84 protein-coding genes and 2 riboswitches (1 of these 86 only partly in view) are annotated in these 108979 nt (G+C 44.1%); of the genes, 46 read left to right on the plus strand and 38 right to left on the minus strand.

Going from position 1 to position 108979, the window contains the following annotated elements; genetic code table 11:
• From gluQRS to L2729_RS21635, 4 genes are all read right to left on the minus strand, one after another.
• Positions 1-298, minus strand: partial view of a tRNA glutamyl-Q(34) synthetase GluQRS gene (gene gluQRS / locus L2729_RS05690; RefSeq protein ID WP_248987386.1) — the 5' portion only. The gene continues 581 nt to the left of window position 1, outside the view; the window shows 298 of its 879 coding nt (coding positions 1-298); it begins with the start codon at positions 296-298; its stop codon lies beyond the left edge, outside the window.
• A gap of 57 nt (positions 299-355) precedes the next feature.
• Entirely contained in the window at positions 356-799 is a 444-nt protein-coding gene (gene dksA, locus L2729_RS05695; RefSeq protein WP_101092326.1) for an RNA polymerase-binding protein DksA, read from the minus strand.
• Positions 800-959: 160 nt separating this feature from the next.
• Complete coding sequence (gene sfsA / locus L2729_RS05700) at positions 960-1664, minus strand: DNA/RNA nuclease SfsA (protein ID WP_248987387.1); 705 nt, start codon at positions 1662-1664, stop codon at positions 960-962.
• 183 nt (positions 1665-1847) lie between these two features.
• Positions 1848-1970 (minus strand): hypothetical protein, encoded by a 123-nt coding sequence (locus L2729_RS21635; RefSeq protein WP_283104146.1) that lies wholly within the window; start codon positions 1968-1970, stop codon positions 1848-1850.
• Positions 1971-2435: 465 nt separating this feature from the next.
• Between L2729_RS21635 and pepB the strand changes: the two genes are divergently transcribed.
• Both pepB and L2729_RS05710 read left to right on the plus strand, forming a co-directional pair.
• Positions 2436-3713: an aminopeptidase PepB gene (gene pepB / locus L2729_RS05705; protein ID WP_248987388.1), complete on the plus strand. Its 1278-nt coding sequence runs from the start codon at positions 2436-2438 to the stop codon at positions 3711-3713.
• A gap of 264 nt (positions 3714-3977) precedes the next feature.
• Entirely contained in the window at positions 3978-4901 is a 924-nt protein-coding gene (locus L2729_RS05710) for a winged helix-turn-helix domain-containing protein (RefSeq protein ID WP_248987389.1), read from the plus strand.
• 1009 nt (positions 4902-5910) lie between these two features.
• Here L2729_RS05710 and L2729_RS05715 read toward each other — a convergent pair.
• Positions 5911-6222 (minus strand): hypothetical protein, encoded by a 312-nt coding sequence (locus L2729_RS05715; RefSeq protein WP_101092322.1) that lies wholly within the window; start codon positions 6220-6222, stop codon positions 5911-5913.
• Between the two features lie 89 nt (positions 6223-6311).
• Positions 6312-6845, minus strand: a complete 534-nt coding sequence (gene thpR / locus L2729_RS05720) for an RNA 2',3'-cyclic phosphodiesterase (RefSeq protein ID WP_248987390.1) — start codon at positions 6843-6845, stop codon at positions 6312-6314.
• Between the two features lie 147 nt (positions 6846-6992).
• Between thpR and hrpB the strand changes: the two genes are divergently transcribed.
• Positions 6993-9497 carry an ATP-dependent helicase HrpB gene (gene hrpB / locus L2729_RS05725; protein WP_248987391.1) on the plus strand — a complete coding sequence of 835 codons (2505 nt, stop codon included), beginning with the start codon at positions 6993-6995 and terminating at the stop codon, positions 9495-9497.
• A gap of 1201 nt (positions 9498-10698) precedes the next feature.
• On the opposite strand, the gene L2729_RS05730 is transcribed toward hrpB, so the two are convergent.
• Positions 10699-11640 (minus strand): LysR family transcriptional regulator, encoded by a 942-nt coding sequence (locus L2729_RS05730; RefSeq protein ID WP_248987392.1) that lies wholly within the window; start codon positions 11638-11640, stop codon positions 10699-10701.
• 174 nt (positions 11641-11814) lie between these two features.
• Here L2729_RS05730 and L2729_RS05735 point away from each other — a divergent pair, with 174 nt between their 5' ends.
• The 3 genes from L2729_RS05735 (at position 11815) to L2729_RS05745 (ending at position 15868) form a co-directional block, all read left to right on the plus strand.
• Positions 11815-13272 carry an NAD-dependent succinate-semialdehyde dehydrogenase gene (locus L2729_RS05735; protein WP_248987463.1) on the plus strand — a complete coding sequence of 486 codons (1458 nt, stop codon included), beginning with the start codon at positions 11815-11817 and terminating at the stop codon, positions 13270-13272.
• Between the two features lie 226 nt (positions 13273-13498).
• Positions 13499-14779 carry a 4-aminobutyrate--2-oxoglutarate transaminase gene (gene gabT, locus L2729_RS05740; RefSeq protein ID WP_248987393.1) on the plus strand — a complete coding sequence of 427 codons (1281 nt, stop codon included), beginning with the start codon at positions 13499-13501 and terminating at the stop codon, positions 14777-14779.
• Between the two features lie 198 nt (positions 14780-14977).
• Positions 14978-15868, plus strand: coding sequence for a LysR family transcriptional regulator (locus tag L2729_RS05745; RefSeq protein ID WP_248987394.1), 891 nt, complete (start codon positions 14978-14980; stop codon positions 15866-15868).
• 70 nt (positions 15869-15938) lie between these two features.
• Here L2729_RS05745 and L2729_RS05750 read toward each other — a convergent pair whose 3' ends face one another.
• From L2729_RS05750 to L2729_RS05765, 4 genes are all read right to left on the minus strand, one after another.
• A complete protein-coding gene (locus L2729_RS05750; protein WP_248987395.1) occupies positions 15939-17321 on the minus strand; it encodes an alginate export family protein in 1383 nt (460 codons plus the stop codon).
• Positions 17322-17364: 43 nt separating this feature from the next.
• Positions 17365-17937: an ester cyclase gene (locus L2729_RS05755; protein ID WP_248987396.1), complete on the minus strand. Its 573-nt coding sequence runs from the start codon at positions 17935-17937 to the stop codon at positions 17365-17367.
• Between the two features lie 116 nt (positions 17938-18053).
• Complete coding sequence (locus tag L2729_RS05760; RefSeq protein ID WP_248987397.1) at positions 18054-18665, minus strand: NAD-dependent epimerase/dehydratase family protein; 612 nt, start codon at positions 18663-18665, stop codon at positions 18054-18056.
• Positions 18666-18940: 275 nt separating this feature from the next.
• Positions 18941-19837: a LysR family transcriptional regulator gene (locus L2729_RS05765; RefSeq protein WP_248987398.1), complete on the minus strand. Its 897-nt coding sequence runs from the start codon at positions 19835-19837 to the stop codon at positions 18941-18943.
• 103 nt (positions 19838-19940) lie between these two features.
• On the opposite strand from L2729_RS05765, the gene L2729_RS05770 reads away from it, so the two are divergent.
• The 5 genes from L2729_RS05770 (at position 19941) to L2729_RS05790 (ending at position 25941) form a co-directional block, all read left to right on the plus strand.
• Positions 19941-20429 carry a luciferase domain-containing protein gene (locus L2729_RS05770; protein ID WP_248987399.1) on the plus strand — a complete coding sequence of 163 codons (489 nt, stop codon included), beginning with the start codon at positions 19941-19943 and terminating at the stop codon, positions 20427-20429.
• Between the two features lie 17 nt (positions 20430-20446).
• Positions 20447-20986 carry an NADPH-dependent FMN reductase gene (locus L2729_RS05775; RefSeq protein WP_248987400.1) on the plus strand — a complete coding sequence of 180 codons (540 nt, stop codon included), beginning with the start codon at positions 20447-20449 and terminating at the stop codon, positions 20984-20986.
• 11 nt (positions 20987-20997) lie between these two features.
• Complete coding sequence (locus tag L2729_RS05780) at positions 20998-21819, plus strand: glutathione S-transferase C-terminal domain-containing protein (RefSeq protein WP_248987401.1); 822 nt, start codon at positions 20998-21000, stop codon at positions 21817-21819.
• Between the two features lie 631 nt (positions 21820-22450).
• On the plus strand, positions 22451-24856 hold the full coding sequence (gene mrcB, locus L2729_RS05785; RefSeq protein ID WP_248987402.1) for a penicillin-binding protein 1B: 2406 nt from the start codon (positions 22451-22453) through the stop codon (positions 24854-24856).
• Between the two features lie 182 nt (positions 24857-25038).
• Complete coding sequence (locus L2729_RS05790) at positions 25039-25941, plus strand: LysR family transcriptional regulator (protein WP_248987403.1); 903 nt, start codon at positions 25039-25041, stop codon at positions 25939-25941.
• Between the two features lie 145 nt (positions 25942-26086).
• Here the strand turns inward: L2729_RS05790 and L2729_RS05795 are convergent, their stop codons facing one another.
• From L2729_RS05795 to L2729_RS05805, 3 genes are all read right to left on the minus strand, one after another.
• Complete coding sequence (locus tag L2729_RS05795; RefSeq protein WP_248987404.1) at positions 26087-26857, minus strand: PepSY-associated TM helix domain-containing protein; 771 nt, start codon at positions 26855-26857, stop codon at positions 26087-26089.
• Positions 26854-27387 carry an FMN-binding protein gene (locus L2729_RS05800; RefSeq protein ID WP_248987405.1) on the minus strand — a complete coding sequence of 178 codons (534 nt, stop codon included), beginning with the start codon at positions 27385-27387 and terminating at the stop codon, positions 26854-26856. The genes L2729_RS05795 and L2729_RS05800 overlap by 4 nt, the downstream gene beginning before the upstream one ends.
• Before the next feature lie 90 nt (positions 27388-27477).
• Positions 27478-28656, minus strand: a complete 1179-nt coding sequence (locus L2729_RS05805) for a porin (protein WP_248987406.1) — start codon at positions 28654-28656, stop codon at positions 27478-27480.
• Between the two features lie 490 nt (positions 28657-29146).
• Between L2729_RS05805 and L2729_RS05810 the strand changes: the two genes are divergently transcribed.
• The 7 genes from L2729_RS05810 to L2729_RS05840 all read left to right on the plus strand — a co-directional run bounded on the left by L2729_RS05810 (position 29147) and on the right by L2729_RS05840 (position 40755).
• A complete protein-coding gene (locus L2729_RS05810; RefSeq protein WP_101091613.1) occupies positions 29147-29854 on the plus strand; it encodes a DUF3581 domain-containing protein in 708 nt (235 codons plus the stop codon).
• 421 nt (positions 29855-30275) lie between these two features.
• Positions 30276-30406, plus strand: a riboswitch (glycine riboswitch).
• 186 nt (positions 30407-30592) lie between these two features.
• Entirely contained in the window at positions 30593-31963 is a 1371-nt protein-coding gene (locus tag L2729_RS05815) for an alanine/glycine:cation symporter family protein (RefSeq protein WP_248987407.1), read from the plus strand.
• 292 nt (positions 31964-32255) lie between these two features.
• A complete protein-coding gene (locus L2729_RS05820) occupies positions 32256-35963 on the plus strand; it encodes an ATP-binding protein (RefSeq protein ID WP_248987408.1) in 3708 nt (1235 codons plus the stop codon).
• On the plus strand, positions 35963-36586 hold the full coding sequence (locus tag L2729_RS05825) for a hypothetical protein (RefSeq protein WP_248987409.1): 624 nt from the start codon (positions 35963-35965) through the stop codon (positions 36584-36586). The genes L2729_RS05820 and L2729_RS05825 overlap by 1 nt, the downstream gene beginning before the upstream one ends.
• Positions 36586-37827 carry a hypothetical protein gene (locus L2729_RS05830; protein WP_248987410.1) on the plus strand — a complete coding sequence of 414 codons (1242 nt, stop codon included), beginning with the start codon at positions 36586-36588 and terminating at the stop codon, positions 37825-37827. The genes L2729_RS05825 and L2729_RS05830 overlap by 1 nt, the downstream gene beginning before the upstream one ends.
• A gap of 190 nt (positions 37828-38017) precedes the next feature.
• Complete coding sequence (locus tag L2729_RS05835; RefSeq protein WP_248987411.1) at positions 38018-38896, plus strand: DUF7281 domain-containing protein; 879 nt, start codon at positions 38018-38020, stop codon at positions 38894-38896.
• Between the two features lie 614 nt (positions 38897-39510).
• Positions 39511-40755 (plus strand): dicarboxylate/amino acid:cation symporter, encoded by a 1245-nt coding sequence (locus tag L2729_RS05840; protein WP_248987412.1) that lies wholly within the window; start codon positions 39511-39513, stop codon positions 40753-40755.
• A 32-nt stretch (positions 40756-40787) separates the two neighbouring features.
• On the opposite strand, the gene L2729_RS05845 is transcribed toward L2729_RS05840, so the two are convergent.
• From L2729_RS05845 to L2729_RS05860, 4 genes are all read right to left on the minus strand, one after another.
• The gene (locus L2729_RS05845) at positions 40788-41285 is read right to left on the minus strand and encodes a hypothetical protein (protein WP_248987413.1); all 498 of its coding nucleotides are present in this window, start codon (positions 41283-41285) and stop codon (positions 40788-40790) included.
• A 176-nt stretch (positions 41286-41461) separates the two neighbouring features.
• On the minus strand, positions 41462-41968 hold the full coding sequence (locus L2729_RS05850; protein ID WP_248987414.1) for a hypothetical protein: 507 nt from the start codon (positions 41966-41968) through the stop codon (positions 41462-41464).
• Positions 41969-42505: 537 nt separating this feature from the next.
• Positions 42506-43885 (minus strand): sigma-54-dependent transcriptional regulator, encoded by a 1380-nt coding sequence (locus L2729_RS05855; protein ID WP_248987415.1) that lies wholly within the window; start codon positions 43883-43885, stop codon positions 42506-42508.
• On the minus strand, positions 43882-45894 hold the full coding sequence (locus L2729_RS05860; RefSeq protein WP_248987416.1) for an ATP-binding protein: 2013 nt from the start codon (positions 45892-45894) through the stop codon (positions 43882-43884). The genes L2729_RS05855 and L2729_RS05860 overlap by 4 nt, the downstream gene beginning before the upstream one ends.
• Positions 45895-46334: 440 nt before the next feature.
• On the opposite strand from L2729_RS05860, the gene L2729_RS05865 reads away from it, so the two are divergent.
• Both L2729_RS05865 and L2729_RS05870 read left to right on the plus strand, forming a co-directional pair.
• Positions 46335-48125 (plus strand): flavocytochrome c, encoded by a 1791-nt coding sequence (locus tag L2729_RS05865; protein ID WP_283104147.1) that lies wholly within the window; start codon positions 46335-46337, stop codon positions 48123-48125.
• Positions 48126-48921: 796 nt separating this feature from the next.
• The gene (locus tag L2729_RS05870; protein ID WP_248987417.1) at positions 48922-49326 is read left to right on the plus strand and encodes a hypothetical protein; all 405 of its coding nucleotides are present in this window, start codon (positions 48922-48924) and stop codon (positions 49324-49326) included.
• A 627-nt stretch (positions 49327-49953) separates the two neighbouring features.
• On the opposite strand, the gene L2729_RS05875 is transcribed toward L2729_RS05870, so the two are convergent.
• Positions 49954-50943, minus strand: coding sequence for a class 1 fructose-bisphosphatase (locus L2729_RS05875; protein WP_248987418.1), 990 nt, complete (start codon positions 50941-50943; stop codon positions 49954-49956).
• A 224-nt stretch (positions 50944-51167) separates the two neighbouring features.
• On the opposite strand from L2729_RS05875, the gene L2729_RS05880 reads away from it, so the two are divergent.
• Positions 51168-53408, plus strand: a complete 2241-nt coding sequence (locus tag L2729_RS05880) for a S9 family peptidase (protein WP_248987419.1) — start codon at positions 51168-51170, stop codon at positions 53406-53408.
• A gap of 340 nt (positions 53409-53748) precedes the next feature.
• Here L2729_RS05880 and arcA read toward each other — a convergent pair whose 3' ends face one another.
• Entirely contained in the window at positions 53749-54465 is a 717-nt protein-coding gene (gene arcA, locus L2729_RS05885; protein WP_101091598.1) for a two-component system response regulator ArcA, read from the minus strand.
• Between the two features lie 568 nt (positions 54466-55033).
• On the opposite strand from arcA, the gene L2729_RS05890 reads away from it, so the two are divergent.
• The 4 genes from L2729_RS05890 to L2729_RS05905 all read left to right on the plus strand — a co-directional run bounded on the left by L2729_RS05890 (position 55034) and on the right by L2729_RS05905 (position 62539).
• Positions 55034-55462, plus strand: a complete 429-nt coding sequence (locus L2729_RS05890) for a DUF3293 domain-containing protein (protein ID WP_248987420.1) — start codon at positions 55034-55036, stop codon at positions 55460-55462.
• A gap of 78 nt (positions 55463-55540) precedes the next feature.
• A riboswitch (Lysine riboswitch) is annotated at positions 55541-55720 on the plus strand.
• A 183-nt stretch (positions 55721-55903) separates the two neighbouring features.
• Entirely contained in the window at positions 55904-57268 is a 1365-nt protein-coding gene (lysC, locus tag L2729_RS05895; RefSeq protein WP_248987421.1) for a lysine-sensitive aspartokinase 3, read from the plus strand.
• 32 nt (positions 57269-57300) lie between these two features.
• Positions 57301-58410, plus strand: a complete 1110-nt coding sequence (locus L2729_RS05900) for a succinylglutamate desuccinylase/aspartoacylase family protein (protein ID WP_248987465.1) — start codon at positions 57301-57303, stop codon at positions 58408-58410.
• A gap of 340 nt (positions 58411-58750) precedes the next feature.
• Complete coding sequence (locus L2729_RS05905) at positions 58751-62539, plus strand: S8 family serine peptidase (protein WP_248987422.1); 3789 nt, start codon at positions 58751-58753, stop codon at positions 62537-62539.
• 64 nt (positions 62540-62603) lie between these two features.
• On the opposite strand, the gene asnC is transcribed toward L2729_RS05905, so the two are convergent.
• The 5 genes from asnC to L2729_RS05930 form a co-directional block, all read right to left on the minus strand.
• Positions 62604-63065, minus strand: a complete 462-nt coding sequence (gene asnC, locus L2729_RS05910; RefSeq protein WP_101091594.1) for a transcriptional regulator AsnC — start codon at positions 63063-63065, stop codon at positions 62604-62606.
• Positions 63066-63154: 89 nt separating this feature from the next.
• On the minus strand, positions 63155-63832 hold the full coding sequence (gene rluA / locus L2729_RS05915; RefSeq protein WP_248987423.1) for a bifunctional tRNA pseudouridine(32) synthase/23S rRNA pseudouridine(746) synthase RluA: 678 nt from the start codon (positions 63830-63832) through the stop codon (positions 63155-63157).
• 172 nt (positions 63833-64004) lie between these two features.
• Positions 64005-64295, minus strand: coding sequence for a hypothetical protein (locus tag L2729_RS05920; RefSeq protein WP_101091592.1), 291 nt, complete (start codon positions 64293-64295; stop codon positions 64005-64007).
• Positions 64296-64322: 27 nt separating this feature from the next.
• On the minus strand, positions 64323-64862 hold the full coding sequence (locus L2729_RS05925) for a class I SAM-dependent methyltransferase (RefSeq protein WP_248987424.1): 540 nt from the start codon (positions 64860-64862) through the stop codon (positions 64323-64325).
• Positions 64837-65247, minus strand: coding sequence for a hypothetical protein (locus tag L2729_RS05930; RefSeq protein WP_248987425.1), 411 nt, complete (start codon positions 65245-65247; stop codon positions 64837-64839). The genes L2729_RS05925 and L2729_RS05930 overlap by 26 nt, the downstream gene beginning before the upstream one ends.
• A gap of 463 nt (positions 65248-65710) precedes the next feature.
• Between L2729_RS05930 and L2729_RS05935 the strand changes: the two genes are divergently transcribed.
• Positions 65711-66700 (plus strand): 2-hydroxyacid dehydrogenase, encoded by a 990-nt coding sequence (locus L2729_RS05935; RefSeq protein WP_102039307.1) that lies wholly within the window; start codon positions 65711-65713, stop codon positions 66698-66700.
• A gap of 254 nt (positions 66701-66954) precedes the next feature.
• The gene (locus tag L2729_RS05940) at positions 66955-67692 is read left to right on the plus strand and encodes a dienelactone hydrolase family protein (protein ID WP_248987426.1); all 738 of its coding nucleotides are present in this window, start codon (positions 66955-66957) and stop codon (positions 67690-67692) included.
• Between the two features lie 87 nt (positions 67693-67779).
• On the opposite strand, the gene L2729_RS05945 is transcribed toward L2729_RS05940, so the two are convergent.
• Positions 67780-68304, minus strand: coding sequence for a DUF3332 domain-containing protein (locus L2729_RS05945; protein WP_248987427.1), 525 nt, complete (start codon positions 68302-68304; stop codon positions 67780-67782).
• A 309-nt stretch (positions 68305-68613) separates the two neighbouring features.
• Between L2729_RS05945 and L2729_RS05950 the strand changes: the two genes are divergently transcribed.
• On the plus strand, positions 68614-69357 hold the full coding sequence (locus L2729_RS05950; protein ID WP_248987428.1) for a spermidine synthase: 744 nt from the start codon (positions 68614-68616) through the stop codon (positions 69355-69357).
• A gap of 225 nt (positions 69358-69582) precedes the next feature.
• Here L2729_RS05950 and L2729_RS05955 read toward each other — a convergent pair whose 3' ends face one another.
• Entirely contained in the window at positions 69583-69753 is a 171-nt protein-coding gene (locus L2729_RS05955) for a hypothetical protein (protein ID WP_248987429.1), read from the minus strand.
• A gap of 269 nt (positions 69754-70022) precedes the next feature.
• Here L2729_RS05955 and ahpC point away from each other — a divergent pair, with 269 nt between their 5' ends.
• From ahpC to L2729_RS05970, 3 genes are all read left to right on the plus strand, one after another.
• Positions 70023-70592, plus strand: a complete 570-nt coding sequence (ahpC, locus tag L2729_RS05960) for an alkyl hydroperoxide reductase subunit C (protein ID WP_248987430.1) — start codon at positions 70023-70025, stop codon at positions 70590-70592.
• A gap of 243 nt (positions 70593-70835) precedes the next feature.
• Positions 70836-72398 (plus strand): alkyl hydroperoxide reductase subunit F, encoded by a 1563-nt coding sequence (gene ahpF, locus L2729_RS05965; RefSeq protein WP_248987431.1) that lies wholly within the window; start codon positions 70836-70838, stop codon positions 72396-72398.
• A gap of 46 nt (positions 72399-72444) precedes the next feature.
• Complete coding sequence (locus L2729_RS05970; RefSeq protein ID WP_248987432.1) at positions 72445-73620, plus strand: GGDEF domain-containing protein; 1176 nt, start codon at positions 72445-72447, stop codon at positions 73618-73620.
• Between the two features lie 15 nt (positions 73621-73635).
• On the opposite strand, the gene L2729_RS05975 is transcribed toward L2729_RS05970, so the two are convergent.
• The 4 genes from L2729_RS05975 to ohr all read right to left on the minus strand — a co-directional run bounded on the left by L2729_RS05975 (position 73636) and on the right by ohr (position 76831).
• Positions 73636-73833, minus strand: coding sequence for a cytoplasmic protein (locus tag L2729_RS05975; RefSeq protein ID WP_248987433.1), 198 nt, complete (start codon positions 73831-73833; stop codon positions 73636-73638).
• 95 nt (positions 73834-73928) lie between these two features.
• The gene (locus L2729_RS05980; RefSeq protein WP_248987434.1) at positions 73929-75350 is read right to left on the minus strand and encodes a thioredoxin family protein; all 1422 of its coding nucleotides are present in this window, start codon (positions 75348-75350) and stop codon (positions 73929-73931) included.
• 355 nt (positions 75351-75705) lie between these two features.
• Positions 75706-76152 (minus strand): hypothetical protein, encoded by a 447-nt coding sequence (locus L2729_RS05985; protein WP_248987435.1) that lies wholly within the window; start codon positions 76150-76152, stop codon positions 75706-75708.
• 253 nt (positions 76153-76405) lie between these two features.
• On the minus strand, positions 76406-76831 hold the full coding sequence (gene ohr, locus L2729_RS05990; protein WP_248987436.1) for an organic hydroperoxide reductase Ohr: 426 nt from the start codon (positions 76829-76831) through the stop codon (positions 76406-76408).
• A 115-nt stretch (positions 76832-76946) separates the two neighbouring features.
• Here ohr and ohrR point away from each other — a divergent pair, with 115 nt between their 5' ends.
• The 3 genes from ohrR to chrA all read left to right on the plus strand — a co-directional run bounded on the left by ohrR (position 76947) and on the right by chrA (position 80052).
• Positions 76947-77399: a transcriptional regulator OhrR gene (gene ohrR / locus L2729_RS05995; RefSeq protein WP_248987437.1), complete on the plus strand. Its 453-nt coding sequence runs from the start codon at positions 76947-76949 to the stop codon at positions 77397-77399.
• 187 nt (positions 77400-77586) lie between these two features.
• Positions 77587-78762, plus strand: a complete 1176-nt coding sequence (locus tag L2729_RS06000) for a glycerol-3-phosphate dehydrogenase/oxidase (RefSeq protein WP_248987438.1) — start codon at positions 77587-77589, stop codon at positions 78760-78762.
• Between the two features lie 108 nt (positions 78763-78870).
• On the plus strand, positions 78871-80052 hold the full coding sequence (gene chrA, locus L2729_RS06005; protein ID WP_248987439.1) for a chromate efflux transporter: 1182 nt from the start codon (positions 78871-78873) through the stop codon (positions 80050-80052).
• Between the two features lie 94 nt (positions 80053-80146).
• Here chrA and fdhF read toward each other — a convergent pair whose 3' ends face one another.
• Together fdhF and L2729_RS06015 are read right to left on the minus strand one after the other, a co-directional pair.
• On the minus strand, positions 80147-84421 hold the full coding sequence (gene fdhF, locus L2729_RS06010) for a formate dehydrogenase subunit alpha (protein ID WP_248987440.1): 4275 nt from the start codon (positions 84419-84421) through the stop codon (positions 80147-80149).
• A 973-nt stretch (positions 84422-85394) separates the two neighbouring features.
• Positions 85395-86396 (minus strand): pentapeptide repeat-containing protein, encoded by a 1002-nt coding sequence (locus L2729_RS06015; protein WP_248987466.1) that lies wholly within the window; start codon positions 86394-86396, stop codon positions 85395-85397.
• A gap of 317 nt (positions 86397-86713) precedes the next feature.
• Here L2729_RS06015 and prfB point away from each other — a divergent pair.
• From prfB to L2729_RS06030, 3 genes are all read left to right on the plus strand, one after another.
• Positions 86714-87812 (plus strand): peptide chain release factor 2 gene (gene prfB, locus L2729_RS06020; RefSeq protein ID WP_248987441.1). Its coding sequence is split into 2 segments (ribosomal slippage): positions 86714-86788 and positions 86790-87812, totalling 1098 coding nucleotides; the frame shifts between segments, so codons are not numbered across the junction.
• 12 nt (positions 87813-87824) lie between these two features.
• Entirely contained in the window at positions 87825-89327 is a 1503-nt protein-coding gene (lysS, locus tag L2729_RS06025) for a lysine--tRNA ligase (protein ID WP_248987442.1), read from the plus strand.
• Positions 89328-89645: 318 nt separating this feature from the next.
• A complete protein-coding gene (locus tag L2729_RS06030; RefSeq protein WP_248987443.1) occupies positions 89646-89813 on the plus strand; it encodes a hypothetical protein in 168 nt (55 codons plus the stop codon).
• Positions 89814-89898: 85 nt separating this feature from the next.
• Here the strand turns inward: L2729_RS06030 and L2729_RS06035 are convergent, their stop codons facing one another.
• Positions 89899-90975, minus strand: a complete 1077-nt coding sequence (locus L2729_RS06035; RefSeq protein ID WP_248987444.1) for a hypothetical protein — start codon at positions 90973-90975, stop codon at positions 89899-89901.
• Positions 90976-91503: 528 nt separating this feature from the next.
• Here L2729_RS06035 and L2729_RS06040 point away from each other — a divergent pair.
• Positions 91504-94068 (plus strand): putative bifunctional diguanylate cyclase/phosphodiesterase, encoded by a 2565-nt coding sequence (locus L2729_RS06040; RefSeq protein ID WP_248987445.1) that lies wholly within the window; start codon positions 91504-91506, stop codon positions 94066-94068.
• A gap of 61 nt (positions 94069-94129) precedes the next feature.
• Here the strand turns inward: L2729_RS06040 and L2729_RS06045 are convergent, their stop codons facing one another.
• Positions 94130-94759: a pseudouridine synthase gene (locus L2729_RS06045; protein WP_248987446.1), complete on the minus strand. Its 630-nt coding sequence runs from the start codon at positions 94757-94759 to the stop codon at positions 94130-94132.
• Between the two features lie 308 nt (positions 94760-95067).
• On the opposite strand from L2729_RS06045, the gene nagB reads away from it, so the two are divergent.
• The 3 genes from nagB to L2729_RS06060 all read left to right on the plus strand — a co-directional run bounded on the left by nagB (position 95068) and on the right by L2729_RS06060 (position 97572).
• Positions 95068-95859: a glucosamine-6-phosphate deaminase gene (gene nagB, locus L2729_RS06050; RefSeq protein WP_248987447.1), complete on the plus strand. Its 792-nt coding sequence runs from the start codon at positions 95068-95070 to the stop codon at positions 95857-95859.
• A 316-nt stretch (positions 95860-96175) separates the two neighbouring features.
• Positions 96176-96715, plus strand: a complete 540-nt coding sequence (locus L2729_RS06055) for an SRPBCC family protein (RefSeq protein WP_248987448.1) — start codon at positions 96176-96178, stop codon at positions 96713-96715.
• Positions 96716-96900: 185 nt separating this feature from the next.
• A complete protein-coding gene (locus L2729_RS06060) occupies positions 96901-97572 on the plus strand; it encodes a nitroreductase family protein (RefSeq protein WP_248987449.1) in 672 nt (223 codons plus the stop codon).
• Positions 97573-97702: 130 nt separating this feature from the next.
• Here L2729_RS06060 and hmpA read toward each other — a convergent pair whose 3' ends face one another.
• The 3 genes from hmpA to L2729_RS06075 all read right to left on the minus strand — a co-directional run bounded on the left by hmpA (position 97703) and on the right by L2729_RS06075 (position 100706).
• A complete protein-coding gene (gene hmpA / locus L2729_RS06065) occupies positions 97703-98905 on the minus strand; it encodes an NO-inducible flavohemoprotein (RefSeq protein WP_248987450.1) in 1203 nt (400 codons plus the stop codon).
• Positions 98906-99009: 104 nt separating this feature from the next.
• Positions 99010-100266, minus strand: coding sequence for an NnrS family protein (locus L2729_RS06070; protein WP_248987451.1), 1257 nt, complete (start codon positions 100264-100266; stop codon positions 99010-99012).
• Positions 100267-100340: 74 nt separating this feature from the next.
• On the minus strand, positions 100341-100706 hold the full coding sequence (locus L2729_RS06075; RefSeq protein ID WP_248987452.1) for a hypothetical protein: 366 nt from the start codon (positions 100704-100706) through the stop codon (positions 100341-100343).
• Between the two features lie 277 nt (positions 100707-100983).
• Between L2729_RS06075 and norR the strand changes: the two genes are divergently transcribed.
• The 5 genes from norR to L2729_RS06100 all read left to right on the plus strand — a co-directional run bounded on the left by norR (position 100984) and on the right by L2729_RS06100 (position 108185).
• The gene (gene norR, locus L2729_RS06080) at positions 100984-102564 is read left to right on the plus strand and encodes a nitric oxide reductase transcriptional regulator NorR (protein ID WP_248987453.1); all 1581 of its coding nucleotides are present in this window, start codon (positions 100984-100986) and stop codon (positions 102562-102564) included.
• A 23-nt stretch (positions 102565-102587) separates the two neighbouring features.
• The gene (locus L2729_RS06085) at positions 102588-102905 is read left to right on the plus strand and encodes a cupin domain-containing protein (protein WP_248987454.1); all 318 of its coding nucleotides are present in this window, start codon (positions 102588-102590) and stop codon (positions 102903-102905) included.
• Positions 102906-102950: 45 nt separating this feature from the next.
• On the plus strand, positions 102951-103157 hold the full coding sequence (locus tag L2729_RS06090) for a zinc ribbon domain-containing protein (protein ID WP_248987455.1): 207 nt from the start codon (positions 102951-102953) through the stop codon (positions 103155-103157).
• A gap of 273 nt (positions 103158-103430) precedes the next feature.
• On the plus strand, positions 103431-105368 hold the full coding sequence (locus L2729_RS06095) for a peptidase U32 family protein (RefSeq protein ID WP_248987456.1): 1938 nt from the start codon (positions 103431-103433) through the stop codon (positions 105366-105368).
• A gap of 1797 nt (positions 105369-107165) precedes the next feature.
• Positions 107166-108185 (plus strand): IS110 family RNA-guided transposase, encoded by a 1020-nt coding sequence (locus L2729_RS06100; protein WP_248987457.1) that lies wholly within the window; start codon positions 107166-107168, stop codon positions 108183-108185.
• The last annotated feature ends 794 nt before the right edge of the window (positions 108186-108979 follow it).

Genomic DNA, 108979 nt, shown 5'->3' on the forward strand with positions numbered 1-108979 from the left:
ATGCGTTGTCTGTCGCCAGCCATTGGGTGATCTGTTGCTGATAAATCTCAAGGCGTTGGCTTTGATAGACGACTGAGTTGTCCCAGTGCAGGCCGTATGCTTCTAATGTGTTAAGAATTTGATGACTAGCACCGGCAATCTCTCGTGGTGGATCGATATCCTCGATACGCACCAGCCATTGGCCATTCATGGAACGGGCACGCAAAAAACTGCCGAGGGCAGCAATCAATGAACCAAAATGAAGTGGACCAGAAGGGGACGGCGCAAAGCGACCGATATAAGCTGTTGAGTTAACCATTAGAGGCATTTAGAAACAAAAGAGCGGAGCATAACGCTCCGCACCTTAAGATAGCGATTATCCCGCCATCTGCTTTTCTTTGATTTCAGCAAGCGTCTTACAGTCGATACATTGATCGGCTGTTGGACGAGCTTCTAATCGACGGATACCGATTTCGATACCGCAAGAGTTACAGAAACCGAAATCATCTTCTTCGATTATCTGTAGCGTCTTTTCAATCTTTTTGATTAGTTTACGTTCTCTATCACGAGCACGTAATTCTAAACTAAACTCTTCTTCCTGAGCTGCACGATCGACAGGATCTGGAAAGTTAGCCGCTTCGTCTTGCATATGGTTAAGAGTGCGGTCAACTTCTTCACGCAATTGGTTACGCCAAGCTTCAAGAATCGTCTTAAAGTGACCCAACTGGTCCTCGTTCATGTACTCCTCACCGGGCTTTTCTTGGTAAGGTAATACACCTGCGATAGCGAGCACGCCGAGTTTTTTAGTGCCTTCTGGCATAACGCATCTCCTGTTAATCATTTGCGTTGTAGGGCGTCTGTATAATAACGGGCGCTATCTATACCAGAAACCCTCGAGATAGGCAAATAATTTATATTATCTGCACTCGATTCTTTGACTATGTCTGCTATTAAGAACAATTTCAACTGTATATTCTGAATTAGAGCTTAACCGGACAGGATTTAACCAAACGGGACGCTGAGGGCGACAGTTCGGCACTATAAGCCAATACCTCTACTCCAGCTGAATATGCTTCATCGAGTAATGCAGCATAAGCAGGATCAATGTGCGCCGCAGCTTTAACGGAATCTATTCCTGTATGCTGCACAACGAACAATAATACTGCTCTATGACCCAAGGTCACCATTTCCATCAGTTCGCGTAAATGCTTTTGGCCACGAGTGGTCACTGAATCCGGAAAGTATCCTTGCCCATGCTCAAGTAAGGTGCAACTTTTAACCTCTACATAGCAACTGGCTTTGTTGTTACCTTCTAATAAGATGTCTATTCGGCTGTTCTCACTGCCATACTTTACTTCGCGGCGTAATGACGCATAACCGGCTAGTTCTGTTATTACGCCGGCATTAATAGCTTCCTCGGCTAAGGCATTTGCACGGCCAGTATTGATACCTATCATATCGCCACTGGGCGTTTCAGCGAGCTCCCAAGTGCGGCTGTATTTTCGTTTTGGGTTATCAGAAATTGAAAACCACACCTTGCTCTCGGGGAATAAGCAATTGCGCATCGAACCAGTATTAGGGCAGTGGATAGTCACTTCGCTGCCATCTTCGAGGGTGATATCGGTTAGAAAACGTTTATATCGTTGAATGAGGATCCCACTATCAAATACGGGGTTAAACTCCATTTTAGCTACCTAATGACCACTATATTGCCGCTAGGTTAACAGAGTTTTTCGGGGGGATAGGAGAATAATGCATCTGTACGGGTTGAGGATAAATAACTAAGCGACTGTTAGGGGCTGTTGATCTTTCGAGCTTAGTTTTTGTTCGAATTCAATGGTTTTAGTACAAGGCTTGAGCGATGATGCTTAGCTGGCTAAGCGAAAAGCTCGTAACGCAGTAATAGAAATATTGAAACGAACCCGAGGGCCGCGCTTCTTGGCTATTTTTACGGTGTTGTAGGCTATTTGTGGAGAATGACTAAACGACATAGCCTCCGCCTTGTCAAAATAGCCAATAAACAGCGGCAAAAACAACCGTGAAAGATCAACAGCCCCTAGTATTATCAAAATGGCTTAGCTATTTAATACCCGGCTTTAGATATCGCTGGCGATCCAGTAAACTCAGATAAAAATAATACCAATCTCATCAAACATATGAGCATTCAGCGGGAATTCAAAGCTCTGTAAGCCAGGCGGATGATTGAAGTTAATAGTTATTCTATACCGAGAGCATCTAACGTAGCATACAGGGCTTTGAAACCCGCACTACGTGAGCCACTCAGGCATTCCACTTCTACCTTACATTGAATTAAAAGGGAATAACCATTTCTTCATCAATGTGCCTTGAATTGAAAAGCTTGAGTGGCTCTGAATTGACTAGATGTTTAATAGGATTGGTATCATAAACGAGTCGGGAGCACCCTTGCTGATCGATTCACATTTTAAGGACCTAAAATGACGAATTTAATGAAAGTTGCCCTCACCCAAGAAGCACCAGCTGCTCACTGGGGAAAAGCCAATGTTACTTTTCAAAACGATGTGGCTTCAATCCATATCAAAACGGGGGATATTCAGCGTCAAGTACAACAAGCAGCCCGTAAGCTTCAAGGACAAGGCGTTAGTGCCGTTGCACTAGAAGGCAACTTATGGACTGTTGATGCGCAATGGGCCTTTGCTCAAGGCTTTGCTACCGCTAAAAAGCAGCCACAAATACAGTGGACCGGTGACGATTCGGCAAAAACCTTACTCGCCAACCGTTTAGAGAGTGCCAACTTTGCCCGTAAATTGATTAACGAAACGCCGGAAAATTTGTCACCAATGGTGTTAGCCACTGAAGCGGCAAAATGGTTGAGTGATATTGGCGGCGACAACATTAGCTACCGCATTATTGAAGGTGAAGCATTATTAGAACACCAGTGGATAGGTATTCACGCGGTAGGCCGTGGTAGTGAACGTCCACCTGCATTGCTCGAAGTTGATTTCAACCCATTGGCAGCCGATGCCGATGTTGCTGTGGCACTCGTGGGTAAAGGCATCACTTTCGACTCTGGTGGTTACAGCATTAAAGGTTCAGAAGGTATGCTCGGCATGAAATGCGATATGGGCGGTGCAGCCACCGTAACCGCCGCACTTGGTTTAGCGATTAAGTCAGGCCTTAACAAACGCGTTAAGCTCTTTCTATGCTGTGCTGAGAACTTAATCAGTGGCCATGCTTATAAGCTGGGCGACATTTTAACCTACAAAAATGGCGTAACGGTTGAAGTGGTTAATACTGACGCTGAAGGTCGTTTAGTGCTGGCTGATGGCCTGCAAGCTGCATCAGAAACCGGCGCGTCATTAATTATCGATGCTGCCACTCTAACTGGCGCTGCCGTTATGGCGGTTGGCACTAATTACAATGCTATTTTCTCTCCTAAAGCTGAAATCTTGGCGTTAGCACAACAAAAAGCCATTGCCGCTGGCGAGCGAGTTTGGCCTTTGCCACTTGATCCTTGGCATATGGACAGCTGTCCAAGCCCTTATGCTGATACTGCTAACAGCCGAGCGATGAAGGGTGGTGGTGCCGGTGGTGCTTCAAATGCAGCGGGTTTCCTATGGCGCTTTGTTGCCCCTGATGCTAATTGGTTGCACATTGATCTAGCGTCGGCATTCTCAGACTCAGGTGATGCGTTATGGTCTGCAGGTGCGACGACTCATGGCGTACTGACGATTGCGGGATTATTGGAAGACTAGTATCAGCGTATTAAAGTAGTAGAAGTGCATCTTTACTATAGCGCAGGCTATATCCAGTAATGCCTCTATTATGAAGCCACCTTATTTATAGGTGGCTTTTTTATAGCTAACTTTTAGCGTTAATACTTACCTTGCAGAAATGACCAGGATGCAATTAGCCGCGCTTTTATGTGAGTATCTCTGAAAACAGTCTTTGCTAAAACCGCACTCATGTTGCATTATTGTTAACTACTGGTTTTTTACTTAAGTGTTGGTTTGCCGTCCATGAAGCTTAGTTTTAGTGCATTTTCTATCGATCGTGAATCAGCCGAACTGTTAATTAATGGCACTGTTTATGCCATTGATGAGCGTAATATTATGCTTATTCAGTTGCTCGCGGATAGTTATCCAGAATATTGCTCAAAACAAAATTGCTTAGATAAAATATGGGTAGGCACAGTGGTGTCGGACATGTCATTGTCTAAACTGGTTTCTGATACACGTAAGATTTTTAGTAAAGCAGGTTATTCAGAACCCTTGATCCAGACTGTCCATGGTAGAGGTTATCGGCTCGAACATGTACTCGGAAAGCAGCTCTCACTACAGACTGAAGCTTCAACTGCTGATGGTCTTGCTGCTAGCCCTCAAACAGCACCAAAGACACCCTCCACTTCGGCCCCCTTTATTGAGCGACGTAAAAAAATTGCGCCTATTTCATGGTGGGAAATTTTTGCTAAAGTATTGATTGCATTATTGCTGGTACTTGCATTGATCTTCCAGTTTTTGTTAGGCGGAGCCAATAGTGATTCAGCAATGACACAAACGAAAAATCCCAATTATAGTGAGCCAACAAAAGCCCTAGGCCGAGTACTTTGGGTTGACGATCACCCTGAGAATAACTTGGCTGAAAAAGCCTATTTAGAACAGAAAAATATTGGTGTTTATAACACTGTCACCTCAGAAGAAGCGCTCATGCTGTTATCTATGTATCACTACCAAGTGGTGATTTCAGATATGGGACGGCATGGTGATTCACTCGCGGGGCTTAAGCTGCTGCAAGCCATTCGTGCCGCTGGATATGATACTGACTTTTATCTGTACACCTATGTGGAATCACCCGGTGTGATTGATGCCATTGCTCAGAGTGGTGGCCAAGCCGTTGTTATTGATAGCGATGCCTTGTATGAGTTGATATTGGCGCATTTTTAAAAGAAGCAGATGGTTCATTAAAGCTAATTATCTAAAGAAAAAGTAAAGCATTTAGTCATTTAGCCTCTGTAATAATTAAAAACCTATCGAAACAAAACCTATTAATACCAGCCAATGCTCAAAATAGTTTAAAAATTAAGCTATTGATTTAAATCTATTTAATTTCAATTCATAATATTTCAAACTAATTCAGAGTTTCTCAATGGGTAAATTGAGATCTCTATGATATCTATATGTTTAACAAGTCATTACGACTTAGCGCTAATACTTCCTAATACCCTTCTATGGTCTTAAAAGTTACTGACCATTAAATGAAAAATTTGTACAGTTCTTCGATTAGCCACCTACTCATAGGTGGCATTTTTTTGCGAAAATTTAATGCTCAGTACTTGTCTAATACCAATTGCATTAAAAGTTTGACCATTCAGCGGGAATTCAAAGCCCTGTAGGCAAGATGGGGGGTTGAAGCTAATAGTTATTCTATATCAAAAGCCCACAACGAAGCTTAAAGGGCTTTGCTATTTGCTTTAAACGTCAGCCGCACTACGTGAGCGACTCAGACTTTCCACTTCTGCTTTGCATTGGCTTAAAAGGGAATAACCATTTCTTCACCAATGCGCCTTGAATTGAAAAGTCTGAGGCGCTCTGAATTGGTCAAATACTTAATGCAATTGGTATATGTCACTCATTCAGTACCGCATTAACTCTCAATTTAGGGGGTGTTAATCTTTAGGGCTTAGTTTTTGTTCGACTATTTCCCGTAAAGAATAATGATTTTAGTACCAGGCTTGAGCTTTTCGCTTAGCTAGCTAAGCAAAAAGCGCGTAACGCATTCTAGTCATAAAAGACTAAAAGCATTGAAACGAACCCTAAGGGCCGCGCTTCTTGGCTATTTTTACGGTGTTGTAGGCTATTTGTGGAGAATGACTAAACGACATAGCCTCCGCCTTGTCAAAATAGCCAATAAACGGCGGCAAAAACAACCGTGAAAGATCAACAGCCCTAATGCTTAATCGAGAAAACCATCGTGGATAAATAGATGCTTAGTTTGATTGAAGCTGGCTTCGCTGCAATTAACAAAATCAATAGCATGCTGGGCATTGTCTAAGCGAAATTTGTCCGTTTTTGCAATTTCATATTCATTCATCACGATATTCATCGCTTCTTGGGTCCATTCTGGCTCACCTTTGCCAATAACCACTTCTGGTGGATCGTAATGAGTCACCATCCAATTTTGCAGCTCTTCGGCTGAAATTTTCCCGAGTTTCCAAGATGATAAAAGATCGGTAAGTTGCACTTTAGTAATTTGCGATGTTGTCATGATTTAACCCTATTGGCGCTGATGCGGCATAGATTAGCTTACTTTACGAAGGCGAGAAAGATTAATACTTGTTCCCGCTGAATGAGTAACTATTTAATGGAATGGATATCGCTCAGTGACCAAGAATGCAGTATCGGATATTCAACGCCATTTGTACCCGCAAACGATTCAAAAAGGTGCAGTGCCGTTGGCTGTAATAATATCGGTTGAAACGTAACATCATTGACCGTGGCTTTCGCTTTTCTAGCCAGTGTTATATGCGGATTATAGTGGTGTTCACTCTGATGAAGATTGAGCTGCTGAGCAATCAATTGTCCGGCATTGGCGAGCGCTATTAATGTGGGATCTAATGCTACGCCTTTAAGGCAAAGTATTTTGGGTTTCTGCCAATGCTCTATAAGATCTAGGGTGACCTTAAAACGAGGTTTGTTGAGGGCATCAACACTTACGATCAGTGCATCAATGGTTTCATTGTTGGCTTGGCCTAAAAAAGCCAGCGTCATGTGCAAGTTGTCATGAGGTACTTGCCTAACGCTTATCGGCAGTTGCTGCTGTATCGCCTCAATATGTAGAGCTTGCTGCGGCGTCAATGAGAAGCCTAAAAATACTCTTTTATCTGTCATTGTTTAGATCCGCTGTGTTTTGTTGAGAGAAAAGATCTATGGGTAGTTTAGCCTGCAGAGGCTTTTAGCGTACACTGCGGAATAATTATTACTTCAATATGCCATGATTTAAAGTGTCATATTGAGCCGCATAACGAAAAGAACCCTGTGACTTCATTACCCATTCAAACGTTACTACAGCCGATCCGAGCCGCCTTTAATCAGTGTAATCAAATTATACTTGAGGCGCCGACAGGTGCGGGAAAATCAACAGCATTACCACTGGCAATGCTGGATTGGGATGAAATTGACGGCAAGATTTTAATGCTAGAGCCGCGCAGAGTCGCGGCGCGTAATGTCGCCCAGTTTATTGCCTCCAAGCGGGGTTGCGTGCTCGGCAGCGAAGTGGGTTATCGGGTGCGAGGTGAATCAAAGGTCAGCCGTGATACTCGCTTAGAAATTGTCACCGAAGGCGTACTCACTCGCATGATCCAGCGTGACCCTGAACTCACTGGGATCGCACTGGTTATTTTCGATGAGATCCACGAACGCCATCTCACCACCGATCTCGGCTTGGCGCTGGCATTGGAGATCCAGTCGAGTTTTCGCGAAGATTTAAAAATACTGGCGATGTCAGCAACCTTGTCGGGGTTACCACTTGCGAAACTCATGCCTGATGCTGCCACGCTGAGCAGTGAAGGCCGCAGTTTTCCGGTCTTGCAAAGCTATCGTGCCGCGCCAGTACAATCTTTATGGCTAGATCATATGGCAAAAGTGATTCTTGAGGCGTTAGCGTCGCAAACGACAGGTTCTTTACTGGCATTTTTACCCGGGCAAGGTGAGATCAGAAGATTACAAAACCTGCTCGCGTCTCGTTTGGACCCCGTTAAATTTAGCATCTGTCCTTTATATGGCAGCTTGCCTGCCAAGGCGCAAGATCAGGCGATTGCACCGCCAGCCACTGGAATACGAAAAGTGGTACTGGCCACCAACGTTGCCGAATCGAGTTTGACCATTGAAGGCATAACGCAAGTGGTCGATTCTGGTTATAAACGACAAGCCAGTTTTAACCCTAGAACGGGGGGCACAAGACTGTCGCTTAAACGGATAAGTCAGGCCTCTGCAGCGCAGCGTAGTGGCCGTGCCGGGCGTTTAATGGCAGGTTTTAGCACTCGACTCTGGAGCCAAGAAGAGCACGGGCGACTGATCCAGGCCGATGAGCCCGAGATAGTCCACACCGACCTCATCTCGATGGTGCTTGATGGCGCCTATTGGGGCGTTAAGTCCCTAAAAGAACTCCCCATGCTGACACTGCCATCCAAGGCTAATGAGAATATCAGTTGGCAGTTACTCACATCCCTTGAAATGGTAGACAACAAACGCGTTATCACCGCTCATGGCAGGGCGGCTTACGAGTTGGGATGCCAGCCGCGTTTAGCGCATATGTTGTTGAAGGCTAAAAGCTTATCAGCGCAAAATCGTGACGATGATTTAGCAATACTGGCGTGCATTATTGCGGGCACATTAGAGTCTAGAGGTCGCAGCCGCAAAGGCTGTGATATTAGCCATTATTTTGCTGAAGCATTAGCCTCTGAATCAGCAAAACAGATCCGGCAATGGCTCAAAACCTTGGGGCTTAACACGGGTTCAACTCACGCACTTACCACTGTGGCGCGTCAGGCATCGAGTGATGATATTGCACTGTTGTTGGCGTTTGCTTATCCAGACAGAGTCGCTAAGCAGCGCGGAGTGAGCGGTTACCAACTTGCAAGCGGTTCAGGTGTTGAACTGGCCGCCGATGATGCACTCTCTGGGCAAGCTTGGTTAGTGATTGCAGACTTTCAAGAAACTGAGGGCCGCAGCCACGGTAAAGTTTATCTCGCTTGCGCGTTGAATGAACAATTATTGGCTGATCAATTGTCCGGTTTAGTTGAAACCATAGAATATTGTGGTTGGGATGACAGTAAAGGCCGCTTCTTTGCTGAAACACAGCGAAAAGTGGGACAAATTTTACTGAGTAAAGCGCCGATAAAGAATCTCGACAAGCGGCTTATTAAAAATGCCATTGTGGAACAAATCAGCCTTAACGGTCTTGGGTTGCTTAAGTTTGATGAGCGTATTGAGCAGTTACGCTATCGAGTGGCTATCGCCGCCAATTTGGATACGTCGCACCAGTGGCCATTACTTGATGATGATACGTTAATCGCTCAGTTAGATGACTGGCTTAAACCCTATTTAGATGATGTGCGCAATTTGACGCAATTGCAGCAAGTCGATTGCTACACGCTACTGCTAAACCAAATGCCGTGGGCTACTCAAAAGCACCTTGAGACTTTATTGCCGACCAAGTGGCTTATGGCAACAGGCACCCATGCCAAGATTGAATATGATGCCGATGGGCGTGGACGCTTAAGCGTTAGACTGCAAGAGGCCTTAGGCATGCAGGAAAGCCCTAAACTGGCGCAGGGAAAGTTAGTGGTCACTATGGAGTTGTTGTCGCCCGCTAGGCGACCTTTGGCCTTGACTGCCGATCTCGCCAGTTTTTGGCAAGGTCCTTATGATCACGTTAAGAAAGAGATGAAAGGTCGGTATCCACGCCACCTGTGGCCAGATGATCCGGCTAATACTCAGCCGACTAAATTTACCAAGAAGAAGACATTCGCCCAAAAGTAGTTTGGTTCGATTGGGTTTAGGTTTAGTTAGTGGTGCCTCTGGAATGACGATAAATGTGAGTTCGACTATTTCACAGCTGAGAATATCAAGCAGCGCTTGACCAAGGTCGTGGCGCTTCGCCCACACGGCTCTGTGAGCTTTAAGATATCAAACTTCGTTTGATAAAGGTCGTGAGCTTCCAGCTCACACTCGGCCAAAAGGGGATCAACAGCAATCCCCTCTTGACCCATTCTTTCATAAAGAGTCCCGTGCCGCCCCGACGAAGTTGTTGATCCTCATGCTCCAATAAAAATCGCCTAACGGCTCAGATGGGACATTCATGTCCCCCCGAGCCTGAACCATCATCTGATAGGCAGGATGCCTGAATGTCTTGAAGTGCATGGATGCACGGGAAAGACCTTGATGGTTCTACGGCAATCTTAAAACTAAGAGTTATCTACGCACTTCGGCAACTCCGATGGGGAATGGGTGTTTTCTGTTGGTTTTGCGGAGCGGTGACTTTTACATTCTTAAATTGAAAACTCATAAGCCGGATGATTGCGCTTTTATAACCCAGTGTAGATGCGGCCGTGACCGTCCATGACATGGACGTCATGGCCGAGCTTCCATGGACGGACTTGCAGCGTGTCACGGCAGTGTCTGCACATGCGCTGGCCGCAGGCCATTGGAACCACAAATACATCAAGCTGCGCTTGATCAAGGTCGTGGCGCTTCGCCCACACCCGAGCCTGAACCATCATCTGATAGGCAGGATGCCTGAATGCCTTGAAGTGCATGGATGCACGGGAAAGACCTTGATGGTTCTACGGCAATCTTAAAACTAAGGGTTATCTACGCACTTCGGCAACTCCGATGGGGAATGGGTGTTTTCTGTTGGTTTTGCGGACAGTGGTTTTTACATTCTTAAATTGAAAACTCATAAGCCGGATGATTGCGCTTTTATAACCCAGTGTAGATGCGGCCGTGACCGTCCATGACATGGAGGTCATGGCCGAGCTTCCATGGACGGACTTGCAGCGTGTCACGGGAGTGTCTGCACATACGCCGACCGCAGGTCATTGGAACCATTAGATATAACTGGGGACTCAATATTGAATAATACACAAAGAGTAAATCCGGCCATTAGGCATCGATAATTTTGTAACATTCTAGCAGGCAACAACCCCGCCGAATAACTCCTAACCCGTTTGGTTAATGACTCTTAACCTTCTTGGTTAAAGACTTCATTAAACACTGTTTTTAACAGCTCAATTTTACTGGTCTCTCGTGGATTGTGTTTGGACACCATCGATAAGCTGAATTGATAACTGGCACTTTCACGGTGAATAATCTTCAGTTGGTTGGCTGCTAACTCTTGTTCAATGTAACTGAGCGGCAAATACCCTATATAGCAGCCAGATAGGATTAAGGTTTTACGAGTATCAAACTGATAGGCTTTGGCTGACAAATTTAGCTGTTTTAACTGCTCCTTTCCATCTGAATCTATATCGATCCCTGGGTGGATGGCGGGTGTTTGCGCTAACATCTCGGCACTGATCTCGTCATCGCTGAGCGGGAAAAATGCATGTGTGTGACTACAGCAAAGGTAGATTGGTTCATTGTAAATGGTTTGGTAATCGAGCCCTTCGACCTGCTGATAACTGGGCAGTAAACCGATATGCGCTTTCTCTTTAAGTAGGCATTTTTCAATATGCTTAAGGGCTTCATTGTCGAGTACAAGGTGCAGTTGTGGTTGGGTGGTATGGATCCTTCTCACCACTTCGGCTAGCTGTAATTGCATTCTAGAATCGAGTTGATCGGCACAGAGTATAATCAATTCACCACTAAGTTCTTCTCCTAAGTTATTAATGAGTCTAGAAAAATCATTTAAAGAATCAAATAACTCGATACAAGCATGATATACCGCCTGACCATCTTCTGTTAACGCAAAACCCCCGCGACCTCGGCTGCATAACTTGAGCTTCATTCGGCTTTCGAGGTTTGACATGTGCACGCTAATCGTTGAGCGGGTCACACCCAGTTCCACTTCCGATGCGGAGAACCCACCGTTTTCAACCACCGTTCTGAAAATACGCAGTAAACGTAGATCATATTCAGTAACCGCTTTTGGAATGATGGAGCTTTTATGCGTCGTCTTAATCAAATTATCACCTACAGAAATACAATGTTTGATGGCGGTAAAACATAAGGTTTATTGTTTTGTATTTAACCTGAGTTAATTTTGCTATTCAATAGCAATATGAATTTTTAGTATCCGTTTCATCTTTAATGAACAAACGGGTGCCACCATCAGATGAAACAGCCCGCTGGAGTGATTATGCAACAAGTTAACGATTCTGGATTAGTTAAGCTCAGCTCATACATTAACGGTCAATGGATTGAAGGGGCTACGCGTTTTGATGTTATCAACCCAGCCAATGATCAAGTCGTGGCACAAGTCAGTAATGCCGGTATTGAAGAGACTGAAGCGGCGGTATTAGCGGCCAAAAAAGCGCTGCCTGCTTGGTCTAAAAAGTCAGCGAATGAACGCGCGGCTATCATGCGTCGTTGGTTTAATCTGATGATGGAAAGCCAAGACGATCTCGGTCGAATATTGACGTTGGAGCAAGGCAAGCCCTTAGCAGAAGCAAAAGGTGAAATCGCCTATGGCGCCGCCTTTATTGATTGGTTCGCCGAAGAGGGGAAACGTGTTTATGGCGATACCATTCCTGGGCCTGCGGGTGATAAGCGCATCATAGTGATCAAGCAGCCAGTTGGTGTTGTAGCCTCTATTACACCTTGGAACTTTCCTAATGCCATGATTGCGCGTAAAGCGGCGGCGGCACTCGCTGCAGGTTGTACTTTTGTGGTGCGTCCATCACCTATTACACCGTTATCAGCACTGGCGATGGCAGAGCTTGCAGCGCGAGCAGGTGTGCCTGCAGGTGTACTGAATGTTGTGGTGGGTGAAGATGCTGTCGGTATGGGAAAAGTGCTGACTCAGCACCCCGACGTTGCCAAGTTTACCTTCACGGGCTCGACTGCTGTGGGCAAAATATTGATGACACAAGCGGCGAGCACAGTGAAAAAAGTCTCGATGGAGTTAGGGGGCAATGCACCTTTTATTGTCTTTGATGACGCCGATATCGATGCCGCAGTGCAAGGCGCACTCATTTCCAAATACCGCAATGCCGGACAGACATGTGTGTGCACCAACCGTATTTTGCTGCAACAGAGCATAGCGCAAGAGTTTACCGATAAGTTTGCTAGCGCAGTGGCTAAACTTAAGAGCGGTGATGGATTTACAGAGGGCGTCAATTTAGGCCCGATGATCTCATCACAAGCGGTGGCAGGCGTCCATAAACTGGTGGAAGACACTATCGCAGCGGGTGCCAAGCTCATTGCTGGAGGCAAACGTGGCGCTGCAGGTAATAACTTCTATGAACCCACCATTTTAACCGGCGTGACCAATGACATGCCATTGGCCAATAATGAAATTTTCGGGCCTGTAACACCGATTATCACATTTGATACCGAAGAAGAGGCTATCGCACTGGCCAATGACACTGAGTACGGCTTAGCGGCGTATTTCTATTCTAGAGACATTGGCCGAGTATGGCGTGTCGGTGAAGGATTGGAGTATGGCATGGTCGGTGTCAACGAAGGCATCATCTCCAATGCCGCGGCGCCGTTTGGTGGTGTTAAGCAATCGGGTAATGGTCGTGAAGGTTCTAAGTATGGTCTAGATGACTATATGGAAATTAAATACCTTTGTATGGGTGGTTTAGATCGTTAATTAATGACAATCAAATATCAGTGTATGGGTGGTTTAGACCGTTAATTAATGGAAGTTGAACATCAGTGTATAGCTGATTTAGGCCGTTAATTTATGGAAGTTGAACATCAGTGTATAGCTGATTTAGACGGTTAATGAATGGAAATTAAATATCAGTGTATAGCTGGTTTAGACCGCTAGCAGTAAGGATTTAATTTTTAACGGCTTTGATAATAGGATGATGGTAATGACAAACAGTGGCTTACAAGATAGAAAAGTGAAGGTTATCGCACGTGGTCAAGGTAATGCCTACCCGGTGTATGTGGACCGGGCACTGAATGCTGAGCTTTGGGATGTCGAAGGTAAGCGTTATATTGATTTTGGTACCGGTATTGCCGTCTGTAATACCGGTCATAGTCATCCTAAAGTGGTGGCAGCAGTCAAGGCCCAGCTTGATAAGTTTAGTCACACTTGTGTGATGATCAATCCTTATGAATCAGCCGTTGAGCTGGCAGAAAAGCTGACAGAATTAGCGCCAGGGGACAGTGATAAAAAAGCCATATTTGTCACCACGGGTGCGGAGGCGGTTGAAAACTGCGTCAAAATTGCCAGAGCCCATACTGGCCGCCGTGGCGTGATCGCCTTTAATTGTGGCTTTCATGGGCGGACTAATTTGACCATGGCGCTGACGGGCAAAATTAGCCCTTATAAACATCTATTTGGTCCGTTTCCTGGTGATATTTACCACGCGCCTTTTCCAATGGCTTTTCATGATGTGTCGGTTAAAGAGTCACTCAAAGCGTTAGATAACTTGTTTAAAGTCGATATTGCCCCAAGCGATGTCGCGGCGATTATTGTCGAGCCAGTTCAAGGCGAAGGGGGTTTTTATGTCGCCCCGGCAGCATTTTTACAGGCGTTACGTGACTTGTGCGATCAACATGGCATCGTGCTGATTGCCGATGAGATCCAAACTGGATTTGGTCGTACTGGCAAGATGTTCAGTTTTGAACATGCCAAGGTTGAACCCGACTTGATCACTATGGCCAAAGGCATTGCCGGTGGTTTTCCTATTGCTGCGGTTGTCGGTAAGAGTGAGATCATGGATGCTCCTTTACCGGGCGGTCTGGGTGGCACTTACGGTGGCTCTCCTGTTGGCTGCGTTGCGGCACTTGCTGTGCTTGAGATCATTGAAGAGCAAAACCTGGTTCAGCGCTCAGATCAGATAGGCCAAATTTTCAATGAACAGCTAACGTTACTGCAATCAAGCTATCCTCATTTGATTGGTGAAGTGCGAAATCAAGGCGCTATGATTGCCATCGAGTTGGTGAGCCATGGTGACAGCGAACAGCCTAATTCCGCGCTGACACAAGCGATTATTGCTAAGGCTGCAGAGCATGGATTGATCCTGCTTGCCTGTGGGTTTTATGGCAACGTGATCCGTTTTTTACCTGCGTTGACGATATCTGATGAGTTGATCTATGAAGGGTTAAGCAACTTTACTGAGTTGTTTAGTGAATTAGCAGATTAGCCAAGTGACTTGAACTACAGAACTTGGCGGATCAGCTCTGCCAAGTTCTACTTTTTTAACACTGTCCCCCGCCACGGCATTGATCATCTATGCTTGCATTTGTTACGCCGCCGAATAAATTGAACGGCGCGACTATTTTTTGATTAAAAAGGTTTACCATAGAGCTAAATTTAGTGTTGTCTAAAAGGCTATTAACAAATGAGTCAACTCACCAGAATTCATTATTTCAATACGGTAGCCGAATTAGGAAGTATTTCAGCCGCGAGCAATTTTTATGATATCCAGCCATCTTCCATATCGAGACAAATATCGGTACTGGAAAAAGAACTGGGGGTGAGATTATTAAACCGTAATACGCGAAATTTAGGGCTAACGGAGGCCGGAAGGAAATACTTCGAATATTCCCAAAGAATAATTTCTGAGATTGACTCCGCGAAAAGAGCCGTTAGCGATTTGCAGGATAAACCTCAGGGCGTTCTTCGAGTGAGTTTGACCGTTGGATTTGGTGAAATGGTGATCTTACCGCGAGTCGCTAGGTTTATGGAAAAATACCCAGAAATCAAGCTGGAGCTTGAGTTAACTGAACGTGTCGTGGATATGGTTGATGAAAATATCGATATCGCGGTTAGAAGCGGACTGCTGCATGACTCTAATCTGGTTGCGACACATCTGCAGGATAATAACTTTATACTTTGTGCCAGCCCGAGCTACTTGAAAAAATACGGTGTACCTCTGTCACCAAGTGAATTAATAGATCATACGTGTTTATGCTATGGATTCGTGGGTTGGAAAGAGTGGTATCTGTTGGGCGATGCCGCACAGCAAATTCCCTTGTCTAATCGCATCACGATAAACTCCGTTAATGGTCAAAAGCAACTGATCACCAATGACTCTGGTATAGCACTTATCCCTGGCTGGGCAGTTAAAGAAGATGTTAAGCAGGGAAGATTATCGGTCATCATGCCTGCACTGACTTTTAGCCCATCTGAAAAGTTAACCTCAACGTATGCCATTTATCAAAACCGAGAATTTGTTTCACCCAAAATAAGAGTGTTTTTAGATTTTATAAAGCAAGAGTTACTCCCGTAAAACCCATAAGAAACCAATCTGATCGCGGTGGGCTATCTTGCGATTAATAAAGCTAGCTTGCTCTATTAAATCAAAATTTTACTGCAAACGAAGTCATAAAGAATTCTGAGTCTTGCCCTTTACTCTCTTCAATAAAGTCACCAACATCGGTGTGGGTGTAAAAGCTCTGCAGAGATAAAAAATGAGTGATCTGCCAAGTTGCGGTTAGATTAAATTGGGTTCCATAGAAGCTATGATGACTTGTTTCAGATGTGAGTATTGGCACCCCTGGATTTACGTATAATGCGTCATCTTTTGATGCCCTCCATAGGAAATCCGCCCCTAAAAACACGGTAAGATTAGGCGCGATTTGTAGATTGGCGAACGGCTGAATATCCTTAATATTACCGGGTGCAAATAGGGCGGACTCAGAGACATAAGCGGCATTAGGAAATAAGGCATTATAGGTGCCCAGTTCACCGTCTTGAGAATTGCTATCACCACTTGCATAGTTAATGCGGACTCCAATCTCATTTAGCCAATCAAGGTTTTCGATAAGCAAGCTCGTTTCACTCGCAAACCCCCAGGCGGAAATATCATATTGCTCAAAATCGCCAAACTGATACGTTAACTCGTAATCAAACTGTATAGGCCCTATTTTTTTGTAAAAACGTGTCCCTATGCTGTGACGTTGTTCTTTTCCTATTCCTTGTTCATATACTTTACGGTCATGATTATAGCCGTAGTAAAATAGGTCCATCGATACGTCATTGTCCCAAGTGACGAAAGCATTGGCATGAACGCCGTATAATCTTCTATCAGAACTCGATGAATCTTTAAATGACTCCTTTTGGGCTTGTACTTCCTGCATATAAAAAATATCAAATGTGCTTTTTGAAGCCCCTTTAATGGTGACATTAATGCCATCGAATGCTCGCCTTTGATTGGGCCCTTCTCTTACTCCCGTTTTCTTACCGCTGCCTAAAATAAACTCTTGACGGCCAAGCTTAATTTTTCCCCAATCAGTCTTAGTTTCATAAAATGCTTGCTGGATATCTAACGCTGATTCATCTAATGGACGTGGGCCATGAGTTAAACCATCTTCGGTGTATTGGGCGAGTTGCACGAATAACCGAGAAGACTCCAAGTGCAAGTCTGCATGTAACATAAAGCGTTGTAATCGAGAGTTTGATGAGTCATCTGATACCAAGGCAAACATTTGATTTGAATAGTGCTCGTAACGAGCACGGTAGTCTCCACCGATTGTTAAGTAAGCAGCTCTGCTGTCTGTTAGCGCTATGCGCTTAAGTGTTGCAAATGTCTCACCCTGGTTAGCTTTAAAATCATCATAGTTTTCAAGCCAGCGGAAAAAGCGAAGACGCTCTCCCCAATCGGCTGAAGTCTCTTCAGCCCAAGCTAAATTCGATATAAAAAAAGCGCTTATAAGTGAAACAATCTTTAATGAATTCAACATGAGCTGACACCATTTATTTAACCGGTGAGACGATAAAATAGGCCTATTTCAAACCAACTTGACGGTTCCAGTCTGCGTTGTCCCAAAATAAGTACTCTTCGGCAATACGGCCATTTTCCCATCGTGCAATGGTTGCTATTTTTAAACTCACGGTCTTGTTTGTAGGCTTTAAAACGGTGCCATCTTTTAATATAAGCGGTTTAACCCAACGACCTTCAGATATACTAATACCGGCAGTCCATTCACCAAAACCAAAGCCAACAATATGCTCTTTAACTTTGAAATCAAAAGTATCAAACAATAAGTCTAATTCTTCAGAATGAGGTTTAAAGGGGGATGTTTGGGTACCATCAGCGTTGTGTACTATGACATTGTCAGCATGAATTTCACCAATACGGGCCATGTCACGGCTATTAAATGCAACAAGATCGAGTTCGTCGAACGTTTTTAGATGCACCATAGTTTGCGAACGTTCGGCATTATGGCTAGCAACTTGGGCTTCTAATTTTGCGATCTGCGCTTTTAATTCAGCAACGGATTCAGCCGCAAAAGCGTTACCCGTTAATAAACTTAAAGCCACGGTGGTTAATATTAATATTGATTTAATTGATTTCATTTTAATCTCCAATTTAAATTATGTCGTGAGTATTTGTTTATTCGGTTAGAACATCGTTTTAATTCAATTTCAATTTTAAAATAGAGGAATGCCAACGATAATTAGGCATGTGTTTTTCAGGCTTGCTCAGGTAATGGTAGGCCTCCCCAAGCGCGATAAACCTTACCCGTGTCCATTCCCAGAATTGAATCTATATAGTACAGCGCGACATCTCTTGCGGTGACCAATCCAGTTCGAACCTTGTCTTGTTCTACGACTGGGGCTGGACTTACTACATTTAGACGCATATCGTTTTTTAATAAGGGGGCCGATTGTGAAACATAGGTATCGATGGCGGCATTAAATGGACCTGTTGCTAAGCTGTACTCATTTGGGTAATGAGATAAAAACCCGCTGGTTAACGTGACTGAACCCCCTTGGTTAAGATACTTTTGAGCCAATGCCACAATGCGAAACTGTGCAATAAGCTTTCTCTGGGCGCCCAGTAAAATATCTACATCATTCAAAGTGCTATAAGGTTTAAAGTTGCTATCGCCACCGACAGCAACTACCACGGCATCAACATCGGTGACTTGTTGAAAAACTGACTCAACGGCAGTTGCATCTGTGTAGTCAGCAATTATTGGCCCACTTCTAGAGCTAATACCAATAACGTCATGTTCAGGCTTTAGCAGGTTGACGACTTCACGTCCTATTTTTCCTGTGGCACCAAATACTAGGATTTTCATTGTTGTATTCCTTTGCTTTCTAATTTGAAAACAAGTGTAGTTCAGCCTCCTTTATTTCTGTATGGCGAGTAATTGAAAATCAGTTTTCTTGATTTGCAAAAAATAGTAGTGCTAAATTTAAACTAAGAGTCACGTTAGTTAGAGCCGTATCGCGACGTAGCTGATATGAATGAGCCAACTTATTCAATTGGCTTATAAGAGGGAAGTCTTTAAGGTTAGCGGGATATTTTAAACATCCAAGCTGTTATTTATACGCTTTCATTACCGTGATTTTTTCAAAGGAAATGTTGTGTATCGATATGAGCAACTAGGTATTCAATAACCGATTTAATCATGGGGCTGCCGGTACTTTTCTGGTGGTATAGAATCGAGATATCAAATTCCAGCGCACACTCTGGTAATAACTCAATAAGCCGGCCTTGGCGGATACTTTCATTAACAAACATCTCTGGTACTTGTGCTATACCCACCCCCGCCTCACATAAAATTACCGCGCATTCTGCATCGTTAACCGCCATTGGACCGTCAATATGTACACTGTTGATCCCACCTTCGGTATTGGTAAACCCCCATCTTTTTGCATTCGCAATAGAATTATCAACAATACAAACATGCCTATTCAAACTTCCAAAATCCAGCGGTGCACCAAACTGTTCAACGTAAGACAAACTCGTCACTAATCGTATTGTTTGCTTGCCAACTTTCTTAGCAATGAAGTTGGAATCAGGCAGTTTACTGATCCTTAAGGCTATATCGATCCCTTCTTCAATCATGTCATTAAAATCATCCGACAGTAACAAGTCCAAATGAATACCTGGAAACTCCGTATGAAAATGAGGCAACACATATTCACACAGCCTTTTTCCAATGATGACGGGGGCGGTGATTTTAATAACCCCAGTAAGCTCGATATTTTCAACGCTATCAGGTTGTTCAAGTGACTCAACGGCAACAACAATGTGTTTTATTTTTTCGTAGTACGCCTTGCCTTCTAAACTTAAGTTTAGCCTCCGTGTCGAGCGATAAATCAGCTTTCTACCTAGCCAAGCTTCTAGCTCATTTAAGTTTTTAGACACCACTGAATTGGCTATCCCTAATCGTTTCGCGGCTGCTGTCATTGTTCCTTCTTCAACGACGGCGTTGAAAATCGTCATTGCTTTTAATTTATCCATGATTTTTCTCAATTCGCAAAATATATTTTCTTATTTTGCGGTATTAAGAAGTAAAGTCAAATTATCTATACTGGCGCCATTAAGTGATTAGTTGGAGTGAATAATGGTGACATTGAAATTATCTAAAAGAGTGGGTGTGAAACCAAGAACAAATCCTGTGCCGCCACATTTACAGCACGATCTACACAGTCCTCGAGACATATATCATTCACTTGCCGATTGGATGTTTAATGCATTCCCTAAATCTAGAGAACACAGAACCTTAATTTCTGTGCCTTCAAGTCGAGCAATGTGGCTGGATGAGAACATTAATAATACGCCAATAGATGGTTTTATGCCGCCTCCAACTGAAAGCCGTGAATTTGCCCATTTACATAAAGATGGCAGCATCCATGTTTGTCTGCCAGAGCGGGATATTGAGGCGGTACTTGACGCGAAATGGGGAGAGCCTCATCCCTATAAGAAATATGGTGTAAATGAAATTTTGGTCTATGCCCCTCAAAATATAAAAGAAATGGAAACGTTAAAACAAGTCATTGTTGCTAGTTATGAATACCTAACAAACGAAACATATATCCCTACTGAGCAATGATAAGACGAGAGTGAGCAATGAAAAAAATTATCGCATTTACTGGCAGTAACCATAGTCATTCTATTCATCAACAATTGCTAAATATCGCCGTGGGGAAGGTAATGCAAAACGAAGTCACAATGCTAGATCTAAGTGATTATCCATTACCTATATATAGCGTCGATATTGAAGTTAATGGCATTCCTGAAGAGGTATACCAGCTCAAAAAAGAGTTGGTAAAGCACGATGCCATTATTATCGCAGCACCAGAACATAATGGTTCAATGCCTGCGTACTTGAAAAATGTTATTGACTGGTTGTCACGACTGGTACCACCCAAAACCCCGTTTTTTGGTGATGAGGCAAAACCCGTGTTGCTGATGAGCACTTCTCCTGGAGTGACGGGTGGCGCCACCAATATAAAATCAATGGCAGCGCTTATGCCCTGGTGGGGTGGCGATGTAAAAGCAACCTATAGCCTTGGCAGCTATTTCGAAAAAATGATTGATGGAAAGTTAACCGCCACTGCTGATCAAGAATTAACTGACATCATTAAATTATTTGAAACTCAATTATAGGAATTTTTAGAATGGCTTACATGAAGCAAGGGCAATGGCAGGCTAAGGGTGAATTATCACAATTGCAGCGCGTAGATACATTTAACGCGTTTGCTTCATTAGACAAAGATCGATTCCATTTGTATGTTTCTTATGGATGTCCCTTTGCTCATAGAGCCATTCTTGTTATTGCTCTACTGGGGCTAGAAGAGTATGTTTCAGTCTCTTCTGTTGCACCACTAAAAGGTAATAATGGCTGGGAGTTTAGTGAAGAGTATAGTGATCCACTAACACCAAGACGTTACTTATATCAAGTCTATCAAGATGCCAAACAGGATTATTCTGGACGTATATCGGTGCCTGTTTTATGGGATAAAAAGCTCAGTACCATTGTTAGTAATGACTCTTTTGAAATAAGTAAATGGCTAGCAAAGCAGGAATTATCGCGCTCTAAAGTAGACTTAATGCCAGAGCAATATCAAGAGGACATTGAAGCGCAATGCCAGTGGATTAACACAAATATCAACACATTGCCCTTTAAAGCAGGTTTTAGCACCAATCAACATGAGCATGAAGAAGCAACCAATGCATTTTTTGAGAACCTAACGGTATTAGATAATAAGTTGGCTCAGCATCAATACTATCATGGTGCGGATATCAGCCTCAGTGACCTATTTATTGTGCCCACTTTAGTTCAGCTGGAATTAGTTTACGCCACTCATTTTAAAATGAACGTTCAGCCGCTTAGTCATTTTAAATATGTTTACTCGTATCTGACCCTCCTCATGAGTGATAAAGCGATCTGCTCCACCTTCCATATTGATTTTATCAAAAAAACGTATTTTTCTGCGTAACTTAGGAGCAGTACTCAAGCGCTAAAGAGGCAGGGGGAGTCGCTGAATTATCCCCAGCGACGACTAAGCATTAAACGCTCATACGTTCGCCCAGCTATCACCTTATTGCTTGAATTCATCTTGCTTAATCCATCGAGACATCTTAGTTGTCACCCATTTCAATGTGCGCATTAGATGCGCATGTTCCTATCCTAATTCGTGCAGTCTTAGTGCATACGATTATCGCAGTGCTATCAGTGCTGTGATGATGTTTTTCGACGTGTTTGAAGCAGTTTTCCAGCTAAAACATGGGATAAATATTGGCATGGAACAATGAAGTTTGTGCTGTGTTTTTGCTCGGCAGTGATGAATAGCCACTCCGCTGAATGCGTAATAATTTAATGGAATGGGTATCGCATGCTCTTGTCCTGAAGATATAGTAGAATCCAATCTCATTTTTTCATAATCTTGGTTGTTAGTTTATTGTGATATTTTGCATTTGAAATTAATGCGAATAACAGGGTATAGCGTAATTCAATCATTTGTTGCCAAGGTTTTTTTGGCCAGATGCCCTCACCACAAAACAACCGAGTACATTTACCCTAAAAGACCTTTAGCTTGTGATCATTAAGAGCTGGGCCGCGGAATAGTAATGACAGATAAAGCGACACCAAAACCAAAAGTGACACCGAAAGCAAAACCGAAAACGACGGCAAAACCAAAAACAACGGCAAAACGCGCACCGGTTAAAAAAATTTCAGCCGCAAAAGGCGGTAAAAAACCGACAAAGGCCTCAGGGGCAAAAGCCCATTGGGGGCGTAAAGTCTGGTCTATCAGTTGGAAGCTGGCACTGATTGGTGCGGTATTTGTCGCGGCATACGCCATCTATTTAGATCAAATCATTGCGCGTAAATTCGAAGGCCAGAAGTGGCATCTCCCCGCGCAAGTCTTTAGTCGCTCAATGGCCTTGTATCCTGGCGCGGCCGTGAGTCATGGCCAGCTGATGTCAGAGCTTAAATTGCTCGGTTACCGTAAAGTGGCTAATCCGCGGCAAGTGGGCGAATTTTCTGCCTCTAAAACCAAAATTGATCTATGGCGCCGACCCTTCTTACATCCTCAAGGTGACCAAGCAGAACAAAGAGTAATGCTCACCTTTGACTCCAATGGTGTGAGCTCGGTGACTAGAAGTAGCGACAAACGCCATTTAGCCGTGTTTCATCTCGAGCCGGTGTTATTGGATCGGATGATCACCGGTGATGGCGAAGACCGACTGTTTGTGACAAAGGCAAAGATGCCGCATTCGATTATCGATGCACTTATCTTGGTTGAAGACCGCAGTTTTTATGAACATCACGGCGTCAATCCGTTTGCGATTGTACGTGCGGCGATGGTCAACATTAGTGCTGGACGAACAGTACAAGGTGGCTCAACGCTCACTCAGCAATTGGCTAAGAACTTCTTCTTATCGAGCGAACGTTCGATTATCCGCAAACTGCGCGAAGCACTGATGGCGATTATTATCGATTTTCGCTATGAAAAAGACGAAATTCTCGAGGCTTACCTCAATGAAGTCTACATGGGACAAGATAAGTCTCGTGGCGTGCATGGTATGGGGCTGGCATCGCAATTCTATTTCGGCCGCCCAATCGCTGAGCTGACAATGCCACAACAAGCCTTTTTAGTCGCAGTGATTAAAGGACCATCCTACTATAACCCTTGGCGTTATCCCGAGAGGGCACAGAAACGACGTGATCTGGTATTGCGCTTGTTAATGGAGGCGGGTGAACTTAATGTGGCGCAGTATGAGGCCGCGGTTGAATCGCCATTAGGCTTGAGAAAATCAGATAAGCCAGTGCACCAAAAATTGCCGGCATTTTTTGCTGTGGTTAAGCATGAGTTAGCCACGCGATATGGTGATGCACTGTTACAACAATCAGGGATTAAGGTGTATACCACCCTCGACCCTATGGCGCAGGAAGCCGCTGAAAAAGCGGTTAAACAAACCCTTAAACAACTAGGTGAAAATAATAAATCCTTGCAGGTTGGCATGGTGCTTACCGATAAATATTCCGCGGGTATTGCCGCTATGGTTGGCGATAAAGTACCGAGTTACCAAGGCTTTAATCGTGCCGTTGAGATCCGTCGACCTATAGGTTCTTTAATCAAGCCGTTTGTATATGCAACCGCCCTGAACCAACCCGATAAATACACACTTGCCACTCCACTAAAGGATCAGGCGATTACCCTTAAAAATGGTCAAGGCAAAACCTGGTCACCGCAAAATGTAGATAAAAAATTCCGCGGCCAAGTGCCTTTGCTTACCGCCTTTAAAAAATCGATGAACGTACCCACCGTTAATCTAGGGATGGCGATAGGTGTCGGGAGTGTTGCTACCACGCTAGATCGCGCGGGTTGGAAAGATAAGATCCCTGAGTACCCGTCAATGTTACTCGGTGCAGTCAACGGTTCCCCCTTAATGGTCGCGCAAGTCTTCCAAACCATCGCTGATAATGGTCGCTATCGCCATCTAAATTCAGTGACCACGGTATTAGATGCCAACAACCAACCGCTGGCGGCATCAAGACCTAAAGCCACTCAAGCGATTCCAGCAGCGAGTAACTACTTGGTTAAATATGCAATGACGCAGGTGGTAGAAGCTGGCACCGCTAAACGTTTAGGCAATGCTTTTCCGCGTACCACTCTCGCAGGTAAAACGGGTACCAGTAATGATTCCAGAGACTCTTGGTTTGCCGGTTTTGATGAGCGTAATGTCGCGGCTATTTGGGTGGGGCGAGATGATAACGGAAAAACCAATCTCTATGGTAGTAGTGGCGCGATGGCGGTATACCAAGCTTTCTTGAAGAATCGTCCACCTTTGAGCTTACGGATGGCGCCAGTCGATGGCGTGGTACAGGGTTACTTTGAACATGATACTGGCGTGGCAAAAGAAGCGGACTGCGGCAATGTCATGCGTGTACCAGCACTGAGGGAAAGCTATCAACCCGCAGCCAATTGCGGTGAGCCATTGCCTTGGTGGAAAAAGCTGATTGGCGGGTAAGTTTGCATAGCCAAAATAGCGAATAGAATATTCTCTATAACAATAAATTTAAAAAGGTTTATGCTTGATGCATAAACCTTTTTCCGTTTATAGAACTGAGTAAAAAGCGACTGCGGATGAAGTGTCGATTATTATCCTTCGTTTAAACATTCGGGGTAATGGCATAATTGAAAGGACAATAAATGGACTTGAACTTACTGAAAACCTTTGACGCCGTGATGAAGTCGCAAAGTGTGAATGTTGCAGCAGAGTCATTAGGCATCACAGCCCCGGCAGTAAGTCAGGCGCTAAATAGATTGCGTGAGCAATACAGTGATCCTTTGTTTATCAGAGAGGGGCGCGGTATTCGTCCTACCAATTTTGCTATAGAGCTACATGCTGAGATCCAAGAACCCCTCAGTTTGTTGGTCAATGGTGCAAACTCTCGGCATAGTTTTGATGCCTTATCGAGTAAGCGTACCTTTCGGGTTTCAAGCCATAAAGATATTGATTTGATGATAGTGCCTAACTTTGCAAAATACCGTGCAGAGCACGCCCCAAATACTAAAATTATTGCCGATATTGAACATACTGATGAACAGTCTAGGCAAGAAGACTTACGAATGCGTAAGGTCGATATTATTTTATCTACCGTGCCGTTTGAAGATCATGGCTATCATAACCAAATACTTTACGAGCAAGAGTTGGTGGTGTCCCTAAGCGTAAATCATCCACGGATCCAAGGATGCATAACGGAGGAGCAATTTTTTGCTGAAAAGCACATTTTGTGGGAAACCCAGAGAATGGATAGTCATGCGCTAAACTCGGTTACTGAGAAAGTATTACCCACGAGAAAAGTGGCTTATTGCACTAGCTCTATATTAACGGGTCTGCATTTAGTCAGTGACACTGAATGGCTATGTGTTAGTGCACGTTGGCATGCGGAAAGAGTCGCAAAAGCGGGAGATGGGCAGGTGCTGGATATTCCATTCGAAACAAAGAGAGTGCCTATTTACATGACATGGCATCAATCTCAACGCACCGATAATGGACATCAGTGGTTTAGAGAGGCGTTAGTGCATGCCACTGAGTGTTATAAGCACTAGTTTTTTGGTACAACCTATTAGTTGGATGATGTTAATCATGGCTTAATTCGTTTTTAGGTACATTTTGTCGATGCATCAAGGGGGGGGCAATAGTGTTCTCTGATATTGACGGAGCCCATGCTCGAGGCCGAAATGGTAAGAGAGTTTATTTTTTACGACGCTTAACTTTTACTGGTTTTTGCTGCAGCCAAATATAGCAGCCAGTCAATGACATTATGATCAGTGCTAGCGCGACAAGATCCATCATCCAAGGGCCTAACGCACCAAAGAAACGACCACTGTGTAGATCGAGTAATACCCGCTCCCAATGTAGACGACTGGCGCGTATTTGCTCTGTAATCTCATTGCTATCGGTATTATTTAAGGTCTTAACCCAAGGAATTGCGGCAAGAGGTTGAGATTGAGACCAATCAATAAGATCACTGTCAGCGACAAATAATCCCGATTGCGTTTTTAGCCAAAGATTGTCTTGCAACCCAAGTGCTTGTATATGAGAGGGCAAACCTGTCGCACTATCTTGCGTTTCCAGTAGTTCACCTTGCTGAGATAGCAGGTAGAGGTGATTAGTATCCACAGCCACAATCATCTGGTCATAGCTGATAACCGCTAACACTGAGCTATTAGCCTCAAGAATTAACTGAGTATCAAGCCACACTTGGTTACCGGCGCTAATCAACTTTTGTGGCGTTTGCTGATAAAGATTAACGTCTTTTGGTGCTTTTACGCCGTAGTAATCGAGTAGCCAGCTTTGTTTTACTTGAGCGGTATCGAGGGAAAGGTGATTACTGTGGTTGATCAGTACGCCTGAAACGGCCATGAAAATGACGAATAAGGTCGAAAAAATACCTATTCTGCGATGCCAAGGGCGTAATTGTCGTAACAGTTTTACTCTTAAACTAGGATGTTTTCGCGTCATTCTTTATCTTTTTTAATCACATAGTCGTTTAGGTACAGGGCTATTCGGGATAACTTTGTTAACGCTCGAACGGATAACGTTGCGCCTGTTATGCCATCGATATGTGTATCGAGTTGCAAGTTTTGCTTGAGTTTGGCTGATTTAAACTGATCAGTAAAGAAGTCATGCCTGACTTCATCGCCGCGACTTTCTCTATAAACCAGTACTTTTGTCTGGGCAATAGCACTGTCTTTGACATGAATGGCCACAGTGATGGGGGATTCTTTGCCTATTTCATCCATAATCCAAACGCTTTCATTGGCTTGCTGCCAGTAGCGTAGACGCATTTTTTTATAGCGATGGGCGAGGATAGACTCAATGGCTTGTTGAGCGGGTTCGTCAATCCAGAATACTTTAGCTTTAGGCACTTCAGCATTAAAGGCTTGGCTTATAAACTCTTCTGGCTCTTGGTAGGTCCCTCTAGCGTTTACTGCAGCGCTCATCAATGAGCAGCTTAATAAGACAGATAATATAACGAGAGGTCGTTTCATGTTGATCTAGCTCGTGTGATGGTAAATGTATGAGTGCTCAATATTGAGCACTCACTGATGTAACAACTGAGCTGCTGAGTCTAGTTCAAATTAGAACTGGTACCCAACGCCTAAGTTAAATCCGTCAGCATCTTTAGCGCCGCCCACTTTTTCATAGTCAGCTTTAAATACCACGTTTTCGTGCAACCAGTAGTTAATACCCACGTTGGTTTGCTCTACTTTAGTGTCATCGCTGTTGCCTGCGTTGTTGTCATACTCGTTGTAACGAGCAAACACACCAAAGCTTTCGTTGAAACGATATGAAGGTTCAATGTAGTAACCGTTTTGATCATCACGACCTAAGGCTTCTGCTTCTTGACCATCGATATCCCACTGAGCATAAAGCGCTTTGATGGTGAAACCTTGGATAGAGTAGATAGCATGAGCCGTTAGCAATGTTGCAGATGCAGTATCAACAGCAGCGCGGCCTTGAGTTAGATCTGACTGGTACTGAGCTGTAGCGGCTAATTCTAGACCCGGTACTGCGGTGTACTTAATGCGAGCGGTATATGCTAAGTCTTCAGCTTTTGCTTTAGACACTTTTTGACGTCCGCCGCGAATACTGTATGACTCATCAACATATAGACCCGAGGTCACGGCACCATCAAATGCCAGACCTGGAGCCGCTTGAATGTTTAGGTTTAGACCCGCTTCCCACCAAGTGGCAGGCAAGATGTTTTTCTCAACAGGGTTACGCTCAACACCGTAAAACGCTGGTGGCTCGTGAGTTTCGTTAATGATGCCGACAGGCATTAGGAACAGACCCGCTTTACCGGTAAACATGTCGTTAAAGTCATGCTCAATGTAAGCTTGTTCGAGTTCTACTTCACCATTTTGACCGTCACCAGAGATTGAGTGTTCAACTTCTAGCTCAGAGAAGAAACGTGTGCTGTCAGTGAACTCATGGCCAACAAAAAGCACGAAACGATGGAAGTCGAACTCTTTCTTGTCTTTGCCACTTTTGTTATCAGTGATGTTGTTGTAGTGAAGTTCACCATAACCGCCAATAGTGGTCGCGCTCTTAGATTCAGAAGCTGACTCTTCAACAACATCAGCTGTTTTCTCAACACGTTTTTCAGTTTCATCAAGACGCTTTTCAAGATCTTGTAAGACTTTTTGTTGTTGCTCAATAATCTTGCGTAGCTCAGCAGTTTCATCCGAAGCGTAAGCCCCTTGAGCCGCAAACATGCTAACTAGCGCAGTAGCAAGTAACGTTTTTTTCATCATCATTCGGTCCCTTTGTTAAGTCGGGTTATAAATTTTGTGAGGAGTTTATCAATTGAGTAACATAATGCAAACTATTCTCATTCAAATTATGATTAAGATCAAGGTTCGTAAATAAACTGTATCAGCTGCCTGTATTTTACATTTGTGCTGGTTGTAAGTTATATGCTTTAAAACAGTGGCTTAAGTGTTTTTATGGGAGGTGGCTCGCTGTTACACTTTTCTTTACGTTACTCAATGTGTGAAATTGATACGCTTGGTTTAAGCTAAACAGATTGAAGAAAGGCACAGTAAAAGTAAGGTTTTAGCGATGTTTTGAGCTATCCATTCTTAAAGTAACGAGTTTTTTGTTAACGTTCATGGTGATATAAACGTGTTAAAACCTAGACTAATTGGGGGTGTGGGGCCATCATGCTAAGTCATCGGGTGAGTCAATTTTTGATCATGGTATACAATGCTTGCCCATTTTACAGGCTAACAAGATTGTTGAGTGATTATGTTTCTAAGTTCTTTCTTTAAAAAAACAAACCAGTCTATTTTAATCGCTCCTGAACAGGCTAGTGAGTTTGCTAAAAGCGTTGCACAAGATTTCAATCCTATTCATGACGTTGCCGCAAAGCGCTTTTGTGTACCAGGCGATCTGCTTTTCTCTCTGGTATTGAATGAATACGGTCTTAGCCAAAAAATGACGTTTAATTTTGCTGGCATGGTCGGTGAAGGTGTAAAGCTGCAGTTTCCCGTTACCGTAGATGAAGATTTCGATATTCATGATGATAAAGAAAAGTGCTATTTAAACGTACATCGCAGCGGTGATGTTAGACATTGTGATGTTCAGATTGAATCATTTATTCGCAAATATGTCGCGTTTTCAGGTCTTAACTTTATGCATATTTTGGTGCCGATGATGAAACAGCGCCAAATGATGATCAATCCTGCAAGGCCGCTAGTGATCTATGAAAGCATGTCTTTTGATTTAACCACGCTCGACTTTACCGAAGTTGAGCTCACGTTAGTGAAGGAAGATTTACAGATCCAAGGTAAGCGTGGCGATGTCACATTAACGTTTGAGCTCCACAGTGGTGACACTCTGGTTGGCACCGGAATTAAGACATTGGTGATGAGCGGCCTACGCCCATACGTTGATGACCAAGCACAGCAGATGTTTGATAAATACGAAGAGCGCCGAATTAGCTATAGCGCTTAGAAAGGCTGGCCCGCTATTGGGCATAGGATTCAGACCGATTGATCGCACTAGCGATTAGTCGGTTTTTTGCTTTATAGTGCTGATTAAATCAGCAGCCAATTGGTTGCGGGCTTTTGAGTGATTAAAGTGTGAGTTAGCTCACTTGAGGCTAGCGTTGAGATAACGCATTCTATTTAACCCTATTGATCGTGTTTAGATGCGGTTCTTAGTGGATCCGTTCGGATGAAGGTAGCAGGAGAGTAGGGATAAATACCACTTCCAATAAATATGTGCTCAATTCAGAGCAACTATTCAATAGAATTGGTATACCTACACCGACGAGGCAACTTTTTTTTGAGCTCTATTTCACTATATTAATGTATAGCGTAGCGCTCAAACTAAGGACTCTTTCAGGTGCCACATTGTGGTGAGGACTGTTACTGGACGAGCCTCTGGAGAGACTGTGAACAGATAAGCGTTGCAAGCTTTATTTGCCACACAGCGCCGAAGGCGAAAGTGCTAACAGAACATGGTTAGCGCGAAACGCTCAGGCAAAAGGACAGAGGAGAGGATGACTGTGTTAGCTATTATCAACCCGATATTAGTCACTGTCGTTTGCTGCTGCGCCTTTTCTGCCTTTTATTGGGTTAGATAAACCGCTCGCTGCGATCAACAGCGGCGAACACCAGCCATTTCTTTTCTCCTCCGATTATTAATAACTTTATACCAAGTTACGCTGTTTAATATTCGAGGAACACCATGAATTACCACGCACTACTAGCCGATATCAACGCCATTGTTTGGGGGCCTGTTACCCTTTGCCTACTGGTCGGAACCGGTCTTTATCTCACGATTAGACTTAAACTTATTCAAGTCTTTAAACTCCCGCTAGCCCTGAGTTTGCTGTTTAAACCAGCCACCGGAAAAGGCGATTTAACCTCTTTTGCTGCGCTTTGTACTGCACTGTCGGCCACCATAGGTACCGGCAACATTGTCGGCGTTGCTACCGCGATTAAAATGGGTGGCCCAGGTGCACTGTTTTGGATGTGGCTCGCGGCTTTTTTTGGTATGGCAACCAAGTATGCCGAGTGCATGTTGGCCGTTAAATACCGAACTACGGATGCGCGAGGTAATATTGCGGGCGGCCCGATGTATTACATTGAACGCGGACTTGGCCTTAAATGGCTGGCAAAGATCTTTGCCGTGTTTGGCGTCGGGGTGGCATTTTTTGGTATTGGTACCTTTGCCCAAGTGAATGCCATTAGCGATGCCATGACTATCGCCTTTGATGTCCCTGCGTGGGTAACGGCCATAGTGCTGACCTTAATGGTGGCCGCGGTGACATTAGGCGGCGTGAAACGCATTGCCAATGTGGCGCAAAAGGTCGTACCGACGATGGCGTTAGGTTATGTGTTTGCTTGCCTGTGGATTTTAGTGATGTTTGCCGATCAAATACTGCCAGCACTGCAACTTGTGCTGCACTCGGCCTTTACTCCTATTTCAGCCGCCGGTGGATTTTTAGGAGCCACGGTAGCGCAGGCGCTGCAAATAGGCATCGCTCGTGGGGTGTTTTCAAATGAATCGGGTTTAGGTAGCGCACCTATAGCGGCGGCTGCCGCTAGAACCAATGAACCTGTTGAGCAGGGTATGGTGAGCATGACGGGGACGTTCTTCGATACTATTTTAATCTGTACTATGACTGGGCTAGTGTTGATTATCACCGGAGTATGGAGTGGTGACACTGCCGGAGCGGCAATGACCAGTGCCGCATTTGCTGCTGGTGGCTCAGCAATTATTGGTCAATACGTGGTGACTATCGCATTGGTTTGTTTTGCATTTACCACTATTTTAGGTTGGAATTATTATGGTGAGCGCTGTTGGTATTACTTAACGGGTCACCTTTTGGGTGAAAAAGGTGTGAAGCTATATCAGTTGACCTTTTTAAGCTTAATTGCCGTTGGTGCTTTTATCCAGTTAGATTTGATTTGGATGTTAGCGGATACAGTCAACGGCTTAATGGCGATCCCAAACTTGATCGCGTTAATTGGCTTAAGGCATGTGATTATTGCTGAAACGGATAAGTACTTTGCCAAGCGTCGCGCCGCAGTGCTTGACGAACTAAGAAACTAATCATTAATCTGGGTTTAAAGTCACTTCACTGCGCGTTTATGGGGAGTAAAGTGACTTATTATGATGTCTCGTTTTGGCTTCGAGGCATAACGAGTTAAGTGTCATTAATTCTACACCGTTCGCTAAATAGCTGAATAAGTCCTTTATGCAGCCACATAACGGAATAAAGTTAGCCAAATACCAGTTGAAGTAGGACTTGGCTATCGACAATATAGCTCAATCCTTATAAATTATCCGGCTTACCCTTTTTTACGTCGTAGTGGCGTTAAAATCGCTCATATGAGGAATGTTCATGGTTCAACAAGGCTACTCTTTACTGCGTATTATCATCATTGACAGTTTTTGGAAGGGGCAAGTTAATGAGCTTGATTTAAGCGGCCACACGCAGTTAGAGGGAACCAATGGTGCAGGTAAAACCTCATTAATGCGCTTATTGCCATTATTTTATGGCATGCGCCCGAGTGACATTGTCAGCAAGGTTGATCAGGCGCGTAATTTTGTCGATTATTATCTGCCACGTGCTTCAAGTATGTTGATTTATGAGTATCAACGCCCCCATGGACAAACGTGCATGGTACTAGTGTGTAGCGATGGCCGCGGCGCGCAGTATAAATTTATTGATGCGGCTTATAACAGTGAACACTTTATTGGCGATAATCATCAACGTCGATCAATTAAAGAAATTGAAGGCTTTTATCGGCAGATAGGCTGTGACTCAACCAGCTATTTAGCCGTTGAAAAGTACCGTCAAGTGATCCAAAATCTCCGCAGTGGCCGAAAATTAAAAGATGTACGCCAACTGCAAAATCGCTACAGCTTTTGTGAACAGTCTAGTCCGCATATCGATAAAGTGATTAACGGCACCATCGAAAAGAACCTCGATTTTGAAGCTGTGAAACGTATGCTGGTAGCTATCGCGAGTGACTATCTTGCCCGAGGTACAGCGGAAGAGAAAGAGCAAATAAGCCTCAATAAAGAGGACATCAGCAGTTGGTTGGCTGATATTCAAGCAAGCCGTGCGGTACAAAAAGTAGCAGATAAAATTGGCCTGTGGCAGGGTGAATTTAATAGCCTAGATAGTCTATTGAACAAGCTTCAGCACCTGCATTTTGAAATACTAGCCCATCAAGTAAGCCTTAATGAACAGCAAGAGACCAGCGCTGAAAAGAAAAAGCAGGCACAACAACAGCTTTCAACTCTGTTACATGAGCTAGAAACGACCAAGCAAGCATTGAGTAAGCAGGTGTCTAACTTAAAGGCAGATATTGAGGGTGATCAAAGCCGGATTGATCTACTCGATACTGACAAGATGAAGTATGACGATGATGATGCGGCAAATTATCAGCTGCAAGCTGACAGAGCACCGCATATCCAAGATCAGCTTAATGAGATCAATGCGATTATTAATGCCTTTGAAGGCAATATTAATAAGTTGCAGCAAAAATTTGCCGATCTGATCCAAACATTAAAATTTCAACACTTGCAAGATCAAACCAACAATCAAACCAAAGTGACCAGTATTCGTGAGGTTGCCACTCAAAAACTCACTAAAATCATTGATGTTGATCGGTTACAAAATCGCGAACTTGAGCAGCAACTGAATGGGCGTAATGTCGCCCTGCAGCTGAAGAAACAGCAGCTAGAAAGTGATCTTAAACTAGAGCAGCAAAAATTATCTCAGGTGCAGCTCAATCAAGTACAGCTCGCGCCAGAGTTGCAGCAAGATATCGAGCAAAACACGCAAGCGCTAAGTGATGCTAAAGATAAACAGAACAGTTTGTATAAAGCGCATTCTCAAGCGCTGCAGCAATATAACGGTCTAATCAAGCGCCGCGATAATCAGTTAGAGAAATATGCTCAAGAAAAACGCCAGTTAGAGGGGCTCTCGGCGGAATATGAGCAGGTACGTGCACAGCTTATTCCTGCTGATGGCTCGTTACAGTATTTCCTTGATAACGAAGCACAAGCAAAAAACTGGAAAGATAATATTGGTCGCTTACTGACAAGCGAACAGTTAACGCGTTGTGACCTAGCTCCTACATGGGTCGGCGGCGACAGTTTTTATGGGCTTTCTCTCGATTTAGCACCTTTACAGAGCAATGACTCACTGTTTCTCGATGAGATCCAGTTACGCGAAAAGTATGAAGCACTGGGGGATAAAATAACCGAGCAAGCTGCTCGAATAGAACAGCTCGATGAGCATATTGGCTTATTAACCAAAGAGATCTCAGCTGCGGAAGCTGATTGCGCAACGGCGACGCAGGATTTGACCAAAAATGAACTCAATTTGCAGCAGCTAAACGTGCAAAAAGAGAATTTTGAGGTTAAAAGAGCAGTGGCGATTAAGGCTTATACCGATGCCGTTAATCAGCAACTCAAAACGTTAGAGTCTGAACAGAAGCGCTTAGTCAAACAGCAACAACAGTATACTGAAGATGCTGAAGAACAGCGCCATGAACTGCATAATCAACTGCTTGAAAAGCGTATGGTGGTAGAAGGCGACCGTGATAGTCAGCTGGCATTGTTAGTGGAGGAGAGCGTAGAGAGTGACGCGAACTATAAGCAACGTTTAAAAGATCTGAAAAAGCAGCAAAACACCGATCTGGCCAAACTTGATCCTGACGGAGAGGTCGATAAGCGCACCACTGAGCGCAAGGCGATAGAGCAAGCGTTGAAGCAATGTGCTGTGTTTGAGCAAAAGGCACATCACTATCAGCACTTTATGACTGACCGCTATTGTCATCGTGATGGTTTAGTTGAGCAAAATCAGAATCGATTAGTGCAACAGCGGAGTATTGAAACTCAGCTTGAAGATGCTAACGTGCGACTCAATAGTGATATCACTGCGCTACGCAGCGATATTAAAAAACTGAATGATAAAAAAACCTATGCCGAGGAGTTGCTCAATCAATTAGCGGAGAGCCAACGTCACTGTGAAAAGCAGGGCATTGAAGCGCAGGAGTCTGCAGGTCAACCACATAACCAAGCAGATCTCAGTGTAAGTTTTTGCGCCGATTGGCTCAATCAATTTAAAGTGATTGAAAAACGCTTAGGCGAGCAGCTTAATAAGTTTAACGACGGTTTTAAAAAGAAACATGCCAGCAGCGATCTGTACGATAACTGGCAAAAACTGGTGGCTGAGCACGATAACTTTAGTGCCGCAAAGAGTTTGTTTAAATACCGAGAGCCAATAGTCGAGCTGTTAAGCAGTGCTCAGCAAAAGCAAAAAAACACTTACCAGTTGGTGTCGGTTAACGCCACCATGATCAATGAGTTTTATCAACATGTTGAGAACTTTGCCAGACAAATTAAAACGATAGGTAAGCAACTGTCGACAAAGGTGACTGGGCTTGCCCATTTTGATGCGTTAGCAGAGATCAGCGTCACCACCGTGATGAAGCAAGAAGAGTTGGAATACTGGGGATCGTTAAAAGAGTTTTCAAAAGCCTATGATCTATGCCGCGATCAATTAAGCGATGGTGTGGGTGAGATCCCCGACGATCTTGTTTATGCGATGCAAAAATTAGCGACTTACCTGCCCAGTGAAGGTTTTGTATTAAACCACTGCAATCTGTTTGATATTGAATTTACGATTACTGAAAAAGGGCACGTTAAACATGCCCGTAATGCACGCCAACTCAAAAAAGTGAGTTCGACGGGCCTATCGTATTTGGCGATGCTATCGTTGTTTGCTGGCCTACTTGGGATGTTGCGTGGCGAAAGCCAATTTAGCAGTCAGATAATTTTACCGGTGGATGAGTTGGGTGAATTAGCGGCTGAAAATATTGATCTGCTATTGAAAATGTTTAGCGATAACGACATTCATATTTTATCGGCTTCGCCATCCACTGACCGTCATATTTTATCTCTATACGATAGACACTATAAGTTGAAAGATAATAAAATTTATCATGCTGAAATCCCGCAATCGCGCCTCGATGAACTTCTGGCGAATCGAACCAGTCAGCAACAAACGGCTACCGCTAAGCAGGAGTTATAATGTTTAAACAGACGATTCAAAAGCTGCTCACTGGAGAAGTGATTTGCGAAACCGCCTTTGCTGAAGAATTTACCTACCTTAAAGTGGACAGTGAGTTTGAGCGAGTCAGTGATTTTTTGTCGAATCTCGATCGTAACTTAACCTATCTTGATGGTGCGGATGCCTATTACTGCACATTTATGCAGGTGGACCAAAGTAATTCTGCCGAGTTGTCAGCGTTGTTTAACGAAATGCGTAGCGTGTTTAGGCCATTAGTCGAATTCTTAGATTTACTGCTGACCGCGACCCAAGCTGATCTGCCTTTGCATGGTAAATCAGTGGTTAATATTAACGCACTATTCGAACCGTTCGAGCAAGATCAAACTTTACGTGATCAACTAAGACGGTTGACCTCGATTAAGCCGTTTAAAACCAATAAAGAAGAAACCAGAGAGCAGCTTGCGACCTTATTTAATAAGCTCGAAGATATGCACTATTTTGTCCGTAAAAACCCGGGTAGTAGTCGTTATTTCGCCACGGCGCGGTTTGATCTTATTTACTGCTTAATTGAGTTTTTAAATGATTCAGAGCAAGTCGAGTTGCCGGATGAGCAGAGCGAACAACAAGATGAGTTATTGTTTTAATGGCAGGCTTTGATGCAGGACAGGTCGCAGCGCTGCTGAGAAAAATAGGCGCTAACGATGAGCTATTGGCTAACGCCTATGTCTACGGCTCGATAGCGGCAGACAGCCAAGATGGCAAAACTATTTCGACCTTACACAAGGCGGGTTTACTGCGCCCTGATGATGAGGCCGGTGAGTTTAGGGTCACCACAGACTTTAAACGTATGCTTAACCGTTTGATGCGCAAGCAAAGCAGTTATCGTCAGTTAACCGATATGGGTAAGGTGATTGAAGCGCTGGACGAAACGGTGAAAGATTATCAACTGTCGGTACAGGCTAATCATTCTGAAGATGCGGATCTGTTTTTAGAACAACTTGATGATCTGTTATATGAAACCAAAGATGGATTAAACAATAACCTCGACAATATGCATTATGGCATTGTGAGCCAATTTGGTTTTGTCAGTAGCTTAGCGAACAAGATAAGACAAAACGAACGCTACTTGAACCATGCCCAAAATCTACTGACCGAGCTGCAACAAATTGATCCTGAAGCTTGTTATGAGTGGATAAACTGGCCGTGTCCAAATGAGTTTGCCCGTAAAATTACCGGTTTTGTCTATTGGTTTAACCAAGTGTTGCCTAGGTTACGTTTCATTATCGACAACATGCGTCTGAGCCTGTTTCGCCTGCGTCGTGATGAGAAAAAAGCCAATCAACTGCGCAGCATGGCGCGTTTTTTACGTCAGCACCCTGAGTTTGATCTAAGCGATAATCTGTATGAGCAGCCTGCATTGCCTGAAGGCTTAAAATTAGCCCCAGCGATGGCGCTTAAATCTTATGTTGATACGCGTAATACCGCGTTAGAAGCACCGCTTATTCAGTTAGTTCAAGCTTTGCGAAAGCAATCTATCGCTCAGGATGTGAAGGAGCGAGAGACTGCAGAGATTGAGCTTAAGCCGATAGAGCGAGTGAGCTATCAAAGTGACTTTTTTGATCTGCAAGCTGAATTGCTGTTTGAGCAAGTCATTACGACTAATGCCCCCATCTCCGCCTTAGTATTTTGGCGACAGTCACAGAATGATTGGCAAGAAAATGCTCATAGCATCAAGCCAAAAGCCTGGATTGAATTGGTGTTTAGCTGCTATTGCAAGCTAACCAATGAACAACAAGCCGCGTTTAGCATCAATATGAAAGGGGTCCAACTTGCGGGGACATCCGATAACTTCAGCTACCACGATGTGGTGATCGGCTTAAATTAATCGCAGTGCTCTCTATTGCGGTTGTTCAATTTGTAAGAGTTTGAATTTTATCCATCTGAATAAAGTAGGTCTTCATCAGCATGGATGTAAGGCAAAGCCCCATGGATGGGGTTACGGCGGCCTTGCAGATGAATGACAGCAGTGCTAAATAAACAACGTTTGAAAATCGCGCTTTGAATATAGGTTATGTATGCAAAAAGGCTTGTTTAACGATACCCAAAAACTGCTGCGTAAATATTCTGCAGGTGACAAGATTCCAAGTAAAGAGTATTTAAAACGCCTAAAGTCGGACTATGATTTTGGTGTGTTTTCAGCTGGCTATTTTACTTACGCCATTGCTGATAAAATACGGCTCATTAATAAAGTTAAACAGCAGTTGGACGCGCATCTTGAGTTTGACCCCTATCCAGAACCACAAAGTCGACATGACAATTCAAAGACCGATAGAAATGAGAAGTTAAATAGCTACCCTGTTAGCCGTGACTTTATTCTCATTAACAGCATCAATGGTTTGAAAATCAACAAACAACTGATCGCTAAATCGCCATTTTCTTCATTGGGACTGTCAATAAAAGCTGACGAAATCGACAGTATTGAACACCCATACATCGTGCTGGTGGAGAACCTGACATTAATGGCTAACTTGGCGCAGCTCATCCTACCAGAGGCTTTAAAAGATGCATTGTGGGTATACCGTGGTGACGTAAAGCCCAGCCAGCAAACCGGAACTGCCTATCAATTTTTTAGGCGTTGGCAACATAACGCCAGCTATAAACTGGTCTGTTTTAGCGATTTAGATCCAAAGGGTATTGAGATCGCTTACACCAGCCAAGCGCATTACTGGTTGTCACCAACGGATTGTGAGGCGGCGCTTGCGATTGCAGTAAAGCTAGAAGGAATTGAGCAAGAGTGGCATAACCAAAACGAAGCACGTCTTTATTTGCATGGTCAAAAGCTCCTACCCGCTCAATGTCTGTTAGCGTTCTCGCTAGTGAATGATCAACGTATAACACTAAAGCAAGAACACATGCTAAGCCATCATTTGCCGTTGCAGCTATTTGCTTTGTAGACGAAGGCTGTCTATTTACAGTCATTTGTTGAGATGTTCTTGCGATAAATATCCTCTCCTTGAAGGCTCCTTGAAGACGTTATCATTATTGATTAGCGTTATGGGGCTTTATCGTTTGGCATCACCAGAGTATTGAGCTACCACTTTTACTGGCGATGTCACCGGCGCTAAAGTGTGCGCCAAGTCGCTGTTAGAGTAGAAAGCTGACCGTTGCTCACTTTATATAAAACTGCTTAACACCATGTAGTAGATATTTAATTTGTCGCCGCTAGTGTTGCTGGTTTTTAATTCTGTAGCTTGCGTTCTTTTGGGTTGTTTACACTGCTTTTTTTTGAAAGGTAAAAAAGTGGACGTTGTGTAAATGTTACTTTTGTAGGCGTTAATCTGGGTTGTTTGTGGTTTTAGTTGGTGTTTTTTTGATTCTATACAGTATCTTAGTGTGAATGCTCTATTTTGTTATAAGTTTGTTTTATAAAGTAATTCGGTGTTTTTGATTGAATTTATTGCCAGCATGTTTCACTATCCTAACCACAAATAGGCGACTAGTACTAAGTCGTCATGATTGAAGGCAATAGAAGACATGCGATAAGACATGTCGAATATAAGGCAAGTTAATGACTAAATCACTTTCAACACGGATCTTTATGGGTCTGTTTACCGGTCTGATCCTCGGATCGATTATTCAATATTCTCTCGCAGATATCAGCTTCTTTAGTGGCACTGTTGTCGATATCGCCTCTGGCGCTGGCACCATGTTTGTCAACATGATCATGATGTTAGTTGTACCGCTGGTTTTTGTTTCCATTGTATGTGGCGTTTGCGAGCTTAAAGATCTCAACAGTTTTGGTCGCCTGGGCGGAAAAACCTTTGGCTTCTATATCATCAACACGTTAGTGGCCATTTTTGCGGCTTTGGCGGTAGCCTTGTTATTGTCTCCGGGTAAAGGGGTTGATATGTCTAGCAATGGTGGCGTCGATATTGTCGCGACTGAGTTGCCAAACTTAGTTCAACTTATCGTCGGCATTGTACCGAGCAATCCAGTAGCGGCCTTTACGTCAGGCAATATGCTGCAAGTTATTTTTATGGCTCTGCTGCTGGGTGGTGTGATTAAGTCGCTTGGCGAAACCGCTAAAAGCGCAGTCAGTGGCTTTCAGGTTGCTAACAACATCATGATGAAGTTGATTAGTGTGGTGATGCAGCTTGCACCCATAGGTGTGTTTGCATTAATGCTTAAACTTGGCGCAACTCTCGAAGCTGCCATATTTGGTAGCGTGCTTGAATACCTGGTGGTTATTTTAAGTTTGCTACTCTTCTGGATTTTTGTGGTATACCCATTTGCGGTAAGCATGTTTACGCCTGTATCGGCAAAAGAGTTCCGCAGTAAGACCCGTGAACAGATCCTGTTTTCACTATCGACGGCAAGTTCAAATGCAACAATCCCAGTGACGATGCGCACCCTGACGGAAAAGCTTGGTGTTAATCGGGCAGTTGCTGGATTTGGCGTTCCGCTCGGTGCCACCATGAATATGGGTGGGGTATCAATTTACATCACTATTGCTATTTTCTTTGTCGCAAACGCGTTTGGTGCTCCAATCGGCATGGATCAGCTTCCTGCACTACTGTTTAGTATTTTCTTGCTCTCTGTTGGCGCTGGTGGCGTTCCTGGAGGCGGAATGGTGATGATTGGTGTGCTTATCCATCAGATGGGTTTACCGGTCGAAGCATTTGCTATTGTTGCAGCGCTAGACCGTTTAATTGATATGGTACTGACCTCATGTAACGTGGTTGGTGATACGGCAGTGCTGACCATTGTTGATGAGACTGAAAAGCGTGCTGAAGCTAAATTAGCGACGGTTTAACGCTAAAGGTTATTACATTTAAATGTCAGCAATTAGCTGGCATTTTTTTGGGTGATATTTTGACACTGATTGAAAAAGGCTTTTAGTTCCGCGGCTTCTGCATCAATATAAAATGTTGCCAACGAACTCCTTCCTGAGCTCATTGAAACAGCTTCTAACCCTAGATGTAGAGGGTTATTTGACTGGAACTCTTCACGCAGCATTTTACTTTTCTCTGGTTCACAGCCTTCGGTAGATACAAACGTAGAGGCTGAACCTTGTCCACGCATTTGGCAGTGAATACCATTTAAATTAACAATCAATAAACTGTCATCTGCGTAGTAGGCATAAGGAGTGCTCGTGGTGAGAATTGTTTTAATCGTGGTATCGATAGCAGTGCAGCTAAGAAGAAGAGTGTTACTTTCTTGTGAAACCAGCAGAGATGAATTTGACGCAGATGAGCTAATCATTAAATTGCTATAGGGTTCAGCTTGCGTCATAAAGCTTGGTATAGCGATTAAGATATAAACTAATATATGGAGAGGCTTCACTATTCGTCCTTGATTTTTAAAGTGCTCATCCTATGAGCGTGTTCTAAGCCGCCGCATACTATCACAGCAGAAATAAATTTGAATAGTTAAGCGATAGAAACCGCTGGTTTTATAAAAAATGTTAGTGAATTATGCTATTTGTGTTTCATCTAGGTTGAAGGTGTAGCAAGTCGTGATTAAAAGTTGTTTAAACTTTGCATTGAAAGTTGTTGGCAGTTTTTTCGTAATTCGAGCATCGCTTTGTCAAGTTGATGAATGTTAAAACTCGCATTACTGCTGATACCAGAACTTAGTGATATAGCTTCGAGGTTAAGTACGCCATCAACAGAGCTATTGATTTCATCAAGTATGGTAGGCAACTGTTCATTATCACAGTCAAAACAGGATTTAAACATAGAATCTGAGCCTTCACCACTCAACTGTCGTCTTAAACCATTGAGTTCGAGTATTAGAATACTTGGATCGTCATGGTAGGCATAAAAACTCTGAGTATCTAAGATTGTTTGTATCTCAGTATTATTCGTATCACATTGAAATAATAATATATTACCATTTTGTACCGTTTGAAGATGGTGTGATTGGACCTGTGATTGGATGTCACTTTCTAAAACGAAATCGCCAAAGAATGCTGCATTTGCGGGAAACGCGACAAACAAGCTAAATAAAAGCATAAACGTTTTCAAAATCATGTCCTATTAGGTAAATATATATTGCAAGGGAAAGTAAGAATTTTCAGCTGAATACAGCACGGCGCACTGTATCAGTTGTTATAGATGTTATCTAGCTGTGTGCGTCACAATAATGTCACTGGTCGTTTTTTTGACGAAATAAAGTGAATATCTTATTGATAGCTCTTTAAATTATGACTAATTCAAATGAAAGTCGGCTTGTCGTGTCACTTAGAAGATACTTGTTGCTGCATTGTTGATTTTCTTTGTAGGATGAAGCGCTAGGGTTAATGTGCCGAAAGCCTCGTAGAAGTCGAGAATATTCAAAGTAACCGGAAATGACTTTATGACGGGTAATGCGGCTTCTCAAGATGATTAGGATTGGTTTAATCATCGAAGTCACATTGATAAGTTTAAGTTATAGCAGAATGTTCGGATCTATACGGATCTATATTGGACCTGAATAGAGGCGGGTTTTACTATGCTGACAAGGTGGAGAGCTCTCTACCTAAGTAGAGAGCATTAACTGTAAATGCTCAATAATAGTGAAGTCTATTTCTCTTGCTTAAGTCGTCGACTTAACGCGCTTTGGCTTATGCCGAGCATTCTTGCCGCTGCAGTTTGGCTATTGGCTGTGCGGCTCATAGCTTCGTTAATCAGTGCGTCGCCCATCTGCGCTAATGTTGGCAGCTCTTTTGGAAAAACCAACTGGCATTTATCATCGGGAGCGACTTTATTGAGATTTATGGCCTCCATAAAGGGGGTAATATTGAGTTGAATACCATCGCTTCTACTGACCGCATCAAACACCATTCCCTTAAGTTCGTGTAAGTTGCCAGGAAACTCATACTCGGCTAATTGTGCGGCAAGGCTGCTGGGTTGTTGTGGTCTAGACAAGTTCATCTCATCCGCTGCTAGGGTGATGAAGTGATTAATCAACATGAACAGGTCGAGTCGACGTTGCCTTAATGGTGGCAGCTTTATGGTGTGAGATCGTAACCGGTATAGGAGATCGTTTCGAAACTTACCGGATTTGCTTAGCGCGAGCAGATCATGCTGTGTCGAGGTGATGATTTTACACAGTACTGGATAGGCTTTATCACTGCCAATTGGATAGTATTGTTTATGCTCAATCACATCGACCAGCTTTGCTTGTGCTTCTATGGGTAAGTCACCAATCTCATTCAAATACAGTAAGCCAGATTGCACTTGATGTAATACACCCGCTTGCGCGCTGACTTGGCCATTGTCGAGGGTTTTGATCTGCCCAAATAGTTGCAGTTCAAACGCAGAGGTGCTTATTCCAACAAGGTTAACATTAACAAATGGCGCGTCAGGGCAGCAGAGTAGATGGCCTGATTTGGCGAATTCATCTTTACCAGTACCGCTTTCTCCTTGGATCAGGATTGGCTCTGGGCTTGGTGCAACGGCTTCAAAGTAACGAAACTGATCGATCAAGGCGGGTTCGCAAGTCAGAATATTATTGAACGCTTCGGGCTGACTTAGGGTTTTACTTAGAAAGCTCTCTTTTATTCTTAAATAATTGCGTTCCAGCCCAACAACCTCTAAGGCACGACGAACGGTTCTGGCCAGATCATCGACATTGTCGGTTTTAATAAAATAATCGTACGCGCCATGTTTAATGCAGCGGACTGCAGTATCGACTTCATTAACGCCAGTGACAATGATGACCCGCGTATTAGGGAACGCATTGCGGATCATATCTAACAGCTCTTCACCGGAGTGAAATGGCATCGTCAGATCCAGTAACACCAAAGCGTAGTCACTCACCTCAAGACGGTTCATCACTTGTCTGCTATCAACACAAGTATCAATTTTTGCTTCGGGCACTAACCGATTGAGCGTAATTGATAAGGTGCGCAACCAAGATGCTTCATCGTCGACAAGTAGGATATTTCTGGCAAGTTTCACGTTTGAGACTCCAATGGAAAACGAAGGGTAATGACCGTACCTTGGCCAATACGTGATTCAATCTGCATATCGGCTTTATGCTCTTTAATAATACGGCTACAAACGGATAAACCTAGACCACTGCCACCACTTGAGCGTCTGGTTGTGAAAAATGGCTCGGTGATCCGTTGCAGTGTGGCTCTGTCCATTCCTTGGCCTTTATCGATCACCGTCAGGCAAGCAAACTGCTCCTCTACGCTGGTCTTTATCAAGATATGTTGGTCATGCTCATAAGTCTCGGCATCAAGTTCAATGGCATGGCTGGCATTTTGAATCAAGTTAATCAGCACTTGGTTGAGTTGCTGTGCATCACCTTTAATGATTGGGCTTGGATTGTGCAGTTCAGTGGCGACATTCAAAAGTTTTATTTGGTTAGCGGTTAAGCGTAAAGAGACCTGTACCACCTCATTAAGTGCGATAGCTTGATATGCATCGGTGAGCGTTGGCAAAGCGTAACGTTTTAGGTCACTCACAATGCGGCTAATTCGCCCAGCGCCTTCAAGGATAGATTGACTGCTCAAACTGAGCTCTGCCATGGCGGATGTAGGTTCTAGACCGGCAATATTCCAAAATGGATTCTGTTTTTGATAGCTATCAGCGGCGCTTGAAAGGTCGGCGAGAGCATCATTAATAAACGCAATGGAGTGGACGATGATACCGGTGGGATTATTAATTTCATGCGCGATACCCGCGGATAGCTCACCGAGTGAGGCCAGCCTACTGGCTTCGTTATTGGCTTGGCGCAGTCGCTGCTGTTCTGTAGTTTCTTCAAGTAAGATAACTGCTTGATTATCACCGATAGGATGCAGCTGTAGCTGCCAATATTGATTTTCAATCATCATATCGGCAATGGTCGATTTATCCGTATCGAGTGCTTCAATCAAGGTGGGGTAAAGCGCAAAAGGTTGGCCATCTTCATAGTGAAACAGAGGGTTGCTCAGCAGCTGGTTATTGTCGTTGCTCCATAAGCACTCGCCCTCTCGATTGAATAGAGTGACCCCATGAGGAATGCCATCTAACACCGATTGGAACTGTTTAGAGAGATTAGATATGGCAGTTTCTGCTTTTTTTCGCTGTGCTAATTCAAGGTTTAGCGCTGTGGTGCGTCTGCGTAAGTTCAGACTAATGTAACCCGTCAGCAACATGCCTATGGCAGAGATAAGGCTGATGAAAATCGCCAACGACAGTATTTTTTGTTGGGCAGAGTTAAGATCCACTTTCTCGCGGCCGGTACCAAACCACTTATTGACGAGGCGGTCGTATTCCCCTGACAGTTTTAGCTGCCTTAATGCATCATTAATTTTATCCATTAACAGGGCATTCTTATGGTTGCTTATAAAATTAAACGCGCCATAAATCAGTGGATCGCTTGAACTACGAATCGAGGGGTATAAAGGCATTAATCGTCTTGCGACAAAATTTTCGGCAATCACCACATCGACTTTGCCTTTTATTAATAGCTGAAAACCCGTTTCATAAAGATCGACATCGACTCTTTTAAAATTTTGCAGTTTTCCTGATATGTACACATCGACACAAGCGCCTTTTTTAATGGCAACACGTTTCCCTTTTAAGTCGTTCCAGCCGTTAATAAACGACTTTCCTTGCAGGGTGTAGGCTTTTGCATGGGTGGCATAAATGGGATCTGATTGGCTGAGATCACGATCGATCGTCACCGGGCTCACCACGGCAATCACATCAATCAATGATTCAGGATTGTGTACATCGGCAAGTAATTGCTGAAATGTCTTGCGTCTAACGACGATGCGCTTGCCTATTAGTTGACCAATTCTATCCATCAATTCTAGGTTGAAGCCCTGTTCGACCCCATTATTACGCCACTCTAGCGGAGCTGTTTTTGAGTGAACTCCAAAGACAATACTTTGCTTTTCATGGGGGGCTGCGGCCTGTGCAATGAGAGGAAGAGTCAAAAGGCTGAGAGTGCAAAATAAGTTAACTAATATTTTCATAAGCCAATTTTAGCATGCGCTTATAGAGCATAACTGTGCTGAGATTCTCGCTTTAACTACCTATTTACATGTCGTTTGGCTATACATCACGTTAGGTGTTCAGCTTTATGCACTCTATTTAGCTACGCAGAGGTTTCTACTGTCTATCATTAACTAAAATAGTTGGGTGCTGTCGGCATTGATGTGTGAGCGGGATAACATAGAGTTATGCATTTTTGCATAACTGACCATGCAGTTATGCATCTTTGCATGAGCTGTTTTACAGGCTGTGATCAAGTGTTCAGTTTAGCGTTGTTATCACGGGATTCAGTTGAGCAACGCCTGTATTAGCCGCAATATAGTGATGAATTTAAAAATTAACGACAACACTTTTGATTGTCGAAATTATTGTGATGACTTTTGTTCGCTGCGATGCAGTTGGGTAAAGGTGAGGATTTGAGATGAAAAACTTTAAGAAAGCAGTGTGTATTGCCACACTTCTCGGCTCAACAGGCTTCATGGCAAGCGCAATTGCCGCTGACAACTTGGCAGAATTCCACGGTGAAAACCAAGAGTGTGATAGCTGCCACATGCCAGATGGTGAGCTATCAAACGATAGCTTAACTTTCGAGAACGCTCAGTGCGTATCTTGTCACGGCACGCTAGAAGAAGTCGCTGAAGAAACCAAACATGAGCACTACAATGCCCATGACTCTCATTTCCCTGGCGAAGTGGCTTGTACCTCTTGTCACAGCGCTCACGAAAAATCGATGGTTTACTGTGATTCTTGCCATAGCTTCGATTTTGATATGCCGTACACAAAGAAATGGGAACGTAACGAACCTAGCATTAAAGAAATGTTGAAAGACAAGTCTGAACGTCAGGCGGCCCTTGCTGCAGCGCCTCGTGACACAGTTGATGTTGTGATTGTTGGTTCAGGTGGCGCAGGTTTCTCTGCTGCTGTCTCTGCGGTTGATAACGGCGCTAAAGTTATCCTTGTTGAAAAAGAGCCAGTCATTGGTGGTAACGCTAAGTTAGCCGCAGGTGGCATGAACGCCGCTTGGACTGATCAGCAAAAAGCCAAAGGTATTAAAGATAGCGTTGAATTGATGGTTAAAGACACCATGAAAGGCGGCCGTGACTTAAACGACCCAGCGCTAGTTGAAGTTCTAACATCTCACTCTAAAGCGTCGGTTGATTGGTTAACAGGCATGGGTGCTGATTTAAATGACGTAGGTCGTATGGGTGGCGCATCAGTTAACCGTTCTCACCGTCCAACGGGTGGCGCTGGTGTAGGTGCTCACGTTATTCAAGTGCTTTTTGATAATGCTGTTAAGCGCGATATTGATATGCGCATGAACACTCGCGGTATTGAAATCCTAAAAGACGATGAAGGCAATGTTAAAGGCCTACTCGTTAAAGGCATGTATAAAGGCTACTACTGGATCAAAGCAGATGCTGTTGTATTAGCAACAGGTGGTTTCGCTAAGAACAACGAGCGTGTAGCAAAACTTGATCCTAAGTTAAAAGGCTTTATTTCAACTAACCAACCAGGTGCTACTGGTGACGGTATCGATGTTGCGGAAAATGCAGGTGCAGCTACGGTTGACCTTCAGTACATCCAAGCTCACCCAACACTTTCTGTTAAAGGTGGTGTGATGGTAACTGAAGCGGTACGTGGTAATGGTGCAATCTTGGTTAACCGCGAAGGTAAGCGCTTCGTCAACGAAATCACTACACGTGATAAGGCTTCAGCAGCTATCTTGAACCAAACTGGTAAGTCTGCGTTCCTAATCTTTGATGACTCAGTCCGTAAGTCACTAAGCAAGATTGATAAGTATATCGGTCTAGGTGTTGTACCAAGTGCTGATTCGCTAGTTAAGCTTGGCAAGTTAGAGAGCATCGATGGAAAAGCACTGACTGAAACTGTCGCTCGTTACAACACTCTTGTGACTAGTGGTAAAGATACTGACTTTGCACGTCCAAACCTACCTCGTGCATTGAACGAAGGTAACTACTACGCAATTGAAGTGACTCCTGGTGTTCACCACACTATGGGCGGCGTGATGATTGATTCTAAGTCTGAAATTATGGACGCTAAGAAGCAAGTTATCCCTGGTCTATACGGCGCTGGTGAAGTGACTGGTGGTGTTCACGGTGCTAACCGCCTAGGTGGTAACGCAATCTCTGACATCGTCACCTTCGGTAGAATGGCTGGTGAGAACGCAGCGATTTACTCTAAGAAAAACTAACTTTTAGTTACTCTTAATATGAAGCCTTCATCTTATGGATGAGGGCTTTTTTGTATCTGCAACTTTTGTAATCAGTTGCTTAAAGGGCTAGAGATATCAAGCTGCGCTTAATAAAAGTCGCGAGCTTCCAGCTCACACTCGGCCAAAAGGGGATCAACAGCAATCCCCTCTTGGATCAACCGTGCCGCCCCGACGAAGTTACATGCATTAAGTACAGGCCTCATACTCCAATAAAAATCGCCTAACGGCTCAGATGGTACATCCATGTACCCCCGAGCCTGAACCATCATCCATGATGGTTCCACGGCATTTTCATCTACGTACTTCGGCAACTTCGATGGGGAATAGGTGTTTTCTGTTAGTTTAAAGTGACGGTAACCTCTGCATTCTTAAATTGAAAACTCAAAAGCCGAATAATTGTGCTTTTATAACTCGGTGTAGAAGCGACTGAGGCTTTCGGAAACAAGGCACATTATGTTACCGACATAATTTGGCATTCCCTCCATTCCTGGAGGTCAGATATTTTGGTTGAGCCCACATGGACCCTCTCTTTTATAAAGAGCTGCGGCGAGTCTCAGCAGCGTCTGCACAAGCCCTAACCGGAGGTCATTGGAGCCATTTAGTGTTTTAATAACCGGATATTGAATAGTATTGAGCTATAAGCGTAGGCAAAAAAGTAAATCTTTATATTTTACAACAACTACTTAGTGATGATAGTTTACGGAGCATAAATTAGGCAGTACATAGCGTTATCTGTACTGCTATTGGATACGTATTTAGCATAAGGATTTTGTGCATGCCCTTTTCAGCCAAGGCTACTTTAATATTACTTTACTTGAGTTCAGGAGTTTTTATTGCTCTGGGTGCTTTGACTATGTTTGTTGTAGAATCTAGGTCATCAACAGCAGTTTCTCAGTTAATCGCTGGAATGGCCTTTTTCTGGGTCGCTTCTGCTTTGAAGAGACGTGATGCTCAGTCTTTCAGAATTGGTTTAATTGGAACTGGTGGGCTACCACTCTTTTGGATATGGAAGGCATATGACCAGTATTTTTATGATCTTCCTATACTGGAGGCATTTAACCATTACCCCAAATTGTGGATATACCTCATCCCATTAGTTGCATTGTTTTTTCTGCTATTTCCAGCTTCAAAAAACTACTTTAAACCCCAATATGATGTTAGTACTGAAGAACAATCATAATTCTAGCTCGCTAGAAATAGCTTGTTCCCGCTTTTGATTTCATCTGAGTTAGTCATTAAGCGCTCGAAATTAAGTTACATGTGTTAGAGGTGAATATTGGGTTAACGACTTCGTCGGGCGGCAGGGATTCTTTATTAAAGAAATAGACAAAAGGGGATTGCTGTTGCTCCCCTCTTGCGCGAGTGTGAGCTGGAAGCTCACGACTTTAGTTGTTAGACGAAGTCTAACTTTAAAACTTTGGTTAGGCGCAGCCTGATACTTGTTAACTAATGAGCAATAAAAAAACGCAACCCTAATACATAGAATTGCGCTTTTCTTTTAGAGAAAAGCTAGAACCTGCTAATACGTAAGCCTAGAACCTTCATTAATCTTTTCCGTCTCAGATTTTCCGACAGTTCCGTCTTAGCCTGTACCGTCTTTGCCCTTCCTAGCAGCTAGCACCTAGAACCTTCATTAATCTTTTCCGTCTCAGATTTTCCGGCCGTTCCATCTTAGCTTGTACCGTTTTTTCCCTTCTTAGCAGCTAGCACCTAGAACCTTCATTAATCTTTTCCGTCTCAGATTTTCCGGCCGTTCCGTCTTAGCTTGTGCCGTCTTAGCTCTTCCTAGCTTCTAGCCCCTAGAACCTTAGATCGTTGGCTCTTCGCTGTAATCTTGAGTGTGGTACTCAAGGCAAGTATCAACTTCGTTAGCTGAACCTAGGATCACTGCAACACGCTGGTGGATCGCTGTTGGCTGGATATCCATAATGGTCTCGTAACCTGTAGAGGCTTTACCGCCTGCTTGCTCAACTAAGAACGACATTGGGTTAGCTTCGTACATCAAGCGCAATTTAAACGGCTTGTCGGGGTTCTTATTGTCAGTTGGGTAAGTGAAGATACCGCCACGACATAATACTCTATGCACATCACCGACCATGGCTGCTATCCAGCGCATGTTAAATGCTTTCTCACGCGGACCAATAGTACCTAATAAAAGGTCACTGATATAGGTCTGCATTGGCGCTTCCCAGAAACGCTGGTTTGACATATTAATCGCAAACTCAGCAGTATCTTTACTGATGTTCATTGCAGGATCAGTTAATAGGTACTCGTTAGTGTCAGGGTTTAGGGTAAACAACTGCACCCCTTTACCTGTTGTTAGCGCCAACATGGTTGATGGACCGTACAGTACATAACCGGCAGCAACTTGGTTGCGGCCTGCTTGCAAGAAGCTCTTTTCTGAAAACTCACCAGCGGGGGCGGGTAGTACTGAGAATATGGTTCCAACTAATGAGTTGATGTCGATATTTGATGAACCATCAAGTGGGTCAAAACAGACTAGAAACTCGCCGTTAGCATCGGCGTCAACAACGTAGTCTTCCTCTTCAGATGCTATTCCACGCACTGTACCGTCAGCCTTTAGTGCATCTTTGAGCATATCATTGGTAATGATATCCAGTTTCTTTTGGGTTTCACCTTGAACGTTCTCTTGTTCAGTCGCGCCCAAAATGCCCGCTAAGGCACCGTGACGAACGGCATGGCTGATCTCGATTGAGGTTTCAGCTAAGGTCAGGATCAGTTTTTCAAGAGCGGGAGAAATCGCTTGCGATGTCAGGTTTTCAGCCAGAGTCTGCATGTTGTTTCCTATGACAATTTAATAGCATTAAATTGAGTTAGAGGTCGGGTATAAAGTTATTATTGTCGGCGATGATACCTGAGAACGGCAGTTTTTTCAGCGGTAAAGCCCACACGCTTGTGGATATTGTCTGCACTGTTTTTGTTTTAGTGGCTATTAAGGCACAATGTAGTCGAATTTTCAGTCAAGACGTGCTTCTTTCGCACGTTATCCAAGGAATAATAATGAAAAAAAATTGGATGAACTTGCTGCTTTCTACACTTCCCATGGTGATGGCATCGACAGCAGTTGCACAATCTACAGCATTAACGGGTGGCGAAGCGCCGCTCACTATCGAACGTATGTATGCCTCTCCGGCACTTGCTGGGAGCAGCCCTCGTGGTCTTAAGTTATCGCCTGACGGCAAGCGGGTAACGTATTTGGCGGGCCGCAAAGAAGACCAACATCTTTACGATCTTTGGCAGATGGATGTGGCGAGTGGTAAGCAAAGCTTACTGCTTGATGCTGACAAACTGGTGGCGGGAGAGTTGTCGGATGAAGAAAAGGCACGCCGAGAGCGCCAACGCATCTATGGGCAAGGGATCATGGAGTACTTCTGGGCCGATGATAGCCAAGCTATCCTTATTCCAGCATCAGGCCTGCTGTATTATTTCTCTGTTAACACCAATCAAGTAAAACTGTTGAACACAGGTGAAGGCTTTGCAACCGATGCGAGGTTGTCACCTAAGGGCCATTTTGTCTCTTTTGTGCGAGAGCAAAACTTGTATGTGCTTGATCTAAAAACCGAGACGGTGACTGCGCTAACAACCGATGGCGGTGGTGCGATTAAAAACGCTATGGCCGAGTTTGTCGCTCAAGAAGAGATGGGACGTATGACAGGCTATTGGTGGTCGCCTGATGAATCGGCAATTGCTTATACCCGCATTGATGAGTCAGATGTCGAGCTAGTGACGCGCAATGAAATTTATGCCGATGGCATTAAACTGACTGAGCAGCGTTACCCTTATGCCGGTAAAAACAACGTTAAAATCGAACTTGGTGTAGTGTCGCTTAACGACAAAAAGGTGGCTTGGGTCGATTTAGGCAAAGACACTGATATCTACCTTCCGCGGGTTAAGTGGTTACCTGATAGCAAGCAGTTGTCGTATCAATGGCAAAGCCGGGATCAACAATCGCTCGATCTTAGAGTGGTGAATATTGATGATATCAAGCGCAATAAAAACCTGGTGCAAGAACGCAGCCAAGCTTGGGTTAACCTCAATGATGATTTGCACTTTCTAAAGCAACAAAAAACCTTTATTTGGGCATCTGAGCGTGATGGATTTAACCATCTTTACTTGATTGGGCTTGATGGCAAGGTTGTTCGTCAGCTAACCAAGGGTGATTGGGCAGTTGATGAGGTTGAGTTTATTGACGAAGATGCGGGCCAAGTTTATTTTACCGGTCGCCAAACTAAAGTCACTGAGAAGCAGTTATATCGAGTGGCTATTGCCGGTGGTAAGGTCGAGCCCATTAGTACTCGCTCTGGTATGCACTCAACAGTGTTTGCTGATAATCAACCCGTTTATTTGGACTATTTCAGCAGCTTATCGCAACCACCACAGGTGAGCTTACATGACGACTCTGGTCAGCGCCTTGCTTGGGTAGAGCAAAACGAAGTCAAGCCAGGACATCCGCTGTATGACTACTTTGGTTTATGGCAAGTGCCTGAGTTTGGTGAGTTAACCGCTGAAGATGGCCAAGCATTGCAATATCGACTATTCAAGCCAACAAACTTCGATGCCAGTAAGAAATACCCTGTCGTGGTACGTGTATACGGTGGCCCACATGCTCAACTCGTCACAAATAGTTGGAGCCATCAGGACTATTTTACTCAGCATCTACTGCAGCAAGGCTTTATCGTTTATCAACTGGATAACCGTGGCTCAGCCCATCGTGGCACTCAGTTTGAGTATGTAATCTACAAGCAGTTGGGTGAGGCTGAAGTCAACGACCAAAAGGTTGGGGTCGATTATCTACGCAGCCTGCCTTTTGTCGATGGCGATAATATTGCGATCTACGGGCATAGCTACGGCGGTTATATGGCATTAATGAGCTTGTTTAAAGCGCCAGACTACTTTAAAGCGGCTATCTCTGGTGCGCCAGTGTCTGATTGGTCACTGTACGATACGCATTACACCGAGCGTTATCTTAGCCACCCAGAGACGAATGCTAAAGGGTATGAGGCGAGCAGTGTATTGCCGTATGTGAAAGGCTACGAGTCTGGATTGCTGATGTACCACGGTATGGCAGATGACAATGTACTATTTGAAAATAGCACTCGAGTTTATAAAGCCCTACAAGATGAAGGTAAGCTATTCCAGATGATTGATTACCCTGGTTCAAAACACTCTATGCGCGGCGAGAAGGTTAGAGTGCACTTATATCGTTCTTTAGCTGACTTCTTAGAGCGTGAATTGAAATAGTATTATCGCTAAGTTCAAAATAGGCATGGAGGTCTTTTATGACTCTTTGCCTATATTTTATTAACTAAAGATTAAACATCGTTAATAATAAGACTATTTATTCTAAAAAAGCCAAAGGCAGAGCGGAACCATACTCCTAAATATATATAGGGTAATGGTTAGCGTATTTGACAAATGGTGTTTATCTGCTACCAATGCTTAACTTGGTGTTGAATACACTTAAGGTTTAATTAAGCATTATATTGATTTTTACGCCATAAGTTTTGCTATTTTAAAACACAAAATGTAGAAACAAAAAAGCCAGTCAAATGACTGGCTTTTATTTTATTCGATTATCGAATTAGTCTTCTAAGTTACCACAAAAACGGTAACCTTCACCGTGGATCGTAGCGATGATTTCTGGCGTATCAGGCAAGCTTTCAAAATGCTTACGGATGCGACGAATCGTTACGTCTACAGTACGGTCATGTGGCTTAAGCTCACGACCTGTCATCTTCATTAGCAAGTCAGCGCGGCTAAGGATCTTGCCTGGGTTCTCTACAAAGTGCAGCATAGCGCGGAACTCACTACGTGGCAGCTTGTATGACTCACCCTGTGGGCTGACTAGAGAACGACTGTTTATTTCTAAGCTCCAAGCGTTGAAACGGTAGAACTCAACAGCGCTTTTCTCTTCAGACTCAACACCAGTGCTATTTACACGTGTTAGTAAGTTGCGAGCACGAATAGTCAATTCACGAGGATTGAATGGTTTAGTGATGTAATCATCTGCACCGATTTCAAGTCCAAGGATCTTGTCTACTTCGTTATCACGGCCTGTTAGGAAGATCAGGCCAATGTTATTTATTTCACGAAGCTCACGGGCTAATAAAAGTCCGTTTTTACCTGGTAGATTAATATCCATCACGACCAAGTTAATTTTATTGTCTTGCATAGCTTTATGCATTTCAGCGCCGTCATTGGCTTCAGATACCACATATCCTTCTGCTTCAAAAATACTTCTAAGTGTGTTTCTGGTAACGGCTTCATCTTCAACAATCAGAATGTGCGGGTTTTGCATATTAATTACCTAATTTCTGTCAATTCTATTCTAACCATGAGTATAAGTACTTTTATACTCCATCTAGTTATGCTGATATTTCACTGATACACGTCGGTGTTTTCAAAATATATTCTGAAACGGCAACACACTTCATGATAAGTAAAGTATGGGTATCTCACATATGGAAAACGTGAACTGTATTCTCTTCGATAAACAATAAGTACAAGAAGTTCCTTAACTATTGCTTTTTTTTGAAGTTTAAATGTTAAATCAAACATAGATCACATTTGATACAGCTGTGTGGATTACTCTTCTATCTGTTTCAGATATATGTAACAAAGTGTGTCATTACATGTATGCAGTGCGAGTCAATCAACAAGACCCATTGTACTCGTTTTAGGCATTTGTTAACAAATGAAATGTTAACAAATTTACGCCAAGGCATGACTTAGATCACTATAATGCACCTAAGTGGCTGATATTTATGCAATGTAAATTTTTATTTACTGTGAGCTATATCACATGCCTAGCGAGTCCTAACTATTTAGCTATAATAAAATCACCTCAAGTGGAGAGTTTGTTAGCAATGGATCAGTCAGTCGAATGCCTTTGGCGCTATTATCAAGAAACGCAATTCCTGATCACGCAAGGATTGTCCTCTAAAATATCATTTGCAATCATCACTGCACACAATCCAAGAGGAAAGGCGCTTACTCCTTGTCAAAATCGACTGCTAGATCGAAAACTGCAGCAAGATATCCTCATGTTACGTCAACCCTATCGAGCGATTGTGGGGGCATCACAAGATCGTAAACACATGGAAAAGAGCTGGGCGGTGTCGACCGATAAAGCGTCAGCAATCGAATTAGGGCGTAAGTTCAACCAAAACGCTATCTATTACGTAGAAGATGATAAGTTGCAATTGGTCCCATGCTTATTGTCAGCGCAGGAAACGCCGCTCGGCGCTTTCTCGCCGCGGGTCAATGTGGTTCATGAATTGCCAGACCGGGTGTAATTCTTAAGTTGTATAAATTTCGTTTGACTTGAACGTGTTATTTATATACTTTTTACTCTCTTAGTTTGTATACAAATTGAGTACAGAAGAGGAGCGTTAACTAGGTAGTGAATGAGAGGGGACCAAACCCCATTGACCATTCATGATGGAGATTAACGCCGAGATACTAAAGATGTTTTGGCACTGTCTTATGTATTGGTCGTTCAGGCTGAATCCTGACGATTGTCACCTATATTATGGTGGAGAGCTTCTGGTGACGATCGCTGTTTCCCCATCTCTGGGGTGCATATCTTAGCACCAGGCTCTTCGAACGAAGTTAGTTCGGAGCTTATTCATGTTAGTTTTTCTCTCAGTTTTTATATCTGTTTCTATATCAGTATCTATATTCGTTTTTAACGATATCCAATCGACGCCGTGTCCACTCAATGTGGAGGCATCTTTATGTCCGTAATTCATACTTTAACCGTTGCTAAGTTTGGTGGTACCTCTGTTGCTGACTATGATGCTATGCACCGCTGTGCGGATATCATCATCAATAACACCGCGACTAAAGTTGTGGTGGTGAGCGCTTCTAGTGGGGTGACCAATAAACTCGTTGCGCTAACCCAAGCTACAACAACGGATGAATATCGTAAGCAATTAATTAAGCAGATCGCTTCGATTCAATATCAAATCCTCGACAGATTAGGTAACCCAAGTGATGTTGCTGCCAAAATTGATGCGGTACTCAGTCATATTGCAGATCTAGCTGAACGTTTAGTGTTAACTCGCCACAAGGCTGTTGTTGATGAGCTATTGTCTCAAGGCGAAATGTGTTCATCGATTTTTTTTGCTGCAGTATTACGAGAAAAGGGCGCCTCAGCCTCAGCATTTGATGTAAGACAAGTGATGCGTACCGACAGCCACCATGGCCGTGCCGAACCACAAATAGAGGCAATATCTGAGCTTGCAGAGCTGTATTTAATCCCTTTATTAGCATCGCAAGTGATCGTGACTCAAGGGTTTATCGGTGCAGATGCCAAAGGGGCTACAACGACGTTAGGCCGGGGCGGCAGTGATTATTCCGCAGCTCTACTTGCAGAAGCACTGCGTGCTACCGCGGTTGAGATTTGGACTGATGTTGCTGGGATCTATACTACAGATCCAAGACTGGCTCCGAATGCCAAGCCTATACCTGAGATAAGTTTTAATGAAGCGGCTGAGATGGCCACATTTGGTGCCAAAGTGCTGCATCCTGCCACTATTTTGCCCGCAGTACGCCAAAAAATTCAAGTCTTTGTAGGATCTAGCTGGGCACCAGAGCAAGGAGGTACTTGGATCCGTCATCAGGTGTCTGACGAGCCCGTTTATCGCGCCGTCGCCGTAAGAAGAGATCAAACATTATTGAATTTGCACAGCTTGCAAATGCTACATGCACAAGGCTTTTTAGCGGAGACGTTTGCAACGTTGGCACGGCATAAAATCAGTGTCGATCTCATCACCACCTCTGAAGTCAATGTGGCGTTAACACTCGATAAAACCGGTTCTGACTCGAGTGGTCATGGTCTGTTAAGTGAAGCTTTACTGCAAGAGCTCTCTCAGCACTGCCGCGTGCGGGTAGAAGACGGTTTGGCATTAGTGGCTGTGATTGGTAATAGAATTGCTTCAACGGCGGGGGTATGTCGCCGGGTATTTGAAGTATTAGAGCCGCATAACGTTCGAATGATCTGCCAAGGCGCGAGTCCTCATAACCTGTGTGTACTGGTTGAAGAGGCAGAAGCTGCAGATGTTATTCGTGCTTTACATGAAAACCTGTTTGAATCTTAATCAGTGTTTACCCAAGGAATAGAGTACACATGATGCAATTTACCCAATCTAGCTTAATCGTTGGCGAGCTGGCGACGGGGCAAGAATTGAGAGTGCCTGTGTATCATCTGGCCGCAAAAGATCCATCTGCGCCAAAGGTGTTTGTGCAAGCGAATGTTCATGGCGCAGAAGTGCAAGGCAACGCAGTGATATTCCAGCTGATGAAACAGTTGGAAGTAATGGATGTTCGAGGGGAGATCACATTACTGCCGCTGGCAAATCCATTAGGCATCAATCAAAAGAGTGGTGAATTTACGCTAGGTCGTTTTGATCCTATCACCGGTGTTAATTGGAACAGAGAATATTTAGATCACCAGATAGATATCCCCAATTGGTACTCGGAGCATTGCCATTTAAGTGACGAATTGCTCAACCAAGCCTTTAGGCAACAGCTTATAGTGTCTTGCCAGGCTCACTTGGCGAACCCTTGGGGGGTGACAACGGGCAAAAGATTGGCTATAAGCTTACAAATGTTGGCGCATCAAGCGGACATAGTGATTGACCTGCATACCGGGCCTAAGTCCTGTAAGCATCTCTATTGCCCTGAATACGCACAAAGCTCCGCTAAATTCTTCTCGATCCCTTATAGCTTAATTATGCCTAATAGTTTTGGTGGCGCGATGGATGAAGCCGCATTCTGTCCATGGTGGGAGTTGGTGGAGTATGCCGCAACACAAGGGCGAGAATTGAATGTAGCAGTGTCGGCTTTTACGCTGGAACTGGCGAGCCAAGAGCGTATCGATATGGATGACGCCCAAGAAGATGCGCTGGGAATTTTAGCCTATTTGAGTCATCGAGGCGTGATGGCTGATAAAGTGGCTCCCGCGGTAATGGCACGTTATGGCTGCTTACTGAAAGACTACAAAAAATACCACTCACCAAAAGGCGGTATGGTTGAGTATTTAGCGCAACCCGGAAAACCGTTAAAAGCTAATCAACCTCTGGCCAATATATTAAGGCTTGATTGTTATGGTACTGAGGAGGCGTTAACCCCGCTATACCTCGAACAAGATTGTGTGCCAATCCTCCATTTTGCTTCTGCTTCAGTCTATCAAGGGACTGAATTATACAAGCTGATGACCAATGTGTTTGAGTTAAATTAAAACACAGGTTTTTATGAAAATAAATCTGATATTTTTTTGTTTACGGCCTAAACCTAGCTATTACCTTCGCTAAATAGTTCGTTATTTATACGGAACTAGTATTAAAAGGTTAGTTATAAGTAATGTAATGTTTACGGTTTGGTTTGTTTGTGTTTCTGCTTGTAACGCTTGTTGATTAAATGTTTGCCGCTTTGTTTTTATTATGTTAATAATGCTCACCCCCTCAGTCAAATATGCTGTAGAAAGTTATTTGGCGTTAACTTTCCTCTTGTTGGAGAGTGGGGACCATAACAAAGCAGGATATAACAAAAAATACTTCTAAGTATTAAGGAATTGACAAGTGAAAACCAAAATCGCAATTGCAGTATCTACTGCGTTAATCACCATGTCAGCTAGTGCGATCAGTGCGCCGTCTGACTACAATATTACTCTTTCAAAATCAGCAGAAGCTAGAGTTCAAATTAAGAACGTAGATTCAAAGTCATACGCTGAAAATCAAATTGTTCGAAATAACGCTATTTTTACACCAGAAGCTAACTTAGGCTCAGGTGCATATCGATACTTTGTGCGTTTGATCGAAAATCCAGTAGCGCTTTATCAAGGCGGTATTGCGGGATATAAAGCGACATCAGTTGATAAAGTACAAGGTAAAAATAGAAAGTTAGATGTTACGAGTGCTAATGTAAAATCTTACCGTTCGTTCCTGAATTCACGTCAAGACAGCGTGATCCAGAAAGCCACTGCTGCACTAGGTGAGCTAAATGTAAAGCAAAGAACTACATTAGCGTACAACGGCTTAGTTGTTGAAATGACTCAAGCTCAAGCTGCTAAGTTAGCTAATGTTGCGGGAATTGCTAATATCCAGCGCGAAATTCTACGTAAGCCAATGACTGACTCTGGTCCTGCGATTATCAAGGCCCCAGCAATCTGGAGCGGAGAGGCTACAGGTACTGAAAGTAAAGGCGAAGGAATGATCGTTGGTATCATTGATACCGGTATCAACACTGACCATCCTTCATTTGCCGATGTTGGTGGCGATAAATATGATCACTCAAACCCATGGGGACCAGGCGTTTACTCTGGCGATTGTGCTGGTGATTTCGCGGAGCTTTGTAATGATAAGCTGATTGGTGTTCATAGCTGGCCAGCAGTTACTGATGGCTATTTAGACTATGATATTGATGTCCCGGCTAACGGTGAAGATCATAATGGTCATGGCTCTCATACTGCTGGTACTACAGCGGGTAACGTACTTGTAGGCACCAATGTCCCTGACGTTGATGGCGGTAATACTGGTGTCGTATTTGCTTCAATGTCTGGTGTTGCACCGCATGCGAATATCGTTTCTTACCAAGTATGTTTGCCTGGTGAAGATGATGATGTTGGTTTTGCAGGTTGTTTACCATCGCTAACAGTACTTGCAGTGGAGCACGCAATTGAAAATGGTGTTGACGCGCTAAACTATTCAATTGGTGGTGGTTCAAGTAATCCATGGAACGATGCAGATGCACTAGCATTCCTTTCAGCTCGTAAAGCAGGTATCCATGTTGCCACTTCTGCTGGTAACTCAGGTCCTGGTCCAGAAACAGTGGGTTCACCAGGTGATGCTCCTTGGTTAACGACAGTTGCTGCTTATACTCATGATCGTGACTACTCTGATAAAAATATTGGTGCGTTTACGGGTGGTGATACAGCTGCACCTGGCGAGCTAACTGGTAAGTCTATGACAGGTGCATTCACTGGTGCTCTTGTTTACGCTGGCAATTTTGAAAATAGCAATGACCCAGATGGCGATCCAGCTCAGTGTTTAGAGCCGTTCCCAGCTGATACTTTTGCTGACAATTCAATTGTTGTTTGTGATCGCGGTGCAATTGCTCGTGTAGATAAAGGGCGTAACGTCCTTGCTGGTGGTGCTGACGCGTTAGTGCTAGCGAACCTTCAAGGTGGTGCAGCGAGTGTTGTTGCTGATGCACATGTACTTCCTGCAATCCATATCGATGCTAACAAAGGCGATGAGCTAAAAGCATGGATGGCAAGTGGCGCTGAGCATACTGGTACTATTACAGGTACTGAAGTGATACATGATGAAAAGCTTGCACGTATCGCTGCTAGCTTTACTTCTCGTGGTCCAAACAAATCTGTTCCAAACGTGATTGCTCCTTCAATTGCCGCACCAGGTGTGAGTATTTTTGCTGCTTATGCAAATAACCAGTCTGACGCATTTAAGCAAAACCCAGATCCAAGCGATTATGGTTTTCTAAGCGGCACGTCAATGGCGAGCCCACATATTGCGGGTGCATTGACGCTATTAGCAAGTGTTCACCCTGAGTGGACGCCTGCTGAAGTTCAATCTGCATTGATGATGACTGCAAATCAAGACACACTTAAAGATGATGGTGTTACGCCATCAGACTTCTTTGATATGGGTGCGGGTTATGCAGATTTAGAAGCTGCAGCCAAAGCTGGTCTTGTTATGGACGAAAGCTATGTTGGTTATGTAAAAGCGGACCCTGCTCTAGGTGGTCAGCCTTCAGAAATTAACTTAGTCACAATGGCAAATGCAAAGTGTGTTGGCGAATGTACTTGGACACGTACTGTTAAAGCAACAAAAGATGGTACTTGGACTGCAAGCACAATGGGTGTCACTGATGGCCTAGTTCTTTCAGTAATGCCTGCGTCTTTCGAGTTGAAAGCGGGTGAAACACAAGAGCTAACAGTAAAGGCTGACGTATCTGCAGCAAGTGCTGGCTGGAACTTTGCCAACATCAAGCTTATGGCAGACGGTATGCCTGAAGCGAAATTGCCAGTAGCGGTTAAATCACATGGTGATAACCTTCCTACAAGCCTAGCTATTACAGCAGGTCGTACAGAAGGAAGCATGACTTATTCTGGTTTTGTTTCAAATGATCTAACGAACATTAAAGCGGGTGTTTATGATAAGTCTACTGACTTGATCGCACCTACTACATTGAATGTTGCTGAAGATGGACTTGATTATGTTGGGCTAGCTCTTCCTGATTTAGCTAACGTTATCTTCTCAACTTCTTCTGAGACAGCGCCTGATGTTGATCTTCGTATTCTAGATGCTACGTTTACGAAAATTGGCAGCAGTGCGGGTCCAAACTCAGATGAATCTGTCGCTTTCACTAACCTCCCAGCTGGCGATTACTACATCGTCGTTGATGGCTATAAAGCATCTACACCAGGTGGTTCAGATGACGTAGTCGTCAGTATCACTTCTGTTTTAGCAACTGATGAGTCGCTAAGTGATGATGTATCAGTGTCGGTTGAAGAGTCTGATGGTGAGTTTAGCTTAACATTTGATTGGGATACTGATAAGAACTCTGCAGGTATCTTGATTTTAGAGTCAGGCGCTAGTTCTAATGCGATTCAATTGCCATATAGCATTACTCGTAAGAATGATGTTACCCATATGGCTAATCTGTCTGATGCAATGCCAGCAGGAGTTGCAAGCCGTGTTAGCTTCGATGTTGAACCTAATTTCAGTGACGAAGATAAAGAGTATACATTCTCTGCATTGATGTCAGCAGGCCATAAAGTTGCTAATATTTCAAACGATGGTAAGCAAGAAGGAAATACAATTTCTTGGACTGTTGTTCAAAAGGCAGCTTCTGGCGAAAACATGTCAGTTGGATTTGACTTAATTCCGACGAAAGCGGGTTCTGCTTATGCACTTAAGTTAACCAATAGCTTTGACGGTGATGAAGTTGACGAGCTATTTAAGTTCGGCGTTTCTGAAGTGGCTCCTGTCGCTGTCGCTGATTCACCTAGCTGGGTTGTAGAAGGTATTAGCGTTAATATGAGTGGTTCTGCATCACATGATGGTAATGATGATGAATTGACTTATAAGTGGTTACAAACGGGCGGAGTACCAGTCTTGTTTGATACAGCGGCTGAGTCTTTCATGTTTGAAGCGCCTCAAGTTGGCAACCAAGGTGATACTTTATCGTTTGAGCTAACGGTATCAGACTCAAATGGTAATTCAGACACTGCGACAACAGTTGTATCGGTTACCAAGGCTGAAGAACTTGATAAAGGTGGTTCTTTCGGTTGGTTAGGACTATTGCTTCTACCTGTTGTATGGATTCGACGTAAATTGAAGTCATAAGATTTAAAGGTATTTGAATAAAAGGCTAACGTGAGTTAGCCTTTTTTATTATTCGACTTTTAATTTAAGGCTTTACCGCTCTAACAATTGGGTTTTGTAGGCTTATGAGGGTTTCGGTAGATTGGATTTCATCAATCGATTGAATACGATTAATGAGTACATGCTGCAGGGCATCGATAGATTGGCACATCACTTTGACAAACACGCTGTAATTCCCCGTAGTGTAATACGCTTCAACCACCTCTTCTAGCGCATTTAACTTTGAAATCGCGGCAGGGTAATCACCCGCACTTTTCAAATTAATGCCGATAAAACAACAGACATCATAGCCAAGTGCTTTAGGGTTAACCGTAATTTGCGCTCCGGTGATAATCCCAGCTTGTTTCATCTTTTCGACGCGAACATGGATGGTGCCAGCACTCACACCAAAGCGTTTGGCAAGCTCAGCAAAGGGGGTTCGCGCTTCTTTCATCAGTGCAGAAAGGATCTGGTTGTCGAGTGAATCTCTTTGAAATGAGGTTTCCATAATAAATACGCATATTTTTTAAAGTGAATTAAAACAATTTACGTATTTTTATATTGATAATCTAGTCTTTTAAGTATTTCTCTAAGGATTTACTGTTCTGCTTCCGCCGACATAAAAGGCGTTTCACAACTAAATGTCATTGGCTCTTTCGAGTATGGGTGAGTAATGGTTAGCGATTGGGCGTGCAGTAATAAGCGGGGTGCTAAACGTTTTGCTAAAGGGTCTGCGTAGAAGTTATCACCCAAAATCGGATGACCTAACGCCATCATATGCACTCGCAGCTGATGAGAGCGACCGGTGATGGGGGTGAGCTTTACCAGTGTAGAACGCTTGGCACGACTAATAACCTCATAATGAGTTTGTGATGCTTTGCCAATTTGATGATCAACCTTTTGTTTAGGTCGATTAGGCCAGTCACAAATTAGCGGCAAATTAATGCTGCCAGAGTCTGCTTTTACATGACCTGCGACTCGCGCGTAATAGGTTTTTGCGGTTTCTCTGTCTCTAAATTGTCTTTTTAATTCAGATTCTGCGCTGCGCAGTAGTGCAACAACAATGACGCCAGAGGTGGCCATATCAAGTCTATGAACGATCTTAGCATCTGGGTATTGGGCTAACACACGGCTATAAGTACTATCATGATGTTCAGCCGCGCGACCTGGCACTGATAATAAGCCTGAAGGCTTGTTAACAACCATAATATCTTGGTCTTGGTGCAAGATATCGAGCCAAGGTGATGTGGGCGGAGCGTATACGAAATCAGTCATGATAGAACCTTTTTAAAAATGCGCCGCAAAGATACCTCTTTGGTTGTTCTTCATGCAAGCAGATTCACCCTGAAACATCATAAAGGGGTCAGAATATGCAGATATGTAGGGTATGACTGTGCTTGAGGGGGCGTTAATGTAACAGTACCGATTAACGCCGAAGGAGTATGGTTTAAGAGAACCCATGACCGTTGACGTGCATGATGCAAAAAGTCCATACCACGAAGGCGAGTGAACAATGCACGAGTGCATAGAAAGATTGATCGAGTCGGCCCATACTTCTGGCATCCCAAATAAGTATCAGGTGCAATAATATGACCAGTGGAAATAGGGCTAATAGCGGGTAAAGGCTATAGGTACTGGCATCACCAAATACTAAGCGACTTAATAGTGCCCATACAACCATGGCCCCGGTAATTATCGGAGGTGCAGCAACGCGGTAGTGTTCAGGGTATGGAAACATAAATTGCTATCAATCCTTTAGCAGTGCCTACAGAGGTTTTTGCGCGATTATCTGCGCTTTATAACTTGCGTTGGTTAATTCACCAAGCAGACCCTCAGAGTAATGTAGGCAGCGCCAGTTAGCAAATAAAGCTTTCAATTCACCGTTTTCTAATAAGAAATTTGGATTGCGTGGTCTACCGATGGTGGCTTGTTGGCTAGTAAATGTTTCGTAGATAATGAGGCCACCGGGCTTTATAGCATCCATTATCTGTGAGAAGAGTGGCCGGTGTAAGTAGTTAAAAACCACGATCACATCATAAGTGTTAGCAGGCAGAGTGTGTGCGTCGTCAGCCTCTAGATCCCATTGCAATAACTCGACTTTTGCAGTGTTATCACTCAACTGAAGCCTGTTTAAATCGCGATCTAAATAGGTGACGTGGCAACCTTGCTGCGCAAACCAGTTGCCATTTCGACCGGTGCCACAAGCTAAGTCGAGCACATGGCTACTGGCGACGACAAAGTCTTTTAGTTCAGTAAACTGACTAATTAACGGTGCGGCATTAGCCTTTAACTTCTTTTTTTCCATCTATTCTGCGTCCGTGTACGATTGAAAAGTGTCTGAGGCTTGCGGGCCCGTGAGAGACAATAACCGACAATAACACAACCGTGATCAGCAGTTCAGGTTTATAGGTGGCAAAAGGGATGAATAGGCAGAGCAGCCCTAGTTTAACGACGGTGAGTACACCTTTTAATTGAATGAGCCAGCGCCAGTCACGAACAATTTCCCACAACATCATTGCAGCCCCTGTGCTCATGGCCATAATCCAGTAAACGAGCCATTGATCTTGGGGGACGTGCATCAAAATGCCACCGCCCGCACCCGTGACCCCTAAAATATGGATGGCACGTAATGTGGTTTTGGAAAAACGTTGGACCAAAAACTGTTTCTCTGAGAGTGCTTTTCTAGCCATAATAAATTGCGTGCTCCTTTCTATTTAGGCAAAGCTTATCAGTAATTGCCCTAAAGATAAGCTGAGATTGATCACAGCTTGATTATCGCGATCAATCAGCAAGGCGATCTTATTGCTATCGCTATTTCTAAGTGGCTTGGATATCAGGTTTAAGGCGTAACATTGAACATAATAAATGTGAACTAACGAGCAATACTGCCCTATGTATAGTGATAACGTACTGCTACTTGCTTAAATCTCTACGGATAGCGAATAATTCATTGCTACATCAATCCTAAAGGTTTAACACTGGCGCAGTCCTCTGCCTGTAGTTAAACATGATTAAGCGGGTAAGCGAGCTGTCAGGAGCTCGCTTTTATTTATCAGCCTTTTAAAACACATTTAAGGGCTCGCGCGACAAACTTCCCAATATCACATAAACTTACTCTCCATATTATCTACTTATTTTGGATAAGGTTCTGCAATGAAAATCGGTTTTTTTAGCGCTAAGCATTATGATATGCAGCATTTTGACCGCACCAATAGTGCATTTGGTGCTGATATAGAATATTTTGATTACCGCTTGTGCATGCAAACGGTAAAGCTGGCCGCAGGCTTTGAAGTAATCTGTGCTTTTGTTAATGATTCTCTTTGCGAAGAGGTTTTGGTGGAGCTGGCCAAAGGTGGCACTAAAATTATTGCGATGCGTTGCGCAGGTTTCAACAATGTCGGATTGGAAGCAGCAGAGCGTTTAGGCATGAAAGTGGTCAACGTTCCTGCTTATTCGCCAGAATCAGTCGCCGAGCATACCGTTGCCTTGATGCTGACTTTGAATCGCAAAATTCATAAAGCTTACCAACGTACCCGTGATGCTAACTTCTCACTAGAGGGCTTGGTGGGTTTTAATATGCATGGTCGCACAGTTGGTGTGATTGGTACGGGTAAAATAGGTCTTGCGACGATTAAAGTCCTGCAGGGTTTTGGTTGTAAGGTGATTGCACATGACCCCTATCCGAGCCAGGCAGTGATCGACTTAGGTGTTGAGTATGTCACGCTTGATGAGATGTACCCTATCTGTGATGTGATTAGCTTGCATTGCCCATTGATGGAAGACAACCATCACTTATTGAGTGAAAAAAGTTTTGCTAAAATGAAGCCCGGTGTGATGGTGATAAACACCAGTCGTGGTGGTCTACTCAACGCGCTAGATGCGATGGAAGCCCTTAAAACGGGTCAATTGGGTTCATTAGGACTTGATGTCTACGAGAACGAAAAAGAGTTGTTCTTCGAAGATAAATCAAGCGAGATTATTCAAGATGATGTGTTTAGGCGTTTATCGGCTTGTCACAATGTTATCTTTACAGGGCATCAGGCTTTCTTAACGGAAGAAGCGCTAGGGGCCATTGCTGCCACTACGCTAACCAATGTTAAGCAATTATTAGCAGGTGAGAAGTGCCCTAACGAACTGTTTTAATAGCGAGTCCGTTAAACAAATAGCAGAATTCTCTTTTGTGTTAGTAGCACATAAGTTGATTCTGCTTTTTTGTGGCTAAAAATAGTGAGTTGTTTTAGGCTAAAGGCTGAAATTGCCCAATAGAAAGACATAATACCAATTGCATTAAAAGTTTGATCATTCAGCGGGAATTCAAATGCAATTGGTATAATAGAACAGAGTTTGCTATCACCTAGCAAATTAGCTTCTATGACTGAATCTAAGGAATAAAGCCGATGGTCATCACTCAAGAAACCCATGATATTTCGACTGCTACAGGCACTATGCGCACTTATCTATATCGCCCTGATTGCGAAGGTCAGTTTGCAACGATTATCTTCTACTCTGAAATATTTCAACAAACAGCGCCAATAGCACGTGCTGCAGCCATACTCGCTGGACATGGTTTTGTGGTGTTGGTACCAGAAGTGTTTCATGAACTAAACACGATTGGTACTGTGCTGGCCTACGATGAAGCCGGTAAAGATAAAGGCAACGCCGATAAATTTGCTAAGCCGTTAGAGCAGCACGATAGTGACACAGAAGCCCTAGTTGATTTTGCTCGAAGCTTGAGTTTTTGCAGCAGCCAGGTTGGTAGTATGGGAGTATGCCTTGGCGGACACTTAGCTTATCGCGCTGCGCTTAACCCTGATATTCTTGGCGCTTTCTGCTTATATCCAACCGATATACATTCCAATACATTACCTAGCCAAAAAGGTAACGACTCACTATCGCGTACTGCAGATATTGCGGCAGAATTAGTGATGGTTTTTGGTAAGCAAGATCCGCATGTATCGAGTGAAGGGCGTAAGCTTCTTTACGCTAAGCTTGAGGCGACTGAGCGCAATTTTAGTTGGATAGAGGTCAATGCACAGCACGCCTTTATGCGTGATGAAGGGGAGCGATATGATCCTGCGATTGCATTGCAGATGTACCTTAAAGCCGTGGCATTTTTTCAGCGTACGTTGAAATAGTTTTCTACGTTCAGCTTTACTCGTAAAAAGGGCGATCAATGATTGCCCTTCTTATTTGCGACGTCTTTGGGGCAATCATCGCTGAGGTTAGCTTTGTTGGTAAGCGGCTAGCTCTTCTAGGCTCATTCGGGTAATAAAGGCATTATCCAAGTAAAAGTCGACATGCTCATTTTGCTTGATCCCAGACATCACTTGTTGGCTGCCATCTTCATATAACAAGGTCATCAACAGGGTGTTTTCATCTTTGGCTTCCAGTGCTGCGCTAGTGAGCTTTATTTCAGGCAGGGGCGCTTTGGTCAAATCGCTATCTAAATGTTGATTGACCTTAAAAATGGCTTCTACTGGCATATCCACAACTGCTGGCGACTGACCGGTTACTGGGTTAGTGCCGGTCCAGAACTCCACGCTATTAATAATAAATAGATCAGCAGTCGCCGCAATACCGTATATAGGGCTCATTAACACAAATAGACCCGCACGACCGTAGCGGTTATCAACAGCGCTTAAGTTACCCTTGGTGACCATCTGACTTAAGCCCATTTGTCCCATGCATCCACTAAGCTGGCTGGTCAGTATTGCAGTTAATGCAAGCGCGGATATTTTATTTTTCATTTATAAATTCAAGTGATTTAAGCGGGATGCAGATTGTATGTATTAGTTAAAAATGAAATGAGAACCTTGTCACGTTTTAATGTTTGTCATTTATCATCATTGTTGCGAGTGTTATCTGTTTTAGTGGGGGGATAACGGTATTGAGGCGATGCTCGATGACTTGTTAGGTTGTGATTAATTGGTGATGTTCATGTTGGGTTGTTGTTGCTTGTGCGCTAGTGGCCTGCCAGTGGAACATAACGGTTATGGCAGGGCATTCTATTGCCGTTCAGTTTCACGCATAATAGCGGCCTTATTAATGGAGAGCGCATGTCTGATTACCAAGTATTACACCAAACCGAAGATGAGTATGGCCCACTTATTGTTTTAGATGATAAAGAGTCGAGAATTTTGGCCTTTGGTGAAAACGACGAGCAAAGTAAATTACTTAAAGCTGCGCCACATATTCCGCAACATACCTACGTGCAAGCCATGTTATTAGTATTGCTGTATAGCCAACCTAAAAGTGCCATTGTACTCGGACTCGGTGGTGGGGGACTTATCCATGCGTTACGCCATTTTGATGCAGGGATTAAGCTGACCGCTGTTGAGCTTAGGGCTGATGTGATTGACCTAGCTAAGCGCTATTTTCAGTTACCGTTAAGCAAAAAACTGAAAGTGATTAATCAAGATGCGACGCAGTTTTTAGCACTTGGCGATCACAAACGGGTTGATATCATTTTCACTGATATTTATAGCGCTGAAGGGGTCGACGCGGCGCAGGTATCAGAATCATTTATCGCCCAATGTGCAGCGTTGATAAAAGCCGATGGTTACCTAGTGTTGAATTGCTGGAAGGAACATAGCAAGAATCGAGAATTATTGGCTTATCTAGAACGGTATTTTGTTGAGGTAAGAGCTTGTCTTACAGGCAGTGCTAACTGGGTCGTTATTGCAGGGAAAACCAGACGTGACATCAGCTCGAGCGCATTAAAGCATCACGCACAAGCATTATCGAACCAATTGGATTTCCCATTGGCCCGTTCGCTTACCCGCTTTGATTTATGGGAGTAAGCGATTCATAGCCACAGGTCTCTTTAAGGGGGGGCCGAAGCGCCAGTGAGGTTCGACGTTCAATTGACAACCCAATACGTGCTTAGTTAACAGCTTTTGGTTCGCGATTGCTTGGATGTCGCGATATAGGTGCAGCATATAGCGTTGGTGGCTGGCTTCGGTTAGCCAATAAGTGATCACTACAAACGGGTGACCCTTTTAGCTTGAACGTAATAGCACCCATTGTCACCGCTGTCCTTCACTAAAGGTTGATTTCAACGCTGGCTTAACGTGGCAGTTAATGTCTTTAACTATCATTGGTAAACCTTCCTCGTTTATCTCGCTGAGGTTCATCCCCGGGCTGAGTGACAAAGCCCCGTCATCTCGCGTCTTATCGTCATCGGCGACTATTGCCATATAAAAACACCTAATGCATGGCTGCATCGAACGCTATCAAAAATAGCGTAGATCGATGACCTTTACATTCGAGCTCAGCACTTACACTCCTATTCGGTAAAATAGATTAAGATAATAGATTTTATCCGTTATCTTAATTTTCGCCACTCCGCTATTATTCTCACATCGAAAACGAACTGACTTACAGATACTCATCATCACTCATCTCAGTTTGTTGAATTAAATAGAAATATCCCATTTATTTTTAAATTATTAGACCGGAGCTTTACATGACTCAATCAATTATCAACTCAACTATTAAGCCATTCTCTGCAACTGCTTTCCATAAAGGTGATTTTCACTCAGTGACAGAGCAAGACCTATTAGGTAAGTGGTCAGTTGTTTTCTTCTACCCTGCTGATTTCACTTTTGTTTGCCCAACTGAACTAGGCGACATGGCTGACCATTACGAGAAGCTGCAAGGTATGGGCGTTGAAGTTTACTCAGTGTCGACTGATACACACTTCACTCATAAAGCATGGCATTCAAGTTCTGACACTATCAATAAAATCCAGTACCCAATGATTGGTGACCCAACTGGCGCAATTACACGTAATTTTGGTGTGATGATTGAAGAAGACGGCTTAGCACTTCGTGGCACTTTCGTTATCAACCCAGAAGGTGAAATCAAAGTTGCTGAAGTACATGACCTAGGTATTGGTCGTAGTGCAGTTGAACTAGTACGTAAAATCCAAGCTGCTCAGTATGTTGCAACTCACGACGGTGAAGTTTGTCCAGCAGCATGGCAGCCAGGTGAAGCGACACTAGCACCGTCAATTGACCTTGTTGGTAAAATCTAACTCGCAGCATTAACGTTAAAATCCAGATAACAGCTTGTTTATCATTATCAAGACTCAAGCTGGTTATCTAGATAAATTGGTCAGCTTTGGCTCCCCTGAAACCTTCGCTGACCTCTTTTTTGCACATCAAACCTATTACCTTTTTATTTTCAACATCACCTTTTTATTTTTAGTTCGAAATCTATCTGTCCAAGTAACAGAGCATTTCGACGATGTGTCACGCTTTCAGAATTAGGAGTCATCATGTTAGATGCAAATGTAAAGAATCAACTGAATACCTACCTGCAGAACCTCAAACACCCAGTTGAGCTTGTTGTGTCTATTGATGACACTGCTAAGGCGCAGGAGCTTAAATCGCTTGCCGCCGATATTGATAGCTTGTCACCGTTGATATCAGTCGTGGAGAAGGTCGGAAAACGCACTCCTTCTATGTCAGTCATTAACCCGCAACTCGCGAGTCAAATTACTTTCGCAGGCTTACCAATGGGGCATGAATTTACATCCCTAGTATTAGCCTTGTTACACAGTGGTGGTCACCCAATCAAACTTGAGCAAGATGTGATTGAGCAAATTCGTCAGTTACCGGGTGAGTATCACTTCGAGACTTACGTGTCGCTGAGTTGCCAAACTTGTCCTGAAGTGGTGCAAGCGTTGAATATGATGGCGGCGATTAACCCTAAAATAACTAACGTAATGATAGATGGTTCGTTATTCCAAGACGAAGTAAACGAACGCAATGTTATGGCAGTGCCTTCGGTGTACTTAAATGGCGATCAGTTCTCAATGGGGGCCATTAGTACCGTTGAAATTCTCAATAAACTGGATGTTAATGCCGCGGGTAGAAAAGCTGAGCAACTTAATGAAAAAGAGCCATTCGACGTCCTAATCGTTGGCGGTGGACCTGCTGGCGCATCGGCTGCCATTTACGCTGCGCGTAAAGGCCTACGGACGGGGATTGTTGCTGATAAATTTGGTGGTCAAGTCGCTGAAACTGTCGGTATTGAAAACTTTATCTCAGTCAAAGCGACTGAAGGTCCAAAGCTGGTGGCTAATCTTGAAGCTCACGTGCATGAATATGATGTTGATATTATGGATAACCAACGCGCATTAAGCCTAAAGTCCGGTGAACTATTTCAGCTAACGCTTGAAAGTGGTGCGGTGCTACGCAGCAAAACGATACTGCTAGCAACAGGTGCCCGCTGGCGTGAAATGAACGTGCCCGGCGAGAAAGAGTATCGTGGCAGCGGCGTTGCTTATTGCCCACATTGTGATGGACCACTGTTTAAAGGTAAACGTGTGGCGGTTATTGGTGGTGGCAACTCTGGTATCGAAGCTGCGATTGATTTAGCCAATATTGTAGAACACGTAACAGTACTTGAGTTTGATAACACACTGCGCGCCGATGATGTATTGCAACGTAAAGCAAGCTCAATGGGCAACATTAAAATCATCACTCAAGCAATGACAACGGAAGTGACCGGTGATGGAAAGAAAGTGAACGGCCTAAACTACACCAATAGAGCGACGGGAGAGACTCATCATGTCGAACTGGATGGCATATTTGTTCAAATCGGTTTGGTGCCTAACTCTGAGTGGCTTAAAGAAACCATCGACATGACGGCGCGCGGCGAAATCCTTGTTGATGCTAAAGGAGAAACCTCTGTTGCGGGTGTATTTGCCGCCGGTGATGTGACAAACTCCGCTTATAAGCAGATCATTATTGCGATGGGCAGTGGTGCTACGGCGTCATTAGGGGCGTTTGATTACCTTATTCGCCTTGATGTCGATGAATCTATCGCGGCATAATGACTGCTAGAACAATTATAAAGCCAGACTCTACTGGCTTTTTTTATTGAAAAATTCGACTAACATTGATGGGCAAGTGCCTAATTGGTGGATCATTATTCTAAACAGCAATCGATATAAACATCAGCTCAAAATCGAAACTCAAAATATTCTTCAACGAGGAATTTTTTGGGCGATGTATATAACGTTGTTTTTAGTGGTAGTGGTGATACTAAACATCTACTTTTTCGCTCATGGCCTCTACGACATCAAAGATATCTTGCCTGAGATCGCACCCGTTACGGTATTGGTGGTGGTTGGTTTTTTTGTCATTAAATTGTTGGCTTTGAATGGAGTGACGAGTCAGCAGAGTCATACCTTTCTGATATTGTTAGTGTTGGCTTGGTGTTATTTGCTCTATGGCTTAGTCCAATTATCCAGTGACCCATTGCCGGGTATTGAGTCGCTCGCCGACATTCTCGCGTTGGTATTTGTGTTTGCTTTATTCCCCAACCGTAAGGTGATGTTGTTAGCAATCTTACCTTTTCTGCTGTTTTCCTGTGTTTATCGATTATATGAGTATCCTGACGCGCCGGTATTTCCACTGACCAAATTTGTCTGTGTACTGGCTATTATCATGTCAGGGCAAAAGATCATTTCTGGATGGTTCGTTAAGGCCGTTATTCGAGATTTTGAAAAGCAAAAGTTAGTAAAACAATTTAAACGGTTAGCGCTAATAGATGGCCTGACGAATATCAGTAATCGTCGTCATTTTGATGAAATATTGGCGCAAGAGATCCGTGCATCTGAGCGTAATAACCATGCATTAGCGATTATCTTGCTCGATATTGATTTCTTTAAACGTCTAAATGACACGTTGGGACACCAAGCGGGTGACGAACAGTTAGTTAAGGTCGCTGAGATTATCAGCGCGGCGGTTAGCCGCCCTCGAGATCTCGTTGCACGCTATGGGGGTGAGGAGTTTGTTATTGCCTTGCCCAATACGGATCTGCTCGGTGCCATCCATGTGGCTGATAAGGTCAAAAGTTTGCTAGCAGAAGCCGAATTAATCCACCCCTGTTCTGATGTCTCAGAATGGGTCACATTATCGCAAGGTATTGCTCAGTGGGAGGACGGGATGAGTAAAGACAATCTTGTTAAAATGGCTGATCGCATGTTGTATCGCGCTAAATCAGCCGGTAGAAATACGGTCTGTAGCGATGAGCAGAGCACTAACCTTTAGCACCCTTCATTCATTCTAGGCTTTAGTGCTAATAATATGGCCTGCATTTCCAACAGGGGCTGGCGCCGTTTGTGGCAAAGCAGACTCTATCAATTTAAGCGCAATATCCCCCTCAATTTTTTGCTGCTCTTTTGACATCTGAGCAACTTTTAAACCTACACCGCCATGACTCATATTAGGCTCAAGGTTGGGGGTTGATAATGAAATACTCATAGTGGACTCGTGATAAAGGGATTTAATGTTATATCGGCGCTACACACTATCGCTTAAGTGTTTCCTTGTTACAGTATGTAACGCCGTATTAAATCCTATTTAGCCGAGCTTATTTTGTTTTTTTTCTCAATCGCTTTGCGAGTAAAAGTGATGATAAAGGTGATAACAATAGAGCTTAAGATAAGCCCAATCGCCAACATCACATTCTGTAAAGCCGTGGGATCAATTGCCAACATCCCTCCTAGACCCACCATCATAATGCCGGACATTAATTTTAGGGTCTGTCCCTCTTTTTCAGTGAGCTTACGCTTTCCTAAAGAGACACTAAAAGCGATGACGATAATGGCCAGTGGGATCACATAAACAATGTTGTAAAACGCAAGGTACATATAGCGTTCCATTGTCGGAAGATCGTGCATTGAAAGCACACTGGTATAGATCATTGGAAAGCCAGCGGTACACAGTAATTCATAAGCGTTAGCAAGAATAGACAGCACTACGGTACCGGCAATCATTGCGGTCATGCTGCTCGCACTGGTGAGTTTCCCCATGCGCTTGATAAGGCCGGTTCTATTTTCGGCAGACATCGATAAGGTGACTTCTCCTTTAGTAAAGAAGTAGTCCTTTATATTCACCGCTCCCGCGACAAGGGCGAGCATACCTGCACCGAGAATAATCCAGCCACCGTCGCTTCCCGCGCCGAGGAGTTGGAATATATTGAGCCATGCACTCATGAAAATGAAATAGATAAAACCGGAAAAGAATACAAAAATCCCTCCCACAATCAGCATTCTGGCGCGACTCTTTGCATTAACCATGATGGATAAAAGAAACAGTAATACGAAGAATGCGCATGGATTAAATGCATCAACACCCGCGAGCACCACCGTCAGCAGTGGTAACGACATCTGTTCAGGGTGAACGACTCCGATAAGTGGTAACTCAACCGGCTGCACATCTGATGTGCTAATTTCGCTAGTGCTATCAAGCCCTAGATCACAAGTGCCAGCGCTGGCAGATTCACTGCAGGTTTCAAAGAAAGCCCCTGAGCTGGCCGGTGTGTCAGCCGTATGTGTATTGGCGGTTTCTGCAGTAAGTTTACCCCCAAGTGAAATGTAATATGATTTTAAGCGATCAACTAAAAATTCTCCGGTGACGGCTTGGCTGCTGTAACCGATGACCGCTTTTTTACCACTGGCAAAGTAAGGCACGGAGCGAGCTTCTGTGCCGGTTTGTTTAGCAATGTCTTGCCAAATCGTCATCGTCTCTGGATCTGAAATCAGATGAGCTTCAAGTTCTATCCAGGGGTAGCGTTCAGGCAGACTATCAATAAAGGGATGTGCTTCTTTACAGTGTGGGCAGGTTTGTGACCAGAAAAAATACAGCTTAACTTTTAGTTCTCCTGCATCATTCGTGTAATGCCAAACCGTGGGTTGCTCTGATGCCGACGCAGCAAAGGTGGGGAGTGCGAAGCTCGACAATAGCAGTGTTACTAAGAGTAAAATGTATTTGGCCATAGGAACTCCAAATGGGCAGAAGAAGCATGATTGAATCGATTAGTATTAGATACTTTACTGAATTGAGGTCTAATTGATAAATTAATGTGTCAAATTTGTGGGCGCATTCTCGAATAAATTACTTTTGGGAACAACCACCAATTTTTAATAATATTTTGAAACTTTTAACTGATTTTATAATCAGTTAGTTAAGGTTGGAATAAATAAGAGGCCTATAATGGGACAGTTTTAGTGTTAACAACATGTTTAGGTCGTTTGGACGGTAGCTATTGCTTCGTCGAAGGGCTAATTCTCAAGCTTGTTAACTCGATGATGATTTAAGCCCATTTCAGCTAGCTTTATCGAATATTTTGGCTTATTGAATACTAGGAGTGACTTCACTGAATTTTGCTATGCGAAGGTTGATGTCATTGACTTGTGTGTCACACCAGATAATGGCAACCGAACGCTCGGGTTCACTGCTGGCGGTTAAAATACGGCTAATAATCGGCGCTGGATAAGCAGCATTATTCAAGTAAGTTCTAATCCGAACAACCCTTCTGTTCGCCAGCCACTTATTGTAGTGTTTGACGTCTTCGTTACGTTGCACTTTGTTCAATTTAAACTCTAACAGCAGATAACCCGATTGGGACTGATAGTGGGCCATTATGTCGTCAAGTTGAACGCTATATTCAGTGCTGAAGTAAGAGCTGTTTTTCGCATAGGGGATATCGGTAATATGTATTTTTTCGACGCATTGTGCCATCACATTGGCAGCAGTTAAATTGGCGATGATAAAGCCGATTATGACTATAAACTTCATTTTTTAGCATTCCTTTGTAAAATATAAGTCTTTAAAAATCAGCTTAAGCAGCATCTTCCTTGATTTTATGCAGAGGAATTTATGTTATTGCGGTATTAAATGCAATGCACTTTAATCGTTCAGTTACGACTAAAGCACGGTCAAAAACGGATTAAAATAGGGTGCCATAAAATTGGGGCCCCAGAAATACTCACTTTCCTTGATAGTAACCCCATTAAATGACAAAAAATTGACTGTATTCTAGCCAGATGAATTATTTTAATACTTGTTGATTCACGGTTAATTTAACATCAATATTATTGCGAATAGCATTCGAATAAGGGCAAACCTGGTGCGCGATACGCACCAATTCCATCGCCGACTCTTGTTCAAGGTCGAGTTCAATCATCAGCGCTGCAGTCAGTGCAAATCCGCCAGACTCATTAGCACCAATCCCTATGGTTGCACTAACGGGGGCAGCATTGATGGCTATTTTTTGCTCTCGTGCAACGTGTAATATGGCGTTGGAGAAACATGCCGCATAACCGGCTGCAAAAAGCTGTTCTGGATTAGTCGCATTGCCCGCACCGCCCATCTCTTTTGGGTAGCTAAGATTGACATTAAGTAGACCGTCTTCTGTTTTAGCGACACCGTTACGTCCAGCTGTTGCGTTTGCAGTTGTTTGATAAATTGTTTTCATGGTAAATCCTTTGTCATTTAAGTTGCGTGCAATTCAATTGCTAGCAAGTTTATATCGATTTTTATGTTCAACGCAAGTATATTGTGCACAATTAAGTTTTAAAGGGTTCAAATAAATGTCAATTGATCAAACACGTGATCCGCTATGTCTTGATAATCAAGTGTGTTTTTCGTTGTACAGTGCAACAAATGCGATGGTGAGGGCTTACCGACCTTTACTGGAAAAGTTAGATCTTACCTATCCACAATATTTAGTCATGATGGTGCTATGGGAAAGTGATGGCATTAGCGTGAAGGAACTGGGTAACGCGCTGCACCTAGACTCAGGCACGTTAACACCGCTGCTTAAGCGCTTGGAAACCAAAGGTATGGTGCTTAGAGGACGTAGTGAACTCGACGAAAGAGTGCGGGTGCTGCATATCACCGATGCGGCGAAAACGCTAAAGCTCGCAGCTGAAAAGGTGCCAGAGCAGATGATGTGCCAGTTAAGAACGTCGGTTGAAAAGTTAAGCCAGTTAAAATTACTTTGTGATGATATCTACACCGAACTTAGCCATTCAAAGGGGTAAAGGTGAGTCCCTGTGCCGTTTGAGATGAATGGTAATGCGGTTAATAGTTGTGACTGGTGGCAATTCAGATAATACTTAATAAAGACGAATAGACGAATAGACGAATAGACGAATAGACGAATAGACGAATAGACGAAAAGACGAAAAGACGAATAGACGAATAGACGAATAGACGCATGGAGGTGAAATGTCAGCAGTTGATCTAGTTATTGTTGGTGGTGGTATTAATGGTGCTGGCATCGCTCAGTGCGCCGCTGCAGCAGGATACAGTGTCACGTTATTGGAAAAGGGCGTGATTGCCGGTCAAACCTCAGCTAACTCCAGCAAACTTATTCATGGTGGCTTACGTTATTTAGAGACTGGCCAGTTAGCTTTAGTGAGGCAATCTCTTGCAGAGCGTCGTGCACTGTTAAAACTCGCACCCTCTTTAGTCAATCCTATCCCGTTTTATATCCCCGTTTATGAAGATAGTCGCAGAAGCTCTATGGCGATAAGAGCGGGGCTAAGCTTATATTCTATGTTGAGTAATTTTGATTCTCTAGGCCAATTTAAGTCTATTCCCTCAGTGCATTGGGCAAAAATAAAGGGGCTTAAACTTGTCGGGCTTAAAGCGCTTTACCAGTATTGGGACGCGCAAACAGACGATAAACGACTCACCGAATCTGTGGTGAAAAATGCGCGTAGTATGGGCGCATATGTACTTGAACATGCTAAATGCACCCAAATAGATCACCAGAAAAGGCATTGTGTTGTGCGTTATGAATGCCAAGGACAACAACATGAAGTCGAAGCGCTTGCGGTGGTGAATGCCGCTGGCCCTTGGGTTAATGATGTACTCAATTGCGTGACGCCTGTTGTATCGCCAGTGCCTATTGAATGGGTGCAAGGTAGCCATTTATTACTGGATATAGCGGCAAACGATGGCATTTTGTATCTTGAGTCTTGTTTCGATAAACGGGTTGTTTTTGTGATGCCATGGAATGGAAAAACACTGATTGGCACCACCGAAGTCGTGCTTGATGAAATGACGGGGCGCCCAACGCCTACTGAATCTGAAGTTGATTATTTACTGGGTATTTATGGCCATTATTTTCCATCAATGGGGGATATCGACAGTTTGAAATCTCGTATTCTGGATACCTTCTGTGGAGTGCGAGTGCTGCCAAAGCAGCAAGGGAATGCGTTTGATCGCCCCCGTGACACTTTGCAGCAAACCAGCTCATCCCATCCGCATCTACTCACACTCTATGGTGGCAAACTGACGACTTATCGAACCACAGCGGTCGAAGTGCTGGGTTGGCTTGAGTCGCATATTGGCAGCCGTAATGCATTGGCAGATTTCAATCAATTGCAACTGGATTAAGCCCATTAAAGTTTATCGCTAAAATTAATTTAGCTTTGTGCTGGGCGCTTCATTAAACTGTCATCTTTATGTCATATTCTTTGGCCGTTTTCACTTTGGAAGTTGACCATGCTACAGATATTTATTCGATTTTTTTCTCTTGGTTTAATCTCGTTTGGCGGGCCCGCGGCTCATATAGGGTATTTTAGACAGACATTTGTGCAGGAGCTGCAATGGCTTGATGATAAGCACTATGCCAGTCTGGTGGCGCTAAGCCAGTTTATGCCTGGCCCAGGTTCGAGCCAGGTTGGTTTTGCGATTGGTTATCATAGAGGTGGCTTATTAGGCGGCCTTGCTGCTTTTTTAGGTTTCACGCTGCCGTCGTTTATTTTACTTTTCTTATTAGCGGTAACCAGCAGTCAATGGCTGGACTATTCAATGGCTCAAGGCGTGATACATGGCCTTAAGTTGTTGGCCGTGGTGGTAGTGGCTGACGCCATCTTGATTATGTTTAAGCAATTTTGCCAACGTAAACAAGCGAAGTTATTGATGGTATTTAGTTGTGTGGTGATTTTGCTGCAACCTGCAATGCTCATTCAATTTTCACTATTGGTAATAGCAGCCATTGTTGGCCGCTATTACCTCTCAGCGACTGACGACAGCGATACACATTCTCCAGCTCAAGAACCTGTGCAGCTGAATTTCTTTTGGTTGAGTCTTTTTGCGGGTTTGCTGATCGCATCTTTAGTGGCAATAGGCCTGTCTACGCAAGCGGGAATTAGCAATCTTACCGAGTTATTCAGTCAGTTTTATCAAGTGGGTAGCATGGTGTTTGGTGGCGGGCATGTGGTACTGCCTTTACTGCAATCGAGTATTGGCGACACCATCAATAACGATCAGTTTCTAACGGGTTATGCCTTGGCACAGGCCGTTCCTGGACCTATGTTTGCGTTGGCGGCTTTTCTCGGTGCTGAAATTTGGGTGTCGCAACCGTTAGTGGGGGCACTGGTGGCGACTTTAGCCATTTTCCTCCCCGGCTTTTTACTTATGTTAGTCGCGCTTAAAAGCTGGCATGCGATTAGTAGTCGACCTAAGGTGACGGGTGCAATCGCGGGGGTTAATGCGTGTGTGGTGGGGTTCTTGTTAGCGGCGCTCTATAACCCTATCTTTAGCAGTGCTGTGCTGTCGCCATTAGATATGGCACTGGTGGTATTAGGTTTTGGTCTGTTTAAAATATTCAAGCCGAATATCTTTATTCTGGTGGCCGGTTTTGCCATTTCTGGTGGTTTAATTTCTGCAGTCATCGCTTAATAATAACGTAAGTGTTCATCGCGCTGACTAAAAAGCCGCAGATATTCTCTGCGGCTTTTTGATATCAGTAATCTCTCAGTGGCGATATCAGCCCCTAGGCAGGTTCGACTACCATCACCTTTTCAACTTTTACTGCGCACACCTTTAATTCTGGGATTTTAGCCACGGGATCTAAGGCATTAATCGTGAGTTTATTGGCTGCGGACTCTGCGAAATGAAATGGCAAGAAGATAACACCCGCTTGCGCACGTTTAGTCACAAACGCATCTATCTCAATCTCACCACGTCGGGTCGATAATTTAAGTCTGTCGCCGTTGTGTATTTGCAATTGCTCAGCGTCAAATACCGAGATCATCACCCTGGGCTTGCCAAGCTCGTTAAGCCCTGGGGTTTTACGGGTGAGTGTGCCGGTATGGAACTGCTCGAGTAAGCGTCCTGTAGACAGTATTAGTGGGTATTCAGCGCACGGCATTTCAGCCGGGAGTCTATATTGCACCGGGCGCATCTGGCCTTTGCCATGGGTAAACTGCTTGCTATGCAGTATTGGTGTGCCCGGGTGACCTTCAGCTGGACAGGGCCACTGTAACCCTTGGCGACCATTAGCCGTTTCACTGTCGATCATTTTCCAGGTAATACCACGATACTGCGGCGTGACTTCGGTTATCTCATGCCAAATCTGTCTCTCTGATTGATAATGCCAGTCTTCACCCATTTGTTTGGCAATAAGTTGAATTATCTCCCAGTCGTTCTTGGCCTCTCCTGGAGGAGTCACCGCAGGGAGTAGCTGCTGCACTCGGCGTTCAGTATTGGTAAAGTGTCCCAGCTTTTCCGCAAATGCAGCGGCAGGCAATACCACATCAGCAAGCTCGGCAGTTTCGGTTAAGAAGATATCTTGTACCACGATGAACTCAGAGGCCTTTAAACCAGCAAGTACATGCTTTTGGTCTGGGTCACTCAGTACTGGGTTTTCACCCATGACATATAGGGCTTTGAGTGAACCATGGGTCAGACCCTGCATCATCTCGGTGGCCGACACACCTATCTCTGATGGCAGATCGTCTTTGCCCCAGGCTTTTCTAAAGCGCATTTGGACTAACGGGTCATCCAGTTTTTGATAACCACTAAAGTAATTAGGCAACGCGCCCATATCGCAAGCGCCCTGTACATTACTTTGGCCACGCAGAGGGTTGATACCAGCGCCTTTCATACCGATATTGCCGCACAGTAGCTGTAAGTTAGAGATCGCTGTGACATTGTCATGGCCAGAAGTATGCTGGGTAATCCCCATCGCATAGTAAATGGCGGTTTTTTTCGCGGTGCCAATGAGACGAGCCATCTCAACGATATCGTCTGCTTCTACTCCGGTGATTATCGCGGTATTTTCTGGGCTGTAGTCATCGCTCATCACTTCATCAAAAAGATCGCTAAAGCCATCGACACGCTGTTGGATATAGTCTAAATCATGCCAATCATTCTTGATGATCTGCTGCATAATCGCATTCAGCAGCATCACATCTGTGCCTGGCTTTTGCGCGACATAAAGCTGGGCTTTATCGGCGATAGAGACTCTCTTAGGGTCGGCAACGATTAAGCGTGCGCCATGATCCTTTATTGCCAGTTTAATATGTGAAGCAATAATGGGATGGGCACTTTCGGTGTCAGATCCAATGATAAATATTAGATCCGAGTCTTTAATGCTGGGAATGTCATTGGTCATGGCACCGCTGCCTATGCTCTCGCGGAGCGCCGTAACCGTTGATGCATGGCAAAGTCGAGCGCAGTGATCGATATTATTGTTACCAATAACGCTGCGAAACAGCTTCTGGAATAGAAAATTGTCTTCGTTGGTGGCCTTAGCCGATGACAAACCTGCTATGGATTTTGCCCCATACACGGCTTTAATCTTGCTAAATTGATTACCAATATGGGTAATAGCCTCTTGCCAGCTGGCTGGCGTTAGCACACCATTTTTACGAATAAGTGGCGTTGTTAGGCGCTTGTCACTGTTGACAAAGTCAAAACCAAAACGGCCCTTAACGCAAAGCATACCTGCGTTGACGGGGGAATTTTTATCGCCGTTAATATGGCGAATTTGATTCTTTTGTTTATCAACGTGCATCTCAACACGGCAACCAATGCCGCAGTAGGTGCAAATGGTGGATACCGTTTCCAATGGTTGCTTAAGCTCAGCGGTTAAGCCCTGCGTCTTATCGCGAGAATCGACCAGAGCCCCCGTTGGGCAAACTTGCACACAGTTTCCACATTGTACGCAATCACTGTCATTCATGGTGGCGCTAAAGCCCACTCTCGGAGCATTGCGCTGGGCTGCGTCAACAGAAGAGGGGAGCGCGTGGTAATGGTCTTTTTCAAAGCAGATAGCATTGTGACCACTGGCTCCTTTACAGGTTTCCACACAGGCGCCGCAGCTAATACAGCGGTTGGCATCGAAAGTGATAAAGGGGGCGCTGGTGTCGACGCTAAAATGCTGTGCCTTGCTGATATCAAGTTCTGCCGCTTTGACTTTATACTCGGTGGCGTAATCTCGTAGTTTACAGTCGGTGTTGACCTGACAAGCACACTCGAGGCAACGAGCCGCCTCTTTCATCGCTTCATCGGGAGCAAAACCGAGTTCTACTTCGCTGAAATTAAGCGCGCGTTGTAGCTTTGCCAACTCTGGCATTTTACTGCGTAATTGCTGCTCGGTATCGGGGTAAAGTGCATCGGTGCCAAGCGTGGCTAATTGGTTCGTTTTGGCGGCTTTAGTGGAGTTGAATAGCTGTTTATCAAGCTCACAGGTCAGCCCTTGTGTTAGCAGTTTTTCAATGGCATCGGCGGCTTTTCTGCCATCGGCAACCGCAGCAACGGCAGTGGCAGGTCCTGTTCGAGAGTCACCAATGACAAACAGTTTATCGAGTCCAGCGGAAAGCCCCGCAGACATCGTATGTTCACAGCCTTCAAATGTATTCCATCGAGTCAGCGCCACTTCGCCAGTCGCCAATTTGCTCTCTGGGTGATCTAAAAAACTCATGTCTGGTGTTTGCGAAACCGCAGGGATCACGGTATCAAAGGCTTCAACAAAGGTCTCACCTGTGGGTTTTGGCGAGCGACGACCCGAAGCATCGGCATCACCGAGTGCCATTATTTCGAATGTGACCTGATTAACCCGGCCAGCATCATCGCTATGGTTTTCAATTGGATTAGTTAAGAAATGGAACTTAATGCCTTCTTGTTCAGCTTCATGAATTTCATAAGGCTCAGCTGGCATCTCATCGCGAGTACGACGATAGATTAAGGTCACATCGGCGCCATCACGTTTTGCCGTGCGAGCGCAATCGATGGCGGTATTACCGCCGCCAATAACCGCCACTTTCAGGCCTGTTTGGTAGGTCTTTTCAGTGCAATAATCTTTAAGGTAGTCAACGCCTAAATAACAACCATCGAGTTCGATGCCAGGGTAGTTCATTGGCACGGCTTTTTGCGCACCAATGGCCAGACAGACAGCATCAAAATCGGCCAGTAAACCGTTTAAATGAATATCTCGACCCAGGCGAACATTCGTCTGAATATCCAGACCATTTTTGCATAGCAGATCAATCTCTTTATCAAGAATAGCTTTAGGTAAACGATACTCTGGAATACCGTATCTTAACCAACCGCCAGCTTGCGGCATAGACTCAAAGACCGTGACATCATGGCCATTATTCGACAAGTAATAGCCTGCTGAGATCCCCGCCGGCCCACTGCCTATAATGGCGACCTTTTTGTCGGTGGCCGGCTTTTTAGGGGGAACGTAAGGGGCATCACCTTCAAGGTCCAGATCCGCAGCATGACGTTTTAGCTGGCGAATAGCCACGGGTTCGTCAACCAGGCCTCGTCGACATTCTGTTTCGCAAAAAGCGGGGCAGACACGACCAATCGACAACGGAAGTGGCAGCGTTTGCTTAATCACTTTAACCGCTTCGCGGTGGTCGCCTTGTGCTATGTGGTGCAGGTAAGATTGTACATCGACCCCCGCAGGACAAGCGGTTTGGCATGGTGCTTCGCAGTCGGCAAAGTGGTCAGATAATATGGTGTGTAACGCGGCTTTACGCTGTTTACTGAGTGCGGCTGATTGAGTGATAACGTCAATATATTGTGAGTCAATATCAGCGACTTTGGTTTCACAGGCGCGAACGGTGTTGAGCTTGCCATCTGCATTTTTAAGTTCAACATGGCAGAGATTACAGTGCTGCTTAGTGTTGGTGACCAATGAGCTTGCAGGGCTTTTACACAAATTGGGGATCGCGATATTAGCGTTAAGCGCTACATCGAGTAGGGTATCTTGTTGATTGGCAGTAAGGGTGATGCCATCAATACGTATTTGTTTCATCGCAAGGGCCTTTTAGTTATTGAGGTTCACAGCTTTCGACATTTTATTGAGACGCTAGGTCTCGATTGTCAAAGTGCGCGCTCTGAGTATGGACTCGACGATACTTGATGCTTTTGAGTATACCCTCGCACTTTTTTTACGCAGAAATTGGCGCTTATTTTTCTGCTGTATTTGCTAGTGGATTCACAAAGGCTGATGGAAATGTGCACTGACTTGTGAGTGTGGGTTTGTAAGTGTGCGCTAGGTAGTGTTTGTATTGGTGGTGTCGTTGTTTGTCCATTCATAGCTTCTATGGGTGGACTTGCAGCGAGTCTCAGCTGTGTCTGCATATGCGTCTGCCGCAGGTCATTGGAAGCACAAATGCATCAAGCTGCGCTTGACCAAAGTCGTGGCGCTTCGCCCACACCAGAGTCAAGGGGCAAAGCGCTTGCGCCCCTTGACAATCCCTCAGCGCCCCAGACGAAGTTACATGCGTTAAGTACGGGCCTCATACTCCAATAAAAATCGCCTAACGGCTCAGATGGTACATCCATGTACCCCCGAGCCTGGCCCATCATCCTTGATGGTTCTACGGCATTTTTATCTACGCACTTCGGCAACTCCGATGGGGAATGGGTGTTATTCGTTAGCGAGGAGTACGTACTTAGATCTATGCTTTCAAATTTGAAAACTCAAATGCTAAACGATTGTGCTTTTCCAACCCAGTGCAGATGCAGATGCAGCTGAGGCCTTCGGTTTCAGGGATGAAACCGCGGAGCGGCCATGGACGGCGAAAAGCGAGCCTCAGTGGCGTCTGCACATGCGCCGACCGCTGGTCATTGGAACCGCCTTTGCCTGAAGGTAACGCACTTTTGTCCCAAAGTTTGTTAGCTGCGCATTAGCCTTTTGAGCTAATGAAGCAGTGCTTGCTCAACGCAGTGGTGCTTCACCAATTATAATAAAGACTCGAACAAGAAGGCTGTTCTTGTCTTCCTTAGCGGGTCATCTTTTTCACAAATACCACCACGAATAACGCGATAGTGAAGCTGCCAGTAAAGGCTTCGAATGCGGCAATGGCTCTAGAAATACCAATTGGGGTAAAGTCGCCATAACCGAGTGTGGTAAAGGTCACTACCGAGTAATATATGCAGTTAAGAAAAATAATTAAGTTACTGTAAAAACTATTATTTAAATTAAACTGATGTATCTCGCCATCGAAGTTTAGACCTGTGAAAAAATACAGGATCGCGCTGAAAAGGATCAGCGCAAGTGAGAAGCCAATGACTCTCAATGGTGCTTCGCCATAGCCACAAAATAGGTCAATTGCTTTTGATAGAAAGCGTTTAAGGCAGTGTTTAGGCATTTGGTGGCGACGCATGGTGAGTTCTTTACGAATGTATTTGCCAGACATGGCGAACAGGCCTTCACGTTCAGCGGCTTTTCGTAGATCGCGGTAGATCTCTTCAGCTTGTTGAAAGTAGTCCAATGCTTGCTCTTTATGACCACTTTGCTCCGCCACACGAGCCAGCTGTTCTTGGCGTAATACTTTGCCTGCTTGCATGTTTTCTATCTTAGAACCAACCCATTTGATGCCGAGTAAATTACAGCCACTAAGATTAGCGCAATGCAGATTGGCTTCCCGCAGGTCTGCTTTCATCAAGCTGGCATTACTGAAGTTAATGTTGAACAGGTGCCCACCGCTTAAATCGGCGCGATAGAGTTCGGCGTTACTAAGGTCATAGCCGATTTTTTGATGGTGACGTACCAAGTCGATTCCGGCGAGTTTAGCGTGGTTGAGACTGATCCCCCTGAGCTGACCACCGCGGTTTGCATACTGTTCAAGCTGTTGAATATCTTCAGGCCTATTCTTAATAAATTTAGGGTCATGCCAATAGCATAACCCCGACTCTCCGGCAGGTTCATGGCAAATATGGGTGTTGTCTTCATGATAGCGACATGTCAGACCTTGTTCATGTGATGGCTGGTTCAATGGCATAATCGCTTCAATATTTAACGGTATTTTTATTATAGTAATGGAGTGGTTGGTTTGCAGATTTTGCAAATGAATTCACCATTTTCTCATTTTGCGCGTTGTCGTTAAATGGCAGAATAGAGGGCTGAAAGTGGCTTTATGTCACCTAAGTTTAAAATGTTGAATAAAATTGCGGTTTTGATTGCTTTTGCAGCTAGGTTTCAACCCATGCATGGGTTAAAATAGCGGGCTGTGTATCTATTGATAATTGAGACGATAGACGCGGACTGTTTCTGCTGTTATCTGTCGTCAGTAAAATTAATTAAAAAGTTGATTAAATCATGTTTGAAGTAAATCCAGTTAAATTCAAAATCAAGGAGCTCGCTGACCGTACCGACCTTCTTCGGGGGTATCTTTGACTACGATGCCAAGAGTGAGCGTCTAGAAGAAGTTAACCGAGAACTTGAGAACGCCGAAGTTTGGAATGATCCTGATAATGCTCAGGCGCTAGGTAAAGAACGTGCAGCACTTGAAGCGATCGTTAAAACTATCGACGACATGGATAGCGGTCTAGAAGATATTCAAGGATTGCTAGAACTTGCCATTGAAGAGGACGATGAAGACACCTTCAATGATGCAAGCACAGAATTAGATGATCTTGAGAAACGGTTAGAGGAACTCGAATTCCGCCGCATGTTCTCAGGTCCACATGATATATCAAATAGTTACTTAGATATTCAGTCAGGTTCCGGCGGAACAGAAGCGCAAGATTGGGCCAATATGGTACTGCGTATGTTCTTGCGTTGGGGCGATGCTCACGACTATAAGCCTGAGCTGATTGAAGTCACCGATGGTGATGTCGCCGGTATTAAAGGCGCCACTATTAAGTTTACCGGTGAGTATGCTTTTGGTTCACTGCGTACCGAGACTGGCGTACACCGTTTAGTGCGTAAGTCACCATTTGATTCATCAGGTAAACGTCACACCTCTTTCTGTTCGGTATTTGTTTACCCAGAATTAGACGATTCGATTGAGATTGATATTAATCCTTCGGATCTCAGAATTGACACCTACCGCGCCTCAGGTGCGGGTGGCCAGCACGTGAACAAGACCGAATCTGCGATTCGTATTACGCATGTGCCAACCAATACGGTGGTGCAGTGTCAGAATGACCGTTCGCAGCATAAGAACCGTGACGCTGCGATGAAACAGTTAAAAGCGAAATTGTATGAGCTAGAAATGCTTAGACAAAACGCCGATAAGCAAGCCGCCGAAGATGCCAAATCAGATATTGGTTGGGGCAGTCAGATCCGTTCATACGTGCTCGATGATGCACGTATTAAAGATCTACGTACCGGCGTTGAAAACCGAAATACCCAGAGCGTTTTAGATGGCGATCTGGACAAGTTTATTGAAGCTAGCCTTAAATCTGGCCTTTAACGAGAGAAGAAGATGACTGAACAAACCCAAGACGAGAACAAGTTAATTGCGGAACGCCGTGCCAAGTTAGATCACATTCGCGCGAACTGCCCAGCAAACGGTCACCCGAACAACTTCGATCGAAAACACAAGGCTGCCGATATTCAAACTGAATACGGTCACTTCACTAAAGAAGAGCTTGAAGGCATGGACATCCAGCGTTCAATCGCCGGCCGTGTTATGGCTAAGCGTGGCCCGTTCTTGGTGATCCAAGACGTGTCTGGCCGCATCCAAGCCTATGCAGGTAAAGATGTTCAAAAAGATCTTAAAGCGACTTTCCAAGGTTTAGACATTGGTGACATTATCGGTGTGACCGGTAAGCTACACCTGTCAGGTAAAGGCGATCTTTACGTGAACATGGAACAGTACCAGTTGCTGACTAAAGCACTGCGTCCATTGCCTGAAAAGTTTCACGGATTGTCAGATCAAGAAACACGTTACCGCCAACGCTACGTTGACTTAATCGTTAATGAAGAGTCGCGTAATGCTTTCATTATGCGTTCTAAAGTGGTTGCATCTATCCGTAACTTTATGATTAAAAAAGAGTTCATGGAAGTCGAAACACCAATGATGCACAGCATTCCTGGTGGCGCTACCGCACGTCCATTTGAGACGCACCATAATGCACTTGATATGGCGATGTACCTGCGTATCGCACCTGAGCTATATCTTAAGCGCTTAGTGGTTGGTGGTTTTGAACGTGTGTTTGAAGTTAACCGTAACTTCCGTAACGAAGGTTTGTCTCCGCGCCATAACCCAGAATTCACTATGATGGAATTCTATATGGCCTACGCAGATTTTAACGATCTGATGGATCTTACCGAAGAGATGCTAAGTTCAATTGCGACTGAACTTTGTGGTTCAACGCAGCTTCCATATGGCGAGCACACTGTTGACTTTGGTGGCCCTTACGCGCGTTTAAGCATGTTAGATGCGATTAAGAAGTACAACCCAGACAACGAAACGATTCAGTCTATGACTTACGATGAAGTTAAAGACGTTGAGTTTATGCGTAACCTGGCTAAGAGCCTTGGTATGACAATCGAGAAGTTCTGGACTTGTGGTCAGCTGCTTGAAGAAATATTTGGTGAAACGGCTGAAACACAGCTAATGCAGCCTACGTTCATTACTGGCTACCCAGCAGATATCTCTCCACTGGCACGTCGTAACGATGATAACCATTTTATCACTGACCGTTTCGAGTTCTTTATCGGCGGCCGTGAAGTGGCTAATGGTTTCTCTGAGCTTAACGATGCAGAAGATCAAGATAGCCGCTTTAAGGCGCAAGTTGACGCGAAAGATGCGGGTGATGATGAAGCGATGTTCTACGACGCTGATTATATCCGCGCACTAGAGCACGGTTTACCGCCAACTGCAGGTCAAGGTATTGGTATCGATCGTTTGGTTATGCTGTTTACCAACACGCATACCATTCGTGACGTGATCCTATTCCCAGCGATGCGCCCAGAAGCATAAATGCTAGCGGAAACCTTTTTGCTTGATTGAGCAAAATAAAAAACCAGCCTAATGGCTGGTTTTTTTATGTCTGATTGATAATGAGTTCTACGTTGAGAGACTCATTTGACTGTGATTATTGACTCTGCAGTGCTTGTTTATGTCAGTGAATAATATTGAGTGACGACAATATCAATCACTTGACCTAAAGCTAAATTAGCCTTTTAGACTATTGTTTTGCGGATGTGTAGTGGTTTATTCTTATTTTGTACCGTGTTATTCGACGCGATGAAATTGACTAGGCTAGATGTTTGCAGTTGGTCTTAATTAAGGATGATTATGAAAACTAAAATACTCGCATTACTGACAACATTATCTCTAGGTCTGGGACTTGTTGCAGCGGTGAATGCCAATCCAATGCAAGATGAGCAACGCTACTGTGCAGCGAACCCAGTCGATTGTTACTGCGAGTATCGCGGTGGCGCTAAGGTCTGCTTTATTAAGTAATTTATAGCGTTATTCAACCAATAAAAAACCAGCCACTAGGCTGGTTTTTATTTAAAGGCTTTATTTAAAGTCTTCGCCACTGATGTTAAAGCTTAGCGCCTTCAGTTGTGTCTGCTGTTTGAGTCTTGATTGCAGGCGTAAAGAATGGCGGTTTGCTGGTGAGGCTTTTGGCTGTCTTTGCTGCATAACGGGTTATTTTTTTATGAATAGGCTTTTGGGCAAGCGTGTCTAATACTGCTTTATAGCGGCCATTTTTACTATTGCTGAGTACTTTGCACAGCCAAGCGAGTGAATCGGCAAAATGACCATCTTGGGTGCCTTGGTTATCCCAAATGTATTGCGCGATATGATCGAGCGAAGCCTGATCAGTTAACGGTAACTTGATAGCTTCTCTTGCAGCAGCGCGAATTTGAGTGACATCGTTGCTGACAAGGCGAGATAACAGGTCGCGATACTCTGCGGAAACAGCTGAAATATCGGCATCAGTCTGCTTAGATTTAAGGTCAACAATCCAATGTGTTTCTTCGTATCGAAGCTCCATTGAGCCAAAGTTAATATAGGATAAACGCAAGTTTTGAAACGTTTGGCGGCCAATAAAAGGGCGGCTGTAACTGCGAATGTACTGGCCTACGCCATCGGGTTGGCCAAGCAACGACAGCACCAGCTCTAGGCTATCGCCAGTTCTTACTCTTTCAAAACTATCAGCAGTGGCACGAATATGTTTGGGATTACTGGGGGCGACTTGTGCTATATATTCAGCGGCAACAAATTGCGGCACCTCAGTATTATTAAGGGCTTTTATGGCACCTTTAAAATAGCGTTTTATCTTGTTTGATTGGGCTAATTTGAGTTGCTGGCTGAGTAACTGTTGATATCGACCATTTTTACTTTCCCCGATAGCTTTGGCTAACCATGAGATAGTGTCGTCAAATTCTTTATCTTCTTTATCACCATCGTGATTCATAGACCAAATCGTATATGCCGCTAAGTCCCACAGTTGAATGTTATCGGGTAAATCATGGTGTAGTGATTTTGCCCCTAATTTCACGTTTTGTAAGTTCTGACTGGTGAGCAAGTTCGCGTAGACAGATTCTTTGCTGTCAAAGCCAGCATCAGCCATAAAAGAGCACAGAGTTAAAAAGATAACGAGGAGTTTTTTCATATTGTTGAAGATCCATTTTTCGGCATCTTAAGTTGATGATGCCCCAAAGCTGTCCATAGTGAGCGTATAATGACCGATTATTAGGCTGACTTCAATTGATCCATATTGATGTGGATGAAACCTACCGCTTGCCCAGCTTAGCGGTACTTTTATGTGGGACGTCATTGAGCTTGAGTCATAAATGGTTAAGCTTATTCGCTCTGTAGCTGCTTGAGCACTAGAAGCATCCTTGTTGGTTACTTAACCTCATAACAAGACAGAATTGAAGGCGGTGATGAAAAGCATATTCGTTATATTTAGATGAAATTATTAGCAAGGTGGCAACGGTAAATTATACTCTTATGACAAGTTAATAAGCTTTCGTTTGTTTGTGGTTTAGGCATCTTTAGGCGAAATTTCATATTAATGTTAAATAAGTAATTTTTGGACTATAAATGTTTGCTCTTACAGGATATTGTGGAAAGTTATACAGTGATGGCTATCGTTTTAGTCAGTTGGTTCGTTCGCATTAATTGGATGGAGTGTTGAATGATAGTAATAGAGATCTCAACGACTCAGCAAGCGCAGTGGCGTAAGTCCATTGACATGCTGTCACGCATTTCTTGTTGTGGCGTTGGCCTATTGAAGGTAAATCAAGATGACTGCCTAGAGCCCTTTACGGCGGTAGGTATTGATCGTGATAATTTAGAACATCTCTGTCAAATCTGTGCTGCATCAGATCTCAATAACGCGTCATCAACATCGTCTTTTTCAAACACTTCAACTAAAACCGCCCAACCCGCAGCCAATGATAACTTGTTTGAATCGGGTTTAAGCTGTTGCGTGGCAATCCATTGGCCTTCTCAAGCACTCTTCGGTTACCTATGTCTCACTACACAGGCAAAGCAAAGTACTCACTCGCTTAACAAAGCGGATTTAAGGCTACTACTAAAACAATGTGCTGATAGTTTTGAGCTTGACCTCGTGAGCATTTATCGCCATTACCGAAAAAGTATCCAGCAAGAAGATAATGCTGAAACAGCGGTAACAAAGGTTAGCTTGCAGCAGTTTATCGATACGATGAAAGAGCATGTATGGATGAAGAATCCCCAAGGACGCTATGTGATTGTTAACCATAGTGTCGAGGTCGCTTGGAATATGTCTCGTGTGCAGATCCTCAATCATACGGACGAAGAACTATTTAATCCTCACTTAGCAAAACAGTTTGTTGATGGCGATAAAGAATCGATTACCAAAGGTGTACAGATCACGGCTGGAGAGTGCCAAGGTCTGGATATTGGTGATGTTGAATCATGGTTAGAAACCACCAAAGTGCCGATAGTGGCTGATACTGGAGAACTGACTGGCATCATTGGTATCTCGCGTAATATCTCGTCGCATAAGGCGGCGCAAGATCAGCTAGAACTTGCCGCTCGCGTATTTGAAAACTCTGTGGAAGGGGTGTTGATCACCGATGTTGATGGCAATATTATCGATGCTCATGGTGCTTTTACTCATATTACCGGCTTTGATAAAAGTGAGCTAATCGGTCAAAATCCGAAGATGTTTAATTCTGGTCGTCACGATAAAGCATTTTTTAACAATCTATGGCAGTCACTGTTAAGCACGGGTAAGTGGCACGGTGAAATATGGAATCGCCGTAAAAATGGTGCGATTTTCCCACAATTATTGACGATCAGTGCCGTGTACGGTGATGAACATCAAATCCGTTACTTCGTTGCTGTGTTTGCTGACTTATCGACACAGAAAAAGAATGAAGCGGAGTTGGCCCATTTAGCCTTTCATGACCCACTAACCAAACTACCTAATCGTATGGCGGTGACCTCTCGGTTAGAGCAAGAGATTAGACTGGCCAATAGAAGTGAATATCAGTTAGGCGTGGTTTACATCGACGTCGATCTATTTAAGCAGATCAATGAAAGCTTTGGTCACCTTATGGGTGATGAGGTGTTGGTCGAATTAAGCCATCGTTTAAGCCTTGCTTTAGGCAGCCTAGCAACTGTTGCGCGGCTGGGGGGAGATGAGTTCGCGGTGATCCTCCCCAATATTGAAAGTAGCGATATGCTTTCACTAAGGATCAGTACGCTTCAACACGTTTTTGAACGGCCATTTTTACTGGGTGACAATGCACCGACTCGACTCACCGCCAGTATGGGGGTGGCTATCTACCCCCAAGATGGTCGTGACTCGAGTACGCTATTGGTTAATGCTGATGCGGCGATGCACAGGGCAAAACACGATGGCCGCAACAATTACGCCTTTTACACCGAATCTTTAACTTATGAGTCGGTCGCCCATCTTAAACTGCAAAGTGCGCTACATGATGCGCTGGCTCAAGACGCATTTTACTTGGTGTATCAACCGAAAGTAGATTGTCGCAGTCAGCAGCTAAGTGGCTTTGAAGCATTGTTGCGTTGGGACGATCCTGTGTTAGGCGGAATATCTCCTGCTATTTTTATCCCAGTAGCTGAAAAAATTGGTTTGATCCAAGAGATTGGCCGCTGGGTATTACAACAAGCTTGTGAGCAGGGTGTTAGATGGCTCGCCGAGGGCAAAGATTTTGTGCGCATTGCAGTCAACGTAGCAGGGCCACAATTGCAACGGCGTAATTTTGTCAACGAAGTTGCTGAAGTGCTTAAAGCCACAGGGTTACCGGCCAATAGATTAGAGCTTGAAGTGACCGAAAGCTGCATGATGTCTGATCCAGAATCAGTCGGCCGCGATCTGGTTAAGCTCGGAAACATGGGGATTATGTTATCTATTGACGATTTTGGTACCGGATACTCGTCCCTCAATTACCTTAAAAAACTGCCTATCAATAAACTGAAAATAGACCAAAGCTTTGTGAGAGATATCCCTGATGATGTCCACAACACCGCCATCGCCAAAGCGGTTATTGCCTTGGGGCATTCACTTAACTTAAAAGTGATTGCTGAAGGGGTTGAAACCGTAGAACAAGCACAGTTCTTAGCGGATAATGGTTGTGATGAAGCTCAAGGCTATTTATTCAGTAAGCCAAAAGCGGTAGCTGAGCTGGATCATTTTTTTGTAAAAGCCAGCGGTATTAACGACTCGCTTAATGATGAGTGTTAGCGGTTGATGATAAGCGATTAGCTGTAGTAGCCACTTATAAGTGACTAATTTAAGTGGCTAATTATAAATGATTAAGTACAGCGCTAAAATCCAGCAAGGGAACCACGTCACCAGCTTGCATTGTCGCTATGTCTATATCACCAATTCTCACTCTCACCAGCCTCAGTGTGGCGAAGCCTACCGCGGCAGTCATTTTTCTAATCTGGCGATTCTTACCTTCACATAATGTAATCGAGACCCAAGTTGTTGGGCCGTGTCTTGGATCGCGGATCTTACGGCCCCTTAAAGGCAATTGCGGTTCCTCTGCTAACTTAAACGCTTTACAGGGTAGCGTTTGATACTTCTCTCCATTTACCCCAATTTCGACACCATTTTGCAGTGCTAATATTGCGTTGGCAGATATATCGCCATCAAGCTGAACATAATACTCTTTTTCGACTTTTTTGCTGCGGATCAAGTGGCTCATCATACCGTCGGTGGTCAGTAATAGCAGGCCTTCTGAGTCATGATCAAGTCGGCCGATAGCCATGGTTTTTTCGGGAAAACTAAATAGCTCACCCAGTAGCTTTTTGCTTTTACGTGTTTCAGGTAAGAATTGGCTTAAAAAACCGTATGGCTTAAATATTTTAAAGTGCTGAGCGCTATCCGACTCTGGTGTTAACTCGATTTTTTCTAGCGTGCTTGAGGGCATTGATATCGCTCTTAGTTGGCTTTATTGGGTCAATCTTAATTAACCTAATTATACGTAAACTCTTATAGGTGCGCACCTTAATATCGATTGATGATCTGTTCTACAATGAGACAAGTTCATGTCCAATTATTGAGCACTGCTGATTTAGCTATGGAAGCTACAATAGCGGATGACAGCGTTGTCATTTGAGGTTATAGTAATGTTACATATTTAGCTGGCCTAACCCATAATGAGCGTATGCATGCTCGATATCGGGAAGTGCAGATCGACAGGCACTGTTAACCTCTTACTTTGATTGGATCAATTTTATGCAAATCGTAATATTAAAAGACAGTGCAGCCGTAGCGGCATATGGCGCAAATATTTTTATTAAGCAGCTGCACAAAAAATCGGACTCAGTGTTGGGGTTAGCCACAGGTTCTACGCCAGTATCCTTGTATCAGCAGTTAATCGAGGCCACTAAAGTGGGGCAAATATCATTCGCTCATACCACCACCTTTAACCTTGATGAATACTTAGGTCTCGCGGGTACGCACCCTCAAAGCTATCGCTACTTTATGAAGCAGCAACTATTTGATCATATTGATATTGACCAAGCTAACACCCATGTTCCTCCTGGTGATGCGGCAAATCCTATTACCGCGTGTCATGGCTATGAAGCACAGATAAGCGCAGCGGGTGGGGTGGATATTCAGCTATTGGGGATAGGGCGTAACGGTCATATTGGGTTTAATGAGCCATCGTCAGGTTTGATGTCGAGAACCCGTGTAAAGACGCTAACTAAAGCGACGATTGACGACAATGCTCGATTTTTTGAAACGGATGAATACCAGCCACACCTATCGATAACCATGGGGATCGGTACGATTATGGATGCCAAGAAAGTGGTGTTGTTGGCAACAGGGGCAAACAAAGCCGAAGCCATTAAAGCGACAGTTGAAGGGCCATTAACCGCGGCGTGCCCCGCATCGGCACTGCAGATGCACCAAGACGTGGTGTTGGTGATAGATGAAGCGGCCGCCTCAAGTTTGTCTGATTGCGACTTTTACAAGCATATTGAAACTGAAAATCAAAAGCTGATGGCAAGATTAGGCCTGTAGTTGTCAAATGGTTGTCAAATAGCTAGCAAAGACATCGATAACAAGGACAAGCATTGCTTGTCCTTTTTTATGGCTCGCGCCAAAAGACCAAAGACTAATAATCGCTAGATAACCCCGCTAATCCCTCTCTTTACCTAGCCAAACTTTGCTTGAGCTTCAAGCATCAATTTATAGCACTCTTTGCCTGCTTAATTCAAAGCCGTTACCACGGATGATATAAAAACAATGGCCTATAACTTTTGTTATGTTAAATATTTGTATACTCTAAATCTAATGCAATAGCCTTGGGTCATTAACTAAAATAAGAGTAACCATTATGCTGAAGAAGATCCTAATAGCGATTTTAGTGCTTATAGCCCTACCGTTTATCATCGCCCTATTTGTGCAAAAAGAGTATTCAGTGCTGACGACGGTGACGATTGATAAACCAGTGGCAGAAGTATTTAATTACGTGAAGCATCTAAAAAACCAAGACAACTTCAGTGTATGGGCGCAGATGGACCCCAACATGAACAAGACTTATCGCGGCACCGATGGCACCGTTGGTTTTGTGTCTCGATGGGAAAGTGATAACGAGGATGTTGGTGTCGGTGAGCAAGAGATTATGCGTATTGATGCGGGAAAACGTGTTGATTTTGAACTTCGATTTTACGCGCCCTTTGAATCAATTGACCCCGCATTTATGACTACAGAGGCGCTGGATCAGAACCAAACATTAGTGCAATGGGGTTTTGATGGGCATTTAGATTACCCAATGAATTTAATGTTCCTATTTTTAGATTTCGAAACCATGATAGCAAATGACTTAAATCAAGGTTTAACACAATTAAAGCAGGTACTAGAAGCTGCTGATTGAAGCCTATTTTTCTACTAATATTGCCGTCCTGCTCTAGCGCTATATCTATGCTACTCACGGCAGTGATATCAAATTGATCCATTAAACCTTATCTATTAATGTCAGTTGGTTATGCCTAGTCATTTTGGGTATAACAGTGGTTAACCGGCAAAATAACAACGAATGTTACCAAGGTAGGAAATCACATGACAGAAGCTCATCATCCATTAACGGATTTTATCGAATACCCAGAACAAGAGATGCTTGCTCGGGCAGATAAAAATTATGCAGAGGTGAAGCGACGTCATTCGATCCGTAAATTCTCTGAACGACCTGTAGCCAAAGCGATTATTGAAAAGTGTATTTTAGCTGCGGGCACTGCGCCTAATGGTGCAAACCACCAACCATGGCATTTTGTTGCGATAAACAGTCCTGAGATTAAGGCGCAAATACGTCATGAGGCCGAAGCATTAGAGCAGGCATTTTATGCGGGCAGAGCAGGGGAGGAGTGGTTAGATGCACTTAAACCGTTAGGCACCAATGCGGATAAACCTTACCTTGAACATGCACCTTGGTTAATCGCTATCTTCAGTAAAAAACGTACTGAAGAAGAGGGCGAGCAGAAGACCAATTACTACGTGCATGAATCCGTTGGGATCGCTACCGGACTTTTGATCCAAGCACTACATCATGCTGGCTTAGGCACTTTAACGCACACCCCAAAACCTATGTCATTTTTAAGTAAAGTGTGTGGCCGAGATAGTTCAAATGAACGACCTTATATGCTGATTGTTGCAGGCTATCCAAGCGAAGATGCCACAGTGCCGGAACACGCACTACAAAAGAAATCATTAGCAGAGATCTGCGATTTTATCTAGCAAGTAAGCGGTATTTTATGCCGAGGTGTGGAGGGGATTAGAGAGTCAGTAGATGAAAAAATGGACGCTTAATCGCGTCCATTTTTTTAATCGGAAGAGCGGCGCTTGCTTACAAGCCCACCGTTGCGCGCTATAGCGAAGCGTGAGGACCGAAGACCTCATAGTGAATACGATCACTTTTTACGCCGAGCTCAAGCAGTTGTTGCTTGGCAAATTGCATAAACGCAACGGGGCCACATAAGTAGTAATCGCCATTATCGATAGGCAATGAATCTCTAACCGTGGCAAAGTTCATAAAGCCCTGATGGATGTTGCTATTCGCCACAACCTCATTTGATTTAGCAATATCGCGGTACCAAGTGTGATGCTGTAGATCCAAACTTTTACCCAGTGCTTCCACTCGTTGGTTGAATGAATGTTGCTCTACACCTTCGCAGGCATGCAGATAAAACACCGGTTTTGCAAACGATTTAGAGGCCAACATCTCCAGCATAGATTGCATTGGAGTGACTCCGACACCAGCTGAGATAAGTACCACAGGAGCCTCTCGCTCTTCATAGTGGAAATCACCAGCGGGTGGGTAAATATCAACGCTATCGCCAACATGGATATGGTCATGCAGATAGTTAGAGACCACGCCAGGTACGCCTATTGCTTCACGCTTTACCGAAATACGGTACTGCTTGCCGTTTGGCTTATCTGATAATGAGTATTGACGCATCTCTTGGTACTCGTGGTTAATCGGTGCCACGCTAACGCCAAGATACTGACCTGATTCAAAATCGATAACCACTTTGCCATCTTCTGGAGCGAGCACAAAGCTGGTGACCAGTTCTGATTCAGACGTTTTTTCGATCACTTCAAATTTACGAGCGCCTTGCCAACCGCCTACTTCAGTAGCACTTCTGTGGTAAAGCGTTGCTTCTCTATCAATGAAGATGCCTGCTAACACGCCATAAGCAGCGCCCCAAGCCTCTTCTACATCCGGTGTAAAGGCATCTGGCGCCAGTTCACGCAATGTTTCAAGTAGGTGATGGCCGACAATGGGGTAGTGTTCAGGTTGAATATTAAAGCTGGTGTGCTTGTGGGCAATACGCTCTACCGCGCCGCTTAATGCGCCAAGGTTATCAATATTTTTTGCATAGGCTGCTACGGCATTAAAAAGTGCTGCGGGCTGTCCACCTGAGTGTTGATGGCTCATGTTGAAGATGTTTTTTAGCTCAGGATTATGGGCAAACATGCGCTTATAGAAGTGTTCGGTAATCGCTGTTCCAGCTGATTCTAATAATGGAACGGTACTTTTTACTATGCCGATATGTTTTTCAGATAACATCTAAATATCCTTAATAATTATTCTTTATAAGTCGCTATGTTGGTTTAGCAACATAGGTAGGGTGTCATTTTTAACAAGTGTTTTTATCGTGCGTTAAATCAATTTTATTGTTGTCTCGCGCTCAACAGTATCGAGCTGTAGTGCCATAGGAATAGGCTAAAAGCGACTATCCAACAAAGTGCGCTAATGTCCCATGCGAGAATGGGTTGCTGCACCAAAGGTAAGATAACTCGCGCTAGTGCACCGAGCAGTATGAGCATGAAAGCAATATTGATTGAAAAATGGGGTTTAAGAGCTCGGCCTGTATGGCCTAACGATACACGAGCGATCATGGCAAGGATCATTGCGCCAATGGTGCCAACAGTGATGAGGTGCAGTGCATCCGCAAAACGTAATAACTCGATATGATAGCTTAAGCCTAGTGCTATCAAACCCAGTGCTAATGCCAAGTAAGAGCCGTGTAACGACCAGAGTAGTGGCACTCTAAGCGTGGCGAGACTGTTCCAATTAAACAGACGAAGTAAGTGTAATACGCCCGCTAAAATGAGCAGTGGTGCCGGGGTGAAAGGCAGCTGAATAAAGTAACTCGTAAAAAATACCGTCACGCCTAACAAGGTGGCAATAGGGATTAATTTGTCGAGTAAAGGTGTCGTTTTAACGTTAGCGTTATCAGCACCTCGACCGGTAAAGAAAGGAATAACGCGACCGCCAATAATGCCGACTAGCAAACCGAACAGTAAAATAGCACTACGCGAAAGGTGTAACGCCAACTCGGTATGACCATTAATATCCGCCAGTAAAAATCCGATATTGAGCGCCATCATAGCGAAAAGTAACGGAATAAATTGGTAGTTGCGGTTGCTATTGGATTTGATAACCATGCTCGCGATATAGGCGATAGAGACTAGCCACCAAGTTGCTTGCAATGCGACCGCAAGCATTAGTAGGTTCGGGTCTGCTGACCATATCAATACTCTTACTGCCAGCCAAATCAATGTCAGCATAATTAATGGCAAGCCATTTATACTGCGGCGATTAGTCCAAGTCTGGGCTGCTGTCAGTAAAAAGGCTACGGCAATCGTCGCCCCAAAACCAAAGAGCATTTCATGAATATGCCATATCACCGGGCTAAGTCCCGCAGTGGCGAGCCCGAGAAATTGTCCGTGAAGAAACAATATCCAAACAGCGATACTGACCACTGACGACAGCGTAGCCGCTAGAAACCAAGGTCTAAAGGCCAGATCCCATAACGGCTGGCTGGCAAGTTTTGTCAATTTTGATACGGGTTCAATTGCTATCATTTCCACTTCTCCGCTTGAAGACAGCACCTGCTTGGTTTTAGGTTCATTAATCATTTGCATTAGTTTAATAGGTTTCCGTTTAAGCTTGGTTTATCTAATTGAAAGTCGCTGTGTTGGCACTTTAGTTTTGTGCATTACAACTGCATATGGCCCATACCATCGAGTCCAACACAGCGCATGACGTAGCCAATCTTTATCGCTGTAGCAAACAGAATTAAACCAATGTGGCTGGCCACTTGCGCCCAGAGTGAAAAGCTATCCGCATAGGAATAACCGACTAAAATGCACAATAGCAGGCCGATAACCGCGATGAACATGGTGCCATTCCCACCAGTTAGGGCATGGGAGTAAAACGTATTCGATGCCGTGCCTATTTGTTGTAAAGTGCGATTTTTAACTGCAGAACCGCTTGATACCAGCATTGGCTTATTGCTTTGAAGATGAGTTAATTCTTCAACTAAATCTTCATGGGTGTAGGGCATTGTTTGATTGGCTATCATGACATTGCTCCATAAGTAAGTGCTGCCGTTTCGACTTTTCGCTGCTTATCTAAAGCCATTTGTCGGATTAGAATCTATCTTAATTAAAGACATTGCGATAAGCGTGCCAATGTTGAAAGTAGTGATTATTACTCGCATTTAGGGTACTACTTCGTTACGTGTAGTCATATTGACTTCGTATCTTTGTAGTCATTAAGACTCTTTAGGGTTGTTTTGAGTGTTGGCGAGAGCCGTGATATGGTGGCGACAGTTACAATCTATTGGGTTTACTATTCTTGTGAGTGAAATATCCTCCGCCGCCTTAGTCCAACTAGCCTTAGATCTTACTAATAGCCTCACAACCAACGACAGGTACGAGCGTTTGCTCAATACTGTGCGTCATGCCGTCATTTGTGATGCCGTGGTGTTATTGCATGTGCAGGGGGATTATTTAAAACCGCTGGCACTGCAAGGGCTAACTAAAGAGACCTTGGGTCGTCGCTTTGAAGTGGTTGCTCATCCAAGATTTGAGCAAATTTGTGCATCGCAAACACCAGTGAGATTTGCTGCGGATAGTGAATTGGCTGATCCTTACGATGGTTTACTGCTGTCCCATGATGGCGACCTGCCGGTGCATGCTTGTATGGGGCTGCCACTGCTTGCTGACGATAAGCTCATCGGGGTGTTGACCCTCGACAGCATGGTTCCCAATGTCTTTGATGAGATCCCCAAACGAACATTAGACATCATTGCTGCAATGTCTGCTGCGACCCTGAATACGGCCATTTTACTGCAAAAACTCGAACAGCATTCTAAACATAATCAGCAAGTTGTTGCTGAATTAACCCATGAAGCGTTAGTTAAAGATGGCGGTGAACTGATTGGTAATAGCGAGATCATGCTTAAACTCAAGCGTGAAATAGAGATGGTTGCAGGGTCTAATTTCTCAATCTTGATTGAGGGAGAGACCGGTGTAGGTAAGGAGCTGGTGGCGAGAACGCTGCACAGGCAATCGAGCCGCAGTGAGGGCCCTTTGGTCTACGTTAACTGTGCTGCATTGCCAGAAAGCCTTATCGAAAGCGAACTATTTGGCCATGTTAAAGGCGCATTTACGGGAGCGGACCGCAACCGAATCGGTAAATTTAGTCTCGCCAGCGGCGGCACTATATTCCTCGATGAGATTGGCGAGTTACCACTTGCAGTGCAAAGTAAGTTATTACGGGCTTTACAGAATCAAGAGATCCAAGTCGTTGGTAAAGATGACGTTGAGTATGTTGATGTGCGTATTCTGGCGGCGACTAACCGACAGCTCAAAGTGGAAGTTGAACAGGGGCGTTTTCGTGCCGACCTTTATCATCGCCTCAGTGTGTACCCCGTTATCGTGCCGCCGTTAAGGCAGCGTGAAGAAGATATTAGTTTGCTCAGTGGTTACTTTATTGAATTAACCCGGCGTAAATTGGGCATGAGCCAATTAACCCTAGAGCCCAGTGCGATAAAAATGCTCAACCAGTATGACTGGCCGGGTAATGTGCGCGAGCTAGAACATGTTATTAGCCGCGCCGCCCTAAGAGCGAGAAGTGACAGTGCTGCGGCGATTGTGCGCATTGGCATCACCCATCTTGCGCTAGTGTTACCTAATACCGCTCTTGGCGATGCGTCTAGCCCGGTGGAAGAGAAGCTGATAGCACAAGACACTGGTAACCTTAAGCAGCAAACCGATGATTTTCAACGGCAGTTGATTTTGCAGACGCTAACCCAGCAACAAGGCAATTGGTCGGCAACAGCCAATCAATTACAGATGGATCGTGCCAATCTAAATCGTCTTGCAAAGCGCTTGGGGGTCAGAGTGAGTAAGAGTATTGTTGTTAACCCACTTTAAAGGCATAAATGACTGGAGGCTAAATGGATAAACAGCATATTCTTGATAACCTGCCTAGTGATCTAACCCTAGAACAGTTTGAACCACTGGTGAAAACGGACAGCGTTTTAATTGAGCGCATTATCTCCGCCGCACATGTTACCGCGGAAGGTCAATGGTACGATCAAGCCAAAAGTGAGTGGGTGATGGTGGTGCAAGGGGCTGCCACACTAGAATTTGAACATGGTGAGATGGTCAGCTTAAATCAAGGTGAGCACCTAACCATCAAAGCGCATGTGAAACATCGGGTGGCTTGGACAAGTGAGGAAACCGAAACTATTTGGCTAGCGGTACATTATTAACAACTGTCAGCCAACATCAGATCATCATTATGGAGAAGAGCAGCTATGCAACATGATAAGTGGACCTGTATTAAGTGTCATCATAAAGAGTTCGATACTGGTGAGATCCGTGTGTCGGGTGGGTTTTGGTCGCGTATTTTCGATATGCAGAATAAAAGATACTACGCCGTTACATGCAGTAACTGCAGCTATACCGAATTTTATAAAGGTAAGTCTTCGGCGCTTGGAAACGCGTTCGATCTTTTCACGTAACTGACATAAGCCAAGCTAGCCAAGATAACAAACGCTTTATCAGGTGCTTATACCCAACTGAGTATTAAGTGATAAAGCGTGCTTACCATGCACGGCTTAACCTTGCTGGCTCAGCGCTGATAGGGTTCTCTAAAAGCGACCTTAAACTCTGCTACTTTTCGACCTGCTTAATCCTGCCTTTAGCGGGCGCTTTGGTATATTAGCTAACGTCAAATCTCAGGTTTTGCTATAATCTCCCCACAAATAATACTGTTTCTTTTTTGAGTGATTTTTATGAGCAATGTTGGCATCTTCAGACCCAATGACAAGCCCGATACCGCACCACTGCCGCCGCTAGAGAGTCACTCTAATCGCCTTGAGTTATTAGCGCCTGCAAAAAATGCTGATTTTGGTATTGAAGCTATCCGTCATGGTGCCGATGCGGTTTATATCGGTGGCCCTGCTTTTGGTGCTCGCGCTAGCGCAGGCAATAGCGTCGAAGATATCGCTAGATTGTGCAGCTTTGCTCATCAATATCACGCCCAAGTGTTTGTCGCGGTCAATACCATCTTGATGAATGAAGATGAACTCGATGCGGCGCACAAGCTCATCTGGCAGGTTTATGAAGCCGGAGCGGATGCACTCATTGTGCAAGATATGGGGATCCTTCAACTCGATTTACCGCCTATTGCGCTGCATGCCAGTACGCAGATGGATAATCGCAGTCCAGAAAAAGTCGCTTTTTTAGAGCAAGTCGGCTTCTCACAAGTGGTACTGGCTCGTGAACTTGGTTTAAGCCAAATTCGAGATGTCGCGGCTAAAACGAATATGCAAATTGAGTTCTTTATTCATGGCGCTTTATGCGTCGCTTATAGTGGCCTCTGTAACCTAAGTCACTCTTTCAGTAACCGCAGTGCCAATCGCGGAGAATGCTCACAATTATGTCGCCTTCCGGGTGATTTAAAGACCCGCCAAGGTGACGTATTGGCGAAAAATGAACACCTGCTTTCACTCAAAGACAACAACCAGACCGATAACCTCGAAGCACTTATTGATGCTGGCGTACGCTCATTTAAAATTGAAGGTCGCCTTAAAGATTTAAGCTACGTAAAAAATGTGACCGCGCATTATCGTCAAGAGTTAGACAAAATTATTGCTAGACGCCCGGAGTTTAACGCCTCATCACACGGCCGCTGCGAGCATAGCTTTACCCCCGATCCAGAAAAGACCTTTAACCGCGGTAAAACAGATTACTTTGTCCATGAGCGTAGCCAAGGAATGAATGACTTTCGTTCGCCTAAATATATTGGCGAAGAAGTGGCAAAAGTTAAGCGCATAGAGAAAGACTTTATCGAAGTGACCTCCGACACTAGCTTTAATAATGGTGACGGCTTATGTTTCTTCCCGAGTAACTTTGCCGAAGCTAAACAGTCCGATGATAAATTAAAAGGGATGCGGGTTAACCGTGTTGATGGTCTTAAACTGTTTTTGCTGCGGATGCCAAAAGAGCTCAAAGTCGGTATGACTATTTACCGTAATCACAACCAAGCATTTGAAGCGGTATTAGCCAAAGAGTCAGCCAAGCGTATTATTGAGGTCGATTTGCTATTAGCCGATACCATTGATGGCGTGTCACTGACCATGACCGATATTTATGGTCACAGTGCGGTGCAATCATTGGTATTCGACAAAACGCCCGCCACCGATGTTGAAAAAGCATTGCAGGGGTTACGTAAGCAACTCGGCAAGCTCGGCAGTACTGACTTTAAAATACGCGCGATGAATATTGAAACCGCGCAAGCGTGGTTTATCCCAACCTCCGTATTAAACGGCTTACGCCGCGATACTGTGGCGGCATTAGAGCTAGCACGTGTTAATGATTATCAACGCCCTAAAGCGTGGAAATACAATCAAGAAGCGGTTTACCCGGTTAAACACTTAAGCTATTTAGGCAATGTGGCCAACGACAAAGCCAAGGCGTTTTATCAACGTCATGGTGTGGTCGAAATTCAAGATACCTATGAGAAAAATGGTGTTACTGAAGATGTGCCATTAATGGTCACTAAGCACTGCCTCCGTTTTAACTTCAACTTATGCCCGAAAGAGGTTCCCGGCATTAAAGCCGACCCTATGATATTAGAGATAGGCAAAGATGTATTGAAGCTGGTATTCGATTGCCCTAAATGCGAAATGCTAGTGGTTGCCGAAAACAGACAGGTACGTTCTGAGTAATAGTGAGTTATTTTGACCCAAAATGGTTTGGGTCTTTTTTAGTTTTATTTAGCTGCGCCTGAGCTTTTATTAACAGCAAGGTCGTGGCGCTTCGCCCATTCTATTGTAAAGAGCAGAGCCAAGGGGGAAAGCGCTTGCGCCCGCTCTTGATTTCATAAGAGTCAATCCCTCAGCGCCCAGACGAAGTTGTCTCCCTCATACTTATTCGAAATAGCCTAACGCTTCCGATGGGACGACCTGTCCCGCGAAAGCTATGCCCACGTCTGATAGGCAGGATGCCTGAATGTCTTGGAGTGCATGGATGCACGGGAAAGACCGTGTGGGCATTACGGACTTTGGTTTATAAGGAGTCTTCAACGTACTTCGGCAACTCCGATGGGGAATGAGTGTTTTCTGTGAGTTTGTCTAGAGTTTGTGATTTGTGTTCTTAAAATTAAGAACTCAAATACCGAGAGTTTGCGCTTTTATAACCCAGTGTAGATACGGCTGAGGCCTTCGGTTTCAGGGCCAATTCTGTTCCCTACAGAATCTGGCATTCCCTCCGTCCATGGAGGTCAGATGATTTCGTTGAGCTTACATGGACCCTTTCTTTTATAAAGAGTTGCAGCGAGTCTCAGCAGTATCTGCACATACGCCGACCGCAGGTCATTGGAACCACTTTGGTCAGCAGCTAACGCATTTATGCCCCAATGCTTGCCAGTATGTAGTTACTCTAGATAAGCAATACCTATCAAGCTGCGCTTGACCAAGGTCGTGGCGCTTCGCCCACACCCGAGCAAGAAGGACTGCTCGTCCTATCCTCCTTGCATCCACCATGACGCCCCGACGAAGTTACATGCATTAGATACGGGCCTCATACTTATTCGAAATAACCTAACGCTTCCGATGGGACATCCTGTCCCGCGAAAGCTATGCCCACGTCTGATAGGCAGGATGCCTGAATGTCTTGGAGTGCATGGATGCACGGGAAAGACCGTGTGGGCATTACGGACTTTGGTTTATAAGGAGTCTTCAACGTACTTCGGCAACTTCGATGGGGAATGGGTATTTTCTGTTAGTTTGGTATGGAATTTAACTGTTGAATTCCTATTTTTAAACACAAATGCCGAGAGTTTGCGCTTTTATAATCCAGTGTAGATACGGCTGAGGCCTTCGGAAACATGGCCAATTCTGTTCCCTACAGAATTTGGCATTCCCTCCATCCTTGGAGGCTAGATGTTTTCGTTTAGCCCACAAGGACGTGCTTGCGGCGTGCCTCTGTAGCGTCTGCACATACGCTGACCGCTGGCAATTGGAACCACTTTGCCAGCAGCTAACCCATTAGTGCCCCAAATTTTGTTAGCGGCAACCTTTCCTCGAATTTAGTATTGTCCGCTTCGCAATACTTTTTCTCACCAACCGAAACACAAAATACTCTGTTAAGCGATAACTTTTAAGTTAGCCATTACCTGTGGTTTTATACAGTGTTATTAGATTTTCTACGAATATCCTTAAAATTATTCCTAATCAGTTCTCGGTTTGCTATTGAGTGAAAATAAAAAACAGAGTAAATTCAATTGACTAAATAGTATGCTTGCTCGGTTTGCAGGAGATACGAGGCAAGTTAGCTCGCCATTCTCGTTTTGCCAGCGGCTGCTTTGAGCGTGTTCGTTAAAAACGTCCACAAATTAATTACTTATTGATACACGCGCTGACTGGTCTAACCTGATTAAACGCGCAAGGCGTGTATACAAATAATGAGATGGACGCTCCTCCCTTTTACGTTGTCTAAATGATTTTACGTAAGTGGAGAAGATTATGAATAACATTTCAGTTGTTGGTGTCGATCTAGCTAAGAACGTTTTTCAGATCCATGCCGTAGATGTTAAAGGTAAAACTCTTGTTCGGAAAATGCTCCGTAGAGCAAAGTTCTTGAATTTTTTTATCAATATACCTCATTGTTTGATCGGACTAGAGGCGTGTTCAAGCTCCCACTATTGGGCAAGAGAGCTAGAAAAATTGGGGCATACGGTCAAGCTGATGGCTCCTCAGTATGTGAAGCCATATGTCAAAACAAACAAAAATGACGCGAATGATGCTGAAGCCGTTTGCGAAGCTGTAACCCGACCCAATATGCGCTTCGTAACAGTGAAGAATGAAGAGCAACAAGCTCTGCTATTAGTTCATAGAGAACGAGATGGCATAGTGAAAGAACGGACATCATTGATTAATCGTATCCGTGCCACATTAGCAGAATTTGGTATTGCTATCCCAGTAGGGCCAAGAAGGCTACATAGCTGGTTTGCTGATGATTTCTCAAGTGCTGAACCGTTGTTGCCTCAGCTAATGGTTCGTCATGTGCTGAGAATGAAGAAAAGGCTTAATCAATTAGAATCTGATTTAGACATACTGGAAAAAGAGATAGCTCAATCAAGTAAAGAGAATCCATTATGTCTGCGCTTGGAGGCTGTACCAGGTATAGGTCGACTCACGGCTTCAGCATTAGTTGCCAGCATTGGTACAGGCAAAGAGTTCAAATCAGGTAGACAGCTTTCAGCTTGGCTAGGGTTAGTACCCAAACAAAGCTCTAGCGGAGGTAAACCGCGATTATTAGGGATCAGTAAGCGCGGTGATGGCTATTTAAGGCGTTTATTTATTCATGGTACTAGAGCCGTAATACGGCACATGAACCCAAAACGGAAAATCACGGTGTGGCTGCGAGACTTAGAATGCAGAGCACACAAAAATGTTGTCATTGTCGCGCTAGCCAACAAATTGGCCAGGATAGCGTGGTCAATGCTGGCAAATGGAACTGATTATGATGAGTCATTCATCTAGTTAGTTGATAATTAATGAAGTAAAGACACTCAAAGGTTTGCGTAGGCATAAAGAGAATTGAAGACAAAATAGGTAAGACCGTAGTTCATTAAAACTGACCCTAACATCGTATGTAAGAATACGTCCAAATGATTAGTCATGAACTAGCGGAACTCATCAGGGATCAAGGCTTAAGCCTTAACTAGAATCCGAATAGATGGCTGCAATACCAACTTTGAATTCAATGAAAATTTTGCTTGCACAAAACGGAGCGTCCATAGATGTTAGATGTCGCTACCTTTTAGGGTATGTTTTAGTTTTTCGTATACGTTTTGGCTAAGGCTTTACCATGCTGTTTGTAGATATTATCTATAATAGAAAAGCTCAATTGTAGCCTTGATTGTGCCGTTACTTTGGTTAGTAATCTTGTCTTTCATCAATCGATGAATCGCGGATATTTGGTTGTCTAAATTAGGTTTCTTTTCTATTCGTCAGCTAGTTTTTGAGTTGATTAGTGAGATCAGAAAGGGTGACTTAAAGTGTTCGTAAACTGTTTAATTCTTAGTTTTGTGTGGCTTTCGTAGAGTGTTTCATGCGGAGTTCAAAGTTAATAATTAAGTGGCTTTAAATCGTGGTGGTTTGCTTTATTATTCCATTTCGTAATGTACTTGTATTTGAATGTTTTCAAACTGATCGCGAGCATCTAACGAATAAGGATAGGCCGCGCGTAGCCGCGTCCTTATCCCGATTGTTGAACAAGCCCGAGTGATACCTTTATAGTGTAAATATCAGCGTAAGATCTTACGCTTTTTTGG

This window comes from Shewanella gelidimarina, assembly GCF_023283945.1.
GTDB classification, from domain to species: domain Bacteria; phylum Pseudomonadota; class Gammaproteobacteria; order Enterobacterales; family Shewanellaceae; genus Shewanella; species Shewanella gelidimarina.

Coding starts and splice junctions, on each gene's coding strand:
- dksA (WP_101092326.1), bottom strand. CDS start 799: ATGCCAGAAGGCACTAAAAAACTCGGCGTGCTCGCTATCGCAGGTGTA.
- sfsA (WP_248987387.1), bottom strand. CDS start 1,664: ATGGAGTTTAACCCCGTATTTGATAGTGGGATCCTCATTCAACGATAT.
- L2729_RS21635 (WP_283104146.1), bottom strand. CDS start 1,970: ATGTCGTTTAGTCATTCTCCACAAATAGCCTACAACACCGTAAAAATA.
- pepB (WP_248987388.1), top strand. CDS start 2,436: ATGACGAATTTAATGAAAGTTGCCCTCACCCAAGAAGCACCAGCTGCT.
- L2729_RS05710 (WP_248987389.1), top strand. CDS start 3,978: ATGAAGCTTAGTTTTAGTGCATTTTCTATCGATCGTGAATCAGCCGAA.
- L2729_RS05715 (WP_101092322.1), bottom strand. CDS start 6,222: ATGACAACATCGCAAATTACTAAAGTGCAACTTACCGATCTTTTATCA.
- thpR (WP_248987390.1), bottom strand. CDS start 6,845: ATGACAGATAAAAGAGTATTTTTAGGCTTCTCATTGACGCCGCAGCAA.
- L2729_RS05735 (WP_248987463.1), top strand. CDS start 11,815: ATGCAACAAGTTAACGATTCTGGATTAGTTAAGCTCAGCTCATACATT.
- gabT (WP_248987393.1), top strand. CDS start 13,499: ATGACAAACAGTGGCTTACAAGATAGAAAAGTGAAGGTTATCGCACGT.
- L2729_RS05745 (WP_248987394.1), top strand. CDS start 14,978: ATGAGTCAACTCACCAGAATTCATTATTTCAATACGGTAGCCGAATTA.
- L2729_RS05750 (WP_248987395.1), bottom strand. CDS start 17,321: ATGTTGAATTCATTAAAGATTGTTTCACTTATAAGCGCTTTTTTTATA.
- L2729_RS05755 (WP_248987396.1), bottom strand. CDS start 17,937: ATGAAATCAATTAAATCAATATTAATATTAACCACCGTGGCTTTAAGT.
- L2729_RS05760 (WP_248987397.1), bottom strand. CDS start 18,665: ATGAAAATCCTAGTATTTGGTGCCACAGGAAAAATAGGACGTGAAGTC.
- L2729_RS05765 (WP_248987398.1), bottom strand. CDS start 19,837: ATGGATAAATTAAAAGCAATGACGATTTTCAACGCCGTCGTTGAAGAA.
- L2729_RS05770 (WP_248987399.1), top strand. CDS start 19,941: ATGGTGACATTGAAATTATCTAAAAGAGTGGGTGTGAAACCAAGAACA.
- L2729_RS05775 (WP_248987400.1), top strand. CDS start 20,447: ATGAAAAAAATTATCGCATTTACTGGCAGTAACCATAGTCATTCTATT.
- L2729_RS05780 (WP_248987401.1), top strand. CDS start 20,998: ATGGCTTACATGAAGCAAGGGCAATGGCAGGCTAAGGGTGAATTATCA.
- mrcB (WP_248987402.1), top strand. CDS start 22,451: ATGACAGATAAAGCGACACCAAAACCAAAAGTGACACCGAAAGCAAAA.
- L2729_RS05790 (WP_248987403.1), top strand. CDS start 25,039: ATGGACTTGAACTTACTGAAAACCTTTGACGCCGTGATGAAGTCGCAA.
- L2729_RS05795 (WP_248987404.1), bottom strand. CDS start 26,857: ATGACGCGAAAACATCCTAGTTTAAGAGTAAAACTGTTACGACAATTA.
- L2729_RS05800 (WP_248987405.1), bottom strand. CDS start 27,387: ATGAAACGACCTCTCGTTATATTATCTGTCTTATTAAGCTGCTCATTG.
- L2729_RS05805 (WP_248987406.1), bottom strand. CDS start 28,656: ATGATGATGAAAAAAACGTTACTTGCTACTGCGCTAGTTAGCATGTTT.
- L2729_RS05810 (WP_101091613.1), top strand. CDS start 29,147: ATGTTTCTAAGTTCTTTCTTTAAAAAAACAAACCAGTCTATTTTAATC.
- L2729_RS05815 (WP_248987407.1), top strand. CDS start 30,593: ATGAATTACCACGCACTACTAGCCGATATCAACGCCATTGTTTGGGGG.
- L2729_RS05820 (WP_248987408.1), top strand. CDS start 32,256: ATGGTTCAACAAGGCTACTCTTTACTGCGTATTATCATCATTGACAGT.
- L2729_RS05825 (WP_248987409.1), top strand. CDS start 35,963: ATGTTTAAACAGACGATTCAAAAGCTGCTCACTGGAGAAGTGATTTGC.
- L2729_RS05830 (WP_248987410.1), top strand. CDS start 36,586: ATGGCAGGCTTTGATGCAGGACAGGTCGCAGCGCTGCTGAGAAAAATA.
- L2729_RS05835 (WP_248987411.1), top strand. CDS start 38,018: ATGCAAAAAGGCTTGTTTAACGATACCCAAAAACTGCTGCGTAAATAT.
- L2729_RS05840 (WP_248987412.1), top strand. CDS start 39,511: ATGACTAAATCACTTTCAACACGGATCTTTATGGGTCTGTTTACCGGT.
- L2729_RS05860 (WP_248987416.1), bottom strand. CDS start 45,894: ATGAAAATATTAGTTAACTTATTTTGCACTCTCAGCCTTTTGACTCTT.
- L2729_RS05865 (WP_283104147.1), top strand. CDS start 46,335: ATGAAAAACTTTAAGAAAGCAGTGTGTATTGCCACACTTCTCGGCTCA.
- L2729_RS05870 (WP_248987417.1), top strand. CDS start 48,922: ATGCCCTTTTCAGCCAAGGCTACTTTAATATTACTTTACTTGAGTTCA.
- L2729_RS05875 (WP_248987418.1), bottom strand. CDS start 50,943: ATGCAGACTCTGGCTGAAAACCTGACATCGCAAGCGATTTCTCCCGCT.
- L2729_RS05880 (WP_248987419.1), top strand. CDS start 51,168: ATGAAAAAAAATTGGATGAACTTGCTGCTTTCTACACTTCCCATGGTG.
- arcA (WP_101091598.1), bottom strand. CDS start 54,465: ATGCAAAACCCGCACATTCTGATTGTTGAAGATGAAGCCGTTACCAGA.
- L2729_RS05890 (WP_248987420.1), top strand. CDS start 55,034: ATGGATCAGTCAGTCGAATGCCTTTGGCGCTATTATCAAGAAACGCAA.
- lysC (WP_248987421.1), top strand. CDS start 55,904: ATGTCCGTAATTCATACTTTAACCGTTGCTAAGTTTGGTGGTACCTCT.
- L2729_RS05900 (WP_248987465.1), top strand. CDS start 57,301: ATGCAATTTACCCAATCTAGCTTAATCGTTGGCGAGCTGGCGACGGGG.
- asnC (WP_101091594.1), bottom strand. CDS start 63,065: ATGGAAACCTCATTTCAAAGAGATTCACTCGACAACCAGATCCTTTCT.
- rluA (WP_248987423.1), bottom strand. CDS start 63,832: ATGACTGATTTCGTATACGCTCCGCCCACATCACCTTGGCTCGATATC.
- L2729_RS05920 (WP_101091592.1), bottom strand. CDS start 64,295: ATGTTTCCATACCCTGAACACTACCGCGTTGCTGCACCTCCGATAATT.
- L2729_RS05925 (WP_248987424.1), bottom strand. CDS start 64,862: ATGGAAAAAAAGAAGTTAAAGGCTAATGCCGCACCGTTAATTAGTCAG.
- L2729_RS05930 (WP_248987425.1), bottom strand. CDS start 65,247: ATGGCTAGAAAAGCACTCTCAGAGAAACAGTTTTTGGTCCAACGTTTT.
- L2729_RS05935 (WP_102039307.1), top strand. CDS start 65,711: ATGAAAATCGGTTTTTTTAGCGCTAAGCATTATGATATGCAGCATTTT.
- L2729_RS05940 (WP_248987426.1), top strand. CDS start 66,955: ATGGTCATCACTCAAGAAACCCATGATATTTCGACTGCTACAGGCACT.
- L2729_RS05945 (WP_248987427.1), bottom strand. CDS start 68,304: ATGAAAAATAAAATATCCGCGCTTGCATTAACTGCAATACTGACCAGC.
- L2729_RS05950 (WP_248987428.1), top strand. CDS start 68,614: ATGTCTGATTACCAAGTATTACACCAAACCGAAGATGAGTATGGCCCA.
- L2729_RS05955 (WP_248987429.1), bottom strand. CDS start 69,753: ATGGCAATAGTCGCCGATGACGATAAGACGCGAGATGACGGGGCTTTG.
- ahpC (WP_248987430.1), top strand. CDS start 70,023: ATGACTCAATCAATTATCAACTCAACTATTAAGCCATTCTCTGCAACT.
- ahpF (WP_248987431.1), top strand. CDS start 70,836: ATGTTAGATGCAAATGTAAAGAATCAACTGAATACCTACCTGCAGAAC.
- L2729_RS05975 (WP_248987433.1), bottom strand. CDS start 73,833: ATGAGTATTTCATTATCAACCCCCAACCTTGAGCCTAATATGAGTCAT.
- L2729_RS05980 (WP_248987434.1), bottom strand. CDS start 75,350: ATGGCCAAATACATTTTACTCTTAGTAACACTGCTATTGTCGAGCTTC.
- L2729_RS05985 (WP_248987435.1), bottom strand. CDS start 76,152: ATGAAGTTTATAGTCATAATCGGCTTTATCATCGCCAATTTAACTGCT.
- ohr (WP_248987436.1), bottom strand. CDS start 76,831: ATGAAAACAATTTATCAAACAACTGCAAACGCAACAGCTGGACGTAAC.
- ohrR (WP_248987437.1), top strand. CDS start 76,947: ATGTCAATTGATCAAACACGTGATCCGCTATGTCTTGATAATCAAGTG.
- L2729_RS06000 (WP_248987438.1), top strand. CDS start 77,587: ATGTCAGCAGTTGATCTAGTTATTGTTGGTGGTGGTATTAATGGTGCT.
- chrA (WP_248987439.1), top strand. CDS start 78,871: ATGCTACAGATATTTATTCGATTTTTTTCTCTTGGTTTAATCTCGTTT.
- fdhF (WP_248987440.1), bottom strand. CDS start 84,421: ATGAAACAAATACGTATTGATGGCATCACCCTTACTGCCAATCAACAA.
- L2729_RS06015 (WP_248987466.1), bottom strand. CDS start 86,396: ATGCCATTGAACCAGCCATCACATGAACAAGGTCTGACATGTCGCTAT.
- lysS (WP_248987442.1), top strand. CDS start 87,825: ATGACTGAACAAACCCAAGACGAGAACAAGTTAATTGCGGAACGCCGT.
- L2729_RS06030 (WP_248987443.1), top strand. CDS start 89,646: ATGAAAACTAAAATACTCGCATTACTGACAACATTATCTCTAGGTCTG.
- L2729_RS06035 (WP_248987444.1), bottom strand. CDS start 90,975: ATGAAAAAACTCCTCGTTATCTTTTTAACTCTGTGCTCTTTTATGGCT.
- L2729_RS06040 (WP_248987445.1), top strand. CDS start 91,504: ATGATAGTAATAGAGATCTCAACGACTCAGCAAGCGCAGTGGCGTAAG.
- L2729_RS06045 (WP_248987446.1), bottom strand. CDS start 94,759: ATGCCCTCAAGCACGCTAGAAAAAATCGAGTTAACACCAGAGTCGGAT.
- nagB (WP_248987447.1), top strand. CDS start 95,068: ATGCAAATCGTAATATTAAAAGACAGTGCAGCCGTAGCGGCATATGGC.
- L2729_RS06055 (WP_248987448.1), top strand. CDS start 96,176: ATGCTGAAGAAGATCCTAATAGCGATTTTAGTGCTTATAGCCCTACCG.
- L2729_RS06060 (WP_248987449.1), top strand. CDS start 96,901: ATGACAGAAGCTCATCATCCATTAACGGATTTTATCGAATACCCAGAA.
- hmpA (WP_248987450.1), bottom strand. CDS start 98,905: ATGTTATCTGAAAAACATATCGGCATAGTAAAAAGTACCGTTCCATTA.
- L2729_RS06070 (WP_248987451.1), bottom strand. CDS start 100,266: ATGCAAATGATTAATGAACCTAAAACCAAGCAGGTGCTGTCTTCAAGC.
- L2729_RS06075 (WP_248987452.1), bottom strand. CDS start 100,706: ATGATAGCCAATCAAACAATGCCCTACACCCATGAAGATTTAGTTGAA.
- L2729_RS06085 (WP_248987454.1), top strand. CDS start 102,588: ATGGATAAACAGCATATTCTTGATAACCTGCCTAGTGATCTAACCCTA.
- L2729_RS06090 (WP_248987455.1), top strand. CDS start 102,951: ATGCAACATGATAAGTGGACCTGTATTAAGTGTCATCATAAAGAGTTC.
- L2729_RS06095 (WP_248987456.1), top strand. CDS start 103,431: ATGAGCAATGTTGGCATCTTCAGACCCAATGACAAGCCCGATACCGCA.
- L2729_RS06100 (WP_248987457.1), top strand. CDS start 107,166: ATGAATAACATTTCAGTTGTTGGTGTCGATCTAGCTAAGAACGTTTTT.